This window comes from Pseudomonas sp. Z4-20, from assembly GCF_051131955.1.
GTDB classification, from domain to species: domain Bacteria; phylum Pseudomonadota; class Gammaproteobacteria; order Pseudomonadales; family Pseudomonadaceae; genus Aquipseudomonas; species Aquipseudomonas marvdashtae.
On sequence record NZ_CP071641.1, the window covers coordinates 731929 to 847271 of the forward strand.

Here is a 115343-nt window from a genome sequence, read left to right on the forward strand (position 1 = left end):
CATCAAACGCCACGCGAAACGCCAGATATTTCTCCTGCATGCCGAGAACGAACACGCCGAAGCTCATCAACAATAACCACGGATCGATGCTGCCCACCAGCCATTGGCCCAGGCCGATCAGTGCCGCCAGCAGCGTCAGGCCAGTGGAAAGCTGGTCCAGCGACTGACCGCGCCGCAACAGACTCGCCACGGTGTGCAGTTCCATGTCGCTGCTCATGACCATGCCCCGAATCCCTTGGACAGTTGCTCCAACGCCTGGCGATGGGCCGGGTGCAACACGATACCCGGCCGGGCTTGGCGAATCTGGGCGATGGCCGCGTCGACACTCTCGGCGCGACCGCTGTCCAGCAACCACGCCGCCACGGCGGTGGCGCTGCGCGAATAACCGAGGGCGCAGCAGACCAGCACCGGCCCGTGCTGGCGCAGCTGCTCAATCATCTGCGCCGCGTCCAGGCACTGCTCGGCCGTCGGTGCCGTCAGGTCGAGCACCGGCAAGCTGCGATAGGCGATTGCCGTGCTGTCCATCGACAACTCGGCGCAGAGGTCGAGCACGCCAGTAAACGGGCTGCTTTTAAGCGACGCCGAGGTAGGAATTCGTCCGAGCCAGACGTCATCCGCGATCTGATCCGGCTGAGGATGCTTGCGCGTCCACACGCGGGAATTGATCCAGGCCGCCGCCAGATACGGCGCCAACAACCAACGCACCGCCGGGCTCAACCGGCCATCCTCACGCTTCTGGAACCCGCTGGCGCCGAACACCAGGTAGTTCAGCGCGACCATGAGTACCGCGACCGCCGGCCAGATTAGCCAGAGCCAGGTGCCACCGAAGGCGAACGCCAAGGTGAAGAACCCCGCGGCGCCCAGGCCATAACGCAAGGCCAGTTTCCGGCGGGCGGAGTCGCTCGTCAGCCGGGCACTTCGCAGCGGACTCGGCCGGTCCAGCGGCCACAACCACACGCACAACCAACCGGCCAACGCGCCGGTGGGCACGTCGACAAAGTGGTGTTGATAGGTGGTCAGCACCGACACGCCAATCAAGGCGAACCAGCCGTGCATCAACCAACGCCAAATACCTTGCAGGTGGCGTTGATAGCAAACCCAAAGCACCACCAGCAGCGCGATGTGCAGCGACGGTGCTTGGTTGAACGGCTTGTCGAAGCCCGCCAGCACGTCGAACATCCAGCCGAACACGCCATCCATTTCTGGCCGTGGGAAGGTAAACGTCAGCGGCCAGAGCAGGAAACAACTGACCGCAATCACCTGGGCCGTGAGCAGGCGCAAGGCGTGGCGCTTGAGTTCGTCGCGGCTGTTGGGCAGCAGGAGGGACAGGCCGTAGAGCAGGTCAATCGACCAGTACGGCACGATGGTCCAGGCCATGAATGGCATGTGGGTTTCCCAGGCGAACACCAGCGTGCCGACATCGTCGCGCTGGGCGGTGACCCAGGTGGCGAAGCCGTAGGTAGTGAAGAACAGCGGCGCGAGCAACAGCAGCCAGAGCACCGCCGGTTTCAGCAGTGCCGGTTCGCGGGCCGGAGCAATGACGGCGCTCATTACTGCACTCGCTGAGCCAGGGAAACGCTGAAAATGCCCCATTCATCGACCCGCAGGGTGATCTTGCGGAAACCCGCCGCCTCAACCAGTTGATCCATTTCCGCTTGCGTACGTCGGCGCATCACCCAGGCCTGGCCGGCGCGGTGGCTGGTCAGGGCGCGGGCGATCAATTCCAGCTGCGGGTGCCATGGCTGGCCGGTGTAGACCAGGAATCCGCCAGGCTCAACGGCTTCGGCCAGACCGGCGAGGGACGCGCCGACCATCTGGTTGTCGGCAAACAACTCGTACAAGCCGGACACCACGGCCAGGGTCGGCTTGGGCTCCAGCGCCGCCAAGTCCTGACGATCGAAGGCATCGCCTTTGACGAACTGCGCAATGTCACCCAGGCCTTTTTCAACGATCAGCGCATTGCCGTCGCGCACGTTGATGTCGCTGTAGTCGCGCAGCAGGATAGACTCCGGCAGCGGACTGACGCCTTGCAGCGCTTCGAGAATGTAACGGCCATGGCCGGCGGCGATGTCGACGATACGCACCTCGCGGTCCTGCTCGTGCAGCTTGCCCATGGCCAGGCGCAGCAACTCCTCGACGTGCAATTTGCGTTGGCGAATGCCGCGCCAGCCGATGGAGTTCAGGTAGTTCTGGTCGATCACTTTGCCCAGCGCCGAAGTGCCGGTAGGGCGATTGCGGTAGACGTAATCCAGGGTGCTGCCGGAGTCGAACCCGGTGTCGAAGCCCAACTTCACGCCAGCCGACAACTTGCTGCCAAAGCGCATGCTGGCGCGGGTCATGCGCCAGTAAAGATCACGCAGCGAATTGTGCGGCAGCGGCGTGGCGAGGGTTTCCGCTTCGGCGCAGGTCACGCCCAGGCGATCGGCATCCAGCAGGGAAGGGCGGTCCAGCGGGCGGGCAAAGTTTTGCAGGATGAAACGGCGGGCGCTGGCAATGGCCGGAGCACGGTTCTTCTCACCGAGGGTGTCGTGGAAGAACCCCGGCAGGACGTGCTTTTCCTTGTGCAGGCTGCCCAGCCGCTCGAAGAACTGTTCCTGGGGTTTGCGGTGCACGACGAAGTCGGAACCGGAGATCAACAGCTGCGTCGGCACCTGGATCGCCTGGGCATCGGCGACAACCCGGTCGGCCGCTTCGTACAGGCCCAGTAGCACGTTCACCGAAATCGCCTTGGTGATCAGCGGGTCGTTGTCGTAGGACGCCACGCGCTCCGGGTCATGGCTGAGGAACTTGGCCTTGACGTAACTGTTGACGAAAAAGTTGCCACGAAACTTGCGCATCAACGCCAGGCCCGGACGGGCAAACGGCACGTAGAGCTTGACCTTGAAGGCCGGCGACGCCAGCACCAGCGAGCGAATGCGCGGCGCGTAGTCATGGACCCAAGTGGACGCAATCACCGCGCCGACGCTTTGCGCCACCACGGCAATGTTCTGTTCGTCGATCTGATGCGTGGCGCCGATGTGATCGCAGAACGTCTGCACATCTCGCGCACTGGTGGCGAAACTCGGGCTGTCGCCGCGAGCGCCCGGCGACTGGCCATGGCCGCGCGCGTCCCAGGCGAAAAACTCGAACCCGGGCAAATCCAGTTCATCCACCAAGTGCGCAATGCGCCCGGAGTGTTCATGACCACGATGAAACAACAACACCGCCTGACGGGGTTCACCCGCAACAGTGTCGACAGCCGGCCAGTGCCGGTAGAACAACTCCACGCCATCGTGGGTGGTGAACGTCAATTCCTGGGCTTCGCGCATTGCAACTTCCTTATGCTGAGGGGGCGTTTTCCGACACTTGGCTCAGGCCATGACGGACCCGATTGACCAAGGTATAAACCAGCAGGGCGGCAACCACCGCCATCACACCATTCACCCAGAGCGCCCCGAGCCAACCCAGGGCAATACCGGTCGCCAGCACGCCGAACACAAAGGCGCGATCACTCTTGCCCATCGGCCCGTCATAGCGCCGCGAAGCCCCGACCATCGCCCCTAGCACGCCGGCGTATTCGCTGAACAACGCCAACAGCGCGACCAACAACACGAGCAACAGACTGGTATCGGCAAACAGGGCAAAAGGCAGGATCAGGGCGGCGTCGGCGATGATATCGCATAGCTCATTCAGGTACGCGCCCAGATGCGATTGCTGGCCAAACTCCCGCGCCAACATGCCGTCCACCGCATTCAATGCCATGCGCAGGAACATCCAGATCGGCACCAGGACGAAAATCCACGGATGGCTGGCGAACCAGGCAACCACCGCCCCCACCAACACGGACACGATGCCGGCCAGGAGCGTGACCTGATTGGCGGTGACGCCGTTGTTGTAAAGGCGCTGGACGGTGGGGCGGAGCAGATTCTGGAAGGCGGGCTTGAGTTGATAGATGGAGGGCATTGGGTCTGTGATCTCGGCCGGATTCGGGGCTGGGCTTGTGCAGGTGCGAGATTACGATAGGTTGAGGGGGGACGGCGGGTATTTCTTGAGAATGTGCGCGGGTAGGCATCTATTCGCGCATTTATCTGCATGAAACACCCTGGGAGATATGAAAAACGCTGAACCTGTGGCGAGGGAGCTTGCTCCCGCTGGGCTGCGCAGCAGCCCCAAAGCTAACCCCCAGCCCGCAACGGGCCGCCGACCGGGACGTACTCGACCGGTGCTTCCCCGGGCAGGTTTTTTATGGGGTCTTCGGTATTACCGTAGCCTTCTTCCTTGAGATTAATCGAATGCACGCTGTGCTCGCGGGCGGTGCTGTCGGTGAGCTTGGTGAATAGGCGGTGATCGGCGGGGAGTGTGAAGCGATCGCCGGGGTGGAGTTGGGCGAAGGTGAGGGTTGGAGGGGTCATGGTGGCGGGCTCCGAGGTTTGGTTGCTCTCTTTAGAATTGAGAGCGCTCGCCGGATTGGGTTCCGTTTTCTTACAGCCGTCGTCCTGAAATCCGCAGCATCGATAACTGGCCGACATCGCCTTGCGCCTTTGCCTACAACTACGCCAGAATCCGCCGGCTTGTGCGCCTGGGGCGTTTCCAGTTTCTCGTATAACGCCGACTCCAACTGGGGAGGTAAAGGGTTGCTGTAGGGTAAGCGATGTTCTCGATCTGTTAATTAAGAAGTCATCTACCTCCCCCTTTCTTGTCCTTAGCACGCTGGAAACAGCTGACTCTGCCGTAGCCCTGTCCGGAAATGTAGAAGCAGTAGGTACGCGAGGCTCCGAATCGAGGCGTCTCCTCAGTTGATCTTCAGAGCGCCCGACATGTTTTTCTATCAAATGCCCACCTCGAGCCTCATGCGCAGCCAAACCTCCCCCCGGCACAATTTCGCTGAACGGCCCATCCGCCTCAATATCACCAGGACACTGACAGGCTAACCCCAACGGATCCACCCACCCCGTCGGGTTCAGGGTATACCGATACCCATTGAGCCCACCCTTGAGCTTGCTCGGATCCAGCGTCAGGTACCGTCCCGTCTCCGGATTGTAGTACCGGTGCCGGTTGTAGTGCAGGCCGCTTTCCCGGTCGTGGTATTGGCCTTGAAAACGCAGTGGTTGGTGCAGTCTCGGACCGCCACCGTGGCGCAGTTCGGTGAGTTTGCCGTAGCCGTTGTACCGCGCCGCCCAGACCACTTCGCCTTGGTGGCTAGTGAGTTCCTGGGGCGTGCCGAGGTGGTCGAGGTGGTAGTAGAACGGCGTGGCTTTTTCTGGGCCTTCGCCTTCGAGCAGGGCGAGGGGGCGGAAGGTGCCGGGTTCGTAGATGTAGCTTTGGTAGTGCTGGTCGCTGCTTTCGGCGACGACTTGGTCGCCTTGCCAGATAAACTCAGTGGTCTGGTCGTCCACGGTCTTGCTGATGCGTCGGCCGAAGGCGTCGTAGCGGTAGGACGTTTCGTTGCCGTCCGGGCCGGTGACGCCGATGAGGCGGTGTTGGCTGTCGTAGCGGTATTCGGTGACGAGGCATTGGGCTGTGCCGCGGCGTTCGCGGATCAGGTTGCCGTAGGCGTCGTAGTCGTAGTGGCGGTCGCCCTCCATCAAGAGTCGGTTGCCCTTGAGGGTGGTCGGGCCGGGGCGGTCTTGCATCAGCAGGTTGCCGGCCGGGTCGTGGGCGAAGCGTTCCGGGGCTTGGCTGTGGGCGTAGTCGATGCGCAGCAGGCGATCTTGCTGGTCGTATTGGTAGCTGCGGCGGTTTCGTGTGTCGGACAGCGCGGCGAGGTTGCCATTGGAGTCGTAGGAATAATCGCGCCAGAACAATTGCTGTTGCTGGGTCTGCCACACGGTCTGGGCCTTGAGGCGGCCTTGTTCGTCGTAGCTGTAGTCGCTGAGCAATAGACCCTGCTGGCGTTGCTGTTCGCGTCCGCCTTTGAAGCGGTGCTCGGTCAGGCACGTGCCGTTGAGGTCGATGGCGATGAGCGCGCCGCCCGGGAGGTGGCGATAGTCGAGGGTGCTGCGATCCGGCAGGCGGCAATGAATTAAACGACCAGTTTTGTCATATCGATAACGCAGGGTGGCCCAGCCTTGGTGTTCGGCGACGAGGCGGTCTTGCGCGTCGTATTCGTAGGCCAGCGGCCAATGGCCGTCGTCGACACTGACCAGACGCCCAAGGCCGTCGTAGCGGTACTCAACCGTTTCGCCGTCGGGCAAGGTCTTGCGCAGCAGGCGTCCTGCAGAATCCCTTTGGTAAGCGGTGACCCGTTGATTACCGTCGGAACCAAACTCGGTCTTTTCCAGCAGGTGACCGTTGAGGTCGTAGGCGTAGCCGGTGCGCTGGCCGTCGAAGCCGGTTTCCTGTCGGATCAGTCCGTTGGGCGTGTAGTCCAGCTGATATTTTTCACCGGATTCGTTCTCGATTTCGGTCAGCAACAGCCGCGCCGAGTCATAGCGGTATTTCAGCTCGCTGCCGTCGGGGTTGAGGCGGCGGCTGATCAGGTGCAGGTCGTCGGCGTATTCGTAGCGGGTGATGCGCCCCAGTTCGTCGCGTTCGGCGCTGACCTTGCCGTAGGCGTTGTAGCTCCAGGCGCGGGTTGCGCCGGTGGGCAAGGTGGTTTGCAGCAAACGGCCCACGGCGTCCCATTGGTAATGGGTGATGGCGCCATGTTCGTCCTGGCGGGTCAGCAAACGCCCGAGGGCGTCGTAGGAAAAGATCCGCTGGCTGTCGTCGGGCAGGATTTCTTCGGTCAACTGGCCTAGGCGATTACGGACAAAAGTGTGCTGGCTGCCGTCCGGGTAGCGGATGGAGATCAGCTGGCCTTGGGTGTCGTAGGAGTACCAGGTGCTGTGGCGATCCGGGTCGATGGCCTCGATCACATCGCCCTGTTCATTGCGCCGGTAGGTCCACACCGCGTTGCCGCGATGCCGGGCGTGCAGGAAACCGTTGCGGTACTCGTAGGACGTGGGCTCGCCTTCGGGCGGAATCAGCGCCACCAGCCGTCCGACTTCGTCGTAGCGGTATTCGGTCACCGCGCCGAGTGGATCCTGCTCAGCGACCAGCCGACCCTGTTCGTCATAGGCCTTGAGGTGTTCGCCGCCATCAGGATCGACTTGGCGCACCAGCCGCGCCCGGTCGTCATGGACGTACACTTCCCGGCTGCCATCGAGGTTCTGGACCGTGACGCTACCGTCCTCGCCCCAGCTGTAGCGGCTGTCCATTTGTGCGAACGAGGCCCAGTGCCGCACGCAGCGGGCCGCCGGGCCGAGGCCTTGCCATTCCCAATAAAAACTCGCCCCGCCAGCCAGTTGCCGTTGGAGGATGACGTGCTGGTCGTCGTAGTCGTAGCGTTCACTTTCGCCGGCGGCGTTGGTCGCTTCGATGAGTCGCCAACGCGCGTCGTAGCGGTAGCTCACCAGCGTCTGTTCGGTGCGCCAGGCTTCGTCCGGCAGCAGTTCCAGGTGAAAACTCTGGTAGTCGATGGCGACCAGGTGGCGGTGTTCGTAGCGCAGGCGCAGGCAGCGCCGAGCGCCGTTGTCCAGGCGGCTGATGTCGCCGTAGATGTTGCGCTGGATCGTCAGGCGGTTGTCGTACCGATCGCTCAGGGCGATCAGATGACCGTCGCGAAAGTGTAGGAAAGGCACACCGTCGCCGGGTTGGGCGATGATCAGCTCGTCCGGTTCGCGGCTCAGGTAGATCGCCGCACGGGCCAGGCTGTTGTGGATCGCCGGGCGTTGCAGGTGTGGTCGAGGAAATGTGGTGCGGCGGTTTTCCTGGTCGATCCAGATGACCTGCTCGCCTTCGATCAACAGGCGATGGGCCAGGGCATGACTCCAGCCACGGCCGAGGCCAATGTCCAGGTCGGCAGCGCTGGTGCGATAAAGACGGGTGAAGACGAAGGGCAAACGCCCGTCGAGGGTGCCGTCTTCCAGGGTCAGCAGTTCTTCGCCGGTGACCATCGACACCGGGCAGCCGTGGGTGCGGGTCTGGTCGGCGTTGTCGGCGGGATCGCCGTTGGGGTTTTTCGATTGGGCGGGGGCGTCGTCGTGGGGTTCGTATTTGCTTAGCTGTGTAGAAGGCAGGGATTTTTCCCGCACGACCGGGAGCGGATTACTGACCGACAGCGGCGCGGAATCCCCAGCGGTGATCTGTAAAGGCGTGACCGGCGCCGGTCCCGCCGATGTTCCTCGGCCGTTGATCACCAGCGGTTTCAGTGCATCGGTATGTTTGTCGAGGCGATCGCCGCCGAGTTGCCCCAGGCGCTGGCTCGAGGCCTTCAACCACCCCCGGGCCCTTTCCGAACGGATCAATTTCAGCGCCTTGCCGCTCAGGCTTAGCCCCAAACCCAGGCCACCGGTGACAGCCGTCAAAAGGAAGTTGATCAGCACCGAGGCGCGCATTTCGCCCATGACTTCGGTCACATACTGCGGCGGCAGCATCTGCAGCCAACTGGTGAAGGCCGCGGTGTAGACGAAGAGCAAAGGCTCGTCACTCAAGATCATCAGGGCCTTGGCAATCGCCTGCGATGAAGCTTTCACCAATTGCTCAAGCTCGACCTCGGTGAGGTATTCCAGCAACTTTTCACTGTTGGCCTGCAGGTCCGCCAACAGATTAAAGATCTGTTTGACGTTGTCCCACAGTCCATACACGGCTCTTTCAAAACCGCGCTGCTCGGCTTCTTGCAAGACGTTGAAGCGCTTCACGAAGCCGCTTTCGGAGAACTCTTTCCAGAGCGGTTGAAACTCGTTCCACTCGGCTTTCAGCCAACCTTCTAGCTCGGCGATCACGAGGTGGTAGGAGGCGTACAAAGCCTTCACATGATCGGTCGTGACATCAGGGAAAAAAGTGATGCGGTAACGCTGGCCGCGATCGCACTCGGGGATCTCCAAGATCCCGCTGGGGCCGATAACGTGACGGACTGGCTCGCCAAATACTTCCTTCCCCTGCTCGCCCCCGATGACCGGTTCGAGCATCACCGGTGTGTCGCCGATTGGCACGAAACGCGAGGACTGGAACATGTGCACCAGCGTCAACGGGCCCTGGGCCGGGCAGGCCGCCACTACGGCGCTGACCTGCTTGCCGCCATTTTTCGCTGGTGCGAGCGACACCTCGTTGCCCACCTTGAACATCTGTTCGATGTCCAACGCCCGACCAGTCCAGAAACGTTCCGCCCAGCTGTCGTAGTCGTTCAGGCAGTGGCGAAAGTCCTGCAACACCGCCTCGACATCCGGCTGGTCAGAATCCATGGCTGCCATCACCAGCGAACCGATGATGTTGCCCTGGGCAAGGATTTTGTCGTAGTTGGCCATGCAGACATCTCGCAACACAGAGGTGGGCGCGAGACTGTGCCGGGGTTGGCTGAAGAAATAAGTCAGGGAAGGTGACAGTACGTGTAGGGCAAATCCCTAATTCATCCAGCCATTAAAAAAATCGCCCCTTTGGCACCGATAACATCGTTTCTCGGGGGCGCGGCTTTTCCCTATATTGGCCCACAGATCCGGCGGATGGCTCAACGTCCGCCCCCTCAGTGCGAGTAGTCACAATGAACAAAAAACCTGACAGCGCAGGGCTGATCAACGCAGGAGCGGGCACCCGGGCGGTGTGGGGAGGGGAGCAAGTCAGGCATCCCTACAACGCCACCCAGACCCCCATCGTGGTCAGCGCTGCATACGGTTACGACGACATCGACGTCTGGTACGACGTCGCGCTGGGCAAGGCCCCCGGTTTCATTTACAGCCGCATGAGCAACCCCACTGTCGAGACCGTCGAAGCGAAGATTCGCGAGCTGGAAATGGCTGAGTCCGCCGTGGCGTTCAGCAGCGGCATGGCGGCGATCAGCAGCGTGCTCTACACCTTCCTCGCCAATGGCGATCGCGTGGTCTCGACCAAGGACAGCTATGGCGGCACCAACAAGATCTTCGAAGAATTCCTGCCGCGCACCGGCGTCGCGGTGACCTTGTGCGAGACCTTCGACCATGAGGAAATCGAGCGCGAAATCGCCAAGGGCTGCCAGGTGCTGTATCTGGAAACGCCGACCAACCCGACCTTGAAAATACTCGACATCCGCCGTCTGGTCGCCGCCGCAAAACGCGTCGGCGCCGTGGTGGTGGCGGACAATACCTTCGCCACGCCGCTGAACCAGAACCCGCTGGCGTTGGGCGTGGACGTGGTGATCCACAGCGCGACCAAATTCCTCAGCGGCCACGGCGATGTGCTCGGCGGCCTGGTGTGCGGCAGCGAAGCCTTGATGGCGAAGGTGCGTCACTACCGGGAAATCAACGGCGCGACACTCGATCCGTTCTCGGCCTACATGATCATCCGTGGCATGAAGACCCTGGCCCTGCGCATGCGCCAACAGCAGTCCAGCGCCCGCGCCCTGGCCGACTATCTCTGCACCGAACCCTTGGTGGAATCGGTCAACTATCCCGGCCTGCCGAGCCATCCGAATCACGCCGTGGCCTGTGCGCAAATGTCCGGTTTCGGCGCCATCGTCAGTTTTGTCCTGAAGGGCGGCATGGACACGGTCAAGGTGCTGTTGCCGCGCCTACGGTTTGCTCATTGCGCGGGCAATCTTGGCGCGGTGGAAACCATCTATGGCCCGGCCCGCACCACCAGTCATGTCGAAAATACTTTAGAGGAACGCCTCGCCCTGGGCATATCCGAAGGGCTGGTGCGGGTCTCGGTCGGCATCGAAGACACGGACGATCTGGTGGACGATCTGAAACAGGCATTCGCCTTCGTCAGAAAGACCCTTGATCCGCAACTCAATGAAGTCCACAGCGAGACCGCAAACTGAAGTCAGCAAGTTGATAACCCCGCGACAAGGCTGTCAGCGGGGCGTTCATGAATAGGAATAATAATAAAAGCTCAGCGGCGCTTGTCTGACTCGCGCAGACGCAGATGCGCGCCCTGGCATTTCATGAGAACAACCCATGTCCCTAACAGAACAACAAAGCAGTACGCGGGCCGGCTTCAAACAGGAAATGCAGACGCGCCATATCGTCATGCTCGCCTTGGGCGGCGTGATCGGCACCGGGCTGTTCCTGACTTCCGGCTACACCGTCAACCAGGCCGGCCCGATGGGCGCGGTGATCGCCTACATCATCGGCGCGCTGATGGTTTACATGGTGATGATGTGCCTCGGTGAACTGGCGGTGCAGATGCCGGAAACCGGCTCTTTCAGCACCTACGCCACGCGCTTCCTCGGCCCCGGCACTGGCTATACCGTGGCTTGGCTGTATTGGCTGACGTGGACGGTGGCGATCGGTTCCGAGTTCACCGCCGCCGGCATCCTCATGACCCGCTGGTTTCCCGACACACCGGTGTGGATCTGGAGCGCACTGTTCGCGGGCTTGGTGTTTTTGACCAACGTGATTTCGGTGCGGCTGTTCGCCGAAACCGAGTTTTGGCTTTCGCTGATCAAAGTGCTGACCGTGGTGGTGTTCCTGCTGATCGGCGGTGGCGCAATTCTGGGCCTGTTGAACATCGATCAGGTCCACAGCATCGGCTTGAGTAACTTCACTCGCGAAGGGCTTTTCCCTACGGGTTTCATGCCGATTGCGATGACGCTGCTGGCGGTGTCCTTCGCGTTTTCCGGCACTGAACTGATCGGCATCGCCGCCGGCGAAACCAAGGACCCACAACGCAATGTGCCCCGCGCCATCCGCACCACCGTGCTGCGCCTGGCGGTGTTTTTCGTCGGGACCATTTTTGTCCTGGCGACGCTGCTGCCGCGCGAACAGGCCGGTCTGGTGGAGAGCCCGTTCGTCACCGTTTTCACCTACATCGGCATTCCGTATTCGGCCGACATCATGAACTTCGTGATCATCACCGCCTTGCTGTCGGCGGCCAACTCTGGTCTATACGCCGCCTCGCGGATGCTCTGGACCCTCAGCGACCAAGGCCACCTGCCCAAGCAGTTCTCGTCCCTGACCCGCATGGGCACGCCGCTTAACGCGATCATCGTCAGCATGGCCGGCGGCGCCGCCTCGCTGCTCAGCAGCGTGTTTGCCGCCGACACCATCTACCTGGCGCTGGTGTCGATTTCCGGCCTCGCCGTGGTGGTGGTATGGATGAGCATCGCCGCAAGCCAGATAGCGTTCCGTCGGCACTTCGTCGCCAATGGCGGCGATGTGCGCGACCTGACGTTCCGCGTCCGTGGTTATCCGTGGGTACCGCTGGGAGCGTTGGTTTGCTGCAGCCTGGCGTGCGTAGGCATTGCCTTCGACCCAGAGCAACGGGTGGCGCTGTACTTCGGCTTGCCCTTCATCGCCTGGTGTTACTTCGTGTATTACATTACTCGCAAAGGCCGCCAGAGACGCTTGTCGGTCGCCCTTGCGGCACAACCGTCCGACGCGTTCTAAACCGCGTCGACGGGCGGGCAAACGGGCCCGGTGCGTGGGGGTCAACGAGGTAAGACCATGAAGCAGAAAACGTTGCCCCCGTTGAACTGGCTACGGGCGTTCGAAGTGTCCGCCCGCTGCCTGAACTTCACCCACGCCGCCGACGAATTGTTTTTGACCCAAGGCGCGGTCAGCCAGCAGATCCGCCAACTGGAAAGTCACTTGGGCGTGGCGCTGTTCAAGCGGTTGCCCCGCGGCCTGGGCCTGACCGAAGAAGGCCAGGCCTTCCTGCCCGTAGTCCAGGATGCGATCACGCGATTGGCGGTGGGCACCAACGAGATATTCGGCCAGCACAAGCGCCGGCCGATCAAGGTGCGCGGCAGCCTGGCGTTTTTCGTGCATTGGCTGGCGCCGAAACTGGTGGATTTTCGCCAGGCTCATCCGCAGGTCGACATCCGCTACATCAGCAACATCTGGGTCAAGGAACTCGACGGTGAGGACGACATGGAAATCCGCTGGGGCCACGGTCAATGGCCTGGCCTGGTGTCGCAGCGCCTGACCTGGGACACTTTGTTCCCGGTGTGTTCGCCAGCCCTGATGGCCACGCTGAACGTGCCAGCGGACGTGGCAAAACATCCGCTGTTGCACGTGCTGGGCTACGAAGAAGGTTGGGGTTATTGGTTGAACAGGGTCGGCGCGGACTCGGTTGATTCCTCGACCGGCATGCAGTTCGACACGCTGGTCTGCACCTTGCGCATGGCCGAGCTGGGGCAGGGGATTGCCTTGGCGCGGTCGTCGATGGTCAGTGACTTGCTGGCGGACGGACGTCTGGTCGAACCCTTCGCCCAGCGCATCGAAGCCAGCGAATCGTTTTACCTGGTGCGCAGTTCCGGGGCCGAGCAACACCCGGACGCGGCGAAGTTTTCCACCTGGTTGGTGGAGCAGGCGCATCGTTTCAAATGAAGTGTTTACGGAGTTGACCATGCGCTATGTGAGTACCCGAAATTCCGCCGTGCAGGTCGATTTCGAAAAAGTCGTGCTGTCGGCCATCGCCGAGGACGGCGGCCTGTTCGTCCCCATCGAATTGCCGCAATTCGAACCCCAGGACATCGCCAATTGGTCCACTTTGTCCTATGACGAACTGGCCTATCGAGTGATGCGTCCGTTCGTGGGCGAGGCGATCCCGGAAGATGATTTCAAGCGTCTGCTCAAGGAGGCCGGCAGCCAGTTCAGCCATCGCTCCCTGGCGCCTTTGCATCAAGTCGATCGCAACGAATGGGTGCTGGAATTGTTCCACGGCCCGACCCGTTCCTCGAAGGATTTCGCCGCGCAGTTGCAGGCGCGGCTGGTGCAATATTTTCTGCGCAAACGCGGACGCCGCGCCGTGGTGATTGGCGTCACCAATGGCGACACCGGCCTGGCCGCCATCGAAGCGTTCAAGCACTGCGACGAGACCGACGTGGTGGTGATTTATCCCGAGGCCGGCGTACCACAAGACCAGCTTCAAGACCTGCAAGCGACGGCCCATCCGCGGGTGCATCAAGTGGCCGTGGAGGGCAGTTTCGATGAGTGCCAGACCCTCGTCACGCAACTGTTCCGAGAGCATGAGGCGATCAGTTTCAACTCCAGCAACTGGGTCAGCGTCATGGCGCAGCTGGTGTTTTATTTCCACGCCGTGCTGCAACTGGGCGGCGGTCAACGGCCCATCGGTTTCAGCGTGCCGGCGGCGAGTTTTGCCGAAGTCTATGCCGGCTACATCGCGCAGAAGATGGGTTTGCCGATCACGCAGATGATCGTCGCCACCAACCAGAATGACGCGCTGCATCAGTTCTTTTTGAAGAACCACTACTCGCGACTGCGCGCCAGCAAGACCCTGTCGCCGGCCATGGATTTGTCGATCTTTTCCAACCTGGAACGGTTTCTCTGGGAGCTCTACGGGCACGATGACCAAGCGGTGAGCGCGCTGATGCACACCTTTGAAACCCGTGGCGAAATGAGCATCGCCAACGAGTTCTGGTTGCAGGCGCGGATGATCATCGACTCGTACGCGGTCAGTGATGAGCAGACGCTGGAAGAGATCACCTCGTTGTACCGCGACACCGGTTATGTCATCGATCCACACACTGCCACCGGCGTGCTCGCGGCCCGTTTGTACCGCCGCAGTCTGGTGGCGCCGATGGTGACCTTGGGCGAGATCTCGCCTATTAAATCGGCGGTGTTGCTCGGTGAGCTGGGGATCCTCGTAGCGGCTCAACAACGTTCGATGTCCGCGCATGGCCCGGCGCAGAACCATCGCATCCAGCCAGACGACCTCGGCGCTCTCCATCAACTGCTCGGCACCCTGTAGCCGGAGGCCCCATGAAGCGAATCCTCGACCCCCTCGACGAACGCATCATCGCCGAACTGCGCCTCAACGCCCGCGCCGCTCACGCCGAGCTGGCGGCCAAGGTCAACCTCTCGCGCAACGCCGTCCGCCAACGCATCGAACGCCTCGAACGCGACGGCGTGATCCAGGGCTACACCGTACGCACCGGCGAGGGCGCGCAAGCGTCGTCGAACATCAACGCGGTGATCTTCGTCTACCGCTACGACCGCATGCGCGGCGCCGAAGTACTTCAGGCCCTGCAAGCCATGCCCGAAGTGCTCCAGTGCGATGTGATGAGCGGCGAGTTTGATTTGATGCTGCGGGTGGCCGCGGCGAACCCGGAGCGAGTGCACAAGGTCTGGAAAGACATCTCGGCGTTGCCGGGGGTGGAGAACACCGTGACGTCGTTTGTGTTGTCGTCGGTGGTCTGAACCTACATCCAACCCGTGGCGAGGGAGCTTGCTCCCGCTGGGCTGCAAAGCAGCCCCAACCAAGTTGACCTCAATCGACCTGACCCACCGCGCTAAATGATTTGGGGCCGCTTCGCAGCCCAGCGGGAGCAAGCTCCCTCGCCACAAATGGACCTCACCAATCTGAGATATAAGTGGGTCTTTTCCCTACCCACCGCTTTGCCCACGCCCTGGTCAAAACGCCCAAAAAATAGAGCAAATTGGCATATTTCACTGCCCACCCCACACCCCTAATCTTGATCCAACAAACCTCATCACCGGGATCAAGGACATAACAAAAATGACTGAATACAAACTCGCGCTAGTCGGCTTCGGCGGTGTGAACCGGGCATTGGCCCAACTGATTGCCGAGCGCAATCAGCAGTGGAAAACCGAACTCGGCTTCACCCTGAAAATCGTCGGCGTGACCGACCTGTTCCTCGGTTCGGTGATGAACCGCCACGGCCTCGACGCCGCGTCGCTCGCCCGCCTGCCCGCCACCCAAGGCGCCATGGCGCAACTCCCCGGCGGCACCGTCGATGCGCTCAACGAAACCGTGATCAAGGACTGCGGCGCCGACATCATCGCCGAAGCCACCTTCACTAACCCAGTGGACGGCGAGCCCGCCACCTCGTTCTGCCGCTGGGCCTTGGAGCGCGGCAAACACGTGGTCACCACCAACAAAGGCCCCATCGCCCTGCACGGCGCCGAACTCAAGGCCCTGGCCCAACGCAACAACGTCGCCTTCGAATACGAAGGCTCGGTGATGAGCGGCACCCCCGTCATCCGCCTCGCCAAGCAACCCCTGGCCGGCAGCTCCATCACCGGCTTCGAAGGCATCCTCAACGGCACCTCCAACTTCGTCCTCACCTCCATGGAAGGCGGCCTCGGCTTCGCCGAAGCCGTCAGCCAGGCCCAAGCCCTCGGCTACGCCGAAGCCGACCCGACGGCAGACGTCGAAGGCCATGACGTGCGCCTGAAAGTGGTGATCCTCGCCAACGAACTGCTGGACGCCAAACTCACCGTCAACGACGTCAGCTGCAGCGGCATCTCGTCCCTCAGCCTCGACGACATCGAAAAAGCCCGCCGCGACGGCGCCCGCTGGAAACTCATCGGCGCCGCCACCCGCCAGGCCGACGGCTCCATCAGCGCCAGCGTCGAACCGCGCCTGCTGAGCAACGACCATCCATTGGCGAGCATCAGCGGCGCCACCAACGCCGTGTCCTTCACCAGCGAACTGCTCGGCGCCGTCACCGTCTCCGGTCCGGGCGCAGGCCGCATCGAAACCGCCTTCGCACTGCTGTCGGACATCATCCACATCCACCAATCGGCAACCCGCAAACAGGAGCACACCCTGTGAACGTATCGCGCCTGGCCCTGGCGGTCGTCGAACCGCACATCGAAGTCCTCAACCCGTTTGACGGCAGCATCGTCGGCAGCGTCGCCGACGTGTGCGCCTCAGAAGTTCCGCACCTGCTCGAGACCGGCCGCAGCGGCGCCAAAGCCTGCGCCGCACTCCCACGTCATCGCCGCGCCAGCATCCTCGAACACGCCGCCCTGAACATCGAACGCGACGCCAAAGCCTTCGCCCGGCTGATCGTCGACGAAGCCGGCAAGACCCTCAAACAGGCGGAAAAAGAAGTCAAACGCTGCGTCAACACCCTCAAGCTCTCCGCCGAAGAAGCCAAGCGCAACGCCGGCGAAATCATCCCGTTCGACGCCTACGAAGGCGCCGAATCGCGCCAAGGCTGGTTCACCCGCGAACCCCTCGGCCTGATCGTCGCCATCACCCCCTACAACGACCCGCTCAACCTCGTCGCCCACAAACTCGGCCCGGCCATCGCTGGCGGTAACGCAGTGATCCTCAAACCGTCCGAACTGGCGCCGTTGTCCGCCCTCAAACTCGTCTCCTACCTCGTCGCCGCCGGCCTCCCCGAAACCGTAGTCACCGTCGCCACCGGCGGCGCCGAACTGGGCAAAGCCCTGGTCGCCGCCCGCGACGTGCGCATGATCTCCTTCACCGGCGGCTTCGTCACCGGCGAACAAATCGCCCGCACCGCCGGCCTGAAAAAACTCGCCATGGACCTCGGCGGCAACGCCCCCGTCATCGTCATGGGCGACTGCAACCTCGACGCCGCCGTCGACAGCTGCGTCTCCGGCGCTTTCTGGGCTGCTGGGCAAAATTGCATTGGCACCCAACGGCTGCTCATTCATGCACCGGTCTACGAAGCTTTCCGGGAGCGCTTCGTCAACCAGGCCCAAGCCCTCGTGGTTGGCAACCCGCTGCTTGCCAACACCGACATCGGCCCGATGATCACCCAGCAAGCCGCGCAGAACGCTGAACAGGTGGTGAACGAAGCCCTGGAGCAAGGCGCCACGCTGCTTTGCGGGCATCGGCGTCAGGGCAATTGCTATGCGGCTACTGTCTTGGAAAATGTCGATCATTCCAGCCGGATTTGGTGCAACGAAGCGTTTGCGCCGGTGGTGGTGTTGCAGGTGTTTGAGACGTTTGATGAGGCGATTGCGTTGGCTAACGAGCCTGAATACGCGCTTCATGCTGGGATTTTCACCAATGATCTGTCCACGGCGATGAGCGCTGCGCGGCGGATCGAAGCGGGGGGCGTGATGATCAATGATTCGTCGGATTTTCGGTTTGATGCGATGCCGTTTGGTGGCTCGAAGTATGGGAGTTTGGGCAGGGAAGGGGTGCGCTTTGCGTATGAGGAAATGACCCAGCCGAAGGTGGTTTGTTTGAATACGTTGGGGTGAGGGGCGAGTCAGTCCGAAGAAGTCGCTTTACCTGTCATGTCGCTAAAACGCCATTTTGACGACACGTTTTGTTCTCATGTCGCCGGCAGCGACATGAGGGCGGAACGTGTCGCAGAAATCGCAAAACGGCGACACGTTATTCTCTCTTGGTGGGGTGGTGCGGCGCGGTGTTTATTGGGCGCTTGGAATCCAGGGCGCGACTGACGTTTTCTTGCGCCATTGCCTACAACTACGCCAGAATCGGCCGGCTTGTGCGTTTTGGGGCCCGTCGGTAGTTTGAGTCTTGTCACTGAGCATCAGTGATCGGGTTTCGCAGCCCGGACTCTATAGGCGCACAACGTCACCTTCGAAAGCAGATTACCCATGTCTGTGATTTCGTCAGAGGTGGCTGTGCGTGGGAGACCCCTTGGGTCTGCCGGTCCCTAGAGTCCCGGTCTGCGAACCCGCGTACAGCTGCCACCCCAACTTCGTTTCGCAGCGAATGGTGGTAGCTCCAACAGACTCTAGGAGCTTTACCATGGCTAAAATTACACCAAACCCGCCAACTCCAGATGAGCATGTGTCTCGCGCTCAGTCTGCTCGTAACAAGAAGCTTGATGATGCTGCCAATCGGGCTTTGGATTTTTATCTGAAGCCTACGCCGAAGACGGAAACGTCTGACAATCCCAACAGCATTTTCCGTATTGCGCCGGATGTTGATTCGGAATGTTTGCTTGCCAGCCTCAGTGAAAACCTGGCTTCGGCAAATGCCATGATCAGTGATTTGGCGTTTGATCTGGATGGGTCGCGACGGCGTGTTGCGATGGGTATTTTGCAGGTGATCGAGGTGAGTGAACTATTGGCGAATCGGGCTTTGGATATTGTTGAGGTGAGATAACAAAGGGGCCGCGCTTACCCCGGGTATGAAAAAAGGTCTTGCATGGCAAGGCCTTTTTTGTTGGCGAGAGATTGGATAAAGGCTGTTAGGTTTAGTGGTATCCAGAAATTCGTCGCTCTATTTGTGCAACAAGGTGCTGCACTAATTACGAATCAAAAAACACGTAACGTTGTGTCCCCAGGGCTACAGCAATCATAAAAATATAGATGTTTGATGCTCGAGGGCTACAAATGACCACCCTGTTTGATGTGGCCGAAATGCTGAAACAGGCTCGAGGTGAGGCCCATTTGAGCCAGGAAGCCTTGGCCAGTCGAGCTGGCGTCTCACGTTCAACGGTGGCGCGTATGGAAACAATGGCTAAAGGGGATATGAGCGTCTCGGCCCTTGTCCGGTTATTGGAAGCGGCCGGATACGACTTGAAACTGGTGAAGGCAGGTCATGAACGCACGGTTGAGGACATCCTGGCCGAGCAGCGTTCCGGGGCGAGCGAGTCGTGGTCGTTTCTCGGAAGACTCTCATATAAATCCGGTGCACTCCTACAGAGCAGTATGGACCAATACGGCCAAATATCGGCGACCGCCTCGGCTCCCTCATTTCTTGCTCGCTACTTGGCGAACCGGTACCATCTCCCGCTCATTAAGCGCGTCTCTTGGGGGCTGCGTCCTCTTGAGCGCAATATTGCGCTTTTTTACTTTCGCCTTAGGCGTATCGACTAATAATGAATTTCAAGGAATCAATCCCGGTCATCGACCTCTTCGCGGGGCCGGGCGGACTCGGGGAAGGATTCTCTTCCATCAGCGGTCATGGACAGGGAACACGCAAATTCAATCTCCGTGTTTCTATTGAAAAGGATCCGGTTGCCCACGCAACCCTTTCACTCCGGGCGTTGTTCCGCGCGTTTCCAAAGGGCGAAGTACCTGAGGCTTACTATCAATATATTAGAGGTGAGATCACTCGCGAGGAGCTGTTCAAGCACCCGGACGTTCCTGCGGAAGCTGTGAAAGCTTCACAAGAAGCAAAGCTCGCCGAGCTTGGTAAGGATTCTCCTGAGGACGTCGACCATTGGATCAGGGAAGCTCTGGCTGGCGCAAATGAGTGGGTTCTCATTGGCGGTCCACCGTGCCAAGCATACTCTGTCGCAGGTCGCGCCCGGCGGACCCGCGAGAGCCAAGAGGAGTTTGAGAGTGACGAGAAGCACTTCCTCTACAAGGAGTACCTCCGGATTATTCGCGAGTTTCGCCCAACGATCTTCGTTATGGAAAACGTAAAAGGGATCTTGTCCTCGAAGCATGGTGGTTCTCACATCTTTCAACAGATTCTCGAAGACCTTTCGACCCCTGCTGGAGATCTGTCGTACAGCATCCGTTCCTTTGTTGTTCCCTATGACGTGGAGAAACTAGCTCCACACGACTTTGTCATCCAGGCCGAGCGTTTTGGCCTACCGCAGACGAGACACAGAGTCATCCTATTCGGTGTCCGTTCGGACGTCGCTTCAACGTGTCCAGCTCTGTTGGAGCGTTCAAAAAACCTGGTGCTGGAGCCCAGCCAAACGGCTTTTACCGTAGAGCAGGCGCTGTCCGGGCTTCCTCCACTACGTAGTAAAATTTCGAGGGGAGGGGATTCCCTTGAGGACTGGCTTGCGGCCTTGGAGGAGGCCAGTTCTATCCTTTTGCGCCCTTATGTAGCAGGCCGAGGCGATCTAATAGATACCATGCACGATGCAGCAAAAGACGCGCGGCGTTTGAGCTCTAACGGTAGTCGGTTCATTCCTTGTAGCTTCTTATCTCCAAAGATGAGTACCAAGCAGCGTGAATGGTTCTTGGACCCTAGAATAAAGGGAGTCCTGCAGCATGAGGCCAGGAGCCATATGCGTTCTGACCTGCATAGGTATATTTTTGCAGCGAGCTTTGCAAAGCTGTATCGAGTCTCTCCGAAAATACATCAATTCCCTGAGCAACTCCTACCGGCTCACGAGAATGTTTCTTCCGCTTCTGTACCCTTTAGTGACCGTTTCAGGGTTCAAATGGCAGATGGACCATCGACGACTGTTGTTGCTCACATAGCCAAAGATGGTCATTACTACATACACCCCGATCCAAGTCAGTGCCGGAGTTTGACTGTTCGAGAAGCTGCACGACTGCAGACCTTCCCTGATAATTACTTCTTCGAGGGCAATAGAACACAGCAGTACACGCAAATCGGAAATGCTGTGCCTCCGCTTCTTGCTCGGAAAATCGCAGCTATCGTTTCATCTGTCATCGATTCTTATCGGGCAGGGAAAATTCGCCAAGCATCGCAGGGCATCTAATCCAGGCGGAAAGTCTATCGGGCAAGGCTTCGAGTGCTTGAGTATCTCGGGTCAGACACTCCCAAATAATGACAACTCGCCAGCCATCCTCAGCTAGGGCTATCTGCGTCCTACGATCCCTCTCTACATTAGCTTCAAGCTTTTTCTGCCAGAATTCAGGGCGAGTGGAAGGAAGTTTTGCATTAGAGCAACCTTGATGCATGTGCCAAAAACAGCCATGCACAAAAAGGGCGACTCTCCACTTGGGAAGGACAATGTCGGGAACTCCGGGTAGATCTTTCCTATGCAATCTGAAGCGAAAGCCAGCCTTGAAAAGCACTCGACGAACGAGTATCTCTGGTTTGGTGTTTTTTCCTCGTATTCCCGACATCATTCGGCTGCGGACCAGCGCGTCGACTACATCAGTCAAAGTGCCTCCGGAATATCGAGTGAAGGCGCCGAAAACGGCCGGGAGAACATCGCCTCTCTACACTCCGGGCGCTTCGCCCATTCGGAGATCATTCTGCCATTTGCAGTCTCGTGAAGGCGATCATTTATCTCCCGGGCCCAAGTTTCGATCTGCTCAACAAGTTGTGGAGATACCCCTTGTTTATTCCAGATGCGTTCAAGGTTAAAGGAGTTACCGTAAGATTGAGAAACCAATGCAACAGTGTATGCAGCAACGTTCGCGAGAAAGGCCGGTACCAATGGGCGCGCAGCCTTGTGGACTGCTTTGAAGAGGAGTGCTTTTGAGACAATCGCTTTGAAGTAGGTAACATCAGGAGCGAAACCCTTCCCTTGCGCCTCTATTTCAGTCATGCCAGACATGAATCGATCAAAGCATTTCTGTGCACCAAGACTGACAACGTCGGCCTTGCCGTCCCAAGCCATCGAGTACTTCGCCAATTCGGTTTTGGTTATCTTTCTAGATGTTGGTACGGACTCCTTCAGTGCGCGGAGCTTGGCGGGGGTCACACCGTCACGGGCAAGAAGAGTGTTGTAACTACCTGCGGCTCTCTCATAGAACCATCGACCAATACCGTCGGGGCAATAGACAGAAAGCGACAGCCGCTCGATGTCAACATGAAACGGTTTATTGGCCGATAAGTCTGATTGGCGCACAGCATTCTGACTATTGGCATAACGCGAGATATCGGAAACAAGAGCCTCCTCTTTTGCCGGGTCATCTTCTTTCATAATGATTATTTTGGCCGGAACTCGAACTTTGCTTAAATCCGTATCTGCGTATTTTTTTTTGGCGAAAAAGATGGATGCGGTAGTTTGGCCACCATTAACGATTTGCATGCCTCGCAACCAAACGATGCCTGGCGACCCATCTGCGGTGCGATCAAGTCGCATCTCATCAGCAACTAATACAATTCCGTTATTGTAAGCCATGAATCTTTCCGGGGCATTCCGGAGAGTGTTCTGGAGTCCCGCGTTTACCCCCTTAGCCTTTACACTTAAGAATGAACGTACATTGGCTTCAAGTAGGCGAGGACCAAATTTTTCATAAATAAATCGAAGGGCCTCACCCGGAATAGCGGTGAGAGCATAGTCATAGTCCCCTGTTTCACCAGGAACAAAAACGCATGGGAGTGGGGAGCCAGATACCTCATTGAAATCGACGACAAGCTCATCACGAGGTTTACCCTCGGAGCGGTGACGAAATAGCCGCTCAATGTCCATGACTTCGAGTTTCACGTACTTTCCGCCAACGTCTCGGGCTTTGAAACTCTTCGACTTGGCTATGCCGTCTGTGAGTACATAGACTCGAACCTGTTCAAGCCCGTCGTAAATCTCCCGAATCGTTAGCGCAAGGGAATGGACGTCACTTGACGGATCGAGCTTATCGGCGATGCGTCCTGCTGCACAGAGCTCCAAGAAGCGAACGCACTGGGCAGCCGCAGTCTTGACGTCTTGATCAGGGATCGGATTCAGGCTTTCAAAGCCTTCGTAGAGACTGACAAACAAATCAAGCTGGTCAGCGTCTTCAGACATGGCGTAGCCACTCAAGCGCAGATTCGCATTTCCGACCTTCCCCTGAAAGTGGCAAACAACTGGCTCGAAAGTCATTCCTGCGTCAGTTAGGTGCTGCATCACTACTTCGGAGAAAACGAGTTCAGCAAAGGGGGGGCCGTCACTCATCTGGGCCGCTATCTCTCCCCTGGTCTCGGCGAAAAAGTCATCAAGCGTCATCCGGTTACTCCTAGTTGTTTCAGCGCCGCGTCGAGGTCCCAGAGGAAGTTTCCCGCGTGGTCCAGATTGATTTCATAGAGAGCTCGCATAACTCCGGCGGGAACGCTTCCCGGAGTCAGTCGTGGGAAACCTTCGGTTACAGAGAAAATCCGTCTCTCCTTTGATTCGAATCTTCGGGTGTAATGGTTCGAGTGGCCTTCGAAGTATCCGGATGCCATTAGTCTTTCTCTGAGAGAGTTGACTGCTCCTGGCTCTCCGTCTAATCGTTGCTCGACCCCCGCGACTATCTCGGGAAGGGTGAACCCGCCACCTCCATGCGAAAACCGCATGGCCGCAAGATAGAGCGGGGAGGCTACGGAGTCGTCCAGTTGCTCCAATGAGCCAATTTTAACCGGGAAGCCAGACGAGGACATCGTCGCCTTGACCTCAATTGCCCCGTCTCCTAGCAGGAAGTCCTGAGGAGCGTCGTAGGGGCCAACCCAGCCCCTGAGCACTTCCTCAGCCGAGATCCCTGAGTCCAAGAGGGTGGTCATGAAGGTGAGTTCGCCCGCAAGGCCGAGCTCCGCCTCGGGACTGAGAGCGTTGGCACCACGCGACATGAAGTGCTGCCAAGCGACTACTCGTCCAATCAAAACCCGCAACAGCTTGGTTTCGGCGGCGCCGGTGATGGCGACATCGTCTATGGCGCCGACTACATCGCAGACCATTGTGGTGAAAAGCTCAGCGCTTCCAGCTGCTTGGCGAGTAATCGCTAACCTGAGTAACCCATCATTTGTTGGATCTGCTTTCTCTACCAAGAAGCCTTGCCCCTCGGGCAATTTCTCGGTGCGAGCCAGCTTGGCAGTCGGAAAGCAGAACAATATTGCCTCAGCGTTCATCGGCGAGCGTCGTCCCACCTGCACTTCGACTGAGCCAGCAGGAGGGAGGGAAATAAGCTGCCACCCCGTCATGGAGTCATTACCTGACAATGACGACCAAGCCAGCAGGAATTCTTCACTCGGACGGGCCATATTCTTGTTTCCAATAGAGGAGGTTGACTTCGTATTCCACGCTGATCGGGTTGTTGCTGCTGGGGAATGCTATGGCGAAGGCCATGATGGGCTTGCCCCATCCGGGGACAATGAGTCGTTCAGGCGTCGTCCTGTCTCTATAGAAGTAGGGAGTTAGCGGGTAGAGCAACAGTAATCCGCAGTCGGCGTCCCCTCCGAGATTTTTACGGGTTTCGCGGATGCCTTTGCCACTAGGAAAATTCGGCGGAGAGTTCCGATCTCGCGCTGGATCAGGTTTCCATGCTGCGCGAGTAAGGGTCAATGCCTCGCGCCAAACGTCGTCGCTGAGGTCGATACCTTCGTCTTTCGGGTCCGTGAGCACTCCGATAGCAAATTTCTTGGAGTCCGTCTTCTCGAGATCGACAGAGTCCTCGGTCTTGCGAATCGCATATTTATTTGATGGAGCGCCTCCAGGGAAGACATGCGCTTCACCCTCGCCGGTACCGCCGGCGAGCAATGCGACGCTCCACTTTGTCAATTGCCCGGTATCGACCATCTTGGCGATAAATTCCGACAGCACGGGGGCCTTGGCGCTGGTGGCGTTCGGATGGGTCGCATACGCGTCGAGGAATGCGAGCACCTCGGACACGTCCACGTTCTTCCAGAGGCGCGCATTTGGCCAAGAGTCTGGATCTCCGTCGCGAGTATGTTTTGGCGACTCTTCCCATGTACTGCCGAGCGACCTGATTAACGCGTCGGTTGCATCAAGATTTTGCTGCTGGATCTTGGCGTCACGATGGAAAAGAATGGTCTGCGGTCGGGTGCCGCTGTAAGTTAGTGATAGTGTCTGCGCGTTACGCATTTTCAAGGGCGATGTGACGGTGAGCACCTCATGCGACATCACCTTAAGCCCGTATTGCTCCGGCGTCAGCTTAGCTTCGGCCATGAAGTCAAATTCCTCCCGCAACTCCTCCGAGGCGTCGGCAATGTGGCCGAACCACTTCACCAGATCGGGAGACGTGTAGAGGCGACACAAGTCAAGGTAGCCAGGGCGGTAGCCGAACCAACGGCCCATTTGCATGAGCGTGTCATACATCTTCGTCGTGCGCACGAAGTAGCTCGCACAGAGCCCCTCTAGCGTCAGGCCTCGGGCAAGTTTATCCCCGCCGACAGCGATCACCTTGAGTGCCGCACCAGGTGTTGCATAGTCGAGCGCATCCTTGGCCGTTCCGTTGATCGAACGAATCTCGATGTCATCCAGTATGTCGGGCAAAACGGCAAGAATATCGTCCCAGCTCGGCATGATTGGCGGACATTCCTCGGCCGGCGAGAGCTCCGCGACTTGGTCGCGAATGGGAAGGAAATCTTCTTCCCAAAGCTTGCGCAATTGATCTAGGAGCTCCTTGTCGCCGATGCCCCGAGAGATCTTCTGGCGCATGCGGCGAACGGTCTCCTCGATCTGCTTGCGAACATGGTTTTGTACGTCTACATAGCGGGTGACGTGGACTAGCATGGAGCTATGCTGATCCTCCTGACCGCGCAGCTCTCGGACCGCGCAGGCCAAGACGAAAGCGCATATTGCCTCGTGCAGTGAGGGCGGAATGATCTCTTGTCCATTGTAGGTCGGAACGTGTGTCTTCTTATGTTTGGGGGGCATCCACCCAGAGTCCTTCTCGGGATCGTAATGGTCCGTGATGTTCCGCGAGAGGGGGAGTGCGCCCTTGCGTCCCTCCTTAGTCATCTTGCCAAACATGCGGGCGGGGCCCACATAGTTGGAAGGAGCGGCCAAGTTAATGATGAAGGACTTGGGGAAAAGGTCTGGTCCTTCTTTGGCCGTCGCGCCCTTGTGATGAATGAAGATGTTGGCGAAGGGCGTAGCGGTGTAACCGACATAGGCCTTACGTGTGAAAGCATGTAGCACTTGGCGGATAAGGCTGTTAATGGTCTTGGGCTGATGTTCCTCGTCTGGCGTGTCGTCGTCGTTGAACATCTGTTCACCCGTGTCGACGGAAGCGTTGTCCGCCTCGTCGTCGATCATAAGCAAGGGCAGTTTCGTCACGAGCTTGCGTCCGTCGCCTGCGTCGGTGCTGTCGGCCACGCGCTTTTGAATCCAATCTAGCAGGGCGGTTAGGACAGTCTTCTGCTTCTTAACCACGAAGAGCCAAGGCCGTTCTTCGGGTGAGATGCCGTGGAAGTGTTTGGCGATGGCTTTGCTGAAATCGCCGTTCTCCGCGCGCGTGGTCGCAGAGTTGGTCTTCAGGTCTTCGCCGAACTCGGCCACGCCTATGGGCATGCCTGGGTCGCGGTCGATGGTCGTCTCGTAACCCAAGAAGCTTTCTTCTAACCGCATCTGGGTCTGCGAGCGTAGGTTATTGTGCATTCCAGCGAGCACGATGATGATTTTATAGCCCGCGTCCGCTGCCTTGCAGATCAGCCCTGAGTAGTTGCTGGTTTTGCCAGACTGCACATGTCCGACAACAAGTCCACGGCGGTCCCAGTCATCGCCCCGTTGTGGGTCCTCCAACAGGCCGAGGATATCGTCGGTGGCCTCATCAAGTCCTTCAACGACCGTATCGGAAAGCTTGGATTCCAAGAAGTCCCGGTAGCGCCTCCAGTAGTGCCAATCGCGCTTGCGAGCAGCGGTAAGCCAGTCGAAATGGCCTGCGTTGTCTTTGAGAGTGGTCGATTTACCGATCCAGTGGCTGAAACGCTGGATCAGTATGACGACTGCCTTACCCTGATCTACGGTATGCGGAGAGTCGCCAGCGAACATTGCTGTCGCAAGTTGGACCCTCTCGGCAATATAGGTAGGGGTGATCTTGGACTTATCTTTCTCGGCCTTTATCAGCCGCTGTGCGGTTGCTATAACATTTTCCAGCAGCTCGGTTTGTGCTGCGGTCTCTTCCGCTGAGATCATTGGTTCTCCCCTAATTTTGCAACCAGCGTTGGGTAGTTTTGAAATGGCTCAGTCCGGAGCATCGCCTTGCGAGCTTCCTCGATGCTCAGCCCCTTGCGCTCGATCAAATCATTAAATAGTACGCTTGCAACTTCGATCACAGCTGCATTGGGCTCACCCTCAAAGCCGGTTCGTGGCGTTTCCCTATTTTCGGCTGTGTCGAGCCAGATTCGCTGGACAGGTACCGTTTCTTCGACGACCCGCAGCATCGCCCGAACAAGGTTGGCTCTGTCGCTAACTGCTTCGATTACCGCAGCCACTGCCGGATGTCCCTCGTCGATGCGGTAGCGCACACCGCCCTTGAGCCTCTCGACACGCCATGCTTGTTGCTCAATTTTGAGGCCTCCCGGGCCTGGCATCGGTGTGCCACGAAAAGCAAAGACTCTCCTGGCCCTCTCTCTCGTATCCTCAGCCAGTTTCGTGAGCCAAGGGCGCACGGTTACCGGAGGCCGGGCGGTCGACTTCTTAACATCAATTTTCCAACTGGAGTCGGCGGTATTTGGAATGTCTAGCCTGATTCTCGCGAGCCGTTGAGGCTCCTCTCGATTCCACGCACGTCCATGTCCGAGTCCGAGCCATCCACCTGCGAGAAGTAAGCGATGGTTCCTATATACATAAAAGCCCTGCTGAGATGTCCACCCCTCTGGTCCTCCTGTTTTACGGTACTCTTCTTCGGAAAGCCGATCTTTGTGTGGCAGGACATGACATTGGGCTTCAATAAGCCCAGACGGTGTGAGAATTTGTGCCACTGGGGAATGCCAAGGCTTCGCAGGGTGGCCTGTCATAAAAGGGTCCCACGGGCTTACTAACTTGTCGTTGATGAATAACCGAAAAACCGGGTTAAGACCTTCTAGCAGTCGATGAAAAACCATTGCCAGACGCAACTCAATGTCATCGACCAAGTCAGAAAAGTGATTAAGGTTATACCCTGATGTAACTATTCGATCCAACCGCTCCCAAAGGACAAGTGTTCCAGAACGGAGCGTATCGGCCGGCTTAATGAAATCTTCGGAGCCACGAGTTGGGCCCTCGAACATTCTCCAGCCGTCATCTGGAGATTCAGCAATGGCATCGAGATCCCAGCGCAGGCAAGAAACTGGGCCGCTAATTCGTCTGGACGCGACAGTGAGGCAGCGGCATTGGGAGAAGGATGCTGTTTTTAAACCCATACCAAAACGACCGAGGTCACTAGGCGAACGCTCATCGAGAGGGCTCTTGGCGCCAAGAGTCATTGCCGTCTCTAATTCTGCGTCGTCCATGCCTCTACCATCGTCCAAGATAGAAATCCGGCTCTTCTCACCATCCCAGTCGAATTTCACATGAATCACCGATGCTCCGGCGGAAATCCCGTTATCAATCACGTCCGCCAAAGCAGCTGCAGTCGAGTATCCAAGGCCACGTAGGGCTTCCAGCATTGCGCCAGCTCGAGGCGGTGCATATCGGGTACGTTCGCTCATTTGAATTAGGCAGCCTTGGAAAAGATGGTGGGGCGAACACTTAACATTCCGCTTCCTCAAGCTGTATCACTTGAGAGTTGAGCTGTTTAATTTTGAAGTGATCGCCCATGTAGAGAACAAGTTTTTCCTTTCTGAACGGGTTGGAAAGCTTGGTAAGCGCTTTCGCTTCTATTTGTCGAATCCGTTCACGGGTGACGTTAAATCGGAGCCCCACCTCCTCTAGAGTCATAGCCTCTTCTTGGCCTAAGCCAAAACGGAGGACAATGACCTCCGCCGAGCGCTTATCGAGTTGGTCAATCATGTCGAGCAAGATTGTGCGTAGGGAAGCGACTTCTGCTGCAATCGCCGGATCCGACGGCTCATCCTCTGGCAGGGTGTCGAGCAGAGATGCATCAGAGTCGGCAAAGGGTTCATCCAAACTGCTTATTTTCTCGCAGGAGCTAAAAAGGAGTTTGAGTTTTTCGAGAGCTATCCCCGTTCGTTGTGCTGTTTCGCGTATGGTTTCAGGACGTCCTATCTCATCCTCAAACTCGTCCCGCTCACGGAGGGTTTTCCACGCCAATTGGTGCATGTGTGTCGGAACACGGATTGCTCTGCCCTTGTCTGCAATTCCACGCGAAATCTGCTGACGAATCCACCACGTTGCATAAGTGGAAAATCTAAAGCCTCTACGCCAGTCGAAACGTTCGACTGCCTTAATAAGTCCGATATTTCCTTCCTGTACGAGATCTTCAAAAGAAATTTCCGACCATTGAAATTTCTTCGCGATAGATAGTACTAAGCGGAGGTTGGACAGGATCATCCGTTCACGTGCAGCTTCCTGACTTCGAATCGCGGAGGAGAAGGCAGCTCCTGCCACATCGCCATCAGCCTTTCTCGAAAGATCGAGCAGGAAACCTCTAAAGAGACTGGCCGTTGAAAGAGCGGCACAGACCCTGGTTGAGTCATTGCCCGCAGATCGCGCCTCAGATATTGCCGACACAAAAGCCGCCGCGTCTGGATCGAGCTCGTCCTCTTTCTCGGCCCTGTCATCGTACGAAATATCACTGGTATTCGTTTCACCCTCTCCTGCTAGCTCGGGTCCGGAACTAAATTTCTCATATTCCTCTTCTCCCCTAGCTACCTTGTCTGCGCCCTCGAAGACGACCGCAAGGCCGGCAGGCCAGCGAGAGAGAGCGTCCAAGGCTTGCGCTCTTGCCTCCTCAATCTCTCGCCCCAAGGAAATTTCCTCTTCAGCTTGGAGTAGGTTCGCCTTGATTCCTTTAACGTAGTGTCTCAGCGGGTCGTTACGAAATGAGGCGAGGTCTTTTGTAAACTCCAAAGCCTCATTCAGTATTAGCACTTCTTCAACAGTAGGCTCACTGTAGTGCGGCTGATAGGCTTCTAAATCTTCCCGTTCGTGGATTACCACGCCTAGATCGCCTAAAACGAAGGTCAGCAGACGCTCAAACTCTTTGTTGCGGGTGGTGTCATCCTTTCGACAAACTTCGACAAGAGCGGCTTCAAATACCTTCCCCTCGCGCAGGGCGCTGAACAAAAAATCACGAATTCCGTCGCCATCGTCGTCGCGTGGCAGCGGAAGTGCCCTTTCTGGAAGGAACAGCTCTATATCGTCCCAGCCCGTATCTGTATCGATCGCTTTATGCCGACCGATCACGTCTTGAAGCTCACCGACTCCTTGAGCAACGGTCTCGTCCCCACGCGGGGCAATTGCCTCCGACTCCACTACCCAGTCACTTTCAAATCCTGAATCAAGAGGCTCGCTGTCGATATCAACGAAGTCTGAGTGCTCCTCGACCTCGATGGTTGACACAGGCTCAACGGAGAAATGTCCCTCCGCGTTGAAAAGGGGCGGTTCCGTTGTGCTGGACAGCGGCAACTCATCCGGTAGAGGTGATGCTTCCTCAGGTCTCTCTTGATTGAACGTGTCTAGAGCTTGGAGTAGCAGCGCGAGGCATTCAGAACACCCGCCTTTTTCCGCGTAGGCTAGGGCTCCCTTGCCTTCGGAGTCGAGTAGTTGTGGGTTTGCTCCAGCGGCGAGAAGCAGACGTACGACACCTTTTTTTCGTCGGGCAGAGGCGAGCATCAGAGGGGTGGAACCTCCGCTGTCCCGGGCGTTTAAGTCGTCGCCCCGTGTAATGTGGAGTTTGACAGCAACTTCAACGCCCGCAATCGTCGCCATTCGCAGCAAAGGATTCAGGGTTACCACGGTGTTACACACTCACGTAAATCCATCACGAAAAAGCGTCCCCGAGCAATGATCACTGAAATGAACTTGCTACATATACCTCGGATAGGGAAAGACTTCTTGTCCATATTCCAGTCCTATGTGACACGAGAGTGATGCCTACCCTCATGATAGGCGTGAAAATATCCCAGCACAGTGGGAATGGGTCACAGCGTTCCTCTGCTGAGGTCAACGCTTCATGTGTCTATGCTTTTCGCTTTTTTCTGCATGTTGCGACGACTGTCTGCACAATATCCATTCGTAATAATTCCGTAAAGGTCAAATGGCCATTAGTCGATTTGATACGTTGCCCAACAGGGGGAAAGGTCAGTACTGCTGATAGAACTATTCAATTCGCAGTAGAGGGAAAGGCTTTCCACCAGACATTAAAAAGCCGGCTTATGGCCGGCTTCTCGTTGACTGATTCAGCTCGTTTTTGACAAACCTTACCAGCCTTCAAAACGTACATCCGGCTCTTGCGGCCGGCTGTGGGACTTGGTCAGAAAGTGATCTGCCTTGTCGGTGCGAGGCGTGGGCTCGCAAATGTGGGGCGGAGGATACGCGGGTTTGCTTTGGAATCCCAGTGGTAAGTGGTGTGGAATCATTGGGTTATCGATGATTCAGGGGGAAAAGCAGGGGGCTGCTGCGCAGCCCAGCGGGAGCAAGCTCCCTCGCCACGGGGAGCTGCGGTGATGCCGGAATCAATCGGAGACCGGCGGTCTCTGTTTGTTGAGGGTGGACCACCAGAACACCCAGCCGATCACGTGGATGTGTTGCGCGTCGATTTGTTCGGCGCTGAAGACTTCGTCGGGATATGCAGCGCTGTTGTGGCTGCGCAGGCGCAGTCGGTTGCCGGGGATTCTGTGGAGGTATTTGATCCGCAGCATCCCATCATGCTCAAGCGCGTAGATCTGGCCGTCGACAATTTGGGTCAGGCCGCGGTCGATGGCGAGGGTGGAACCGTCTTCGATGCGTTCGGCCATGCTGTCGCCGACCATGGTGGTGCAGATGGCGTCGCTGGGGTCGATTTCCAGGGACTCTAGGTGGCTGCGTGGGAGGCGGATGGATTGGTCGGGGATTTCGGTGACGTGGGTTTTGCTTTCGCCGGGGGCGATGGGGACTTCCTTATAGAAAGGCAGTTCGATGTCCGTGGATTCTTGCACGCTGTAGACGCCGTCGTTTTCGGCGGCTTCATAGGTGATGCCGGGGCCGAGGCCGAGCGGGGTTTGTGGGCCTTCGCCGGTGGCGAGCCACTGCGGGCTGACGGTCAGCAGGCCGGCGATGCTGTAGATGCGTCCCGGGGGAATGCCACGGTTGAACCAGTTGTTCACGTGCTGCGATTTCACGCCGTACAACTTCGCGAAGTCGGCGGATCGGATGTTGGCTTCTTTGAGAAGGGCTCTGAAGCGATCGCCACTGGAAAGTATTTTCATAAACGGAAAGTTTAGGGGCGACTGGGTTTTGAGCAATAAACATGTCGTGCAAATTTATAAGATGATCTTTCCGTTTGCAGGAATCGAAACTGGCGCGTTAAACGCATTTAAACGCTGCTAATACGAAGTTGTATTAACTTCCCTGAAAGCATAAAAAAACCCCGGTGCGAGCCGGGGTTCTTTTTTAGTTCGGTCTTAGCCTTTGTAGGCGGCAACCGACTGGGTGATCGCTTCGCGGGCGGCGTCTGCGCCGGCCCAGCCTTCGATCTTGACCCACTTGCCTTTTTCGAGATCTTTGTAGTTCGCGAAGAAGTGTTCGATCTGCTGGATCAGCAGTGGCGGCAGGTCGGTGTATTCCTTCACGTCGACGTACAGTTGCGACAGTTTGTCGTGCGGTACGGCGATGACTTTGGAATCGCCGCCGCCGTCGTCGGTCATGTTCAGGATGCCGACCGGACGGGCGCGGATGACCGAGCCTGGGGCAACCGGGTAAGGGGTCACGACCAGCACGTCGAGGGGGTCGCCGTCGTCGGCCAGGGTGTTGGGGATGTAACCGTAGTTGGCCGGGTAGAACATGGGGGTGGCCATGAAACGGTCAACGAACAGGCAATCGCTGTCTTTGTCGATTTCGTATTTGATCGGGGCGTGGTTGGCCGGGATTTCGATCGCGACGTAGATGTCGTTCGGCAGGTCTTTGCCAGCCGGAATCTTGCTGTAGCTCATTGGGCGGTGCCCCCGTTAGTTGACCAAATGACTGGTCGGATTGACCAAAAAGTGGCGGCGATTATAGGCATATTCCGCCGCTGTTGCCACGCTACCAGGGTCTTAGGCTTTGCCCTAGAGACCTTAGTATGACGCCTGATAGACCGGATCTTCGGCCTGAAGTTGCCGCAGCCGGGCCAATGGGTCCTGGCGGTAGAACGCTTTGAGCTGTTCATACACTGCCGGATAGGCCTGGTGCAGCAGGTCCGGGGCGCTGAAGAAGTATTCGCTGGTGACGGCGAAGAACTCCGCCGGGTTTTCCGCGGCGTAGGGGTCGATGAGGGTTTCTGCGTCGGGGTTCTGGTCGAGTTGGCGGTCGAGGTCGTCGAAGGCGTGCTGCATGGCCTCGGCCCAGTCGCCGACGCGCATGTCGGCGTGCAGCGGTGGCAGGCCGTTGGCGTCGCCGTTGAGCATGTCGAGTTTGTGCGCCAGCTCGTGGATCACCAGGTTGTAGCCTTCCCAGCCGCCGCTGGCGAGCACGCCGTCCCAGGCCAGGATGATCGGGCCTTGCGGCCAGGCTTCGCCGCTGTGTTCTCCGTCCCACTCGTGTTCGATGCCGCTGGCGTCGCGGTAGCGCTGGGGGCTGAGGAAGTCGTCGGGGTAGAGGACGATTTCGTGGAAGCCCTGGTACCAGTTCAGTTCGCCGAGGTGCATCAGCGGCAATTGGGCCTGGGCGGCGAGCAGCAGGCGTTGCTCCTGGTGCAGTTCGACGCCGGGCAGGGCGGTGAGGTGCTTGTCATGCAGGAACAGCACGCAGGCTTCCCGCAGCCATTGGTCTTCTTCAACGCTGATGCCGTCGAGAAAGCTCAACTGATGACGCACCCGCTGCCAGGTTTCTTCGGCAACGGGGTGTTTGGCGAGAATGCGTCGGCGACGCCAGTTGCTCAGCGACCACATGGGCGATCAGCGCGTTTCGGCTTTCGAGCCGCGCTGGCCCATTTTGCTGCGCACCAGGCCGATGATCATCGGCAGCAGCGACAGCAGGATGATGCCGACCACCAGCAGCGACAGGTTTTGCTTGATGAAGGGCACGTTGCCAAAGAAGTAGCCGAGGGTCACCAAGCCGCCGACCCACAGGATGGTGCCGAGGACGCTGAAGCCGAAGAAGCGCAGGTAGTTCATTTTGCCGACGCCGGCGACGAAGGGCGCGAAGGTGCGGATGATCGGCAGGAAGCGCGCCAGGGTCACGGTTTTGCCGCCGTGCTTGGCGTAGAAGTCGTGGGTTTGCTGCAGGTAGTCGCGGCGGAAGATTTTCGAGTTGGGGTTGCTGAACAGTTTTTCGCCGGCGGTGCGGCCGATGATGTAGTTGGTGCTGTCGCCGAGGATCGCAGCGAGCATTAATAGGCCGCCCAGCAGCACCGGGTCCATGGCGCCACCGGCGGCTACGGCGCCGGCGATGAAGAGCAGGGAATCACCCGGCAGGAACGGCATCACCACCAGGCCGGTTTCACAAAAGATCACCAAGAACAGGATGGCGTAGACCCAGGTCCCGTAGTTGGTCACCAGCAGGTCGAGATAGACGTCGAGATGCAGAATGAGGTCGAGGGGGTTGAAGTCCATGCATAACACCTTGGTGGCGGCCCGGCTCGGCGGGCTGGTGGGTCTGGCTTTGAGTATGACTACAGCGTGTGTAGCTTTTTCTTACAAGCCGGGAAGAGCGGCATTATACGGCGGGGCGAGGGACGTGCGGGGTGAGTTTGTAGCTGGGGATTTCTGAGGGAATGGCCGGATGAGGCGCCGGCTCGGACTGCTTTTGTGGCGAGGGAGCTTGCTCCCGCTGGACAGCGAAGCGGTCCCAAGGCAGCCAACTTGGGCAGCCTGGTGTACCGGGTGCTCAGGTTTTGGGGCTGCTGCGCAGCCCAGCGGGAGCAAGGGTTTCACTCAGCCACAGAGGTTCACTAAGCCACAGGGCTCAAAGCCCTTCGCTGATCGGCAGCACGTAGTTCTTGAACTCGGTGTCTTCCTTGAAGCCGATCGATTCGTAGGTTTTCTGCGCGACTTCGTTGTTGCTGCTGGTGGAGACGCGCATGCGCACGGCGTTGGTTTCCTTGGCCATTTTTTTCGCGGTGCGGATCAGGTTGTCGGCGACGAGTTGGCGGCGGGCGTCTTCGGCGACGTAGATGTCGTTGAGGATCCACACGCGCTTGAGCGATAGCGACGAGTAGCTTGGGTAGAGCTGGCAGAATCCCAGCAATCGGCTGTCGTCGTCATCCGGCAGGGCCAGGTAGATGACCGATTCCTTGCGGCGCAGGCGTTTTTCCAGGAACGCCCGGGACGAGTCCGGGTAGGGCAGCGAGCCGTAGAATTCCCGGTATTTGACGAACAATGGGGTCAGCAGGTCCAGGTGTTCCAGCGTCGCTTGGATAATCCGCATGGTAGGTCTCGTCTGCAAAGGTCGACATCAAGTCTGACAACAACGTCGGACCGCCGTGCCAAGATGCTGCCTGAAAGCGGATCGAAAGCGCAATTGCAAATCAGGATCAGCTTGGGGGCGGCGCCAGTAGGAAATTACCTTTCATATCGGCACCATTTTCCGCCTCTAGAGTGTGAAGCTGGGCTTCGTCCTTCAGATTGACTCCCGAAAGCTGTCGGCGACAGGCCTCGCGCATCAGGTAGATCAGGCGATGGGCCGCCATGCCGTAGCTCAAACCTTCGAGGCGGACATTGGAGATGCAGTTGCGATACGCATCGTTCAGGCCGACCTTGGGTGCGTAGGTGAAATACAGCCCAAGGCTGTCCGGAGAGCTCAAGCCGGGACGTTCGCCGATCAGGATCACCGACATCTTGGCACCGAGCCGTTCGGCCACTTCATCGGCCACGGCGACGCGGCCTTGCTCCACCAAAACGATGGGCGACACCGACCAGCCTTCAGCAGCGATCTGTTCTTCCAGCCGCGCCAGGAATGGCAAGGTATGCCGATGCACCGCCAGCGCCGACAAGCCATCAGCCACGACGATGGCCAAATCCACGCCGCCCGGATGAGCCATCGCGTAGTCCTGTAGGGTTTGCACCGAAGCCTCGTCGAGCCGTCGGCCCAGGTCCGGGCGTTGTAGATAGCTGTGGCGGTCGGCCGCGGCGCTGTGCAGCAGCAGGCTTTCACGGCCGCGTTCGGTTAACTGTGCACGGATGCCCTGATGATCGAACGCCAGGTGCACCGCATCGCGGGCCTGGGCGTGGGCAAACTGGAAGTCCAGTTGTGCCGAGGTCGGCAGGCTGGTGCCGGTGCGGCCCAGGGCGATGCGCGCCGGGGTCAGGTTGCGCAGGTTCAGCCAAGGGTTTTGTGGATCGACAGGTGTTTTATCCATGGACAGGTCTCTTATCCCAAATGCGCGAGGGCGTGACGGAACGCCGGAGGCAGGTTGTCGCCGAACCGCACCCGGCCATCGGCCTGGGTGAAGATGCCCATGTTCGCCAGCCAGGTTTCGAACTCCGGCGCCGGTTTCAGGCCCAGGGTCTGGCGGGCGTAGAGGGCGTCGTGAAACGAGGTGGTCTGGTAGTTGAGCATGATGTCGTCAGAGCCGGGGATGCCCATGATGAAGTTGATCCCGGCCACGCCCAGCAGGGTCAGCAGGGTGTCCATGTCGTCCTGGTCGGCCTCGGCGTGGTTGGTGTAGCAGATGTCGCAACCCATCGGCACGCCGAGCAACTTGCCGCAGAAGTGGTCCTCGAGGCCGGCGCGGATGATCTGTTTGCCGTTGTAGAGGTATTCCGGGCCGATGAAGCCTACGACTGTGTTCACCAGGAAGGGGTTGAAATGTCGCGCGACGGCGTAGGCCCGGGTTTCGCAGGTTTGTTGATCGACGCTGTGGTGGGCGTTGGCCGACAACGCGCTGCCCTGGCCGGTTTCGAAGTACATCAGGTTGTTGCCGAGGGTGCCGCGGTTCAGGCTGAGCCCGGCGTCGTAGCCTTCTTTCAAGACGCTCAGGCTGATGCCGAAACTGGCGTTGGCCGCTTCGGTACCGGCGATGGATTGGAACACCAAATCCAGGGGCACGCCGCGGTTCGCCGCTTCGATGGAGGTGGTGACGTGGGTGAGCACGCAGCCCTGGGTGGGGATGTCGTAGCGCTGGATGATGGCGTCGAGCATTTCCAGCATCGCGCAGATCGACGCGGTGCTGTCGGTGGCCGGGTTGATGCCGATCATGGCGTCGCCGTTGCCGAAGAGCAGGCCGTCGAGGATGCTCGCGGCGATCCCGGCCGGTTCGTCGGTGGGGTGATTCGGTTGCAGGCGTGTGGACAAGCGTCCGCGCAGGCCGAGGGTGCCGCGGAACCGGGTGACCACACGGATTTTCTGCGCCACCAGCACCAGATCCTGCACGCGCATGATTTTCGACACGGCGGCGACCATTTCCGGCGTCAGGCCGGGGGCCAGTGCTCGCAGGCTCTGTTCATCGGCGGCGTCGCTGAGCAGCCAGTCGCGAAAACCGCCGACGGTGAGGTGGCTGACCGTGGCGAAGGCCTGTTTATCGTGGGTGTCGACGATCAGCCGGGTGACTTCGTCATCCTCGTAAGGAATCAGCATTTCTTGCAGGAAATGGCTGAGGGGCAGGTCGGCCAAGGCCATTTGTGCGGCCACTCGCTCGCCATCGTTGAGCGCTGCGATCTCGGCGAGGAAATCTCCGGAGCGCGCCGGGCTGGCCTTGGCCATCAGGTCTTTGAGGCTGTCGAAGCGGTAGGTCTGGGCGCCGACCGTGTGTGCAAAACTGGCCATACAGGTTCTCCGTGACGGCGCCGCTGGGCGGCGCCGTGGTTTTCGGCACGTTACGGCTTAGTGCAAGGCTTCTTCGGCTTTTTGAATGGCCGCGAATTCCTCTTCGGGCGTGCCTGCGACCAAGTGATGCCGACTGTAGAAGGCAAAGTAAGCAATTAACACTCCATAGATGATCGCGGCACCGATGACCACCCTAGGGTCGACCAGGAAGCCCGCCACCACGGCGATGCACGCCAACACCAGCGCCACGCCCGAGGTGAAGATGCCGCCCGGCGTGCGGTATGGCCGGTCCATTTTGGGGCGACGGATGCGCAGGGTGATGTGCGCGGCCATCATCAGCACGTAGGAAATGGTCGCGCCGAACACCGCCACCAGAATCAGCAAGTCGCCCTGGCCGGTCAAGGACAGGCCGAAACCGATGATGCCGGGAATGACCAGCGCCAGTACCGGCGCTTTGCTTTTATTGGTTTCCGAGAGTTTGCGTGGCAGGTAGCCGGCGCGGGACAAGGCAAAGATCTGCCGCGAATAGGCGTAGATGATCGAGAAGAAACTGGCGATCAAACCGGCCAGGCCGACGAGGTTGACGAAGTGGCCCATCCAGGTCGAGCCGCCGTAGGCCTTGGCCAGGGCTTCCACCAACGGGTTGCCCGATGCCATCAGCGCATTGGAGCCGGCGCCGCCCGGACCGATGACCAGGATCAGCAAGGCGAAGGCCACCAGCACCAGCATCGCGCCGATCAGGCCACGCGGCAGGTCGCGCTTGGGGTTCTTGGTTTCTTCAGCCGCCAGTGGCACGCCTTCCACGGCGAGGAAAAACCAGATCGCGTACGGAATGGCCGCCCACACGCCAACGTAGCCGAAGGGCAGGAACGAGCTGGCCCCCACGGCCTCGGTGACGGGAATGTCGAGCAGGTTGGCGACGTCGAAGTGCGGCACCATCGCCACCAGGAAAACCCCCAGCGCCAGGGCGGCGACGGCGGTGATGATGAACATCAGCTTGAGGGCTTCGCCGACGCCGAATATGTGGATGGCAATAAAGACGATGTAGAACGCCAGGTAGATCATCCAGCCGCCAATCCCGAACAGCGATTGGCAATAAGCACCGATGAACACGGCAATCGCCGCCGGGGCGATGGCGTACTCGATCAGGATCGCCGTGCCCGTGAGAAATCCGCCCCAAGGCCCGAATGCGCTGCGGGCAAAGCCGTAGCCGCCGCCCGCGGTGGGAATCATAGAAGACAGCTCGGCGAGGGAAAAGCACATGCACAGGTACATCGCGGCCATCAGCAGCGTGGCCAGGAACATCCCGCCCCAGCCGCCCTGGGCCAGGCCGAAGTTCCAGCCGGCGTAGTCACCGGAAATGACATAGGCCACGCCGAGGCCCACCAGCAGGACCCAGCCCGCCGCGCCTTTTTTCAGTTCGCGTTGTTGGAAATATTCGGAGCCGACTTTTTCGAAGTCGACCGAGGACGTTGCCGGTTGCGGATTTACCTGATCGCTTGGCATAAGGGTTTACCTGTTTTTATTGTTTTTTGCCCTGTGGGAGGGGTAGCTCGCGATAGCTATGAAGGGCGAAGCAGCATGAACTGCCTCGCCCTTTTTTACTTAGAAAAACCCCAACGGATTGATGTCGTAGCTCACCAGCAGGTTTTTGGTCTGTTGGTAATGGTCGAGCATCATCTTGTGCGTCTCACGCCCGACGCCGGACTTCTTGTAGCCACCGAACGCGGCGTGCGCCGGGTACAGGTGGTAGCAGTTGGTCCAGACGCGACCGGCCTTGATCGCCCGGCCCATGCGGTAGGCGCGGTTGATGTCGCGGGTCCAGAGGCCGGCGCCGAGGCCGAACTCGGTGTCGTTGGCGATCGCCAGGGCTTCGGCTTCGTCCTTGAAGGTGGTGATGCTCACCACCGGGCCGAAGATTTCCTCCTGGAACACGCGCATCTTGTTGGTGCCCTTGAGCAACGTCGGCTGGATGTAATACCCGGTCGCCAGGCTGCCCTCGAGTTTTTCCACCTTGCCGCCGGTCAGCAGCTCGGCGCCTTCGCCCTTGGCGATTTCCAGGTAGGACAGGATCTTGTCGAATTGCTGCTCGGACGCCTGGGCGCCGACCATGGTGTCGGTGTCCAGCGGGTCGCCGCGCTTGATCTGCTGGATCTTTTTCATCACCACTTGCATGAATTCGTCGTAGATCGATTCCTGCACCAGCGCGCGGGATGGGCAGGTGCAGACTTCGCCCTGGTTGAAGAACGCCAGCACCAGGCCTTCGGCGGCTTTTTCGATGAAGCTCGGCTCGGCCTGCATGATGTCTTCGAAGAAGATGTTCGGCGACTTGCCGCCCAATTCCACGGTGGACGGGATGATGTTTTCGGCGGCGCATTTCATGATGTGCGAGCCGACGGGGGTGGAACCGGTGAAGGCGATCTTGGCGATGCGCTTGCTGGTGGCGAGGGCTTCACCGGCTTCTTTGCCGAAACCTTGCACCACGTTCAGCACGCCCGGCGGCAGCAGGTCGCCGATCAGTTCCATGAGCACGCAGATGCCCAGCGGAGTTTGCTCGGCGGGCTTGAGCACCACGCAGTTACCGGCGGCCAGGGCCGGGGCGAGTTTCCAGGCGGCCATCAGCAGCGGGAAGTTCCACGGGATGATCTGCCCGACCACGCCCAGCGGTTCGTGGATGTGATAGGCCACGGTGTTGCCGTCGATCTCGGCGGCGCTGCCTTCCTGGGCCCGCAGGCAACCGGCGAAGTAGCGGAAGTGGTCGGCAGCCAGGGGGATGTCGGCGTTGAGGGTTTCGCGCACGGCCTTGCCGTTGTCCCAGGATTCGGTGATCGCCAGCACTTCAAGGTTGGCTTCGATGCGGTCGGCGATTTTCAGCAGGACCAGCGAACGCGCCTGGGCCGACGTGGCGCCCCAGGCATCGGCTGCGGCGTGGGCGGCGTCCAGGGCTTTTTCGATGTCTTCGGCGGTGGAACGCGGGAATTCGGCAATGGGCTGGCCATTGACCGGGGAAGTGTTGGTGAAGTACCGACCTTTGACCGGCGCGACGAACTCGCCGCCGATGTAGTTACCGTATTTGGCCTTGAACGAAACGATGGCGCCTTCAGTACCGGGGTGAGCGTAACGCATGATGAGTTCTCCTTGGCTTTTGTGCTTATAAGGGAGGCCGCGCAAAATTTAGCGCCGGTAATAAAGCCTAGAGCAAAGGTCGGGCCATTGCCTTGCGGGGCCCGGAAATCAAGGCTTTAGAAGGGGGTGGTCGGACAAACGGATGGGCTGTGTCACGGTTGCGATACGCAGGGTGTGACAGTTTGTACCATTAGCGAGACGGTCTGTGACCGGCAGGTCGCGCCAGCATTGCAAAGGTTACTGGGCTGGAGGATGCTGGCTCCGACGGCGATGCCATGGAAGGACCGCTTTTGTGGCGAGGGAGCTTGCTCCCGCTGGACCGCGAAGCGGTCCCAAGGCAGCCAACTCGACTCAGCCTGATACACCGCAAACTCAGGGTTTGGGGCTGCTGCGCAGCCCAGCGGGAGCAAGCTCCCTCGCCACGGGGTAATGTGTCGGCAGGTCCAAAAGGTCCTTCGGGGAGAACAATAAGAAATGCACAGCAACCGTTTGAGTCGCCATGCCCGGCAAGTCCTGACGGTCACCCAAGGCAAGGCCCAATTGCAAGGCCCTGGCAGCGATCCGTCGATTGCCCGTTCCTGGCTGCGCTGCCTTGAGGACTATCACCTCGACCCGGTCCAGAACCTGGCGCCGACGGTGCTGGAGCATGGCCGGGTGCTGGAAAGCCGCGAGCGCCTGCAGCAAGTGCTGCACATCGCCGGCAATGAAATGACCAGCCTGCACCAGCAACTGTCCGGCGCCGGCCATGCGGTACTGCTGACCGACGCCCGGGGCGTGATCCTCAACTGTGTCACCGCCCCCAGCGAACGCAAGATTTTCGAACGGGCCGGCCTTTGGCTCGGCGCCGACTGGAGCGAAGCCTGCGAAGGCACCAACGGCATCGGCACCTGCCTGGTGGAGCGCCAAGCCCTGACCATCCACCAGGAAGAACACTTTCGCGGTCGTCACACCGGGCTGACCTGCTCGGCCAGCCCGGTGTTCGACCCGCACGGCGAGTTGCTGGCGGTGCTCGACGTGTCCTCGGCCCGGCCAGATGTCTCGCGCCAGAGCCAGTTCCACACCATGGCCCTGGTCAATCTCTCGGCGAAGATGATCGAGAGCTGCTATTTCCTCCGTTGCTTCGACAATCAGTGGCTGCTGCGCTTTCATTTGCAGGCTGAGTCCGTGGGACTGTTCAGCGAAGGGCTGATGGCGTTTGACGGCGAAGGGCGGATCCGCGCAGTCAACCAGAGCGCGCTGAACCTGCTTGGGCACATTCGCGGCGGCTTGCTCGGTCAGCGGGTCGAGGATTTTTTCGACTGCTCACTGGACGAGTTACTGGGCCGGGCCAGCGCCCAGGCGAGTGCAAGTTGGCCGCTGCGCACCCGTGATGGCCGGCATTTGTTCGCCGTGTTGCGCGGGCAGCCGCGCAGCGTGCCGGTGCCGGTCGCGCCGCAGCTCAAGGCCATCGAGCCCGCGCGCCTGCCGGGCATCTGCCTGGGGGATGCGGCGTTGCAGGAGCATTTTCGCAAGGCGCTGCGGGTCTTCGAGCGCGACGTGCCGCTGCTAATCCACGGCGAAACCGGCTCCGGCAAGGAGGCGTTCGCCAAGGCCGTGCACCACGCCAGCCAGCGCGCCGGGAAAAATTTCGTCGCGCTCAACTGCGCGGCCATTCCGGAAAGCCTGATCGAGAGCGAGTTGTTCGGTTATCGCGGCGGCAGCTTCACTGGCGCGCGCAAGGAAGGGATGCGCGGCAAGCTGCAACAGGCCGATGGCGGCACGCTGTTCCTCGATGAAATCGGCGACATGCCCCTGGCCTTGCAGACCCGTTTGCTGCGGGTGCTGGAAGATCGCCAAGTGGTGCCCATCGGCGGCGAACCCGAGGCGGTGAACGTGCGCATCATCAGCGCCACCCACCGGCAGTTGCTCGACCGGGTGCGGGACGGCAGTTTTCGCGAGGATTTGTATTACCGCCTCAATGGCTTGGAAATCCCATTGCCGGCGTTGCGCGAGCGCAGCGATAAAGCCCAGCTGCTGGATTTCCTGCTGGCCGAGGAGAGCGGCGCTGACACCGTGTTCATCGACGAACCTGCGCGCCAGGCATTGCTGGGCTTCGATTGGCCGGGCAACGTGCGGCAACTGCGTAATGTACTGCGCACCCTCGCCGCGCTGTGCGATGGCGGGCGGATTGGGCTCGAGGACTTGCCGGCGATGATTCGCCAGCGCCCGGTTGCAGTGGTTGAAACGGTGGCGGAGCGGCCGCTGGAAGATGCCGAGCGCCTGGCGCTGCTCGACGCACTGGAGCGCCAGCGCTGGCACATGACCCATACGGCGGAGCAACTGGGGATCAGCCGCAATACCCTTTACCGCAAGCTGCGCAAACACGTCATCGCCCGCTGAGCTACGGACTGCTCCCTCGCCACAAAAACCTGTGCTCGAGCAGGAATCCGCGGTGTTCTGGCGCGGATAAGTTCGAAACACAAGGTGCGATTTCCCCCTCCCTACGCTAACCTGCGGCCATGTTTTACGAGGTCGACTATGCACATCCATATTCTCGGTATTTGCGGCACTTTCATGGGTTCGATGGCGGTTTTGGCCAAGGAACTGGGCCATCACGTGACCGGCTCCGACGCCAACGTCTACCCGCCGATGAGCACGCAGCTGGAAGCCCAGGGCATCGAGCTGACCCAAGGTTATGACCCGGCGCAGCTGGACCCGGCGCCGGACCTGGTGGTGATCGGCAACGCCATGTCCCGTGGCAACCCGGCGGTGGAATACGTGCTCAACAAAGGCCTGCCGTACGTGTCCGGACCGCAGTGGCTGGCTGATCATGTGTTGCAGGGTCGTTGGGTCCTGGCCGTGGCCGGTACCCACGGCAAGACCACCACCAGCAGCATGCTCGCCTGGGTGTTGGAGCACGCGGGCATGAGCCCGGGCTTCTTGATCGGTGGCGTGCCGCAGAATTTCTCGGTGTCGGCCCGCCTGGGCGGCACGCCGTTCTTCGTGATCGAGGCTGATGAATACGACAGCGCCTTCTTCGACAAACGCTCGAAATTCGTCCACTACCGTCCGCGTACAGCGATCCTCAACAATCTTGAGTTCGATCATGCCGACATTTTCCCCGATCTGCCGGCCATCGAGCGGCAGTTCCATCACTTGGTGCGCACGATCCCAAGCGAAGGCCTGGTCATCCATCCCACTACCGAGCCAGCCCTGCAACGGGTCATCGAAATGGGCTGCTGGACCCCGGTGCAGACCACCGGCGCGGGCGGTCAGTGGCAGGTGAAGTTGCTCAAGGACGATGGTTCGCAGTTCGAAGTCATGTTCGAGGGCCAGTCCCAAGGTGTGGTCGAGTGGGACATGACCGGCCAGCACAACGTCGCCAACGCCTTGGCAACCCTGGCGGCGGCTCGGCATGTTGGCGTGGTGCCGTCCATGGGCATCGCCGCGTTGAGCGCGTTCAAGAGCGTGAAACGGCGGATGGAAAAAGTCGCCGAGGTGAACGGCATCATCATTTATGACGATTTCGCCCACCACCCGACGGCCATCGCGACCACCCTCGACGGGCTGCGCAAGCGCATCGGCGATGCACCGCTGATCGCCATCATCGAGCCGCGTTCCAACTCCATGAAGCTCGGCGCCCACCGCGACGGCCTGCCGGAAAGCGTGGTCGATGCCGACCAAGTCATCTGGTACGCACCGGCCAACCTGGGCTGGGACCTCGCAGCGACCGCTGCGCTGTGCACGGTGCCGTCGATTGTCAGCGATTCTCTGGAAGGCATTATCGAGCGTGTGAAAAGCCAGGCCCAGCCCGGCACTCGCGTGGTGATCATGAGCAACGGCGGCTTCGGCGGCCTGCACGGCAAACTGGCCGAGGCACTGAAATGAGCAATGGCCCCGAACGCATCACGCTGGCGATGACCGGTGCGTCCGGCGCCCAGTATGGCTTGCGCTTGCTCGATTGCCTGGTGCGCGAAGACCGCGAGGTGCACTTCCTGATCTCCAAGGCCGCGCAACTGGTGATGGCCACCGAGACCGACGTCACCCTGCCACCCAAGACTCAGATGATGCAGGCCTTCCTCACCGAATACACCGGTGCGGCGGCGGGGCAGATTCGCGTGTACGGCAAGGAAGACTGGATGTCGCCGGTGGCTTCGGGTTCCGGTGCGCCGGCGGCCATGGTGGTGGTGCCGTGTTCCACCGGGACGCTGTCGGCGATTGCCACCGGGGCTTGCAACAACCTGATCGAGCGCGCCGCGGACGTCACGCTGAAGGAGCGCCGCCAGTTGATCCTCGTACCGCGGGAAGCGCCGTATTCGAGCATTCACCTTGAGCACATGCTCAAGCTGTCGAACATGGGCGTGACCATCCTGCCGGCCTCGCCGGGTTTCTATCACCAGCCGCAGACCATCGACGACTTGATCGATTTCGTCGTCGCGCGGATTCTCAATCTGCTGAACATCCCCCAAGACATGTTGCCGCGCTGGGGCGAGCATCATTTGAGCAGTGATGAATAAGCTGCTGATCGTGCTGCTGGCGCTGCAACTGACCGGCTGCGCCACCGCCCGCACCCTCGACGCCGCCAAGCCGGGTGCGCCGGTGGTATACGCGGGCACGCGCCTGGATCTATACGCCCTGAACGGTGGTTGCTGCGCCAAGGACCGCTTTGGTGCCGAGGCGCCGAGTTATCCGGGTGTGGATCTGCCGGGTAGTGCGTTGCTCGACACGCTGTTGTTGCCGCTGTCGTTGTTGACGGTGATTGGCGTGGGGTTTCAGGCGACGGGCGGCATGTAACAGACGCCTGGAACCCCGTGGCGAGGGAGCTTGCTCCCGCTGGGGCGCGAAGCGGCCCTAAGCTTCTTGGGCTGATCCAAATCCGAGGGCGACTGCTGCGCAGTCGAGCGGGAGCAAGCTCCCTCGCCACAATGATCGCATTGGCCTGGGCAGCAGGTTATTTACCCAGCTTGCGCAACTCATCCGACTCCACCACCCGCACCCCATCCTCTTCTTCCAGCGCCAGGCGCCACATGGCCCTGGCCAGTTGGCAGGCTTCGATGCCGTGGTACTTGCCCGGGATCAGCTTGGACAAGGGGCCGGCCAGCTGTTCGGCCAGGCGCGGTTCGACGCGGTCGCCCAACAACAGGGAAGGGCGGCAAATGGTCAATTGCGGCCAGTCCTGGGCAGTCAGGGCTTCTTCCATTTCGCCTTTGACCCGGTTGTAGAAAATCGATGATTTCGCATCGGCATTCAGGGCGCTGACCACGATCAGGTGCCGCGCGCCCAGTTCGCGGGCGCGTTTGGCGAAGGCCACCACCAGGTCCAGGTCCACCGCCCGGAAGGCCTGTTCGGAGCCGGCTTTCTTGATCGTCGTGCCAAGGCAGCAGAAGGCGATATCGACTGGGCCGTCCAATCTTGGCAGCACCTCGGCCGGTTCCCCGACCGGATTCTCCAAGTGCGGATGCTCGGCCAATGGCCGGCGGGAAGGCGCCAGTACCCGAGTAATGGTCGGCTCGTTGAGCAGCCGGTCCAGTAGATGTTCCCCGGTCAATCCGGTCGCGCCGGCGAGCAAAACATGCTGAGGCGTCAAGTACATAGTGTTTCCCCCTTGATACGGTTCAGCTTAGTTGCTCTTTTTACGCTCGTCGTTCAGTGCAGCACTTTGCAACGCTTTTCGCGCCTGTTGCTTGCGCAGCAATTGCCAGTGGGACAGCACGGTCCGGGGCGCCCAGATCTGCGGCTCCGAGGCTTCGAAGTTGTCCGCCTGCTCCCGTTCGGCAACGATGCCCTTGGCGAGCTTGAAGGCTTGTTCCAGGTCGTCGGTCTGGTTCAGCGCCTGGGCAAACAGGGCGTCGCCGAAATAGGTGAAGTTGGCTTCTTCGGAGCAGCCAAAAGACACCCGGTCAGCCCGGGACGCGGTCATGACCAGCGTGCGCTCATTCTTCAGGGCCGGAATGAAACCGCCGGAATAACAGGCTGAAATCACCACGATCTTGTCGCGATTCTTCAGCGGCGCCAGGACCACGGCCAGCTCGTCGGCGGGCAGGTCGGCCAGTTCCATGCGTGGTTGATCGAGCACCAATTCATGCTCGCTGGTGCCGTGGCTGGTCAGGTAGATGAAGATCAGGTCTTCCGGGCCGCTGCGCTCGGCCAGGGTAGCGGCGGCACGGCGCAGGCTTTCACGGCTGGCCATGGGTCGATCGCCGAGGTGATCGCGGTGGTTCACCAGTCGGATCTGGCCAAACGCGTTGAAACGGCTGGCGAGCATGTTGGCGACATAGTCGGATTCGCGCAGGAACACGCTTTGCTTGCCGTCGCCGCCCAGGGTCAAGCTGTACAGCTCCACGGCCGGGGTCGAGGCCGGGATGTTGGCGAGGGCATCGTCCAGCAGCCGGCCTTGGGCCAGGACGCCGAGTTCAAGGACGTCCGGCAGCAGCTTGCCGTCGGCGTCGCGTATCCGCTGGCCGTTGGCCCAGGTGCCGCTTTGCACAGTGCCGTCGGTCAGCACCAGGGTGCCGCGCCCGTGGTAGCTGTCGGCTTCGAACTGGCCGACGTAGAAGCTGCCATCGGGCAGGTTGAGGCGCCCCTCACCGGTGAAGCGCCATTCATTGAAGCGGCCGCGGTAATGGCTGCCGTCGGCGCCAATCAACTCGCCCTTGCCGGTCAGCGCGCCGTCATTGAACTGGCCGATCCAGACGTCGCCATCGGCATTTTCGTAGCGACCGCGACCGTTGAGTTGGTTGTTCCTGAAGCCGCCGACATAAACGTCGCCATCGGCGCTGTTGAAGGTGCCCTTGCCCTGGAGCTGGCCGTCGACGAAGTGCCCGGTGAACTGGTTACCGCTGGCATCGAAACGCTGGCCTTCACCGTTGGGCTTGCCGTTGGCGAAGGGGCCCTGGTACTGGCTGCCGTCGTCCAGCTCCAGGCGTCCAAGACCGGAGTAGCGGTCGGCCTTGAACTCGCCCCGGTAGGTCATGCCGTTTTCCTTGAGCGTCCCTTCGCCGTCCCGCCGGCCCAGCTTGAAACCGCCGCTGTAGCTGCTGGTCGGTGTGGTCAGGCTGCCCTGGCCGTGGAACAGACCTTGCTGGAATTGGCCGCGATAGACTTCGCCATTGCTGCCATGCCATTCCCCGGTGCCATGCCACTGGCCTTTGTCGAATTGGCCGGCGTACCAGCTGCCGTTGGGGTAATCGATGCGGCCCTGGCCTTGCAAGAGCCCATCCACCAGATCGCCGCGATAGCGCCCGCCGTCGGGCAGGCGCGCGTCGGGGGGCAACAGCGATTCGCCGTCGCCACAAGCGGTGAGCAAGAGGGCCAGAGTCAGGGGGACTAGTGCGCGCATAACGGGATCCAAGTAATCAGGCGACGAGTATGCCGCAGCTATGCGCGTTGAAGCGATGCGAAACTGCATGAGCGGTTTCGCGACCGCGGGGGTTTACACGAAGCAGAGCGACAGCGGCTCGGCAATATAGGCCGGTTTTTCCGACCCTTCGATTTCCAGGGTGGCGATGGCCTTGAGCAGCCATTGGCCGGGTTTTTTCTCGGTGACGTCCAACAGGTCGACCTTGAGGCGGACCTTGGAGTCGACTTTCACCGGTTGGATGAAACGCACGCTGTCCAGCCCGTAGTTGACGACCATTTTCACGCCCTCGGGCAGGATCAGGATGTCTTCCATCAATTTGGGCATCAGCGACAGCGACAGGAACCCGTGGGCGATGGTGCTGCCGAACGGGGTCTGCGCGGCCTTGACCGGGTCGACATGGATGAACTGGAAGTCGCCGGTGGCTTCGGCGAACAGGTTGATGCGGTCCTGGTCGATGGTCAGCCAGTCGGAACGTCCAAGTTCCTTGCCGACATAATCTTTAAGCTCTGCAACTGGAACGTAGGGCATTGAGGCTCTCCTTGGTTCATCTGTCCTGTTTTTTTGGAACGGGGGGCTGCGCCCCCGGGAATCACTGTAGATCAACATGGCGCGCCGGGAAGGTCATCGACCATGCTTTTTACGAATGCCGAACCATAGCGCCGGCGTGCTTATAATGCCGGCGCATTCTTTGAGTAAGTGTTGCAGGGGGAAGAGCGGATGTTGTTACGGGGCCTGACCTGGCTGGTGCTGTTCCAATTGCTGGGCACCGCCTTGAATCATTTATTCCTGCCAATCCTGCCGGGGCCGATCATTGGCCTGCTGCTGTTGCTGGGCTACCTGATCACGCGCGGCGAAGTCAGCGAGCCGTTGAACCTGGCCGCCAGCAGCCTGCTGCGTTATCTGCCGTTGCTGCTGGTGCCGCCGGCGGTGGGGGTGATGGTGTATGCCCGGGCAATTGCCGCCGATTTCTGGGCGATTGTCGGTGCACTGGTGTTGTCCTTGATCCTGTCCGTGGCGTTGACGGGCGTGCTGATGCAGCGCCTGTCCCGGCGTCACAGTGTCGAGCCGGAGGACGCCCAATGATGTTCGATTGGCAGGGCGCCTGGACTTCGGTGATCCATCATCCGCTGTTCGGCATCGGCATTACCCTGGGCGCTTATCAACTGGTCTTGGCGGCGTTCGAAAAAACCCGCTGGGTGTTCCTGCAACCGGTATTGATGTCGATGCTGCTGTTGATCGCTGTGCTGGTCGGCTGCGGCATCAGCTACGCCGAATACCGCAAGAGCACCGAGATACTCAGCATTCTGCTGGGTCCCGCCACGGTGGCGCTGGCGGTGCCGTTGTATTTGAACCTGCGACGAATCCGTCAATTGTTCTGGCCGATTTTTACTACGCTGGTGATAGGCGGAGTGTTCGCCACCGGTTCTGCGGTGGTACTGGGCTGGGCATTAGGTGCCGAACACATGATTCTGATGACCATGGCGCCCAAGTCCGTGACGTCGCCGATCGCCATGCTGGTGGCCGAGCAGATCGGCGGCGTGGCAGCGATGGCGGCGGTGTTCGTGTTGATCACGGGCGTGCTCGGGGCGATTCTGGGCCCGAGCATTTTGTCCCGATTGGGGGTCCACAGTCCTGAGGCCCGTGGCATGGCCCTGGGCCTGACCGCCCATGCGGTAGGTACGTCGGTGGCGTTGCAGGAAAGCGAGGAGTCGGGCGCCTTCGCGGCACTGGCGATGAGTCTGATGGGCGTGGCCACGGCGGTGGTGCTGCCGCTGGTGGTGTCGATGACTGTTTAAGGAATGGGTTATGAGCTTGCCGCTGTTCCCGTTGAACACCGTACTGTTCCCCGGTTGCACCCTCGATCTGCAGATCTTCGAGGCGCGTTACCTGGACATGATCGGGCGTTGCATGAAAAAGGGCGAAGGCTTCGGCGTGGTCTGCATCCTCGACGGCGAGGAAGTCGGCATCGCGCCTGACGGCTATGCGCGGGTGGGTTGTGAAGCGCTGATCACCGACTTTTCCCAGCAAGAGAATGGCCTGTTGGGTATTCGCGTGCAGGGCGCACGACGTTTCCTGGTGCACAACAGCAGCGTCCAGGCCGATCAACTCACCGTGGCTCAGGTCGAGTGGCTCGAAGACGAGCCGGAGCAACCGCTACAGGATGAGGACGCCGATCTGGTCGCCTTGCTCAAGGCCCTGGCCGAACACCCCATGGTCGAAGCGCTGAACATGGGCACCGAAGCGACCGGCCAGCAATCGCTGGCCAATCAACTGGCCTATCTGCTGCCGTTCAACGAACTGGACAAGATCGACCTGCTGCAACTCGACGATCCCCAGCAGCGCCTGGATGCGATCCAGGCCTTGCTCGATGAATTACAGGGTGAGTTGTTCGCCTGACACGACTGCGCCGATGCATCAATAGGCATACCGCAACATCGCGTGGGGCAAATGCCGCAGGGCGAAGAAGCTGAACGCCGCCATCAGTGCCGGGAGGACTAGCCACCAGACTTTTGGCGACATGGCGCGAAGCGGCTCCTGGCGCTGGCTCAGCCACAGGACAGCGGCGCAGACGGTGGCGGCGAGCACGGCGCCGGCGACGACATCGCTCGGCCAGTGGGCACCGAGGTACACCCGCGACAAGGCAATGGCCAGCGCCGGCAACGAGCCGAGCAACAGCCAGGTCAAGCGCAGGCGTGGCGGTTGGCCGCGCCCGGCCAGTATCGCCAGGGCCAGGAACAGCGCAAAGGCGCCGGAAGCGTGGCCGCTGGGCATGCTGTAGCTGGTCAAGGGTTCGCTCAGGATTTCAGGGCGCACGCGGGCGAAGAACAGCTTGAAGCCGGTGTTGGCCAGGGCGGTAAGCAGCATTGTGCCGCCGGCAAAGATTGCCTGCCGCCATTGTCGTGCCAACAGCAGCAACCCGGTCACCAGGCTGCAGACAATCAGCATGTAGCGAAATTCGCCGATCAGCGTAAAGGTCACGGCGATCTCGTCCATCGTCGCGCTGCGATGCTCCTGGACCAGGGCCATCAGGCCTTGGTCGAACGCCGTCAGGTAGCGAAAACCGATAAACAGGCCGATCAGGATCGCCAGGCCAACCACCGCGATGATCGCCGAGGCGTGGCGATGGCGACGCAGGCTGCTGTTGACGCTGAGTCCAAGCATCACGGCGATGCTGCCGATGACGACACCGGCCTGTGGCCAGAAACCTTCGGGCAGCGGCAGGCGGAACGCCGCTCCGGTGGCCCAGCCCGGCAGCAGGTACGCCACGGTCCAGCCTGCCGCCGCGACCAGGCTGACAGCGGCGAAGCGCAGGAACGGCATATCGCACATCCCGGCCACCATCGGCAGCATTGGCCGCAGCGGTCCGATAAAGCGCCCCACCAGCAGGCTGGCGATGCCGTAGCGTTGGAAGTAGCTCTCCGCCGCGCTCATCCATTCCGGATGGTGCCGCAGCCCCGGCAGGCGCCGGATGTTCTGGTGGAAATGCCGGCCCAGCAAGTACGACACCAGATCCCCGAGCAGTCCCCCTAGAAGCCCCAGCAGCAACGTTTCGCCCAAGGACAACGCACCGCTGCCGGCCAGCACCGCAATCGCGAACAACAGCACCGTGCCCGGTACGATCAGCCCGGCGATGGCCAGGCATTCCACGCAAGCGACGACGAACACCGCCACCGCCAGCCATTGGGGATTTACAGTCAGCCAGCCGGTAATGCTATCGAGCCATGGGCCCATAAAGACAACTCCATTGTTTATTCAAGCGGCATGCAATTTTTGTCAGGGAGCGGTACTGCGTTCAGGCAAGCAAAAAATAATCACGGCCCTCGACCTGGCCGCGCCGCAGCGGATTGCGGGTGCACCACGGCGCGTAGGCGGCATCGACGAAGCGATAGAGCAGGTCTTCGTCCCGTCCCAGTGGGATGCCCAAACGAGTGGTCTGGATCACATTGACCGTCGGCACGCCCACATCTTCCACCAGCAACCGTTCGGGGTCGAAGCGCTTCGCGTCCCAGTCCGGCACTTTCAGCCCCAGCGCCTTGCACAGCAAGGTCTGCCCGGCACAAAGCTTTTGCGGTGTGCGTGGTCGGCCCTGGGCGTCGGGGTTGTTGAGCAGCATCTGCGCCAGGCTCGCCGGGCCGCTGGTGGCGTCGACCCAGGGATACGCCGATTTGATCAACACCGCGTTGCCCGGGCCTTGGGCGCTGAAGTTCAGCGAATCGCCGCCGCGGGCGTAGTACATATAGATGTGGCCGCCATCCAGAAACAAAGCCCTGCGTTTTTCCGTATAGCCCAGGGAGGCATGGCTGCCTTTCTCAGCGAAGTAATACGCTTCGGTCTCGATGATTCGCGCGCTGAGCCACACGTCACCGACTTTGTGGCGAATGACCTTGCCCAGCAGATCCTGGGCAAGTACTTGGGCGTCGCGATCAAAAAAAGCGTGGGGCAAGGCAATGGGCGTGGTTGGCGAATCGGTCATGGCGAGGAACGGAGTAGGGCCAAAGATAGCGCGATGATAACAACGGAAAGCTTAATTACCGCTGAACATTCACGGGAATACCTGCGATTAATGCCGGTTTTGCTCCTCCGCCGGTCACCGCTGCGAGTCCATGCTGTTAGTCGAGGGTTACGACAGCTATAATCTGCCGCTTTCCTCTTTGCCAAGACCACACAGACCATGACTGAGTCCGTTCTTGACTACATGACCCGCTTGGGTCGCGCCGCTCGCGAAGCGTCGCGCATCATCGGCCGTGCCAGCACCGCGCAGAAAAACCGCGCCCTGCAGGCCGCCGCCAATGCGCTGGATGCTGCGCGCGCCGAGTTGTCCGCCGCCAACGAACTGGACCTGGCCGCTGGCCGGGCCAATGGTCTGGAGCCGGCGATGCTCGAGCGCCTGGCGCTGACTCCGGCGCGTATCGACGGCATGATCGTCGGTCTGCGTCAGGTCGCGGCCCTGCCGGACCCGGTCGGGGCGATCCGCGACATGAGCTATCGGCCGTCGGGTATCCAGGTCGGCAAGATGCGCGTGCCCCTGGGCGTGGTCGGGATCATCTACGAGTCGCGGCCGAACGTGACCATCGACGCCGCGAGCCTGTGCTTGAAGTCCGGTAACGCGACCATCCTGCGCGGTGGCTCCGAGGCGATTCATTCCAACCGTGCTATCGCCGCCTGCATCCAGCGCGGCCTGGCTGAAGCCGATCTGCCGGCGGCGGTGGTGCAAGTGGTGGAAACCACCGATCGCGCGGCAGTCGGCGCGCTGATCACCATGCCCGAGTTCGTCGACGTCATCGTGCCGCGCGGCGGCAAGGGGCTGATCGAGCGGGTCAGCCGCGACGCCCGCGTGCCGGTGATCAAGCATCTGGACGGCATCTGCCACGTCTACGTCAGTGCCCACGCCGAGCTGCCGAAAGCCCAGCGCATCGCCTTCAACGCCAAGACCTACCGCTACGGTATCTGCGGCGCGATGGAAACCCTGCTGGTGGACCAGGCTGTTGCCAGCGATTTCCTGCCATCGATGGCCGCCCAGTTTCGCGAAAAAGGCGTCGAGCTGCGCGGCTGCGAGCGGACCCGGACGATCATCGACGCGGCGGTCGCCACCGAGGAAGACTGGGACACCGAGTACCTGGCGCCGATCCTGTCGATCCGCGTGGTCGACGGGCTCGACCAGGCGATCGAGCACATCAATCGCCATGGCTCCCACCACACCGACTCCATCGTCAGCGAACACCAGGGTGAAACCCGGCGTTTCGTGGCCGAAGTGGACTCGGCGTCGGTGATGATCAACACCCCGACTTGCTTCGCCGATGGCTTCGAATATGGATTGGGTGCCGAGATCGGCATTTCTACTGATAAGCTGCACGCCCGCGGCCCGGTGGGCCTCGAAGGCCTGACGTGCGAAAAGTACATTGTGGTCGGTGACGGCCAGCTGCGCGGCCAGGAGCCGGTCTGACTTGGGCGACCTCGACCCACTGGCCTCTATGACTACGACCGCTGTGACGGCGACCGCGTCAAAGCGCATCGGTATCCTGGGCGGCACGTTCGACCCGGTGCACATCGGCCATCTGCGCGGTGCACTGGAAGTCGCCGATGCCCTGGGCCTCGATGAGCTGCGCCTGACGCCGAGCGCCCGGCCACCTCATCGGGATACGCCGCAGGTGTCGGCGCAAGACCGCCTGGCGATGGTCGAGTGCGCGGTGGCCGGTGTGGCGCCGTTGGTGGTGGACGCCCGAGAATTGCAGCGGGACAAGCCGTCCTACACCATTGACACCCTGGAGCTGATGCGCGCCGAACTGGCCGCCGATGCCCAGGTTTTCCTGCTTCTGGGCTGGGACGCATTTTGCGGCCTGCCCACTTGGCATCGCTGGGAAGAGTTGCTCCAGCATTGCCACATCCTGGTGCTGCAACGCCCGGATGCCGACAGCGAACCGCCGGATGCCTTGCGCAACCTGCTGGCGGCGCGCTCGGTGAGCGACCCGCTGGCCCTCAAGGGGCCGAGCGGACAGATTGCATTCGTCTGGCAGACACCGCTCGCGGTATCCGCCACCCAGATCCGTCAACTGCTGGCCAGCGGTAAGTCGGTACGTTTCCTGGTGCCCGACGCGGTCCTGGCCTACATCGATGCGCACGGTCTGTACCGTGCGTCGAACTGAACAAGGTGTGCTTCGCCGACACGAATCAACGTGTACCGAAGCGCCCGAACATGAGCAAAACGAGTTTTATATGACTGACAAAGACCTGAACAAAGTAAAGCGCAAGGGCACCTTCAAGAGCGCCCCGCTGCCGGTAGAGGCGCATACCGGCGTGGTGCTGGCCGGCGAAGAGCTGGTCAAGGTGGCCGTGGCCGCCCTCGAAGACGTCAAGGCCCAGGACATCCAGGTGATCGACGTTCGTGAAAAGCAGAGCATCACCGACTACATGATCATCGCCACCGGTACGTCCAATCGCCAGATCGGCGCGATGCTCGACAAGGTCCGCGAAGCGGTGAAGGCCCAGGGCGTCAAGCCGCTGGGCGAAGAAGGCAAGGGCGACAGCGACTGGGTCCTGTTGGACATGGACGACGTCATCGTGCACATGATGACCGCCTCGGCGCGCCAGTTCTATGACCTGGAACGCCTGTGGGCAGGCGCCGAGCAGAGCCGTTCGGCCAGCGCCGCGCACCACAGCCCGGAAAACCCCCATGAGCACTTCACCAAGCTCAACAAAGACCAGCAATAAGGGATCGCTGTGCGACTGCGCCTGATCGCCGTCGGTTCTCGCATGCCCAAGTGGGTGGAAGAAGGCTGGCATGAATATGCCAAGCGTCTTCCGTCCGAGCTGGCCTTGGAACTGGTGGAAATTCCGCTCAATACCCGTGGCAAGAACGCTGACGTGGCGCGCTTCATCCGCCAGGAAGGCGAAGCCATGCTGGCCAAGGTCGGGCCGAACGAGCGGATCGTCACCCTCGAAGTCCACGGCAAGCCCTGGAGCACCGAGCAACTGGCGGTCGAGCTCGATCGCTGGCGGCTGGATGCGCGCACGGTCAATTTCATGGTGGGTGGCCCGGAAGGGCTGGCGCCGGAAGTCTGCGCGCGAGCCGATCAACGCTGGTCCTTATCGCCCCTGACGTTGCCGCACCCGCTGGTGCGGATCCTGATCGGTGAACAGTTGTATCGTGCCTGGACAGTCCTGTCCGGGCACCCTTATCACAAGTAATCCTGCCCTCATGCCTCAGCCGATTCGCATCAAGGACCACGAAAAAGACGCCCGCCTGGTGCGGGGCCGCGTCGTGTTCGGTGCTATTGCGGTGGTGGCGCTGATCGGCGTGCTGATCGCGCGGCTGTATTTCCTCCAGGTGATCCAGTACGAATACCACTCGACCCTGTCGGAAAGTAACCGCGTACATGTTCAGCCGATCCCGCCGACCCGCGGGTTGATTTTCGACCGCAATGGCGTGGTGGTGGCCGACAACCGGCCCAGCTTCAGCCTGAGCATGACCCGCGAGCGCTCCGGTGACTGGCAGCAGGTGCTCGACGTGATCGTCGAGGTGCTGCAACTGACGCCCGAGGACCGGGCGATCTTCGAAAAGCGCATGCGCCAGGGCCGGCGTCCCTTCGAGCCGGTGCCGATCATGTTCGAGCTGACCGAAGAACAGATCGCCCTGATTGCCGTGAACCAGTTCCGCCTGCCGGGCGTCGAGGTGGTGGCGCAACTGGTGCGGCATTATCCCCAAGGGCCGCACTTCGCCCATTCGGTCGGCTACATGGGCCGGATCAACGAAAAAGAGCTCAAGACGCTCGATCCGGTCAACTACAGCGGCACTCACCATATCGGCAAGACCGGCATCGAGCGTTTCTACGAAGCCGAGCTGCACGGCCAGGTGGGTTATGAGGAAGTCGAGACCAACGCCCGCGGCCGCGTACTGCGAGTGCTCAAGCGCACCGACCCGATTCCCGGCAAGGACATTGTCCTGAGCCTGGACATCAAATTGCAGGAAGCCGCCGAAGCAGCACTGGGCGGACGGCGTGGCGCGGTGGTTGCCTTGGACCCCAACACTGGCGAAGTGCTGGCGATGGTCAGCCAACCGAGTTTCGACCCGAACCTGTTCGTCACCGGCATCAGCTTCAAGGCCTACGCCGAGCTGCGCGATTCCATCGACCGGCCGCTGTTCAACCGTGTACTGCGTGGGCTCTATCCGCCGGGCTCAACCATCAAGCCGGCCGTGGCGATTGCCGGGCTGGACGCTGGCGTTGTGACTGCGTCGAGCCGCGTCTACGACCCGGGTTACTACCAATTGCCGAACTACGACCACAAGTACCGTAACTGGAACCGCACCGGTGACGGCTACGTGGACCTGGAAGCGGCGATCATGCGTTCCAACGACACCTACTTCTACGACCTGGCCCACAAGCTGGGGATCGACCGGTTGTCGTCCTACATGAACAAGTTCGGCCTCGGTCAGAAGGTGTCCCTGGACATGTTCGAAGAGTCCCCTGGCCTGATGCCGTCGCGGGAGTGGAAACGGGCGACTCGCCGCCAGGCCTGGTTCCCCGGCGAAACCCTGATCCTGGGGATCGGCCAGGGCTACATGCAGGCAACGCCCTTGCAACTGGCCCAGGCCACGGCCCTGGTGGCGAGCAAGGGCAAGTGGTATCGCCCGCACCTGGCCAAGACCATCGAAGGCCAGAAGCCCTTGGACCCGGACCCGATGCCGGACATTATCCTGCGCAACCCGTCGGACTGGCAGAAGGTCAACATCGGCATGCAGCAGGTGATGCACGGCGCCCGGGGCACCGCACGCAAGGCTGCCCTTGGCGCGCAATATCGCATCGCTGGCAAGAGCGGCACGGCCCAGGTCGTGGCGATCAAGCAGGGCGAGAAATACGACCGCTCCAAGGTTCAGGAGCGCCATCGTGACCACGCCTTGTTCGTCGGCTTCGCGCCGGCCGAAAATCCCAAGATCGTTGTGTCGGTGATGGTCGAGAACGGTGAGTCCGGTTCCGGTGTCGCCGCGCCGGTGGTGCGCCAGATCATGGACGCCTGGCTGCTGGATGAGCACGGTCAGCTCAAGCCCGAATACGCAAGCCCCACCACTGCGGAGGCTACGGCCCGTGAAGAATAATTTCGACCGCATCCTGTCCAGCGAAGACGTGATGCGCCGCCGCGCCACCTTGCTGCAACGCATGCACATCGACGGGCCGTTGCTGATCCTGCTGCTGACGCTGGCCGCCGGCAGCCTGTTCGTGCTGTATTCGGCCAGTGGCAAGAGCTGGGACCTGCTGGCCAAGCAGGCCACCTCGTTCGGCATCGGCCTGGTATCGATGATCGTCATCGCGCAGCTCGAACCACGGTTCATGGCGCGCTGGGTGCCGCTGGCCTATGTCGTCGGCGTGGGTTTGCTGGTGGTGGTGGACATCATGGGTCACAACGCCATGGGCGCCACCCGCTGGATCAACATTCCCGGAGTGATCCGTTTCCAGCCCTCGGAATTCCTCAAGATCATCATGCCGGCGACCATCGCCTGGTACCTGGCCAAACGTTCCTTGCCGCCGCAGCTCAAGCATGTTTGCATCAGCCTGTTGCTGATCGGCATCCCGTTCATCCTGATCGTCCGCCAACCAGACCTCGGCACCTCGCTGCTGATCCTGGCCGGTGGCGCCTTCGTGCTGTTCATGGGCGGGCTGCGCTGGCGCTGGATCCTCAGCGTGATCGCCGCCGCCGTGCCGGTGTCGGTGGCCATGTGGTATTTCGTGATGCACGACTACCAGAAGCAGCGCGTGCTGACCTTCCTCGATCCGGAAAGCGATCCGCTGGGCACCGGCTGGAACATCATCCAGTCCAAGGCCGCCATCGGTTCCGGCGGGGTGTTCGGCAAGGGTTGGCTGATGGGCACCCAGTCGCACCTGGACTTTTTGCCAGAGAGCCACACCGACTTCATCATCGCGGTGATGGGCGAAGAGTTCGGCCTGGTGGGCATTTGCGTGCTGCTGCTGATCTATTTGCTGTTGATCGGCCGGGGGCTGGTGATTACCGCCCAGGCGCAGACGTTGTTCGGCAAATTGCTGGCGGGCAGCCTCACCATGACGTTTTTTGTTTATGTTTTCGTCAATATCGGTATGGTCAGTGGCCTGCTGCCAGTCGTGGGGGTGCCGTTGCCATTCATTAGCTACGGAGGAACTTCGCTGGTGACGCTACTGTCAGCGTTTGGGGTTTTGATGTCGATTCATACGCACCGCAAGTGGATCGCACAGGTTTGAATAAGGTGAAGAGTTCAATGCAAGCAATGCGTGGCTGGTCGACGCGATATGCGCCGTGGGTCGGCCTGGTCGGCTTCCTGGGCTGCGCGCCGCAGGCCCTGGCCGGCGAATACGAAGGCTCGCCGCAGGTGGCCGAGTTCGTCGGTGAAATGACCCGTGACTACGGTTTCGCCGGTGAACAGCTGATGGGCGTGTTCCGCGAGGCCGAGCGCAAGCAATCGATCCTCGACGCGATTTCCCGGCCCGCCGAGCGCGTCAAGCAGTGGAGAGAGTACCGGCCAATGTTCATCACCGAGGCGCGGATCGCCCGGGGCGTGGATTTCTGGCGCCAGCATGAGGCGGCCCTGGCCCGCGCCGAGCAGGAATATGGCGTGCCGGCCCAAGTCATCGTGTCCATCATCGGCGTCGAAACCTTCTTTGGCCGCAACACCGGCAATTTCCGCGTGATCGACGCACTGTCGACCCTGGGCTTCGATTACCCGCCGCGCGCCGAGTTCTTCCGCAAGGAGCTGCGCGAGTTCCTGCTGCTGGCCCGCGAAGAGCAGGTCGATCCGCTGACCCTCAAGGGCTCCTACGCAGGCGCCATGGGCCTGCCGCAATTCATGCCCAGCAGTTTCCGCGCCTACGCGGTGGACTTCGACTTCGACGGCCACATCAATATCTGGACCAACCCGATCGATGCCATCGGCAGCGTCGCCAGCTATTTCAAGCGTCACGGCTGGGAGGCTGGCCAGCCTGTGGTCAGCCGCGCCGAGGTGCGTGGCGAGCAGGTGGACGAGGGCTTGACCGAAGGTATCGAGCCGACGAAAACCGTCGGGGAGTTGCGAGCGCTGGGCTGGTCGAGTCATGATGCGCTGCGTGACGACATGCCGGTCACCGCGATGCGCCTTGAAGGCGAGCAGGGCCCTGAATATTGGATGGGCCTGAAGAATTTCTACGCGATTACGCGTTATAACCGCAGCGTGATGTACGCCATGGCCGTACATCAACTGTCTGAAGAGCTGGTCAAAGCACGGGGCGTCAAATAATGCGGGCATTGCCTACCTATCAACCCCTGAAAGCCAGGCCCCTCAAGCTGGTGGCATTGGCGGCGCTGTCGTTGCTGGTCGTCAGTTGTTCGACCAGTCGCGCACCGACCCAGAAAACGCCCACCACCGCCGTGCGCGCCACGCCGGGCCTGGACATCAACCGGGCCCACAAGGACGGCGCGCCGTGGTGGGACGTCGATGTCTCGCGCATTCCTGACGCGACGCCGACGCTGCACACCGGTCCCTACAAGGCCAATCCGTATACGGTGCTGGGCAAGACCTATTTTCCGATCGCCGAATCCAAGCGCTACGTCGCTTCGGGCACGGCGTCCTGGTATGGCACCAAGTTCCACGGGCAGAACACCGCCAATGGCGAGGTGTACGACCTGTACGGCATGAGCGCGGCCCACAAGACCTTGCCGCTGCCCAGTTATGTACGGGTGACCAACCTGGACAACAACAAGACGGTGATCCTGCGGGTGAACGACCGTGGGCCGTTTTATTCCGATCGCATCATCGATTTGTCGTACGCGGCGGCGAAAAAGCTCGGTTACGCTGAAACCGGCACTGCCCGGGTCAAGGTCGAAGGTATCGATCCCCAGGAATGGTGGGCCCAGCGTGGCCGTCCGGCGCCTCTGATGCTCAGCGAACCGAAAGTGGCGCAAAATGCCGCGCCGACCCTGACGGCTTCCACCGGCACGGTCGAGCAATGGACCCCACCGCCGCAGCAACATGCCGCGGCCGTGGTGCCTGTGCAGATCGACGCAAAAAAAAACGCTTCTGCAACAGCGTCTGGCCAGTATCTGCAAGTGGGCGCGTTCGCCAACCCGGACGCTGCAGAGCTGCTCCGATCGAAGCTGAGTTCGATGGTCAGCGCGCCGGTGTTCATCAGCTCGATCGTGCGCAACCAGCAGACACTGCATCGGGTGCGCCTGGGGCCGATCGGTTCTCCGGGTGAAGTGCAGCAGGTACAGAACAGCGTGCGCCTGGCCAATCTCGGTTCGCCGAGCCTGGTCACCGCCGAGTAACTGATTGAAAGCCCGCTGCGGTTGGAGCGGGTCAGGTTGTTGGCTCCATGAATAACAAAAGCCCGGCAAGGGTTGTGAGTGAGCAACTTAAATACGCGGCAGCTCCTTGATGAGTTGCCTGTTTAGTTTTGCCTTTGGGCAGTTCCATTAGCGATTTCGAGAGACGGATGAACATCACCACCTTTGCCAAACGCCTTTGCCTGCTAGTCCCGCTGCTTCTTTCACCGGCCGCGTTCGCGGTCGAGATGATGCCGGCGCCCCCTCAATTGGCCGCCAAATCCTTTGTGCTCATGGATGCCAGCAGCGGCGAGGTCCTGGTAGAGAACAACGGTGACCAGCGCCTGCCGCCGGCCAGCCTGACCAAGCTGATGACCGCGTACATCGCGACCCTGGAGATCCGTCGTGGCCAGATCGGCGAAAACGACCCGGTGACTGTCAGCGAAAACGCCTGGCGCACCGGCGGTTCGCGGATGTTCATCAAGGTCGGTTCGCAAGTGACCGTCAGCGACCTGCTGCACGGCATCATCATCCAGTCCGGCAACGACGCCAGCGTCGCCCTGGCCGAGCACATCGCCGGCAGCGAAGATGCGTTCGCCGACATGATGAACAAAACCGTCGCCGACCTGGGCATGACCAACAGCCACTTCATGAACCCGACCGGCCTGCCGAACCCCGAGCATTATTCCTCGGCTCACGACATGGCACTGCTGGCGCGGGCGATCATTCACGAAGACCCGGCGCACTACGCTATTTATTCCCAGAAGGAATTTTTCTGGAATGGCATCAAGCAGCCTAACCGCAACCTGCTGCTGTGGCGCGACAAGACCGTCGATGGCCTGAAGACCGGCCACACCGAAGAGGCCGGCTATTGCATGGTGTCCTCGGCTGTCCGTGACGGTATGCGCTTGATCGCCGTAGTGTTCGGCACCAACAGCGAAGTGGCCCGTGCCGCCGAGACCCAAAAGCTGTTGACCTACGGTTTCCGCTTCTTCGAAACCCAGACGTTCTACCAGAAGGGCACCGAACTGGCCCAGGCCCAGGTCTGGAAAGGCACCACCAACCAGGTGAAGGCCGGCCTGGCCCAAGACTTGACCATGACCTTGCCTAAAGGCCAGCTCAAGAAACTCGCCGCCAGCATGACCATGAACCCGCAACTGACCGCGCCGATCGCCAAGGGCGACGTCATCGGCAAGGTCGAAGTCAAGCTGGACGACAAAGTGGTGCACAGCGCCGACCTGATCGCGCTGGACGCGGTCGAGGAAGGTGGTATCTTCCGCCGCATGTGGGATAGCATCCGTCTATTCTTCTACGGCTTGTTCAACTGATTCGAGTGTTGACCTGCATGGCCCCGTTCCTTTCCGGCGCGGGGCCATGTTCGTTACCACGGCTTGCGAGGCCGTTACGCCATGACAGACTCCGAAGTAAAGGCGCCAAAGATCGAATTTCCCTGCGCGGATTATCCGATCAAGGTAATCGGCGACACCGGTGTGGGTTTCAAGGACAGGATCATCGCGATCCTTGAGAAGCACGCCACCGTTGACCACAAGACCCTGGCCGAGCGCCAGAGTACCAACGGCAAGTACACGACTATCCAGTTGCATATCATTGCCACTGGCCAGGAACAGCTCTACGACATCAATAGCGAGCTGCGAGCGACCGGTTTCGTGCACATGGTGTTGTGATGCCGGGCACGCTGGGCTTTCGCGAGCTGGGCACGATGGCTTACGAGCCGGTCTGGCATGCCATGCAGCGCTTTACCAATGAACGCGGCACCACCGCCGGCGATGAAGTCTGGCTGGTCGAGCACCCATCGGTGTTCACCCAGGGGCAGGCGGGCAAGGCCGAGCACCTGTTGTTGCCGGGGGACATCCCGGTGGTGAAGGTCGACCGGGGCGGGCAGGTGACTTACCATGGCCCCGGCCAACTGGTTGCCTACCTGCTGCTGGATGTACGCAAGCTGGGGTTCGGCGTTCGCGAGTTGGTCACCCGCATGGAGACATGCCTGGTCGACCTGCTCGAAAGCTATGGCGTGACCGCGGCGGCCAAGCCGGATGCGCCGGGTGTCTACGTCGACGGGGCGAAGATCGCCTCGTTGGGCCTGAGAATCCGCCATGGCTGTTCGTTTCACGGCCTGGCGTTGAATGTGGACATGAACCTTGAGCCGTTCCAACGGATTAATCCCTGTGGCTACGCAGGGCTGGCGATGACCCAGCTGCGCGATCACACAGGATCGATTGAATTTGCCGAGGTAAGTGCCCGGCTGCGTGCGCAGCTCGTCAAACACCTCGACTATGCTGAGCAGACGACCCTCACGGGCGGAATCGACTGATATGACTACTGATGCAGTGCAAACCATGATCCCGACGCTGGACGTCACCGAACGTCCGGCCCCGCGTGCCAAGGTAGAGGCCGGCGTCAAGCTGCGCGGCGCCGAGAAGGTTGCACGCATCCCGGTCAAGATCATCCCGACCACCGAACTGCCGAAGAAACCCGACTGGATCCGCGTGCGCATCCCGGTTTCGCCGGAAGTCGACCGGATCAAGGCCCTGCTGCGCAAGCACAAGCTGCACAGCGTTTGCGAGGAAGCCTCCTGCCCGAACCTGGGCGAGTGCTTCTCCGGCGGCACCGCGACTTTCATGATCATGGGCGACATCTGCACCCGTCGTTGCCCGTTCTGCGACGTCGGCCACGGTCGTCCGAAGCCACTGGACACCAATGAGCCGCAAAGCCTGGCCATCGCCATCGCCGACCTGAAGCTCAAGTACGTGGTCATCACCTCGGTGGATCGCGACGACCTGCGTGACGGCGGCGCCCAGCACTTCGCCGATTGCATCCGCGAAATCCGCAAGCTGTCGCCAAACGTCCAGCTGGAAACCCTGGTGCCCGATTACCGTGGCCGCATGGACATCGCCCTGGAAATCACCGCGGCCGAGCCGCCGGATGTGTTCAACCACAACCTGGAAACCGTGCCGCGCCTGTACAAGGCCGCGCGCCCGGGTTCGGACTACCAGTGGTCGCTGACCCTGTTGCAACGCTTCAAGCAGATGATGCCGCACATTCCGACCAAGTCCGGCTTGATGCTGGGCCTGGGTGAAACCGACGAGGAAGTCATCGAGGTCATGAAGCGCATGCGCGAGCATGACATCGACATGCTGACCCTGGGCCAATACCTGCAACCGTCCCGTAGCCACTTGCCAGTGCAGCGTTTCGTGCACCCGGACACCTTCGCCTGGTTCGCCGAGGAAGGCTACAAGATGGGCTTCAAGAACGTCGCGTCCGGTCCGTTGGTACGGTCTTCGTATCATGCCGATGAGCAGGCGAAACTGGTCAAGGCTGAGCTGTTGGGTTCCTGATCGATACCCAAATGCAACAATGACTGCAGGGCTCATCGGCGGCCCGTAGCGGTTCACTTATGGAAAAGGCGCTTCTCCTGAAAAGGAAAAGCGCCTTTTTTGCTTTGTTCCGAGGCCTCTGCCTGCCTGCTGGCGAGGGAGAAGGGGAGCCATCGTCGGGCTGCCGTGTGTACAGCCTGTTTGCTCCAGCCCCCCTTTCCCCCTAACCGCTGCTTTCCGTATTTCATGTAGTCCTTTTCCTAATTTGCAGTTGAGCCCTCTACTCGACCCCGGCTCTCAGCGAGAATGCCCGGTCGCCCCTCCTGTAGAGAAACGCCGATGTCCGATCCAGCCTGCGAGTTATCATTTCGTCTGGATGTAGCCGGTTTGTCCGAAGCGCTTATCGTCGTGGCCTTCACCGGCCGTGAAGCCATCAGCGAACCGTTTGTTTTCGAAGTGGAACTGGTGCTCGGCGACCTGACCCTGGACTTGGCGGGTTTGCTGTACCGCGACGTATGGTTGAGTTTCGGGGCGCCGGATCGGGGCATCCATGGACAGCTTCACGAGATTGTCCACCGGCATGGCGAGGCCTGTCGTGTGCGCATCGGGCCGAAGCTGGCGTGCCTCGCCCAGCGCTTCAGCCAACGAGTGTTCAATGCTTGTTCGGTGCCGCAGATCATTCGCCAGGTGCTCAAGGGGCATGGCATCGGTGGTCGCAATCTATGCCTGGACCTGAGCGGCGAATATCCGCCGCAGGATCTGTGCACCCAATACCGAGAATCGGACCTGCACTTCCTGCAACGGGTGTGCGCCCAGGCAGGGATTCACTTCCATTTCGAACATACTCGGGATCGGCATTGCCTGGTTTTCGCTGACACGGTGGTCGGCGTTCCCATAGCAGGCAAAGCGGTTTGCAGCGATGAAGGGCGAACCTGCGCAGTGCAGGCCTTCAGGGTACAGGTTGACGCTTCGGGAGTGCCGGTGGCACAAGGGCGCAGCGATCTGATGCACTTGCGTGCCGAGCAGATTCTGTCGCTGACGGCCCATTCATTCGAAAGACGCAACCAGCTCTGGCGATTGACCAAGGTGGAGCACCGAGGTCAGTCCGGCATCTATGGCAATCATTTCCGGGCCATTCCCTGGGAGTGGCCTTTCGTGGCGGACAGGGTGCCAGCCAAGCCCGTCATGGTGAGCAGGCAACGCGGATGGGTCGTGGTGGTCGATGAACCACCGCTGGCCGGACGAGTGGCGGTTCAGTTCGACTGGGCCTATCAGGGGGAGGGGGCCAGCCCCAGCCATTGTTGGCTGCCATTGGCGCCCGAGTTGGCGTCGCGCCGTGCGGGGGCCATTTGCGAAGGCACCGAAGTATTGGTGAGTTTTATCGAGGGCGATCCTGATCGCCCCTTGGTCTGCGCATTTCTCGGCGCTCCTGCCGACGCCCGGACGCCACAAACGGTCTCGTCGAACGCGTCCTCGCTAACGTCCTCGGAGCCGTCTGGAGTCGATACATCCTTATTGTCCGCGATCCAGGGAGGCGAGCCGCTGGTCTTGCTTTGCCTGTTGCCCGGCGGGGGGCGCTTCAGCCCTTGTGCCGAGCCAGTGTGTACGTGCCGCATGTTGACGCGGCACGGCGCGGGCGCTGCTCCATGAACGTCGCAATGCTGCCTGGCCCGGCCCCGCAATGGTTGCTGCTCGATGTGCCGGGCGCGCCGGAGGCTGCGCAGCGCCTGCGGGAGCAGTTCAGAGAGGCGCGACGGTTCCCCCTGCTCGAAGACACCGAGTTCGATGAATTGAAGACGCACGGCCCGTTGTTGGTGGATTTGCGCAAGTCGCCTGCGCTGGCCAGCCTGTGCCGATTGGACGCCCAGTCCTGGCCAGGGCTGCTGTTGGTGAGCGCGACGCCAGTCGAGTCGCTGCTGGCGCATTTGCGTCGCATGTTGATCGTGACGCTTGGCCTTCACCACAAGGCTCTGTTGAACTATTACAACCCGCACACCGCCAGCTATTTCTTCGATGGTTGCGATCCTCGGGAGCTCAGCTGCTGGCTCGGGCCGATCAGCCTGTTGCGGTGGTTCGGTGGTACCTGGGCTGACCGGGCGACGGGCTGCCACGGTTGGCAACAACTCTCTAATCCCAGGCTGCCGGTGCCGGCGCTGGAGACCGAGCATGGCCTCAGCGACGGACAGCAGATCAGATTGCAGGAGTGCCTGCTGGAGCGTCACGTCTGGCAATGGTCCCGCTCCACCGGGCATGACTATTGGGTGCTCTGGGAGTATCTGCAACAAGGCCGGGCGCTGGGGTTCAGCGAGCAGGCCGTTATCGACGGCTGGTTGTGGTTACGTCTGCAATATCCCGATGCCCGGCCAGTGCCAGGGCTGGTGGGCGGCTCGCAGCGAGAACGTCTCGACCATCTGCGTCGGCTGTGGCAGGACGATCAAGGCTGAGCCTTCATCGAGCGGTTGCGTCGAGCCAGCCATCGCGCCGGTGCAAGTGCCAGGCGACGGCACCGAGCGTCAGGCTGCGCAATACCATGAACGACAGGAAGCTGATCCACAGTCCGTGGTTGCCCAGTCCTTGCAGCGCCCAGGCGAATGGCAACGCCAGCAATAGCGTCAGCAACATGCCGTTGCGCATTTCCCGGGCGCGGGTGGCGCCGATGAACAAGCCATCAAGCAAATAGCTCCACACCGCAATCAACGGCAGCGCTGCGAGGTAAGGCAGGTAGTGGTAAGCGGTGTCGCGCACATCGGGGATGTTGGTTTGCATATCGATGAACAAATGCCCAGCGAGCAGAAACAGCAAGGCAAATCCGACGCTTGCAATCAGCGACCAGCCGCAGGCGACCACCAGCGAGCGGCGCAGCGCCAGGCGATCCCGGGCGCCGATGGCGTGGCCACACAGCGCCTCGACGGCATGGGCCAGGCCGTCCAGGGCATGGGCGGTCAGCAGCAAGCCATTGAGCAGCAGGGCGTTTGCCGCCACCGTCGCATCCCCCAGGCGGGCGCCCTGCACGGTGATCAGGAAAAATACCGATTGCAGGACCAGGCTACGGATGAAAATGTCCCGGTTCACCGCCAGCAACGGTCGCCAGCTCTGCCACAACCCCAGGGCCGCCCAGGCGATTCGTCCTGGCCAGGCGCGCAACGTGTGGCGGGCCAGGGCCAAGCCCACCAGCGCGCCCGTCCACTCGGCGATGACTGACGCCCGCGCCGAACCGGTTACGCCCCAATCCAGGCCAATGACGAACCAGAGGTTCAAGGCGATGTTCACCAGATTGGTGACCAGCAGGATCACCAATGGTGCGCGAGCATTCTGGGCGCCGAGAAACCAGCCCACCAGCGCGTAGCTGGCCAACGCCGCGGGCAAGCCGAAGAGTCGCGTGTGAAAGAAATCCCGAGTCAGTTGATCAAGCTCGGCCGATGGCTGCATGAAATGCAACGCGACGTTGCTCAGCGGCACGCCCACCGCGCCGAGCATAATCGCCAGCCCCATCGCCAGCAGCAGTCCTTGCAGCAACACCTGTCGCAACGCCGCCCCGTCGCCCCGCCCGGCAGCCTGGGCGGCGAACCCGGTGGTGCCCATGCGCAGGAAACCCATGGCCCAGGCCAATACGGTATACAGACTCGCCCCGACCGCCACCGCGCCCAATTGATGGGCATGCGGCAGGTGGCCGATGACAGTGCTGTCGACCAGCGCTACCAGCGGCACGGATATGTTCGAGAGAATCATCGGCGCGGCCAGCGCCCATACCCGGCGATGGGTGAGGCGGTCGCGCCAGTCGGCGATCAGGTTGGACATGGTGGCTCCTGGATGGACCGCGATTGTAGCGGCTTCCAGTTAGTCGTTCCTCAGCGTTCGGATTGATTGTGGCGAGGGGATTTATTTTCTCGCCACGAGGGTGTTCGGCTCGGGATCGATCAGCGCTTTAGTGAATGATCCAACTCAACAACCACAGCCCCAGTACCAGCCAGATGATGCCCATCACAATCGACGCCCGCATGAACGCGCGGATGGCTGAGTACAGGAGCATCAGGCCGAGGATCAGCGCGATGATACTGATGATCGACGTGTCCATGCCGAGGGTGCGGGACAAACCATCGACGAAGTTGCCGCCGGCATTGGCCAGGGTATTGAACAGGCCGCTGAGCAGATCGACGATAAAACGGATCACCGAACCGAGCGCCTGGCCAAGCCATTCGAAAAAGCTTTCTACCTGCATGTGTGCATCCTGATGAAGGGGGATCGAAATCGAGCCTGGGCTCCTGATAGTAGGAGCGATGGCGGCTGCGATGGTTCGATTATGGGGTATTTCGCCGCTTCGTACCGAGACGCTTGCCTTCCCCCCATCATCCCCCGAAGCTATGCGCATCCAGGAGAGCCCGATGAACCTTGTTGAACTGACCAAACGCCTGCACGCCATACGTGACCGTAACGATTGGCGGCAATTTCACAGCCCGAAAAACCTCGCCATGGCCGCCAGTGTGGAGATGGCTGAGCTGGTGGAGATATTCCAATGGTTGACCGAGGACCAGTCGCGCCAATTGCCGGCGGATAAACTGGCCCATGCCGGGCAGGAGATTGGCGATATCGTTTTGTACCTGCTGTTGCTTTGCAGCGAACTGGGGCTGGACATGGACGCCGTGGTACGCAGCAAGTTGACCGACAGCGAGCGGCGGTTCGCCAATGAGTGACCGTCATTTCGATCAGCTCGCCACGCGCTTCGCTGAAAAAATCTACGGCGGCGCCAAGGGCGCGATTCGTCTGGCCGTGCTCCAGGCCGATCTGCTTGAAACCTTGCCAGACCGCCCGCTGCGGGTATTGGACATTGGCGCGGGGCTTGGACACATGTCGTTGTGGCTGGCCGAGCGGGGCCATCAGGTCACCCTGGCCGAGCCGGCCGAGCCCATGCTCGAAGGCGCCCGCCAGCGGTTTGCCGAGGCCGGCCAGAGCGCAACATTCATCCAGGCGCCGTGGCAGGATCTGCTCGGCCAGCTCACCGAACCTTACGACCTGGTGCTGTGCCATGCGGTGCTCGAATGGCTGGCCGAGCCTCACGCGATCCTGCCCGTGCTGCATCAACTGACGGTGCCCGGCGGCTGGTTGTCCCTGGCCTTCTACAACCGTGACGCGCTGGTTTATCGCAACCTGCTCAAGGGGCATTTTCGAAAATTGCGCAAAAACGACATGGCTGGCGAAAAACAGAGCCTGACGCCGCAACAACCCCTTGATCCGCGGGAACTGGCGGCGCAACTTGAAGGCTTGTGGCAGGTCGAAATCCACAGTGGCGTGCGGGTTTTTCATGACTACATGCCGGTGGAGTTCCAGGGGCGCGTAGAGCTTGCGCAGTTATTGGAAATGGAACTGGCTCACCGTCGCCATCCGGCGTTTGCCGGATTGGGACGTTATCTGCACTGGGTCTGCCGTCCGGTGTGACTGGAGAGCGAAATGAAAGGTCGTTCAGGGTTATTGGTGTTGTGCCTGGGACTGGCAGCCTGCCAGGGCAGCAACCCCTATGTGGCGACATCCAATCCGTTGCCGCCGGCTCCGCCGGAGGCCGCCAAGGTGTTCGATCGCAGCGCTTATCCGGCGCCGCCCCGTGATTATGGGCGCTATCGCAGTTGGGCCTGGCTCAATGGTCGGCTGCCACCGGGCACGGCCTGGGCGGATTCGACTCAAGTGGCCGAGGCGGTGAGCGAAGCCCTGGACCAGCGTGGCTTGCGCCCATTGCATGACAATCGGCCGGCGGACCTTTTCGTCAGTGCCGACCTGCGCCTGGAGACTCGCATCCGCCAGGTTCGGGAAGATTATGATTCCGGTTATTACGGCGGCTACAACCGCTACGGCCCAGGCTATGGCATGTACAACACCGTTCCGATGGTGCGCACCTACCAGGAACAGGTCGTCGTGGTCCGGGTGGATCTGTTCGATGCCCGCAATGGCCAGCCGGTATGGAGCGCCAGTGCCGAGACGAGCCAGCGAGGCCATCAGAGCGAGCGCACCGATGCTATTCGTGAAGCGGTGGAAAAGGCCATGTCGGCTTATCCCCCCAGTTGATTACGCAACGGAGAAAAACCATGTTTCGCCGTCTTGCCTTGTTTGCCCTTGTCCTGTTGCTTGGCGCCTGTGCTTCCAATCAGGTCAACCATGATTTTGACACCAGCCGCGATTTCGCCGCCTACCGCAGCTGGAGCTGGAAAGAGCCGGCGTTGCAGTATCGCCCCGACGACCCGCGCATCCAGAGCGACCTGACCGAGCAGCGGATCCGCCAGGCCGTTGCCGATCAACTCGACCAACGCGGCCTGCGACCGGCGCCTGCCAGTGCCCGGGGCGATGTGCAAGTCCAGGCCTACCTGATTGTCGAGGATCGCCAGCAGCAGGTGACGACCCATTACGGTGGCGGTTGGGGCGGTCCCTGGAATGGTTACTGGGGCGGGCCGATGTACAACGAAACCCGCAACGTCAGCTACAGGGTCGCGACGGTGCAGATCGATTTGCTCGATGGCAAGGACGGCAAGCTGGTGTGGCGCGGCAGCGACGAGCAACTGCTGGGCAATTCGCCCAACCCGACCGATCGCAGCACCAAGGTGCGCGAGACGGTGGGGCGGATCCTGTCCAATTATCCACCACGCTGATCGTGAAAATTCTCGTTGGGGGCGAGCAGCTCCCGACAGAGGATTTATCGCGAAAGCCGTCTGTGGCTCAGGCCACCGCCGGCCGCCACGCCCCGATCATATGTTCCAGCTCCCCAGCGCCTACCAATCGCAGCTTCCCGCTGGACCCCGCGGCGCTCGCCAGCAGCGTCACTTCGCTGGGAAGGCGTACCGGTTTCTTGAAGGTCACGTCGATCTCGACGTTGGCCTCAGGCAAATGGGCATCCAGCGCCGCCAAGGTCCGCGCCTTGTTCCATAGACCATGGGCAATGGCGGTAGGGAAACCGAACAGACGGGCGCTGGCGCCGCTCAGGTGGATCGGATTGTAGTCACCGGACACCTTCGCGTATTGCCGGCCAATGTCAGCCGGTGCGGTCCAGCGCGCCACTTCGGCCAACTCGTGCTCGACCTGCGGTGGCTCTTCGACCAAGGCACCATCAAGCTGGACGCCCTTGCACAACATCTGGCTTTCGGCCTCCCACAGCGGTCCCAGTTGATCCTCGATACGGGTCACGAGGTCGAACACCGCACCCTTGGCATGGGGTTGCAGGTTTTCGACGTTGACGCTGGCCCGTACCTGACCGACCCCGCCCATGGGCCGTAGCACGCGGATGCGGTTGCTCAAGTGGATCAGCCCCAGCAGCGGGAACGGGAAGTCCCGGTCGGTCAATAGTTGCATTTGCAGGGCGAACGCCAGGACGTGCGGATAAGTCGGCGGCAGCAGCCCGCTTTCAGCGAAACCGCAGACCTTGCGATACGCCGCCAGGCGTTGCCGATCGACCTGGATCATCTGGCGCAGCCCAACGTCCGGCAACGTGGTACCGGTTATCTTGCGGCGTGTCGCGGCCTTTGCGTACAGCCCGGACATCGACGGCGCGGCGTTTATTTCATGCCATTGGATCGTCATGGTCATGCCCCCAACAGGCTTTGTCCGCAGACTCGCAGCGCTTGTCCGGTGACGGCGCCGGTTCCCGGTTGGGCGAGCCAGGCCACGGCTTCGGCGACATCCTGAGGCAAGCCGCCCTGGCCCAGCGAACTCATGCGCCGCCCGGCTTCGCGCAGGCCAAAGGGAATGTCGGCGGTCATGCGCGTTTCAATGAAGCCTGGCGCCACCGCATTGATGCTGATCCCTCGCGCCTGCAAGGCTGGCGCCCAGGCCTGTGCCAGGCCGATCAGCCCGGCCTTGCTTGCGGCGTAATTGGTCTGGCCGCGATTGCCGGCGATGCCACTGATGGACGCCAGCAAAATCACCCGGCCGTTATCGCGCAGGGTGCCGTTGTCGAGCAGGGCCTTGGTGAGCACTTGCGGCGCGTTGAGGTTGACCGCCAGTACTGCATCCCAGAATTCCGGGGTCATATTGGCCAGGGTCTTGTCGCGAGTGATGCCGGCGTTGTGCACCACGATATCGACGCCGTCGGGCAAATGTCCGATCAACTGCGTGGCTGCGTCTTCGGCACAGATGTCCAGCGTCACGCTGCGCCCGCTCAGGCGCGCAGCCAACGCTTCGAGATCGCTCTTGGCCTGCGGAACGTCCAGCAGGATCACGTCGGCGCCATCACGGGCGAGGGTTTCGGCAATGGACGCACCAATGCCGCGCGCCGCGCCGGTAACCAGCGCCTTGAGCCCCGTCAGCGGTCGAGTCCAATCCTGGACCTGGGTCTCACAGGCCTTGAGGCGGATGACTTGACCGGAAACGTAGGCGCTTTTCGGCGACAGGAAGAACCGCAGGGCGCCTTCGAGCTGCGCTTCGGCACCGTCGCCGACATACAGCAATTGCAGCGTCCCGCCGTTGCGCAGCTCCTTGGCCAGGGAGCGGCTGAAACCTTCCAAGGCCCGCTGGGCACTGGCAGCAAACGGATCGCCGAGGCTTTCCGGGGTGCGGCCGAGGATGACGACGTGGGCGCTGTGGTCGAGGTTTTTCATCAGTGGCTGGAAAAATTCGCGCAGCTGCTTGAGCTGGTCAACCTGCACCAGATGGCTGGCGTCGTACACCACCGCCTTGATCTTCGGGCCGTGGCCGGGAATCCATTCGGTCGCCAGCGTCGGTTCGCCCCCGTAGATGAAAATGGCGTCGGTCAGGCGCTTGGCGAACGCGCCGACCTGTTCGGCCAACGGGCCGCCGCCCAGCAGCAGGGCGCCCTCGATTGGCCGCAGGCGCCCGGCTTGCCAACGCTCCAGGCGTACCGGCGATGGCAGGCCGAGAGCGCCAACCAGACGCAGGCCAATGGGCGAATTGGCGAAGTCTATGTAACGGTCTGACATGGAACACACTCCGGCTGATGAGGTTCCAAGTGTGGACCATGTTTGGCAATCAGTCGTTCGATCGCCTGGATAAAGCCTAAGCTGAGGCCGGGGCAGGCTATTGTTGACAGTTTCGGGCATACACAGGGAGTTTTCCATGGCACAGCTACGCCGCGTCGCGATCATCGGCGGTAACCGCATTCCTTTCGCCCGTTCCAACGGGCCCTATGCCACCGCCAGCAACCAGGCAATGCTGACGGCCGCGCTCGAGGGCTTGATCGAGCGTTATAACCTGCACGGCGAGCATATCGGCGAAATGGCAGCGGGGGCGGTGCTGAAGTTTTCACGGGACATGAACCTGACCCGCGAATGCGTGCTTGGCTCGCGGCTGTCGCCGAGCACTCCAGCCTACGATGTACAGCAGGCTTGCGGTACTGGCCTGGAAACCGTGCTGCTGGTGGCCAATAAAATCGCCCTGGGCCAGATCGACAGCGCTATCGCCGGGGGCGTGGACACCACCTCCGACGCACCGATCGGCGTCAATGAAGGGCTGCGCAGGATTCTGCTGCAAGCCAACCGCTCCAAGACCACCGCCGACAAGATCAAGGCGTTCTTGCAATTGCGCCCCCAGCATCTGGTCCCCGACCTGCCGCGCATCAACGAACCGCGCACGGGCCTGAACATGGGGCAACACTGCGAATTGATGGCACAGACGTGGCAGATTCTGCGCGAAGAACAAGATCAGCTGGCTTTGGAAAGTCATCAGAAAATGGCCGCTTCTTATGCCGAAGGCTGGCACAACGATTTGATGACACCTTTTCTCGGCCTGACCCGCGACAACAACCTGCGTCCGGACCTGACCCTGGAAAAGCTCGCCTCGCTGAAACCGGCTTTCGAAAAAAGCGCCAAGGGCACATTGACGGCGGGTAACGCCACGCCGCTGACCGATGGCGCCTCGCTGGTATTGTTGGGCAGTGAGGAATGGGCCAAGGCCCGCGGGCTGCCGATCCTGGCGTATCTGCGCGATGGCGAAACGGCCGCGGTGGATTTCGTCAATGGCGCCGAAGGCTTGCTGATGGCGCCGGTCTATGCCGTGCCACGGCTGTTGGCACGCAACGGCCTGACGTTGCAGGACTTCGATTACTACGAGATTCACGAGGCATTCGCCGCCCAGGTGTTGTGCACGTTGAAAGCCTGGGAGGACGCGCACTATTGCCAGACCCGCCTGGGCCTCGACGCGCCGCTGGGTGCCATCGACCGCAGCCGGTTGAACGTGAAAGGCAGCTCACTGGCGGCCGGTCACCCGTTTGCCGCCACCGGCGGACGGATCGTCGCCAACCTGGCCAAATTGCTGGACGCGGCGGGGAAGGGCCGGGGGCTGATATCCATCTGTGCGGCCGCCGGCCAAGGTGTGACGGCGATTATCGAGCGCTGACGATGGCTTCGCGCGGCCGAGTCGCTTGCGCTCGCTGGCGGCTGGCGTAGCGTTCGGCGAGGATCGAGCAAACGATCAATTGCAGCGGGTGATAGATCATGATCGGCAACAGGATCAGCCCAAGCCCGGGGTTGTTGCCGAAGATCAGCGCCGCCATTGGCACCCCGGCCGCCAGGGATTTCTTGCTGGCACAAAACACCGCAGCGATTTCATCGGCGTTGCTGAACCGCAGGGCGCGGGCGGTTCGGGTGGTCATCCACAAAATGACGGCCAACAACACGGCGCTGCCCAGTGCCGCGCTGAGCAGCACGCTATTGCCTTGCTGCTGCCAGATCCCCGACACCATCGAATTACAGAACGCCGCGTAGACCAGCAGCAGGATGACCAGCTTGTCGATGACGTTGGTGTAGCGTTTGTAGCGGGCGAAAAAACCGCCCAGCCAGCGCCGCAGGAACTGCCCGAGCACCAGCGGCAGCAGCAACATCAGGCAGAGATCGAGCAGTGTCGGATCCAGGTCGATGCCACCGGCACCGCTGCCGACCACTAGGCTGACCAACAATGGTGTCAGGAAAATCCCCAGCACACTGGACAGGCTGGCATTGAGAATCGCCGCCGGCACGTTACCGCCCGCGCTGCCGGTCAGGGCCACTGACGAAGAAATGGTCGACGGCAGCGCGCACAAATAGAAGAAGCCCAGCATCAACAGCGCCGGCACATGGCTGCGCAACAACCAGTTGCTGAGCAACCAGATCAGCGGAAACACGACAAACGTAAAGCCCTGCACCATCAGGTGCAGGCGGATGTTCTTCAAGCCATGGCGGATCTGTTCGCCGGACAGATTGACCCCATGCAGGAAAAACACCACGAAGATGCCGATATTGACCACCCACTCGGCATGCATGGCACCGCCAGTGGCGCCAAAGCGGGGGAAAAAGTAAGCCAGCAGCGTGGCGAGCAACATGCCGCAGAGGAACCAGTCGGTCACCATGCGTTTGAGATGTTGGAGGATGTGCATAAGCCACCGCGCGTTGAAAGAGAAGTCGACTTAGCCTAACGTCGCCTTACACAGTCGTCTTGCGACATAAGGCCAATCAATGCCGACTAACGGACACCAACAGCTCGAACGACGCATTCCCGACCTGACGGAACTGCCCAGGCCGCTTTATGCCCGGGTCGAAAGTTTGAACGCCGGATCATGGACGCCGGTTCACCGCCACGATTGGGTGCAATTTTCCTATGCGATCAGCGGCGTGCTCGGCGTCCATACCGCCGAGGGGAGTTTCTTTGCGCCGCCGCAGTGGGGGATCTGGATTCCGGCGGACCTGGAGCATCATGTCGTGTCCTCCATGCGCGCGGAAATGCGCAGTCTTTACGTCCATCGCCAAGCGTGCCCGTGGGCCGAGGACCGCTGTCGGGTGCTGGAAGTCACGCCATTGGCGCGGGAGCTGATCAAGGCGTTCTGTCAGTTTCCCGCCACGTACCCCGAGGGCGATACCGAGCAAGCACGCCTGGCCCAGGTTCTGCTGGATCAACTGGCAGCACTGCCGGAAGTGGGCTTTTCCCTGCCATTGCCCCGTCACGCTCGTTTGCTGGAACTGTGCAATGAATTGATCGAACAGCCTGAAGGCAGCGTGACGCTGCAAGCCTGGGCCGAACGCCTGGGCACGTCGGAAAAGACTGTGATGCGGTTGTTTCAGCGTGAAACCGGTCTGAGTTTCCGCGCCTGGCGCCAGCGCATGCGATTGTTGTCTTCCTTGCAATCGCTGGAAAAAGGCGACAGCGTGACCGGCGCGGCGTTGTCCTGTGGGTATGATTCAACGTCCGCTTTCATTGCGGCATTCAAGGGGCTGTTCGGTTTTACACCGGGCGAACTGTTCAAGCATTGATCCATTTGTCAGCTCTTGTCGCAAATGCCTGCATATTCATTTAGCAGCGCCGCACCCGGTCTCGGCTATGATTTGGCTCGGTTGATCTGAGCCGGCACAGTGTGTGCATCCGAGGTTCATAGGTCGGCCCCCCTCCCCGAGAGGGGAGGATTGCCGTATAACGACCTGTCATTCGCGTGTTTGGTAATAAAGGACCCAGAATAAAAGCTGATGAAGACTCCAAAACGCATTGAACCCCTGATCGAAGACGGTCTGGTCGACGAGGTGCTGCGCCCACTCATGAGTGGTAAAGAAGCAGCTGTTTATGTGGTGCGCTGTGGCAACGAGCTACGTTGCGCCAAGGTCTACAAGGAGGCGAACAAGCGAAGTTTTCGCCAGGCGGCCGAATATCAGGAAGGCCGCAAGGTCCGCAACAGCCGTCAGGCCCGCGCCATGGCGAAAGGGTCGAAGTTCGGGCGCAAGGAAACCGAGGACGCCTGGCAGAATGCCGAAGTGGCCGCGCTGTTCCGGTTGGCCAGCGCTGGCGTGCGAGTCCCCAAGCCGTACGACTTCCTGGAGGGCGTGCTGCTGATGGAACTGGTGGCCGACGAGTACGGCGATGCCGCGCCGCGCCTGAACGATGTGGTGCTGGAGCCGGACCAGGCCCGTGAATACCATGCATTCCTGATCTCCCAGATCGTGCTGATGCTGTGTACCGGTCTGGTGCACGGCGACCTGTCGGAGTTCAACGTGCTGCTCACGCCGACCGGCCCGGTCATCATCGATTTGCCGCAAGCGGTGGATGCCGCGGGCAACAACCACGCCTTCAGCATGCTGGAGCGGGATGTTGGCAACATGGCATCCTACTTTGGCCGGTTCGCTCCGGAGCTGAAACGCACCAAGTACGCCAAGGAAATGTGGGCCCTGTTCGAGGCCGGCACCCTGCACCCGGCCAGCGTGTTGACCGGTGAGTTCGACGAGCCGGAAGAGCTGGCAGATGTCGGCGGGATCATGCGCGAGATCGAAGCCGCGCGCCTCGACGAGGAACGTCGCCAGGCCGTACGCGCGGCCGACGATGCGCCGCCCGGCAAGACCGAAGAACCGCCTCCGCCGTGGATGCAGTGAACGGTTGATCACGAAACCCGGCCCCGGCCGGGTTTTTTGTTAGGGCAACGCCTCCACTCAGCGCCTGCTGTCCAGTGCTCAGGCTTGCGCTGTTTCCTTGCAGCATCCCGATGCCAGTTCCTTGAGGATCGGGCAGTCCGGGCGATGGTCGCCGTGGCAATGATCCACCAGGTCCTGAAGGGTGTCGCGCAGTTCGGCCAGTTCGCGGATTTTCTGGTTCAAGTCGTCGATGTGTTGCCGCGCCAGCGTCTTGACGTCGGCGCTGGCGCGTTGGCGGTCTTGCCACAGGGTCAGCAATTTGCCGACTTCCTCCAGAGAAAACCCCAAGTCCCGGGAACGCTTGATGAAGGCCAGCGTGTGCAGGTCCTCCTTGCCATAGATCCGATAACCGCTGTCCGTGCGATGGGCTGGCTTGAGCAGGCCGGTGGATTCGTAATACCGGATCATCTTCGCGCTCAGCCCGCTCTGGCGGGCCGCTTGGCCGATGTTCATCGCTTGTCCTCCAAGTGCTTGGGCGTCCAGAACTTCAACAGTAATGCATTGCTCACCACGCTGACGCTCGACAGCGCCATGGCTGCGCCGGCCAGCACCGGGTTGAGCAGGCCGAACGCCGCCAACGGGATGCCGATCAGGTTATAGACGAAGGCCCAGAACAGGTTCTGGCGGATCTTGGCGTAGGTCTTGCGGCTGATGTCCAGCGCCGCCGGTACCAGGCGCGGATCGCCGCGCATCAGGGTGATGCCAGCGGCGTGTATCGCTACGTCGGTGCCGCCGCCCATGGCGATGCCGATGTCTGCGGCAGCCAGTGCTGGAGCGTCGTTGATACCGTCGCCGACCATCGCGACCACCGAATGGCTTTTCAATTGCTCGACGATGGTGGATTTATCGGCCGGCAATACTTCGGCGTGGACGCTGGTGATGCCCAGCGCCTGGGCGACAACCCGGGCGCTGCCGTGGTTATCCCCCGTGAGCAAGTGGCTGGCGATATGCCGCTGGTCCAAGGCTTCAACCGCAGCGAGAGCCCCCGGCTTGAGCGTGTCGCCGAAGGCAAACAGGCCCAGGACCCGAGGTGTCGTGCCTTGTTCGATCAGCCAGGACAGCGTCCGGCCTTCGCTTTCCCAAGCCTGCGCCGACTCGCCCAGCGAACCGGGGCTCAGCGCGAGTTCTTCCAGCAAACGTCGATTGCCCAGGGCCAGGCGGCGCCCATCGAGGCTGCCGGCGATGCCGCGTCCGGTCAGGGATTGGCTATCGCTGACATCCGGTACGTTCAAGCCTCGCTCGGCACAGGCGTCCAACACCGCTTTGGCCAGTGGATGTTCGCTGCCCCGCTGCAGGGCACCCGCCAACCTCAGCAGCGTGTCCCGGTCGCCGTCGAGCGCGGTCAAGTGAGCGATGCGCGGCGTGCCGGACGTCAAGGTCCCGGTCTTGTCAAACACGACGGTGTTGACGGCGTGGGCGCGCTCCAGCGCCTCGGCGTCCTTGATTAGAATCCCGTGACGCGCGGCGACGCCAGTGCCGGCCATGATCGCCGTCGGCGTCGCCAGGCCCAGGGCGCACGGGCAGGCGATCACCAGCACGGCAACGGCATTGATCAACGCCGTCTCCAGCGGCGCACCGTACAGCCACCAGCCGAGCAGCGTGGCGAGCGCCAGCACCAATACGACCGGGACGAATACCTGGCTGACTTTGTCCACCAGCTTTTGAATGGGCGCCTTGGCCGCCTGGGCGTCTTCCACCAAGCGGATGATGCGCGCCAGCACGGTCTCGGCGCCCAGTGCCTGGGTGCGCACCAGCAAGCGGCCTTCGCCATTGATGGCGCCGCCGGTGACCTTGTCGCCGGGTTGCTTGGGCACCGGCAGGCTTTCGCCGCTGATCAGCGCTTCGTCGGCGTGGCTCTGGCCTTCCAGCACTTCGCCGTCCACCGGAAAGCGTTCGCCGGGCTTGACCAGCACCTGATCATTCAAACGCAGGGCGCTGATCGCGACGTCGCGTTCCTCTCCGTCAATGACTTGGATCGCCCGTTCCGGTCGCAAGGCTTCAAGGGCGCGGATGGCGCTGGCGGTTTGTCGCTTGGCGCGGCTTTCCAGGTATTTGCCCAGCAACACCAAGGCAATCACCACGGCTGACGCCTCGAAGTACAAGTGCGGCATGCTGGCCGGCCGGGCCGTTGCCCATTCATAGAGGCTCAGGCCATAGCCGGCGCTGGTGCCCAACGCTACCAGCAGGTCCATGTTCCCCGCGCCGGCGCGGACAGCTTTGAACGCTGCAAGGTAAAAACGCGCACCGAAGATGAATTGCACCGGCGTCGCCAAGGCGAACTGCGCCCAGGCCGGCAGCATCCAGTGCACGCCAAGCGGCTCCAGCAACATCGGCAATACCAGCGGGATGGACAGCAGAATCGCCAGGACCAGGGCCAAGCGCTCACGCTTCAGATGATCGGTTTGTGCTGTGGGAGGAGGCTGCTCGGCTTGCCAGACGCTGGCGTCGTAACCGGCGCGCTTGACCGCCTCGACCAAGCTTTGCGGATCGACCTGCCCAAGTAATTCGAGGTGCGCGCGCTCATTGGCCAGATTCACGCTGGCACGGTTGACACCGGCGACTTTAGCCAGCGCCCGTTCGACCCGGCCGACGCAAGAGGCGCAGGTCATGCCTTCGATGCTCAACTCCAGGGTTTGGACGGGAACGCTATAGCCTGCCTGCTCAACCGCCTGCATCAAGGCCGGCAGGCTTTCTTTGGGTGCCTGGATCCGCGCCTGTTCCGTTGCCAGGTTGACGCTGACGGCGCTAGCGCCAGCGACTTTGCTCAAGGCGCGCTCGACCCGTCCGGCACAGCTGGCGCAGGTCATGCCGGAGATCGGCAGATCGAAGGTAGTGGATTCGGGCATGGGTCAGGCTCCCTGTAGTGGATGACCACAGGATCAACCTTGCCATGCTGGCAAGGTCAAGCGCCAGTCTTCAGGAGTGACTCAAACCCTGGGGGGCGGGGCAAACCCGCGCCCTTCGCTTATGACGGGTCAGTAACCGAGATCAGCCTGCTTGAGGTACATACCTTGCTCAGTCATGGCGATGCGGTATTTCAAAATATCGCCGGCCTTGAGCGTGATGTTCTGCGATCCAGGCGCGAGCATGCCCGGATTACAGCCCGGGGCCTGGCCTGGCAACAGCTTCAGGCGCAGGGAAAACTGGCCCGGTGGCAGGTTGAACGAGGTGCTTTGCTCCTGGAATAGCCTAGCCGAGAGCTGATCCTGGATGTAGATGCCGATTTCGCAATTGGTGGACACCTCCAGGCGCTCGCGAGAAATGATCAACACGCCGTAATCCTCGCCGGCGCCCAACGCCTGGGGGGCCACCGCTGAAAAACCGAGCATGCAAAACAGACTGAACGCTGACCAGCGCATGGCTGAACCTCCGGTGTGAAATCCTTGATAAGTGCAGCTTGGCCGAGCGCGACGCCGATTGCCAGCCCGGCAGTTTTCGCCAGAACTTGACCTTGCCATGATGGCAAGCTTGAAACTTCAGGCAACCTCAATTCCAAGGAGTCATTTCATGCAGATATTCAGTGTTCAGGGAATGTCCTGCGGTCATTGTGTCAAGGCCATTACCCAGGCTCTTCAGACCAAAGACGCGGGAGCCGAAGTAAAGATCGATCTGGGCGCCAAGACCGTTGAAGTCCAAAGCACGTTGTCGCCCGATGCCGTGATTCAGGCAATCCAAGAAGAAGGATATGAAGTCAGTCCTGCTTGAAACATTTTAATCGTTAGCGACCTATCGGAATGTTCAAGAGCGTCGAGCCCGGCTAGACTGTCGGGCTGCCGACTGACCTGAGCTGGACGCCCGATGAACCTCCGTACCATTCTGATTCTTGGCGCCTTGAGCGCTTTCGGTCCCTTGGCGATCGATTTCTATCTGCCGGCCTTTCCGGCGATGGCAACTGCCTTCGGAACCGACGAAAACCATATCCAACTGACCCTGGCGGCCTATTTTCTCGGGCTGTCCCTCGGGCAATTGGCCTATGGGCCGGTGGCGGATCGCTTTGGGCGGCGTGTGCCTTTGCTCACCGGCGTCGGCTTGTTCACCGTGGCTTCCCTGGCCTGCGCGTATGCGCCGAGCCTCGAATGGCTGATTGGCGCGCGCTTCGTCCAGGCCTTGGGCGGATGCGCGGGGATGGTGATTTCGCGTGCGGTGGTCAGCGACAAATGCGACGCGGTGGGCTCGGCCAAGGTGTTTTCGCAACTGATGCTGGTGATGGGCCTGGCGCCGATCCTCGCGCCGATGCTCGGCGGCCTGCTGGTGAACTTGCACGGTTGGCAATCGATTTTCATCTGCTTGACAGTGTTCAGTGCATTCGCGGCAACGGCGGTTGCCTTGTGGTTGCCTGAAAGCTTGCCGGACCATGTACCTCGCCAACCATTGTCCGGTGCGTTGCGTCAATATGGCCGGCTGCTCAAAGACTCGGTTTACCTGGGGCATGCCCTGACGGGTGGTATTGCGATTGCCGGGATGTTTGCCTACATCGCCGGTTCGCCGTTCGTTTTCATCAAACTCTATGGCGTGCCGGCCGAACATTTCGGCTGGCTGTTCGGCACCAACGCGGCGGGCTTCATTTTGGTTGCGCAGGTCAATGCGCGTCTGTTGTCCAAGCGCGGCCCAGCATTCCTGCTGACCCGCGCGGTATGGGTCTACCTGCTCGCCGGGCTCAGCCTGTTGGCTGTCAGCGCCATGCAGCCGGAGCAATTGTGGCCGCTATTGATTCCATTGTTCATCTGCATCGCCAGCCTGGGTTGCATCATTCCAAATGCTTCTGCGTGCGCCATGAACGGGCAGGGCGCCCGGGCCGGGAGTGCTTCGGCAATGCTCGGGTGCTTGCAGTTTTCGGTGGCTGCCGGGGCTGCTGCCCTGGTGGCGGCGCTGCATGATGGCACCGCGGTGCCGATGGCGATCGTCATCAGCCTCTGCGGACTATTGGTGGTGGGTGCGGCAATGCTGACCCGCCGTCTGCAGGATGCCCAGGCACTCGCTCAGGCGGGCCAGCCGGATTGATTCAACCGGCCGCGCGCTGCTGATGCTCGGGAAAATGATGTGGCGCATGAATGCGCGCTTGCAGGGTATTGGCGAAAGCCTGGGCTTCGGCCTCGGTGCGAAAGGTCACGACATGCTGGTCAAGGCGCACTTGCCATTGGGATTTTGCCACTGCTTTTATCAGGATCTTCATTGCTGACCTCCTCGTGTAAAAGACTGCGTTGCAAAGGCCTCGAGTGTAGACCGGAATGCGGGCGCAGTTGTGACGACGGTCAATTGTCGGACTGACGGTGCAGGTTTCCATACGGGGATGGGCAAGCCAGGTATCTGGCTTGCCCATCCCCGCAATCAGAACCCCTCAAGCACAATCTTGCCCTTGGCCTTCCCGCTCTCAAGCAATGTATGAGCCCGGCGCAGGTTTTCGGCATTGATGGTGCCGAAATGCTCGCCGACGGTGGTCTTCAGCGTGCCGGCGTCGATCAGCCCGGCGACGCGATTGAGCAGTTTGTGTTGTTCAAGCATATCGGCGGTCTCGAACAGTGAGCGGGTGTACATGAATTCCCAATGCAACGACAGGCTCTTGCGCTTGAGCTTGGTCACGTCAAGGGACTTGGGATCGTCGATCAGCGCCAGTTTGCCTTGGGGTGCGAGGACTTCGACCAACTGGTCCAGATGCTGGTCGGTCTGCGTCAGGCTGGCGACGTGGGTCACATGGCCCAGGCCCGCTTTCTTGAGGACCTCGGCCAACGGCTGGCTGTGGTCAACCACCAGGTCGGCGCCCAGGCCTCGTACCCATTCCTCTGTCTGTGGGCGGGAAGCGGTACCGATGACCTTCAGGCCGGTGAGCTGGCTGGCCAATTGTGTCAGGATCGATCCCACGCCGCCCGCGGCACCGACAATCAGCAGGCTCTGGCCCTGATCGTCCTGGCCTTCGTTGATTTGCAATCGGTCGAACAGCAGTTCCCAGGCGGTAATGGACGTCAGCGGCAGCGCGGCGGCTTCAGCAAAACCGAGGATCTTCGGCATATGACCGACGATGCGCTCATCCACCACGTGCAATTCGCTGTTGCCACCGGCGCGGGCAATGGAGCCCGCGTAGAACACCTTGTCACCCGCCTTGAACAGCGTGACGTCGTTGCCAACCGCCTTGACCACGCCCGCCACATCCCAGCCCAGCACCTTGGCCACGCCGTCCTCAGGCTGTACGTTTTGGCGGACCTTGGTATCGACGGGGTTGACTGAAATCGCTTTGACTTCCACCAGCAAGTCCCTGGGGCCGGCGACGGGGGTGGGCAGCTCGATGTCCTGCAGCGATTGCGAATCGCTGATGGGCAGGGATCGGTAGTACGCAATGGCTTTCATGAAGTGGCTCCGTGAGTGGGTATGTTGGCGGCCATGTTTGGTCATTTGAATTCGAGATAAAAGTGGCTAAACCAACAGGGTCTTTCAGCGATTTTTTGATAATGACCATTAGTCGCTGGTAAATAGAGACTTTTCCCTCACCAACAATCGCCTCCAAAGGTTTCCGGAGGACAGGCAACCTTGGCCCACACGCTTATACTAGCGGCCGCCTGTATCGGCGCGGCAACGAGGATGGCGACTAACAATTTGGACCCCGCTGTCTCCGCCGGCACAAGGCGACGCCCGGACGGGCATGCCGGCCATCCAGGCGGTCAGCCGCTTTGGGCGGCACCTTCTTACGGGTCAACATGCCCCAAAGCAGTAGACGAATGATTCAACAGGGAGTGAATACATGGAACATGCACCTTGCATCAGCCAGATTGCCACGCTGCTGGCCGACCCGAAGCGCAGCGCAATGATGTGGGCGTTAATGGATGGCACCGCCCGACAAGCCGACGAATTGGCTTTGCTGGCTGGGCTTTCGCCATCCTCGGCCAACGCCCACCTGGGACGCCTTTTCACCGGGGGCCTGTTGAAAGTTGAAGTTCGCGGACGCAAGCGCTTCTTTCGCCTGGCGGCGCCCGAGATTGGCGCAGCCGTCGAGGCGCTGGCGAGCGCAACCCTCGCCAGTACGCCGCGACAGGTTCCGGACGTCTTCAAGCGCGGCCTGCTGGCCACCAAGGCGCCGACGGCTCCCGCTTCGTTGATGCGCGCCAGGCTTTGCGATGACCATCTGGGGGGCACGCTGGCGGCGGACCTGTATCAGCAGCTATTGGATGCCGGGTGGCTTGAGCAATGTGAGCAGCGGGTGATAGTGACCCACAAAGGCGCCAATCAGTTGGCCGGACGCGGCCTGTTTATCCAGGCACTGGCCCATCGCAACGCCCGGGTTGCTTGCGCCTGCCCCGATTGGAGCGAGCGGCGTCCGCACCTGGGGGGCGCGCTGGGGGCGGCGCTGCTGCAATTGTTCATGCAGTCCGGCTGGCTGAGCCTGCCCAATGACTCAAGGGCCTTGCAAGTAACGGCGCTTGGTCAACAGGAAATCCATCGGTTCGCCAGGCAGGAGACTATGGAAATGGCGCTCTAGGGCGGTAGACAGGTCGCAATCAGCAATAGCCGCCTGCGAGGTTCGCGCACACTCGGTCCGGGGTTCTATCGGATTGGGGAGCGCAACATGGACACTCACGCCTACAGTGCAGCGGAAAGACTGGAACGGTTGCCCATCAGCGGCTACCACCGGGTCATTTTCATCATTATCGCCTTGGCTTTTTTCTTCGACTCCATGGACCTGGCAATGATGACGTTCCTGCTGGGCTCGATCAAAGCCGAGTTCGGCCTGAGCTCCGCCCAGGCTGGGTTGCTTGCCAGCTCCAGCTTCTTTGGCATGGTGGTGGGGGCTTCGTTGTCGGGCATGTTGGCCGATCGTTTTGGCCGCAAACCGGTGTTCCAATGGAGCATCGTGCTGTGGGGGATTGCCAGTTACCTGTGCTCCACCGCTCAGGACGTCGAGACCTTGACGCTGTTTCGGGTCCTGCTGGGTGTCGGCATGGGCATGGAATTCCCGATTGCCCAATCGATGCTCTCGGAGCTGATTCCTGCGAAGCGCCGAGGGCGTTACATCGCCCTGATGGACGGCTTTTGGCCGCTGGGCTTCGTGGCGGCCGGGGTGCTGTCTTATTTTCTGCTCCCCGTGATTGGCTGGCGGGACATCTTCCTGGTACTGGCGGTGCCGGCGGTGTTCGTCTTGGCGATTCGTTTTTTCATTCCAGAATCGCCGCGTTGGCTTGAACAGGCTGGTCGAGGTGACGAGGCGGATGCCGTGCTTAAGCGGATCGAAGAGAAGGTCCGGGTTTCGCTGGGAGGGCGCGACTTGCCTGAGCCGATTCGCCTGCCAAGGCTGGCCAGCGTTCCCGGCAATTTCTTCTCGGCCCTGACGCAGATCTGGTCACCGCTGTACCGCCAGCGCACGATGATGATCTGGAGTGTCTGGTTCTTTGCCTTGCTCGGTTTCTATGGCCTGACGTCCTGGCTCAGCGCGTTGTTGCAGCAGTCGGGATTCGCCGTGACCCAATCGGTGTATTACACCGTGCTGATTTCCCTCGGCGGGATCCCCGGTTTCCTGATGGCGGCGTGGCTGGTGGAACGTTGGGGACGCAAGCCGGTGTGCGTCACCACGTTGCTGGGCGGCGGGGCGATGGCGTTTCTTTACGGCCAGAGCGCGGTGTTCGGCGGCAACATCGGCTTGCTGATCGGTACCGGTCTGCTGATGCAGTTCTTCCTGTTCGGCATGTGGGCGGTGCTCTACACCTATACGCCGGAGCTCTATCCCACCTCAGCCCGAGCCACCGGTTCGGGCTTCGCCTCGGCGGTCGGGCGCATCGGTTCCCTGCTCGGGCCCATGGTGACCGGACTGGTATTTCCTATCACCGGCCAGGGCGGCGTGTTCGCCCTCGGCGCACTGTGCTTTGCCGTGGCGGCGGGCGTGGTCTGGTTGTTTGGCATGGAGACGCGGGGCAAGACGCTGGAAGAGTTGAGCGAGGGGGGACGATAACACCCTGTGGCGAGGGAGCTTGCTCCCGCTGGGCTGCGTTGCAGCCCCTCGTCAAACCCTATTCACCGATTGCGAGCGCTTCGCGCTCGAGCGGGAGCAAGCTCCCTCGCCACAGATGTTCCAGTAACCAACGGCACATGACTTAAGGTTTCACCAGTCGCGCATCCAAGCTGTTCTGCGCGAGCCGCTTGGCCTGGTCCTGGGTCATTCCCAAATGGGTATGCAGCGCGTGGAAGTTTTCGGTGACGTAGCCGCCGAAGTACGCCGGGTCATCGGAGTTGACCGTTACCTTCACGCCGCGCTCGAGCATGTCGAGAATATTGTGCTGCGACATGTCGTCGAACACGCACAGCTTGGTGTTGGACAACGGGCACACCGTCAAGGGGATCTGTTCGTCGATGATCCGCTGCATCAGCCGCTCGTCTTCAATCGCCCGGACACCATGGTCGATGCGCTGGATCTTCAGCAGGTCAAGCGCCTCCCAGATGTACTCGGGTGGGCCTTCCTCGCCTGCGTGGGCGACGGTCAGGAAACCCTCATGGCGAGCACGATCGAACACCCGCTGGAACTTGCTCGGTGGATGACCCATCTCCGAACTGTCCAGGCCCACGGCGACGAACGCATCGCGAAACGGCAGGGCTTGGTCGAGGGTTTTTTCGGCCTGTTCTTCGCTCAGGTGGCGCAGGAAACTCAGGATCAAGCCGCTGGAGATCCCCAGCTGTTGCTCGCCGTCCTTGAGCGCGGCGGCGATGCCGTTGAGCACCACTTCGAATGGAATGCCTCGGTCGGTGTGGGTCTGCGGATCGAAGAACGGTTCCGTGTGGATGACGTTCTGTGCCTTGCAGCGCAGCAGATAGGCCCAGGTCAGGTCGTAGAAATCCTGGGACGTGCGCAGTACATCGGCGCCCTGGTAATACAGGTCGAGAAACTCCTGCAGGTTGTTGAAGGCATAGGCCTGGCGCAGGGTGTCCACGTCATTCCAGGGCAAGGCGATCTTGTTGCGCTCGGCCAGGGCGAACAACAGCTCGGGCTCCAGCGAGCCTTCCAGATGCAAATGCAGTTCAGCCTTGGGCAGGGCGTTAAGCCAGTCGTACATGTGTTTTTCTCATCAGCGAATCGATGGCGGGCATTCTACAGGGACGGGCGCCGATGTCGGGTAAAACCTGACCGGCTGATCCACTAAGTGTTCATGCCTGGAGGACAGCTACGTCACATCTGGAGGAAACGTTCCCGGCACGTCACAGTCTAGTAGCTCATGACCCATCCATGGCGACAGGCCCACGATGTTCACGTTGATCAAGCAAGAAAAACTGTTGTTACTGGCGCTGCTTGCTGCATTCGTCGCTTATCCGTTGGAGCATTGGCTGCTGGGTAGCGGGCGGGTCGTGGCGCTGGTCGGTGGATTGGTGCTGATCGGTTTTATCGTTTCCGCCTCCATGCGTGTCGCTCACCACGCTGAGCTGTTGGCGGAAAAGGTTGGCGATCCCTACGGCACCATGATTTTGACCTTGTCCGCGGTGCTGGTGGAAGTCGTGATCCTGGCGATCATGATGAGCAACGAGGCGTCGCCGACCCTGGTGCGGGACACGATTTATTCAGCGGTCATGCTCGACATCAACGGTATTCTCGGGCTGGCGGCGTTGATGGGCGGTCTCAAGCATGGCGAGCAGGTCTATAACGACGATTCGGCACGCACCTACAGTGTGATGATCCTCACCGCCATGGGGGTATCGATGGTGGTGCCGGAGTTCATACCGCAAGAAAATTGGAAGCATTATTCGGCATTCACCATCGGTGCGATGATCGTGTTGTATACGTTGTTCGTGCGCATGCAGGTGGGGCCCCACAGTTATTTCTTCAGCTACAGCTATCCGGAAAAACGTCGCAGGAAAGAGCCGGTAGAAAACGAGCCGAAGCCCATCAGCCTGGCGTTTTCCATCAGTGCCCTGGTGTTTGGCGTGGTGGTCATCGGTGCGCTGGCCGAAGTCATGTCCAAGGCCATCGACCTGGGGCTGGAAGGCTCGGGCGCGCCGCCGGTGGTGACGGCGATCCTGGTGGCGGCCATCTCCGCTGCACCGGAGATTCTCACTGCCTTGCGCGCAGCCCTCGCCAATCGCATGCAGTCGGTGGTCAACATCGCGCTGGGGGCGTCGCTGTCCACCGTGATCCTGACCGTGCCGGTGATGGAAGCCATGGCGCTTTACACCGGCCAGCCTTTCCAGATGGCGATGACCCCGGTGCAGACGGTGATGATCTTCATCACCCTGATCGTCAGCGCCATCAACCTCAACGATGGCGAAACCAACGCCATCGAAGGGATGACTCACTTTGTGCTCTTTGCGACTTTTATCATGTTGTCGTTGCTGGGACTTTAACGCCCGGGCAACCCCCTTATGGGCGGGATCAGGAGGCTGCGATCAGCTCCCGCGCCGCTTGGCTGTGGTCGGCAATCAGTCCCTTCAGGTCCAGCCCCTCGACCTGCCCGTCAATCACTCGCCATTGCCCGGCGATCATCACTCGATCCGCCCGGTCGGCGCCGCATAGCAGCAGCGCTGAAATCGGGTCATGACTGCCGGAGAAGCGCAGTTCATCCAGTTTGAACAGCGCCAGGTCGGCCTGTTTGCCCACCGCCAATTCACCGATGTCGCTGCGCCCCAGCAGTTGCGCCGAACCCCGGGTCGCCCAGCCGAGCACGCGCTCCGGTGTGATCGCTTGCGCGCCATAGCGCAGGCGCTGGATGTATAGCGCCTGGCGGGTTTCGAGGATCATGTTCGAGGCATCGTTGGATGCCGAGCCGTCCACGCCCAGGCCCAGCGGTGCGCCGGCGTCGGTCAGCTCAAGCGTCGGACAGATGCCCGAGGCCAGGCGCATGTTGGAGCTGGGGCAATGGCAGATGCCGGTCCCGGCGGCGCCAAGGCGGGTGATTTCGTCAGGGTTGAAATGGATGCCATGGGCCAGCCAGGTGCGGGGGCCGAGCCAGCCGACACTGTCCAGATAGTCCACCGTGCGCAGGCCGAAACGTTGCAGGCAGAAGTCTTCTTCGTCGAGGGTTTCGGCCAAATGCGTGTGCAGGCGCACGTCGAGTTTTTCCGCCAGTTCGGCGCTGGCATGCATGATCTCGGGCGTGACGGAAAACGGCGAGCAGGGCGCCAGGGCGATCTGGATTCGCGCGCCGTCACCGCGCTCGTGGTATTGAGCAATCAGCCGCTGGCTGTCGTCGAGAATCACCTCGCCCTGCTGCACGGTCTGCTGCGGCGGCAAACCTCCGTCCGCTTCGCCCAGGCTCATGGAACCGCGGGTCAGCATTGCGCGCATGCCCAGTTCACGGACTGTTTCTACCTGCACGTCGATGGCGTTTTCCAGGCCTTCGGGAAACAGATAGTGGTGGTCGGCCGCCGTGGTGCAGCCCGACAACAACAGCTCAGCCAACGCCACTTTGCTTGCCAGCGCGAGTTTTGCCGGGGTCAGCCGCGCCCACACGGGGTAGAGGGTTTTCAGCCAGGGGAACAACGGTTCGCTTACCACGGGCGCCCAGGCGCGAGTCAGGGTCTGGTAGAAATGATGGTGGGTGTTGATCAGTCCCGGCAGGATCACATGTTCGCGAGCGTCGAACACGCTGTCGCAAGGTTGCGCGGGACGTTGCCCGGCGCGCAGCAGTTCGATGATCACACCGTCCTGCAGGACGAGACCGCCACGGGCATCGAGGCCGTTGCCGGTGAAAATGGCGAGGGGATTTTTTAACCAGGTACGGGTCGCAGGCATGGTGGCCGGCTCCTCTGAAAGTGGGTTCAGGTTAGCCAGCTCAGTGATGCCCTGTCTGCTGATCCAGGGTCGCCGGGGAACAGCGAGGTTCGGAGTTTACTCAGGTTGGCGGGCACTTATCCAGTGCCCGACCGAGAACGCGTTCGGGTTACCAGGGAATCGTTTCGCCTTTGTAATTGACGAAGTGATGCCCACCCTTGGCGGCATAGGCATTGACCTGGTCGATCAGCCCGCGGGTACTGGTCTCCACGTCCAGGTCGGCACCTTCACCGCCCATGTCAGTCTTCACCCAGCCCGGATGCAGCGACAGCACAGTCAATGCCTTGTCGCCCAATTGGCCGACAAAACTGTTGGTCATGGAGTTGAGCGCGGCCTTGCTTGCCTTGTACAGCGCCAGTTCTGGCGCATCGGGCATGGTCACGCTACCCAGCACCGAACTCATGAACGCCAGCACGCCGCTGCCGTCGCGGATCTGACCGACGAAGCGCTGGGCGAGATTAATGGGTGCCACCGCGTTGGTGTAGAACAACTGCCCCACTTCGGCCAGTGTTGCGCCTCCAGGGGCTTGGTTTTCCGGCCCCTTGACGCCGGCATTGACGAACAACAGGTCAAAGATTTGATCCTTGAGCTGCTGACTCAAGGCGATGACAGCTTGTTGGTCGTCCATGTCGAGCCTTTCAATCCGCACCGGGCCCAACGCCTTCAAGGCTTGCGCGTTCTGCGGGTTGCGCACGGTGGCGATCACGTTCCAGCCATCGCTCAGAAGCGTCTTTACCAGACCCAGGCCCAGGCCTCGGGAGGCGCCGATGACCAATGCGTTTTTTGCCGAATTCATGAATGCTTCCTTGAAAGAAAAAGTCACGGATTTAATGGACAACGTTGCCCGAGCCGTTGTTTCAGCTCGTGACGCAACGCGTCGAGTTCGGTCATGCGGGTTTCGATCAGGTTCAGCTTGTCGTGTAGCAATTGCGTCACGGCGACGTCCGGATCCGGGGCATGCCACAGGGCGGCCACGCTGTTGCCGATTTCGCCAAGGGTAAAGCCCAGGCGTTGGGCCGTCTTGATATAGAGCACCAGTTGCACCATGTCGGCGGGATAGTCGCGATAGCCGTTGGCGGTGCGTTGCGCTGCGATCAGGCCTCGCTGCTCATAGAAACGCAGCGTGTCGCGGCTGACGGCACAGGCCTGGGCCAGTTCACCGATACGCATCGTGGGTCTCCGAGAAGGCGCTTGACCCTCGAGCATACTCCAGGCTTTAGCCTCTTTGCTTCCCGATTATCTGGAGCAAAGTGAATGTGGACTTCTGCGCAATATCGTCGATTGGTTCGGGCCAGTGCTTGCTACGACCTGATTGTCACGGCTGCGTTTATCACGCCGTGGAGTTTTGTCGCGCTGCACGGTCTGCTGGAAAGCGTCAGCCGACTGTTCAACCTGCCAGGCCAGCTGCCGCCGTTCGAGCCGATGCATTTATTGATGGCGAATCTCTTGGGCTCGATTGTCTGCGTATGGGCGGTCTTGCGGATTCGTCATCCTCTGTCGATCTATGGTCGTTACGACGCGGCGGCGCGGTTCCTGTTTTCGGTTTGGCAGCTTTATGCGCTGTTACACGGTGCCAGTGCCGTGCTGTGGTTTTTCCTGTTTTTTGAGCTGGTATGGGGCGTAGCGCAACTATTGCCCGTTCGGGATGAAGCGCTCACCGCCCAACATGAACCGGTTGTCTCGTCATGTCTGGTTAAAAAATGAGCAAGCGGCTGCAACCCATGCTGTTCTTGGGGCCGTTGAGGCCATGAACGGGTTATCCACAGGTTGCTCCACAGTTATTGTGCGCAAGGTTGAAACTCAGGCATAAGCCCGGTCCAGCTTTCTTCTAAAGGTGCTAAAGCACTGCAAGCAGTTGTTTTTTGATGGGATTCGACTTGGTCGGCATTTTTTGTATGAAAAATGAACAATGCTCGGAAAGCCGCATGACAAAAGGGTTACAGCGTAGTGCGCCCAGGTTATCCACAGGCGGGTGCACAGCGGGTGTGGGCAAGTCTGGTGGCTGCATTGGGCATCATGTGGCGTGTTGGCGCTCCAGCAATATCTGTCCGCGGCTCAAGTCGGCCAGTCGCGCTTGCAGGCTTTCAATGTGCTCTTCACCCACCGCTAATTGGAGTTTCACGCCGTTGGCGGTGAACTCCTCGGTGTGGACCAGGCCACCGCATTCGGCTATCCGCAGCTTCACCAGGGCCAGCTCCGCGAACCCGCAGATACAGCGCAGCGCCACGCGGCTGATCAACTGGATCTTATCGGCGTTTTGCAGGCATTTATTGGCGCCACCGCCGTAGGCGCGAGCCAGGCCTCCGGTGCCCAACTGGACTCCGCCGTACCAGCGTATGACCAGCACCACGACCTGGTCGCAATCCTGGGCCTGGATGGCGGCGAGGATAGGGCGCCCGGCGGTGCCGCCCGGCTCGCCGTCGTCGTTGCTGCGGTACTGGTCACCCAGTTTCCACGCCCAGCAGTTATGCGTGGCATCAGGGTCGCTGTGCTGTTCGATAAAGGCCTGGGCCTCGGCGGGGCTGGTGATGGGGGCCGCGAAGGTAATGAATCGGCTCTTGCGGATTTCTTCTCGGTATTCGCAAAAGCCGGCGAGGGTATAAGGCATGGAATCCTAGAGGTCTGGTGTCAGGCCGCAGCCTTTGAGGATGATGCGGATCAAGTTGTCGCCGGCATCGATCATGTCTTGCTTGGTCAACTTGCTGCGTCCGGTCACGCGGCAGATCTGCGTGGCGAAATCGGCGTAATGTTGGGTGCTGCCCCACAGCAGGAAGATAAGGTGCACCGGATCGACCGGATCCATTTTGCCCGCATCGATCCACGCTTGGAACACCGCTGCCCGGCCCTTGAACCAAGCGCGATAGTCTTGGTTGAAATATTCGCTCAGGCATTCGCCGCCGCTGATTACCTCCATGGCAAAGATCCGCGACGCCTGGGGATGCTGCCGGGAAAACTCCATCTTGGCGCGTATATAGCGGGTCAAAGCCTGTGCCGGATCATCCTCGGCCGTCAGAGAGTTGAACGTGCTGTCCCACAACTGAATGATGTTGCTCAGCACCGCCACGTAGAGCCCGAGCTTGTTGGTGAAATAGTAATGCAGGTTCGCCTTGGGTAATCCGGCTTTCACGGCGATGGTGTTCATGCTGGTGCCCTTGAAACCGTGCCGGGCGAACTCATCCTCGGCGGCCCTGAGGATAGTCTCTTCATTCTTTTGACGAATGCGGCCGGTAGGCTTGCCACCATGGGCGGGAACTTCAAAGGTCATGGACGTTTCCGGGCTGGGTCTGTGGGAGCGAGCAAATGCGTTCATAGCGCACCGGTGCCGATCCGACAAGTGCCACCGCTATAAAAGCCATGCGTTGGAGAAATCTCAGCGGGTCGCCGCCAGGCTTTCGAGGAAGCTTTCCAGTACCAGGTGCGGGCGACGACCCTTGCGCGTGACCGATGCCAGGCTCAAATCGTAGAAGCGCGCCAAGGGTTTGAGTGCTCGCAGCCGGCCTTGCTGGACCCACAGATTGGCGTAGTGATCCGGCAGGTAACCGATAAAACGCCCGGTGAGAATCAGGAACGCCATGCCTTCGCGGTCCGAGGCGCTGGCGGTGCAATTGAGCGCCTGGTAATGAGCCTGGATTTCGGTGGGCAGGCGAAAGGTCGGGGCGATGGCGTCCTGGCTGTCGAGACGCGCATCTTCAAGCTGCTGGTCGTCGACATAAAACAGCGGATGTCCCACCGCGCAGTACAGCAGTGAGCGTTCGCTGTAGAGCGGTTGATATTCGAGGCCGGAAAGAGCGCTGGCCTGGGGAACTACACCGACATGCAGGCGACCGTCGAGCACGCCTTGCTCGACTTCGTTGGGAGCGATCATGCGGATCTGGATCTGCACATCTGGCCCGCACTCCTTCAACTGGGCCAAGGCATGAGTGATGCGCATATGGGGCAGAGTGACGAGGTTGTCCGTCAGGCCGATGGTCAATTCACCGCGCAGGTGCTGGTGAAGACCGTTGACCTCGGTACGAAAGCTTTCCAGCGCGCTCAATAACTGCAGGGCTGATTGATAGACTTCGCGGCCTTCTTCCGTCAGGGAAAACCCCGCGCGCCCGCGCTGGCATAGGCGCAGGCCGAGGCGCTGTTCCAGATCATTCATCTGCTGGCTGATGGCTGAGCGGCCGATCCCGAGTACCGTCTCGGCGGCAGAGAATCCCCCGCATTCCACCACGCTTCGGAAAATGCGCAGCAAGCGGATGTCGAAGTCGCTGACTTGGGCCAGGGGATCGGAACGACGGACGCTCATAGTTTAGTGATCTGCCGACTGAAGGTTAGAAAAGTTGGATTTCACCGACTTTATCCCCGTGGCAATTTAGCTGCAAGAACGCTTCTGACTTCATGCCGCTTACGCCCTGCGAGGTTTTGTCGATGAACATGCCCGAACACGCTCCCGGATCCCTGGCCAGCCAGCTCAAGCTGGATGCCCACTGGATGCCCTACACGGCCAATCGCAACTTCCAACGCGACCCTCGGCTGATCGTTGCCGCCGAAGGCAGTTGGTTGACCGATGACAAGGGCCGCAAGGTCTATGATTCGCTGTCAGGCCTGTGGACGTGCGGCGCCGGGCACACCCGCAAGGAAATCCAGGAAGCGGTCGCCGAGCAGCTGGGTACGCTCGATTACTCGCCGGGCTTCCAATACGGGCATCCGCTGTCGTTCCAGTTGGCGGAAAAAATCACCAGCCTGACCCCAGGCAATCTTGACCATGTGTTCTTCACCGACTCCGGTTCCGAGTGCGCCGATACCGCGGTGAAGATGGTCCGCGCCTATTGGCGCCTCAAGGGACAGGCGACCAAGACCAAAATGATCGGTCGCGCCCGTGGTTATCACGGCGTGAACATTGCCGGCACCAGCCTTGGCGGCGTCAGTGGCAACCGCAAGTTGTTCGGCCAGGCCATGATGGATGTCGATCATTTGCCCCACACTTTGCTCGCCAGCAATGCCTATTCGCGTGGCATGCCCAAGGAAGGCGGTATTGCTTTGGCCGATGAGTTGTTGAAGTTGATCGAGCTGCACGACGCTTCCAATATCGCGGCGGTATTTGTCGAGCCGATGGCCGGGTCTGCCGGAGTATTGGTGCCGCCGGAGGGATATCTGAAACGCCTGCGGGACATCTGCGATCAGCACAACATCCTGCTGGTATTCGACGAGGTCATTACCGGTTTTGGTCGTACCGGTTCAATGTTCGGCGCTGATAGCTTTGGCGTGGTTCCGGACCTGATGTGCATCGCCAAGCAAGTCACCAATGGCGCGATCCCCATGGGTGCGGTGATTGCCAGCTCCGAGATCTACCAGACCTTCATGAGCCAGGCGACACCTGAGTACGCCGTCGAGTTTCCCCATGGCTATACGTACTCGGCGCACCCAGTGGCGTGCGCGGCAGGCTTGGCGGCACTGGACTTGTTGCAGAAAGAAAACCTGGTGCAAAGCGTGGCCGAGGTCGCGCCACATTTCGAGAACGCTTTGCATGGTTTGAAGGGCTCGAAGAACGTCATCGATATTCGCAACTACGGCTTGGCCGGGGCGATCCAGATTGCGCCGCGCGATGGTGATGCCATCGTGCGTCCTTTCGAGGCGGGCATGGCGCTGTGGAAGGCCGGTTTCTATGTGCGCTTTGGCGGTGACACCCTGCAGTTCGGACCGACGTTCAACAGCAAGCCGCAGGACCTGGATCGTCTGTTCGATGCAGTCGGCGAAGTGTTGAATAAAATCGATTGATGTCTTCTTTATAGACAGGCGCCCTGTAGCGGGCGTCTGGTGACCGAACTGTCTGGAGTCCTCATGAGCCTCATCCCGCATTTGATCAATGGCGAACTGTCGAGCGATAGCGCGCGCACCGCCGACGTCTTCAACCCATCCACTGGCCAGGCTATCCATAAGGTGCCGCTGGCGGATCGCGCCACGGTCCAGCAGGCCATCGATGCCGCCAAGGCGGCTTTTCCGGCCTGGCGCAACACGCCGGCGGCCAAGCGTGCCCAAGTAATGTTTCGCTTCAAGCAGTTGTTGGAGCAGAACGAGTCGCGCATTGCCCAACTGATCAGCGAAGAACATGGCAAGACCTTGGAGGACGCCGCTGGTGAACTCAAGCGCGGTATTGAAAACGTCGAGTTTGCCTGTGCAGCGCCGGAAATCCTGAAGGGTGAATACAGCCGCAACGTAGGACCGAACATCGACGCCTGGTCAGACTTCCAGCCTCTGGGAGTTGTGGCGGGTATCACTCCGTTCAACTTTCCAGCGATGGTGCCACTGTGGATGTATCCGCTGGCGATCGTCTGCGGCAATTGCTTCATTCTCAAGCCGTCCGAGCGCGACCCGAGTTCCACCCTGTTGATCGCCCAGCTATTGCTGGAAGCGGGATTGCCCAAGGGTGTGCTGAGCGTGATCCATGGCGACAAGGTGGCAGTGGATGCGTTGATCGAGGCGCCAGAGGTGAAGGCGCTGAGTTTTGTCGGCTCGACGCCGATTGCCGAGTACATCTATGCCGAGGGTACCCGGCGCGGTAAGCGCGTCCAGGCGCTGGGCGGTGCCAAGAACCATGCGGTACTGATGCCGGATGCAGATTTGGATAATGCCGTCAGCGCACTGATGGGCGCGGCATACGGTTCGTGCGGTGAACGTTGCATGGCGATTTCGGTGGCGGTGTGTGTCGGTGACCAGGTAGCGGATGCACTGGTGGCCAAGTTGGTGCCGCAAATCAAGGGGTTGAAGATCGGCGCCGGGACGTCTTGCGGGCTGGACATGGGGCCGCTTGTGACCGGTCAACACCGCGACAAAGTCAGTAGCTATATAGAAGACGGTGTGGCGGCGGGGGCTTCGCTGGTTGTCGATGGCCGTGGCTTGAGTGTGAGCGGCTACGAAGAGGGCTTTTTCCTGGGGGGCTGTCTGTTTGATCGCGTAATGCCTGAGATGCGCATCTATAAGGAAGAGATCTTCGGGCCGGTATTGTGCGTCGTCCGAGTCAACAGCCTGGAAGAGGCGATGCAACTTATCAACGATCACGAGTATGGCAACGGCACGTGCATCTTTACCCGGGATGGTGAAGCAGCGCGGTTGTTTTGCGATGAGATTGAAGTAGGGATGGTCGGCGTCAACGTTCCCCTGCCGGTTCCTGTCGCTTATCACAGCTTTGGTGGTTGGAAGCGCTCGCTGTTCGGCGACTTGCATGCCTACGGTCCGGACGGGGTGCGTTTCTATACCCGCCGCAAGGCCATCACCCAGCGCTGGCCACAGCGCGCCAGTCACGAGGCTTCGCAGTTCGCTTTCCCTAGCTTGTAAGGGGATGGCTGGGAGGCCTGCGCCCTAGGACGCAGGCCTCTGTGTTCGCGGAGCTTTTCGACCGATATGACAGAATTATGAAATAAAGGGTTGACGGCAAATCCTGGGTGTCTATAATTCGCCCCACTTCCGGCGCAGTCGAAACGGAAAACTCCTTGAGTTTCAACGAGTTAAGTAGGTTTCGATGTAAGCGTGCTTCAGTTCGTCGAGGCACGGAAGGAGCGGGTAGAGTGGCGTTGTTTGGCTCTATCGGCGGTTCGATCTTTTCGGTCGAAAGCGGAGAAAAAGAGGTGTTGACAGCAGCGACTAACGCTGTAGAATTCGCCTCCCGCTAACGAGAGATCGAAAGCGCAAGTGGTTGAAGTTGATAAGGAAACTTTGAAAACTTCTAAAAATAACCGCTTGACAGATGCACGGGGCGCTGTAGAATGCGCGCCTCGGTTGAGACGAAAGACTCAGCCAACCGCTCTTTAACAACTGAATCAAGCAATTCGTGTGGGTGCTTGTGGAGTCAGACTGCTAGTCAACAGATTATCAGCATCACAAGTTACTCCGCGAGAAATCAAAGATGTAACCAACGATTGCTGAGCCAAGTTTAGGGTTTTCTCAAAACCCAAAGATGTTTGAACTGAAGAGTTTGATCATGGCTCAGATTGAACGCTGGCGGCAGGCCTAACACATGCAAGTCGAGCGGTAGAGAGGTGCTTGCACCTCTTGAGAGCGGCGGACGGGTGAGTAATGCCTAGGAATCTGCCTGGTAGTGGGGGATAACGCTCGGAAACGGACGCTAATACCGCATACGTCCTACGGGAGAAAGCAGGGGACCTTCGGGCCTTGCGCTATCAGATGAGCCTAGGTCGGATTAGCTAGTTGGTGGGGTAATGGCTCACCAAGGCGACGATCCGTAACTGGTCTGAGAGGATGATCAGTCACACTGGAACTGAGACACGGTCCAGACTCCTACGGGAGGCAGCAGTGGGGAATATTGGACAATGGGCGAAAGCCTGATCCAGCCATGCCGCGTGTGTGAAGAAGGTCTTCGGATTGTAAAGCACTTTAAGTTGGGAGGAAGGGCATTAACCTAATACGTTGGTGTCTTGACGTTACCGACAGAATAAGCACCGGCTAACTCTGTGCCAGCAGCCGCGGTAATACAGAGGGTGCAAGCGTTAATCGGAATTACTGGGCGTAAAGCGCGCGTAGGTGGTTCGTTAAGTTGGATGTGAAATCCCCGGGCTCAACCTGGGAACTGCATTCAAAACTGTCGAGCTAGAGTATGGTAGAGGGTGGTGGAATTTCCTGTGTAGCGGTGAAATGCGTAGATATAGGAAGGAACACCAGTGGCGAAGGCGACCACCTGGACTGATACTGACACTGAGGTGCGAAAGCGTGGGGAGCAAACAGGATTAGATACCCTGGTAGTCCACGCCGTAAACGATGTCAACTAGCCGTTGGGAGCCTTGAGCTCTTAGTGGCGCAGCTAACGCATTAAGTTGACCGCCTGGGGAGTACGGCCGCAAGGTTAAAACTCAAATGAATTGACGGGGGCCCGCACAAGCGGTGGAGCATGTGGTTTAATTCGAAGCAACGCGAAGAACCTTACCAGGCCTTGACATCCAATGAACTTTCCAGAGATGGATTGGTGCCTTCGGGAACATTGAGACAGGTGCTGCATGGCTGTCGTCAGCTCGTGTCGTGAGATGTTGGGTTAAGTCCCGTAACGAGCGCAACCCTTGTCCTTAGTTACCAGCACGTTATGGTGGGCACTCTAAGGAGACTGCCGGTGACAAACCGGAGGAAGGTGGGGATGACGTCAAGTCATCATGGCCCTTACGGCCTGGGCTACACACGTGCTACAATGGTCGGTACAGAGGGTTGCCAAGCCGCGAGGTGGAGCTAATCCCACAAAACCGATCGTAGTCCGGATCGCAGTCTGCAACTCGACTGCGTGAAGTCGGAATCGCTAGTAATCGCGAATCAGAATGTCGCGGTGAATACGTTCCCGGGCCTTGTACACACCGCCCGTCACACCATGGGAGTGGGTTGCACCAGAAGTAGCTAGTCTAACCTTCGGGAGGACGGTTACCACGGTGTGATTCATGACTGGGGTGAAGTCGTAACAAGGTAGCCGTAGGGGAACCTGCGGCTGGATCACCTCCTTAATCGACGACCGCAGCTGCTCCATGAGCTCCCACACGAATTGCTTGATTCATTGAAGAAGACGATAGAAGCAGCTTTAAGCTCCAAGCTGATAGCTCACAGCTAACAGTTACAAGCTCGAAATTGGGTCTGTAGCTCAGTTGGTTAGAGCGCACCCCTGATAAGGGTGAGGTCGGCAGTTCGAATCTGCCCAGACCCACCAATTTTGTAATGGGGCCATAGCTCAGCTGGGAGAGCGCCTGCCTTGCACGCAGGAGGTCAGCGGTTCGATCCCGCTTGGCTCCACCATAAACTGCTTCTGAAAGCTTAGAAATGAGCATTCCATCGACGTGATGGTGAATGTTGATTTCTAGTCTTTTGATTAGATCGTTCTTTAAAAATTTGGGTATGTGATAGAAAGATAGACTGGACGTTACTTTCACTGGTAACGGATCAGGCTAAGGTAAAATTTGTGAGTTCTCTTAGTTGAGGAATTCGAATTTTCGGCGAATGTCGTCTTCACAGTATAACCAGATTGCTTGGGGTTATATGGTCAAGTGAAGAAGCGCATACGGTGGATGCCTTGGCAGTCAGAGGCGATGAAAGACGTGGTAGCCTGCGAAAAGCTTCGGGGAGTCGGCAAACAGACTGTGATCCGGAGATGTCTGAATGGGGGAACCCAGCCATCATAAGATGGTTATCTTGTACTGAATACATAGGTGCAAGAGGCGAACCAGGGGAACTGAAACATCTAAGTACCCTGAGGAAAAGAAATCAACCGAGATTCCCTTAGTAGTGGCGAGCGAACGGGGACTAGCCCTTAAGCTTCTTTGATTTTAGCGGAACGCTCTGGAAAGTGCGGCCATAGTGGGTGATAGCCCTGTACGCGAAAGGATCTTAGAAGTGAAATCGAGTAGGACGGAGCACGAGAAACTTTGTCTGAATATGGGGGGACCATCCTCCAAGGCTAAATACTACTGACTGACCGATAGTGAACTAGTACCGTGAGGGAAAGGCGAAAAGAACCCCGGAGAGGGGAGTGAAATAGATCCTGAAACCGTATGCGTACAAGCAGTGGGAGCCCACTTTGTTGGGTGACTGCGTACCTTTTGTATAATGGGTCAGCGACTTATTTTCAGTGGCGAGCTTAACCGAATAGGGGAGGCGTAGCGAAAGCGAGTCTTAATAGGGCGTCTAGTCGCTGGGAATAGACCCGAAACCGGGCGATCTATCCATGGGCAGGTTGAAGGTTGGGTAACACTAACTGGAGGACCGAACCGACTACCGTTGAAAAGTTAGCGGATGACCTGTGGATCGGAGTGAAAGGCTAATCAAGCTCGGAGATAGCTGGTTCTCCTCGAAAGCTATTTAGGTAGCGCCTCATGTATCACTGTAGGGGGTAGAGCACTGTTTCGGCTAGGGGGTCATCCCGACTTACCAAACCGATGCAAACTCCGAATACCTACAAGTGCCGAGCATGGGAGACACACGGCGGGTGCTAACGTCCGTCGTGAAAAGGGAAACAACCCAGACCGTCAGCTAAGGTCCCAAAGTTATGGTTAAGTGGGAAACGATGTGGGAAGGCTTAGACAGCTAGGAGGTTGGCTTAGAAGCAGCCACCCTTTAAAGAAAGCGTAATAGCTCACTAGTCGAGTCGGCCTGCGCGGAAGATGTAACGGGGCTCAAACCATACACCGAAGCTACGGGTATCACGTAAGTGATGCGGTAGAGGAGCGTTCTGTAAGCCTGTGAAGGTGAGTTGAGAAGCTTGCTGGAGGTATCAGAAGTGCGAATGCTGACATGAGTAACGACAATGGGTGTGAAAAACACCCACGCCGAAAGACCAAGGTTTCCTGCGCAACGTTAATCGACGCAGGGTTAGTCGGTCCCTAAGGCGAGGCTGAAAAGCGTAGTCGATGGAAAACAGGTTAATATTCCTGTACTTCTGGTTATTGCGATGGAGGGACGGAGAAGGCTAGGCCAGCTTGGCGTTGGTTGTCCAAGTTTAAGGTGGTAGGCTGAGATCTTAGGTAAATCCGGGATCTTAAGGCCGAGAGCTGATGACGAGTTACCCTTTGGGTGACGAAGTGGTTGATGCCATGCTTCCAAGAAAAGCTTCTAAGCTTCAGGTAACCAGGAACCGTACCCCAAACCGACACAGGTGGTTGGGTAGAGAATACCAAGGCGCTTGAGAGAACTCGGGTGAAGGAACTAGGCAAAATGGCACCGTAACTTCGGGAGAAGGTGCGCCGGTGAGGGTCAAGCACTTGCTGCGTAAGCCCACGCCGGTCGAAGATACCAGGCCGCTGCGACTGTTTATTAAAAACACAGCACTCTGCAAACACGAAAGTGGACGTATAGGGTGTGACGCCTGCCCGGTGCCGGAAGGTTAATTGATGGGGTTAGCTAACGCGAAGCTCTTGATCGAAGCCCCGGTAAACGGCGGCCGTAACTATAACGGTCCTAAGGTAGCGAAATTCCTTGTCGGGTAAGTTCCGACCTGCACGAATGGCGTAACGATGGCGGCGCTGTCTCCACCCGAGACTCAGTGAAATTGAAATCGCTGTGAAGATGCAGTGTATCCGCGGCTAGACGGAAAGACCCCGTGAACCTTTACTATAGCTTTGCACTGGACTTTGAATTTGCTTGTGTAGGATAGGTGGGAGGCTTTGAAGCGTGGACGCCAGTTCGCGTGGAGCCAACCTTGAAATACCACCCTGGCAACTTTGAGGTTCTAACTCAGGTCCGTTATCCGGATCGAGGACAGTGTATGGTGGGTAGTTTGACTGGGGCGGTCTCCTCCTAAAGAGTAACGGAGGAGTACGAAGGTGCGCTCAGACCGGTCGGAAATCGGTCGTAGAGTATAAAGGCAAAAGCGCGCTTGACTGCGAGACAGACACGTCGAGCAGGTACGAAAGTAGGTCTTAGTGATCCGGTGGTTCTGTATGGAAGGGCCATCGCTCAACGGATAAAAGGTACTCCGGGGATAACAGGCTGATACCGCCCAAGAGTTCATATCGACGGCGGTGTTTGGCACCTCGATGTCGGCTCATCACATCCTGGGGCTGAAGCCGGTCCCAAGGGTATGGCTGTTCGCCATTTAAAGTGGTACGCGAGCTGGGTTTAGAACGTCGTGAGACAGTTCGGTCCCTATCTGCCGTGGACGTTTGAGATTTGAGAGGGGCTGCTCCTAGTACGAGAGGACCGGAGTGGACGAACCTCTGGTGTTCCGGTTGTCACGCCAGTGGCATTGCCGGGTAGCTATGTTCGGGAAAGATAACCGCTGAAAGCATCTAAGCGGGAAACTTGCCTCAAGATGAGATCTCACTGGGACCTTGAGTCCCCTGAAGGGCCGTCGAAGACTACGACGTTGATAGGCAGGGTGTGTAAGCGCTGTGAGGCGTTGAGCTAACCTGTACTAATTGCCCGTGAGGCTTGACCATATAACACCCAAGCAATTTGCTGATCCTGCTCGCAGGGCGCCAGATTGCGGTGTGTGAAGACGAAACGAACCGAAAGTTCGAATCTCACAAAACACCGAAGCTATCACATACCCAATTTGCTGAAGCGAGGCCAGCCGGCCACGACTCAGTACCCGAATTTCTTGACGACCATAGAGCATTGGAACCACCTGATCCCATCCCGAACTCAGCAGTGAAACGATGCATCGCCGATGGTAGTGTGGGGTTTCCCCATGTGAGAGTAGGTCATCGTCAAGATTAAATTCCGAAACCCCTATCTGCTGATGCAGGTAGGGGTTTTGTTTTGCCCGCAGGAAAGTTCTTACGACAGACACGGACAGGTCCTGGCTGTCACAGCCACCCGACAGTGCTAAGGTTCTGCCCTAGCTTTTGCACTTTTCAAGGATGCCCTTATGCCAGACGCGACGTCCCTCACCCCTGCTTTCATGGTGGTCCATGGGAATCGCCTCGATGAGCTGCGCAGCCTGGTAATCAGCCTGATGCGGCGTTATCCGCTGGGGCCACTTGAGAATGAAGTCGCGCTGGTACAAAGCAACGGTATTGCCCAATGGCTGAAGTTGGCACTGGCGGAAGATCCGCAGGACGATGACACGGGCGGTTGCGGTATTGCGGCTGCCATTGATGTGCAGTTGCCCGGCAGCTTTATGTGGCAGCTCTACCGGATGGTACTTGGCCGTGACGAAATTCCTGCAAAGTCACTATTGGATAAGGCTCCGCTCACGTGGAGGCTGATGCGCCTCCTTCCGCAACTGATCGAACAGCCCCATTTCGAACCCCTGCGACGTTTTCTTACCCACGACACGGACTTGCGCAAGCGATACCAACTGTCCGAGCGCCTGGCCGATCTGTTCGATCAATATCAGGTGTACCGGGCCGACTGGCTTGAAGATTGGGCGCAGGGACGACATCAGACGAGAAGCGTCCGTGGTGAAGCCAAGCCGCTCGCTCCGGCAAATTGTTGGCAAGCGGAGTTGTGGCGGGCCTTGTTGCTGGATGTGGGTGAGAAGGGCATGGCTCAAAGCCGAGCAGGCGTCCATCAACGCTATATCGAGCGGATCAATAGTCTGGATGTCGCTCCCCAAGGTCTGCCTGCGCGGGTAATAGTCTTCGGCATTTCCTCGTTGCCTGCACAAGCTCTCGAGGCTCTCGCCGGCCTATCACGATTCAGCCAGGTTCTGTTGTGCGTCCACAACCCGTGCCGTCACCATTGGGCCGACGTCGTTGCCGACAAGGATTTGCTTCGCCATCAATACAAGCGGCAGGCGCGCAAGACCGGCATGCCAGACATCCTCGACCCGCAAGCGTTGCATCAGCACGCTCATCCGCTTTTGGCGGCCTGGGGAAAGCAAGGGCGCGACTACATCAACCTCCTTGACAGTTATGACGATCCAAACACCTATCGCTCGGTATTTCGCGAGGGACGGATCGATTTGTTCAGCGAGAGCGCTCCCACAACCCTTCTCAGCCAGCTGCAGGATGACATCCTCGAATTGCGCCCCTTGGACGAAACCCGGGAGCACTGGCCAGCGGTCGATACCGAGCGAGATGGATCGATCCGTTTTCATATTACCCACAGCGCCCAGCGCGAAGTTGAAATCCTACATGATCAGTTGCTCGCCCATTTCAGCAAGGACCCGACCCTGCGCCCCCGGGATATCATCGTCATGGTCCCGGACATTGACAGTTATGCGCCGCATATCCGGGCAGTATTTGGCCAGCTCGACAGGACCGACCCTCGTTTCATTCCATTCACGCTGACTGACCAGGGCCAGCGTGGACGCGACCCGCTGTTGATCGCCGTCGAGCATTTGCTCAAGCTGCCTGATAGTCGCTTCCCAGTCAGCGAAGTCCTCGATTTACTCGATGTGCCGGCATTGCGCGAGCGGTTCGGCATTGACGAGGCTGATTTGCCGACACTGCACCGCTGGATCGAGGGGGCTGGTATCCGCTGGGGCATGAACGCCGAGCATCGTGCAGGGTTGGGTCTGCCCGCGGAGCTTGAGCAGAACAGTTGGCGTTTTGGCCTGCGTCGCATGTTGCTGGGATATGCCGTCGGCACCTCGCAGGCTTACGAGGGCATTGAGCCCTATGACGAAATCGGCGGCCTTGACGCCGCATTGATCGGCCCGCTGGTTGCCCTGCTGGACGCGCTTGAGGTCGCTCATCAAGAGCTCAGTCAACCGGCGTCACCCCAGGACTGGGGCGCGCGCCTGCATGACTTGATGCAGTTGTTCTTCCTGGCGAGCAACGAGCATGACGACTACTTGCTGGCCCAACTGGAGGACCTGCGTGAAACCTGGCTGGAAACCTGCGATTCGGTTGGACTGGATGACGAGCTGCCTTTGACGGTCGTGAGAGAAGCCTGGCTGGCCGGGCTGGATCAGGGGCGATTGTCCCAGCGCTTCCTCGCCGGGGCGGTCAATTTCTGTACCTTGATGCCGATGCGCGCCATCCCCTTCAAGCTGGTCTGCCTGTTGGGAATGAACGATGGTGATTACCCACGAGCGCAACCGCCGTTGGACTTCGACCTCATGGGCAGCGACTACCGACCTGGCGACCGTTCCCGGCGTGAGGATGACCGCTACCTGTTATTGGAAGCGCTGCTTTCTGCACGGGAGAAGCTTTATATCAGTTGGGTCGGCCGCAGTATCCGTGACAACAGCGAGCGGCCTGCATCCGTCTTGATCGGCCAGTTGCGTGACCATCTTGCCAGCGGCTGGCAATTGCCAGATGGCGATGGCGATGGCGAGCTTCTCGAAGCACTGACCCAAGAACATCCTTTGCAACCGTTCAGCGCCCGTTACTTTTACCAGGGCGATGATCTGTTCAGCTATGCCAGCGAATGGCGCACGCTTCACCATAACCACGATCCGGTCGCCACGCCTCCAATGTTGGCACCCTACGTCCAGGAAGAACCCTTGGCCCTTGGTCAATTGCAGGACTTCCTACGCAACCCTGTCCGTCATTTCTTCAGTCAGCGGCTCAAGGTATTTTTCGAGACCTTTGAAGCTCCGCTGGCGAATGACGAACCCTTCGTCCTCGATGCCCTGCAGCGCTACAGCTTGAGTGACAGCCTGCTCGAGGCCGCTCTCGTTCGCCTCGATCAACCGGATCTGGCCCTGGAGGCTCATGCCAGGAGGTTACAGAACAGCGGCCTGCTACCCATGGCTGGTTTTGGTGAGTGCATGCAGCGTGAGTTGGTAGAGCCGCTGCCTGACCTGCTCCAGCGTTACCAGCAGCTCCTGGCGTTATGGCCAACCCCGCTGACAAGCGCGTTGCCTGTCAGCCTGCAACTGAACGATATCAGCGTAGAAGGCTGGCTCAGCGGCTTGCACCAGCGATCCGATGGTGAAGTCCTGGCCATCACCGCGATCCCGAACAGCATTGGCTCTACCAAGACCCGCAAATGGCATCGCCTGATACGCCCCTGGGTCAACCATCTCGTAGCCTGCGCCAGCGGACTTTCGATGACGACGGCATTGGTCGCCAGCGACGATAGTTTACTACTGGCGCCTTTTGAGGAGCCGGTTGCGCGAAAGCTGCTCGGCGATCTGTTGCAAGCCTGGCAGAGCGGTATGCGCCAGCCTTTACCGATAGCGGTGAAGACGGCTTTCGCCTGGCTCGGCCAGGGCGACCCGGACAAAGCCGAGGCGGCGGCTCGAAAAGCCTATGAAGGCGACGGGTTGACGTTTGAAGGTGAGCGACGCGAAAGCCCGGCGCTAGCTCGACAATATGCCGACTTCGATGCCTTGATGGCTGACGAAACATTTCCCGATTGGTGCGATGCGCTTTACCGACCGCTAATCGAAGCCGCGTGGCGTTCATTGGCCGCCGAGGAAGGACGTTCATGAGCCGGCAAATCCCTTTGGCCCTGGCCTTTCCGCTACGTGGCAGCCAGTTGATCGAAGCCAGCGCCGGGACTGGCAAGACCTTTACCATCTCGGCGCTGTACCTGCGCCTGGTGTTGGGGCATGGCGGTCCGCAGAACCGGTTTGGTCGCGAGCTCCTGCCTCCGCAAATCCTGGTGGTGACTTTTACCGACGCCGCCACCAAGGAACTGCGTGAGCGTATCCGCACGCGCCTGGCAGAGGCGGCGCGGTTTTTTCGCGACGAAATTCCTGCCCCGGACTCGTTGATCGCGGCGTTGCGCGACGAGTTCGATGCAGAGCAATGGGCAGCCTGTGCGAACCGACTCGATATTGCCGCGCAGTGGATGGACGAAGCGGCTGTTTCGACTATCCATAGCTGGTGCCAGCGGATGCTGCGCGAGCACGCTTTTGACAGCGGCAGCCTGTTTACCCAGACCTTGGAAACCGATCACAGCGAACTGCTCGGCGAGGTGCTGCGCGACTACTGGCGACTGTTCTGCTACTCGATGCAGGGCGAAGCGTTGAGCTGGGTGCGCACTCATTGGGGCGGGCCCGCCGCGCTGCTGCCGCGAGTAAGAGGGTTATTTGCCAGCGAGCGCGGCAATGGTGATGGACTTGCCCCCGCCGAACTCATCGCCACGTCCCTGCAGGAACGCAGCGCCGCCTTGCTCGATCTCAAGGCTCCTTGGCGCCAATGGGCCGTGGAACTCTTGGAAATCTGCCAGCAAGGCGTTGCCAATAAAAGCGTCGACGGGCGCAAGATGCAGGCCCGTTACTTCGAACCGTGGTTTCAGAAAATCACCGCCTGGGTGGAAGACGAAAGCCTCGAGCTCCTGGATATCGGCACCGGCTTCACGCGATTGACGCCCGAGGGCATGGCAGAGGCCTGGAAAGGCGAGGTGCCCAATCATCCCGGACTGGACGCCATGTCGGGCCTCAAGGCCAGCCTGGATGCGTTGCCTACCCCGGAGGCCGCAGTGTTGCAGCATGCCGCGCAGTGGGTCGGGGCGCGCTTCGAAGCGGAGAAACGTCGCCGGGCGGAGATGGGCTTCGACGACATGCTGTTGCGCCTGGACGCGGCTTTGCAGGCTGAGGGCGGGGAGCGCCTGGCGAGCTTGATTCGCGAGCAGTTTCCAGTCGCTTTGATCGACGAGTTCCAGGACACCGATCCGGTCCAGTACCGCATCTTCGAGAGCATCTACCGCATTGAAGACAATGATCCCGAGACGGGGCTTTTCCTGATCGGTGATCCAAAACAAGCCATCTATGCTTTTCGCGGTGCCGACATCTATACCTACCTGCGCGCCCGGCAAGCCACGGCTGGTCGGTTGCATACGCTGGGAACGAACTTTCGTTCCAGTCATGCGATGGTCAGCGCGGTGAACCATGTTTTCCAGAGTGCCGAGTCGCGTCCGCAGGGGCGCGGGGCTTTCTTGTTCCGTGAGCCATCGGGTCGCAATCCGGTGCCGTTCCTGCCTGTCGAGTCCCAAGGACGCAAGGAGTCTTTGTGGGTCGCGGGACAGGCCATGGCAGCCCTGAATATCTGGCACCTGGCTTCGGACCAGCCAATTTCCGGAGCGGTGTATCGACAGCAAATGGCCGCTGCTTGCGCCAGTGAAATCACGGCGCTGCTTAACGGCGGCCAGTTGGGGCGTGACGGATTTGTCCAGGAAGAAACGATGCGTCGCGGGATTCTGCCAGCCGATATCGCCATTCTGGTGCGCGACGGCAAGGAAGCGCAGGCCGTGCGCGGCGAGCTGTCCGCTCGCGGTGTGCGCAGTGTGTATCTGTCGGACAAGGACTCGGTCTTCGCCTCGCAGGAAGCACGGGACTTGCTGGCCTGGCTCAAGGCTTGCGCCGAGCCGGATGTCGAGCGACCGCTGCGGGCAGCGCTGGCCAGTATCACCTTGAATTTGCCACTGACAGAATTGGAGCGCCTCAACCAGGATGAGCTGGCCTGGGAAAGTCGTGTCATGCAATTTCGTGGCTATCGGATGGTCTGGCGTACACAAGGCGTGCTGCCCATGCTGAGGCGTCTGCTGCACGATTTCAAACTGCCCCAGGCGCTGATGACGCGCGATGACGGCGAGCGCGTGCTGACCAATTTGTTGCACTTGTGCGAGCTGTTGCAGCAGGCTGCGGTCGAGCTGGATGGCGAACAAGCGTTGATTCGATATCTTTCCGAACACCTGGCATTGACCGGGCAAGCGGGAGAAGAACAGATCCTGCGCCTGGAAAGCGACGAGCAGTTGGTCAAAGTGGTTACGATCCATAAATCCAAGGGGCTCGAATACCCGTTGGTTTTCTTGCCGTTCATTTGCTCGACGAAACCGGTCGACGGCAGTCGGTTGCCTTTGCATTACCACGATGAAACCGGCCAGGCGCAGATCAGTCTCTCGCCTACCCCAGAGCTGATCATCAAGTCCGATGACGAGCGTCTGGCCGAGGATCTGCGCCTCTTGTACGTGGCGCTTACGCGCGCGCAGCATGCCTGTTGGCTGGGTGTTGCCGATCTCAAGCGCGGCAGCAACAACCGTTCGATCCTGCATCTGTCTGCCTTGGGTTATCTGCTCGGCGCAGGCGCGCCGTTGACCGAGTCGGTGGGATTGAGGCGGTGGCTGGAAGATCTGCAACAAGGCAGCCAAGCGGTGAACTGCCTGGAGATGCCGCAGCCCAGCGCTGAACACTACCGGCCTGCCCGCAACGACGCGTTACTGCTCGAGCCCTTGCTACCCGTGCGTAAGGCCAGCGAAAACTGGTGGATCGCGTCCTACAGCGCATTACGCTTCGGCGACAGCCTCAATGCAGGCAGCGACACCGCACCGGAAAATCCGCAGGCGCAGAAGCTGTTCGATGACGAGCGACTCGACCCGGACGCGCCGAGGGAAGCTGTCGCTGCCGGCGGCGATATCCACCGCTTTCCCCGCGGTCCCAACCCCGGCACCTTTCTTCACGGGCTTCTGGAATGGGCGGCCGGCGAAGGCTTCCCAACGACTCCGGGGATCATCAAGGACGCCATTGCCCGGCGCTGCAATCGTCGGGGCTGGAACGGCTGGATCAATACGCTTGGCGATTGGTTGCTGCACCTGATCACAACGCCTTTGCCGAGCGGTGCGGACCAGGCTCCGGTGGTGTTGGGGCACTTGGAGCGATTCCAGGTCGAGATGGAGTTTTGGTTCGCCAGCCATAAGGTCGACGTGCTCAAGCTCGATGACCTGGTCTGCCGATCGACCCATGGTGGCGTGGCTCGCATCGCTGCGGAGCCGGTGCTGCTCAACGGCATGTTCAAGGGCTTCATCGACCTGACCTTCGAGCACGACGGTCGTTATTACGTGGCCGATTACAAATCCAACTGGTTGGGTATCGATGATGCGGCCTATACCGAGCAGGCCATGGAGCAATCGATCCTGGACAATCGTTACGATCTGCAATACGTGTTGTACCTGTTGGCCCTGCATCGCCAGCTCAAGGCGCGCTTGCCCGACTATGACTACGACCGGCACGTGGGTGGCGCGTTGTACATCTTCCTTCGCGGAACGCGCGCAGCCAGCCAGGGCGTGTACTTCACCAAACCCCCACGAACCCTTATCGAACAACTCGATCGCCTGTTCCAAGGGGCGCCCGAACCCAAGGCCGAGCCGGCGTGGGTGCAGGGAGAATTGCTATGAGTCGTTCTTTTGCCGATCTGCTGCCCAAGGCGTCCGATGACGAGAGCCTGATGAACCTGGCGCCCCTGGGCCACGCCAATGACCTGTTACTGTTGCTCACGCGGTGGGTGGAGCGTGGTTGGCTGCGGGCCCTGGACAAGGCTTTTGTCGCGTTTCTCCATGAACTGGCGCCTGATGACGACCCGTTGGTCTTGCTTGCCGCGGCACTCACCAGCCATCAACTGGGCCACGGGCATGTCTGCCTGGACCTGTTCGAGACGCTCAAGGAGCCGGATTTTGCCCTGTCATTGCCCCCGGAAGGTGACCTGCAAAGCGGGGTACTGCTGCCGTCCCAGGTGTTGCGAACCCTGGAGGGTGCCCGTTGGTGCAAGGTCCTGGCATCCAGCCGGCTGGTAGCCCTGGCTGTCGATAAGAGCGAGGAGGCGCAGCAACGCCCGTTGGTACTGTCCGGCAAGCGCCTTTACTTGCGTCGTTACTGGGGGTACGAACGACGGATCGATGAAGCGTTGGGCCAGCGACTGGCCGAACATGAAACTGCGCCGGCTGACCTGGGCGAGCGCCTGGCCGGGTTGTTCGGGCCGGCCAGCAAGACAGGACCGATCGACTGGCAGAAACTGGCCTGTGCGTTGGCGACACGGAGCGCCTTCAGTATCGTTACCGGTGGCCCGGGCACCGGCAAGACCACTACGGTCGTGCGCCTGCTCGCCTTGCTGCAGGCACCGGCCGTGGAGGCTGGAAAACCGCTGCGCATTCGCCTGGCCGCGCCCACCGGCAAGGCCGCGGCACGCCTGACCGAGTCCATCAGCCAGCAAGTCCGCACGCTGGATGTGACCGAGGCCGTGCGCGAACGCATTCCTTGCGATGTCACCACGGTCCACCGGTTATTGGGCAGCCGTCCCGGTACCCGACATTTTCGTCATCATCGGGGCAATCGATTGCCACTGGATGTATTGGTGGTCGATGAGGCGTCGATGATCGATCTGGAAATGATGGCGAATTTGCTGGATGCGCTGCCGACCCATGCGCGGTTGATATTGTTGGGGGACAAGGACCAACTGGCTTCGGTAGAGGCCGGTGCGGTACTGGGGGATTTGTGCCGGGATGCCGAGGAAGGCTGGTATAGCCCGCAGACCCTGGCTTGGCTCGAGTCCGTCAGCGGGGAAAACCTGACGGCCAGCGATCTGAAGCAGGACCTCGATGGTGCTCACCCCTTGGCCCAGCAAGTGGTGATGCTCAGGCATTCGCGGCGTTTTGGCGAGGGCAGTGGTATCGGCCAACTGGCTCGCAGGGTCAATGCGCAACAGCCTGATCAAGCCCGTCAGTTGTTATCGCAAGGCGAGTATGACGACTTGTTTACCCTGGCCTTGAAAGGCGAGCACGACGGGACGCTGGAGCGTTTGCTGCTTGACGGCCTGCCGGCGGGGCCGCAGGGATATCGGCATTATCTAAGCGTCATGCGGCAACTGCGCCCGGCCATTGCTCGCCCGTTGGAAGATCGCTGCTGGGCCGATTGGGCGCGGGATGTCCTGTCGGCGTTCGACGAGTTCCAACTGCTCAGCGCTGTACGCAAAGGTCCGTGGGGCGTCGAAGGGCTGAATCAGCGAATCACAGCCGCACTGCTCAGGGCTCGCCTGATCGAAAACGATCACCTGTGGTACGAGGGGCGTCCGGTATTGATGACCCGCAACGACTATGGGCTGGGGTTGATGAACGGCGATATCGGCATTGCCCTCAAGCTGCCCGAACGTGACGGGCCTGACGCGGGCAAACAGGTCTTGCGGGTCGCCTTCCCGCGTAACGATGGCCAGGGTGGCGTGCGTTTCGTACTTCCCAGCCGCCTGAATGATGTGGAAACCGTGTACGCCATGACCGTACACAAGTCCCAGGGTTCGGAATTCACCCACACGGCGTTGATTCTTCCAGATGCGTTGAACCCGGTGTTAACCAAGGAATTGGTGTATACCGCCATTACCCGGGGCAAGCGCTGGTTCAGCCTGATAGAGCCGCGTGCGGGAATATTCGAGGAAGCGGTCCGGCGCAAGGTCAAGCGCTTGAGCGGATTGATGTTGGAGTGGGAACAGGCTGAATGAACGATCAGCTATAGCGGTGCAATGTCTCGACCGTGAAGCGCCTGTTTTTTGTCGGAAGTCGCTATAGTTCACTGTCTCGCTGGCTTTTTGACACTGTGTTATCGTTCCGGCTCTTATCTACAACCAAGAGATTGTCCATGACAACGAGGCTATGGGAGACAGTTCGCAGGAAGCGATGCCGGCATTTGCCTGCTGCGCTCTTGTGTTTGCTGTCGCCTGTTGCTATCGCCCAGGATCCACCGTCCACGACCCGAGCCGACCTGCGAGCCGAGGCGGTTGCGCAAGTCGTGATGGGCATTCTCAGCTACGCTCGCTGGCCTGTGGAGCCAACGCAGCTGCAACTGTGCATCGTCGGGCCGACCCAATACACGGACGATCTGGTCAAAGGCACCATCCAGGCTACCGGTCGGCCGGTGGTCGTGCAGCGAGTGCTGGCGGACCATCCAAGCATTCCCACCGACTGCAACGCCGTCTACATCGGCCAGCTGACCGGCGATGAACGCGTTCGCCTGTTTGCCTCTTTGATCGGTAAACCGGTGTTGAGCATCAGCGAGGGCGGCGATCAATGTACCGTCGGAAGCCTGTTCTGCCTGCGGGTCGGTGATGAACAAGTGTCGTTCGAGGTCAATCTCGATTCGGTGGCCCGCAGTGGCGTGCGTATCCATCCGAGCGTGCTCCAGCTATCACGCCGCAGGCCTGCCGCACCATGAATTCGTCGAGACCACGGATTCGTCCTACGTTGGGCTCGGTCATTGGCCGCGGTCATTTGATCGTCGCGCTGGTGGCGATCACCATGGCCAGCGTTTCCCTGACGTTGCTGGGCGTGCTTGCCTTGCGGGTCTATGCCGATCACAACTTGCACCTCATCGCCCGTTCCATCAACTACACGGTGGAAGCCGCCGTGGTGTTCGATGACGCGGCCGCCGCCACCGAAGCGCTTGCCTTGATTGCCAGCACCGAAGAAGTGGCCGATGCCCAGGTGTTCAACGAGCAAGGTCGACTGTTGGCCCACTGGCACCGACCGGAAACCGGCCTGTTGTCGGAACTGGAAATGCACATCGCCAAGGCCTTCCTGGAGAAGCCCATCAGCCTGCCCATCGTCCATCAAGGGCAGAATGTCGGCAGGATCCTGCTGGCAGGACATGGCGGCAGCCTGTTACGTTTTCTGCTCAGCGGCCTGGCGGGGATCATTTTATGCACGGCGATCAGCGCCTGGGTCGCGCTGTTCCTGGCGCGACGTCAGTTGCGGGCGATCACCGGGCCTCTGCGCAGCCTGGCTGAAGTGGCTCACGCCGCGCGCTGCGAACGCGTCCTGGACCGTCGGGTGCCGCCGGCCGACATCGCCGAGCTGGACAATCTGGGCAATGACTTCAACGCGTTGCTCGCTGAACTTGAGTCTTGGCAGACCCATTTACAAAGCGAGAACGAAACCCTGGCCCACCAAGCCAGCCACGACAGTCTGACGGGGTTGCCGAACCGGGCGTTTTTCGAGGGCCGGCTGATCCGTGCGTTGCGTAATGCCAGCAAGCTCGACGAGCAAGTGGCCGTCCTGTACCTGGACAGTGACCGCTTCAAGGGCATCAATGACAACTTTGGTCACGCCGCCGGTGACGCCGTATTGACGGCCGTCGCGACCCGGGTCCGCGCGCAGCTGCGGGAGGATGACCTGGTGGCGCGCCTGGGAGGTGATGAGTTCGCCGTGCTGTTGTCACCCTTGCACCAGACCGAGGACGCCGAACGTATCGCCGAAAAAATCATCGCGAGCATGGAGATGCCAATTCAATTGCCCGGCAATGCCTCGGTCCTGACTTCCCTCAGTATCGGCATTGCCGTTTACCCCGAGCATGGCGCCACGCCCGGTGCCCTGCTCAGTGCCGCCGATGCGGCGATGTACCAGGCCAAACGCCTCGCCCGAGGCGGCCAACACACGGCGGGGTCGGAGCACTCGGTCGCGGATCTTCAAACCAGGAGCTGATTGCATGCTTTCAAATTCTCGTTTTCCTCTGCTGCGTTACGCGGCATTTTTATTCATCGCTATTTTTACCCTCACCGCATGCCAGACGGCACCGCAGAAAGGGCTTACTCCAGCGCAAATAGCGGTCCTCAAGGAGCAGGGGTTCAAGTTGACTGAAGAAGGCTGGGCCTTCGGTCTTTCCGGCAAGGTGTTGTTTGGCAGCGACGTGGAAAGCCTCAACACGGCCAGTACCGAGATCGTCGAGCGGATCGGCAAGGCGCTGCTGGGTGCACGTATCGAGCGCGTACGCGTCGATGGCCATACCGACGCATCAGGCTCCCAGGCCTACAACGAACAATTGTCGATACGACGG

Annotated in this window: 94 protein-coding genes, 2 tRNA genes and 3 rRNA genes (2 of these 99 only partly in view); 57 read left to right on the forward strand and 42 right to left on the reverse strand. The window is 60.2% G+C overall.

The window, feature by feature from the left end; all coding sequences use genetic code 11:
• The 5 genes from J3P82_RS03535 to J3P82_RS03555 all read right to left on the reverse strand — a co-directional run.
• Positions 1-217, reverse strand: partial view of a hypothetical protein gene (locus tag J3P82_RS03535; protein WP_434563676.1) — the start only. Its footprint begins 242 nt before the window's first position; only the first 217 of its 459 coding nucleotides appear in the window; it begins with the start codon at positions 215-217; the stop codon falls past the left edge of the window.
• Positions 214-1551, reverse strand: coding sequence for a phosphatase PAP2/dual specificity phosphatase family protein (locus tag J3P82_RS03540; RefSeq protein ID WP_434560740.1), 1338 nt, complete (start codon positions 1549-1551; stop codon positions 214-216). The genes J3P82_RS03535 and J3P82_RS03540 overlap by 4 nt, the downstream gene beginning before the upstream one ends.
• Positions 1551-3308, reverse strand: coding sequence for a bifunctional alpha/beta hydrolase/class I SAM-dependent methyltransferase (locus tag J3P82_RS03545; protein WP_434560742.1), 1758 nt, complete (start codon positions 3306-3308; stop codon positions 1551-1553). The genes J3P82_RS03540 and J3P82_RS03545 overlap by 1 nt, the downstream gene beginning before the upstream one ends.
• Positions 3309-3318: 10 nt before the next feature.
• Positions 3319-3942 carry a CDP-alcohol phosphatidyltransferase family protein gene (locus tag J3P82_RS03550; protein ID WP_434560744.1) on the reverse strand — a complete coding sequence of 208 codons (624 nt, stop codon included), beginning with the start codon at positions 3940-3942 and terminating at the stop codon, positions 3319-3321.
• Positions 3943-4154: 212 nt separating this feature from the next.
• Positions 4155-9266, reverse strand: coding sequence for an RHS repeat-associated core domain-containing protein (locus J3P82_RS03555; protein ID WP_434560746.1), 5112 nt, complete (start codon positions 9264-9266; stop codon positions 4155-4157).
• A 233-nt stretch (positions 9267-9499) separates the two neighbouring features.
• Here J3P82_RS03555 and J3P82_RS03560 point away from each other — a divergent pair, with 233 nt between their 5' ends.
• From J3P82_RS03560 to J3P82_RS03605, 10 genes are all read left to right on the forward strand, one after another.
• On the forward strand, positions 9500-10753 hold the full coding sequence (locus J3P82_RS03560; protein ID WP_434560748.1) for a cystathionine gamma-synthase family protein: 1254 nt from the start codon (positions 9500-9502) through the stop codon (positions 10751-10753).
• A 136-nt stretch (positions 10754-10889) separates the two neighbouring features.
• A complete protein-coding gene (locus J3P82_RS03565) occupies positions 10890-12320 on the forward strand; it encodes an amino acid permease (protein ID WP_434560750.1) in 1431 nt (476 codons plus the stop codon).
• Positions 12321-12377: 57 nt separating this feature from the next.
• The gene (locus J3P82_RS03570; protein ID WP_186641403.1) at positions 12378-13262 is read left to right on the forward strand and encodes a LysR substrate-binding domain-containing protein; all 885 of its coding nucleotides are present in this window, start codon (positions 12378-12380) and stop codon (positions 13260-13262) included.
• A gap of 19 nt (positions 13263-13281) precedes the next feature.
• A complete protein-coding gene (gene thrC / locus J3P82_RS03575; protein ID WP_434560752.1) occupies positions 13282-14646 on the forward strand; it encodes a threonine synthase in 1365 nt (454 codons plus the stop codon).
• 11 nt (positions 14647-14657) lie between these two features.
• Positions 14658-15095 (forward strand): Lrp/AsnC family transcriptional regulator, encoded by a 438-nt coding sequence (locus J3P82_RS03580; RefSeq protein WP_186645338.1) that lies wholly within the window; start codon positions 14658-14660, stop codon positions 15093-15095.
• A 319-nt stretch (positions 15096-15414) separates the two neighbouring features.
• Complete coding sequence (locus tag J3P82_RS03585) at positions 15415-16473, forward strand: homoserine dehydrogenase (protein ID WP_434560754.1); 1059 nt, start codon at positions 15415-15417, stop codon at positions 16471-16473.
• Entirely contained in the window at positions 16470-17882 is a 1413-nt protein-coding gene (locus tag J3P82_RS03590) for an aldehyde dehydrogenase family protein (protein WP_434560756.1), read from the forward strand. The genes J3P82_RS03585 and J3P82_RS03590 overlap by 4 nt, the downstream gene beginning before the upstream one ends.
• A gap of 517 nt (positions 17883-18399) precedes the next feature.
• Positions 18400-18759: a DUF6124 family protein gene (locus J3P82_RS03595; protein ID WP_249873190.1), complete on the forward strand. Its 360-nt coding sequence runs from the start codon at positions 18400-18402 to the stop codon at positions 18757-18759.
• 230 nt (positions 18760-18989) lie between these two features.
• The gene (locus J3P82_RS03600) at positions 18990-19475 is read left to right on the forward strand and encodes a helix-turn-helix domain-containing protein (protein ID WP_434560758.1); all 486 of its coding nucleotides are present in this window, start codon (positions 18990-18992) and stop codon (positions 19473-19475) included.
• Positions 19476-19477: 2 nt separating this feature from the next.
• Positions 19478-21067: a DNA cytosine methyltransferase gene (locus J3P82_RS03605; RefSeq protein ID WP_434560760.1), complete on the forward strand. Its 1590-nt coding sequence runs from the start codon at positions 19478-19480 to the stop codon at positions 21065-21067.
• On the opposite strand, the gene J3P82_RS03610 is transcribed toward J3P82_RS03605, so the two are convergent.
• The 15 genes from J3P82_RS03610 to exaC all read right to left on the reverse strand — a co-directional run bounded on the left by J3P82_RS03610 (position 21015) and on the right by exaC (position 40906).
• On the reverse strand, positions 21015-21440 hold the full coding sequence (locus J3P82_RS03610; protein ID WP_434563678.1) for a very short patch repair endonuclease: 426 nt from the start codon (positions 21438-21440) through the stop codon (positions 21015-21017). The genes J3P82_RS03605 and J3P82_RS03610 overlap by 53 nt on opposite strands.
• Positions 21441-21472: 32 nt before the next feature.
• Complete coding sequence (locus tag J3P82_RS03615; RefSeq protein ID WP_434560762.1) at positions 21473-23245, reverse strand: AIPR family protein; 1773 nt, start codon at positions 23243-23245, stop codon at positions 21473-21475.
• Positions 23242-24255: a PD-(D/E)XK motif protein gene (locus J3P82_RS03620; RefSeq protein WP_434560764.1), complete on the reverse strand. Its 1014-nt coding sequence runs from the start codon at positions 24253-24255 to the stop codon at positions 23242-23244. The genes J3P82_RS03615 and J3P82_RS03620 overlap by 4 nt, the downstream gene beginning before the upstream one ends.
• Positions 24239-27151 (reverse strand): Z1 domain-containing protein, encoded by a 2913-nt coding sequence (locus tag J3P82_RS03625; protein ID WP_434560766.1) that lies wholly within the window; start codon positions 27149-27151, stop codon positions 24239-24241. The genes J3P82_RS03620 and J3P82_RS03625 overlap by 17 nt, the downstream gene beginning before the upstream one ends.
• On the reverse strand, positions 27148-28647 hold the full coding sequence (locus J3P82_RS03630; RefSeq protein ID WP_434560768.1) for an ATP-binding protein: 1500 nt from the start codon (positions 28645-28647) through the stop codon (positions 27148-27150). Before J3P82_RS03630 ends, J3P82_RS03625 begins: the two co-directional genes overlap by 4 nt.
• Positions 28648-28687: 40 nt before the next feature.
• Complete coding sequence (locus J3P82_RS03635) at positions 28688-30829, reverse strand: sigma-70 family RNA polymerase sigma factor (RefSeq protein ID WP_434563680.1); 2142 nt, start codon at positions 30827-30829, stop codon at positions 28688-28690.
• A gap of 746 nt (positions 30830-31575) precedes the next feature.
• Entirely contained in the window at positions 31576-32307 is a 732-nt protein-coding gene (locus tag J3P82_RS03640; RefSeq protein ID WP_434563682.1) for a LexA family transcriptional regulator, read from the reverse strand.
• Between the two features lie 195 nt (positions 32308-32502).
• On the reverse strand, positions 32503-33030 hold the full coding sequence (ppa, locus tag J3P82_RS03645; RefSeq protein WP_186641429.1) for an inorganic diphosphatase: 528 nt from the start codon (positions 33028-33030) through the stop codon (positions 32503-32505).
• Positions 33031-33153: 123 nt separating this feature from the next.
• Positions 33154-33966: a zinc-dependent peptidase gene (locus tag J3P82_RS03650; protein ID WP_434560770.1), complete on the reverse strand. Its 813-nt coding sequence runs from the start codon at positions 33964-33966 to the stop codon at positions 33154-33156.
• Between the two features lie 6 nt (positions 33967-33972).
• Positions 33973-34629, reverse strand: a complete 657-nt coding sequence (locus tag J3P82_RS03655; protein WP_434560772.1) for a DedA family protein — start codon at positions 34627-34629, stop codon at positions 33973-33975.
• Between the two features lie 352 nt (positions 34630-34981).
• Positions 34982-35443, reverse strand: coding sequence for a GNAT family N-acetyltransferase (locus J3P82_RS03660; RefSeq protein WP_053214645.1), 462 nt, complete (start codon positions 35441-35443; stop codon positions 34982-34984).
• Between the two features lie 106 nt (positions 35444-35549).
• Positions 35550-36374, reverse strand: coding sequence for an ethanolamine ammonia-lyase subunit EutC (gene eutC, locus J3P82_RS03665; RefSeq protein ID WP_434560774.1), 825 nt, complete (start codon positions 36372-36374; stop codon positions 35550-35552).
• Between the two features lie 11 nt (positions 36375-36385).
• Positions 36386-37780, reverse strand: coding sequence for an ethanolamine ammonia-lyase subunit EutB (locus J3P82_RS03670; RefSeq protein WP_434560776.1), 1395 nt, complete (start codon positions 37778-37780; stop codon positions 36386-36388).
• 57 nt (positions 37781-37837) lie between these two features.
• Complete coding sequence (gene eat / locus J3P82_RS03675; RefSeq protein ID WP_434560778.1) at positions 37838-39286, reverse strand: ethanolamine permease; 1449 nt, start codon at positions 39284-39286, stop codon at positions 37838-37840.
• Positions 39287-39385: 99 nt separating this feature from the next.
• Positions 39386-40906, reverse strand: coding sequence for an acetaldehyde dehydrogenase ExaC (gene exaC, locus J3P82_RS03680; RefSeq protein WP_434560782.1), 1521 nt, complete (start codon positions 40904-40906; stop codon positions 39386-39388).
• Between the two features lie 474 nt (positions 40907-41380).
• Between exaC and J3P82_RS03685 the strand changes: the two genes are divergently transcribed.
• The 4 genes from J3P82_RS03685 to J3P82_RS03700 all read left to right on the forward strand — a co-directional run bounded on the left by J3P82_RS03685 (position 41381) and on the right by J3P82_RS03700 (position 45679).
• Entirely contained in the window at positions 41381-43285 is a 1905-nt protein-coding gene (locus J3P82_RS03685) for a sigma-54-dependent Fis family transcriptional regulator (protein ID WP_434560784.1), read from the forward strand.
• Between the two features lie 138 nt (positions 43286-43423).
• Positions 43424-44773, forward strand: coding sequence for a UDP-N-acetylmuramate:L-alanyl-gamma-D-glutamyl-meso-diaminopimelate ligase (gene mpl, locus J3P82_RS03690; protein WP_434560786.1), 1350 nt, complete (start codon positions 43424-43426; stop codon positions 44771-44773).
• The gene (gene ubiX, locus J3P82_RS03695; protein WP_217860410.1) at positions 44770-45402 is read left to right on the forward strand and encodes a flavin prenyltransferase UbiX; all 633 of its coding nucleotides are present in this window, start codon (positions 44770-44772) and stop codon (positions 45400-45402) included. The genes mpl and ubiX overlap by 4 nt, the downstream gene beginning before the upstream one ends.
• Positions 45395-45679, forward strand: a complete 285-nt coding sequence (locus J3P82_RS03700) for a YceK/YidQ family lipoprotein (protein ID WP_434560788.1) — start codon at positions 45395-45397, stop codon at positions 45677-45679. The genes ubiX and J3P82_RS03700 overlap by 8 nt, the downstream gene beginning before the upstream one ends.
• 157 nt (positions 45680-45836) lie before the next feature.
• Here J3P82_RS03700 and J3P82_RS03705 read toward each other — a convergent pair whose 3' ends face one another.
• The 3 genes from J3P82_RS03705 to J3P82_RS03715 all read right to left on the reverse strand — a co-directional run bounded on the left by J3P82_RS03705 (position 45837) and on the right by J3P82_RS03715 (position 48773).
• Positions 45837-46478, reverse strand: coding sequence for an oxidoreductase (locus J3P82_RS03705; protein WP_434560790.1), 642 nt, complete (start codon positions 46476-46478; stop codon positions 45837-45839).
• A gap of 27 nt (positions 46479-46505) precedes the next feature.
• On the reverse strand, positions 46506-48224 hold the full coding sequence (locus J3P82_RS03710; RefSeq protein WP_434560792.1) for a C13 family peptidase: 1719 nt from the start codon (positions 48222-48224) through the stop codon (positions 46506-46508).
• A gap of 93 nt (positions 48225-48317) precedes the next feature.
• Positions 48318-48773: a MaoC family dehydratase gene (locus J3P82_RS03715; protein WP_434560794.1), complete on the reverse strand. Its 456-nt coding sequence runs from the start codon at positions 48771-48773 to the stop codon at positions 48318-48320.
• A 189-nt stretch (positions 48774-48962) separates the two neighbouring features.
• On the opposite strand from J3P82_RS03715, the gene J3P82_RS03720 reads away from it, so the two are divergent.
• From J3P82_RS03720 to J3P82_RS03730, 3 genes are read left to right on the forward strand one after another with little or no spacing between them, the layout of a single operon-like run.
• Positions 48963-49328: a CidA/LrgA family protein gene (locus tag J3P82_RS03720; RefSeq protein ID WP_434560796.1), complete on the forward strand. Its 366-nt coding sequence runs from the start codon at positions 48963-48965 to the stop codon at positions 49326-49328.
• Entirely contained in the window at positions 49325-50041 is a 717-nt protein-coding gene (locus tag J3P82_RS03725) for an LrgB family protein (protein WP_434560798.1), read from the forward strand. Before J3P82_RS03720 ends, J3P82_RS03725 begins: the two co-directional genes overlap by 4 nt.
• Before the next feature lie 10 nt (positions 50042-50051).
• Positions 50052-50642, forward strand: a complete 591-nt coding sequence (locus tag J3P82_RS03730; protein ID WP_434560800.1) for an LON peptidase substrate-binding domain-containing protein — start codon at positions 50052-50054, stop codon at positions 50640-50642.
• 18 nt (positions 50643-50660) lie between these two features.
• On the opposite strand, the gene J3P82_RS03735 is transcribed toward J3P82_RS03730, so the two are convergent.
• Together J3P82_RS03735 and J3P82_RS03740 are read right to left on the reverse strand one after the other, a co-directional pair.
• Positions 50661-51977 carry a bifunctional DedA family/phosphatase PAP2 family protein gene (locus J3P82_RS03735; protein ID WP_434560802.1) on the reverse strand — a complete coding sequence of 439 codons (1317 nt, stop codon included), beginning with the start codon at positions 51975-51977 and terminating at the stop codon, positions 50661-50663.
• Between the two features lie 61 nt (positions 51978-52038).
• On the reverse strand, positions 52039-52719 hold the full coding sequence (locus tag J3P82_RS03740; protein ID WP_434560804.1) for a DNA-3-methyladenine glycosylase: 681 nt from the start codon (positions 52717-52719) through the stop codon (positions 52039-52041).
• A gap of 198 nt (positions 52720-52917) precedes the next feature.
• Between J3P82_RS03740 and J3P82_RS03745 the strand changes: the two genes are divergently transcribed.
• The 14 genes from J3P82_RS03745 (at position 52918) to J3P82_RS03810 (ending at position 66804) form a co-directional block, all read left to right on the forward strand.
• Positions 52918-54189 carry a glutamate-5-semialdehyde dehydrogenase gene (locus J3P82_RS03745; protein WP_434560806.1) on the forward strand — a complete coding sequence of 424 codons (1272 nt, stop codon included), beginning with the start codon at positions 52918-52920 and terminating at the stop codon, positions 54187-54189.
• Between the two features lie 28 nt (positions 54190-54217).
• Complete coding sequence (gene nadD, locus J3P82_RS03750) at positions 54218-54889, forward strand: nicotinate-nucleotide adenylyltransferase (protein ID WP_434560808.1); 672 nt, start codon at positions 54218-54220, stop codon at positions 54887-54889.
• A 70-nt stretch (positions 54890-54959) separates the two neighbouring features.
• The gene (gene rsfS, locus J3P82_RS03755) at positions 54960-55454 is read left to right on the forward strand and encodes a ribosome silencing factor (RefSeq protein WP_186613710.1); all 495 of its coding nucleotides are present in this window, start codon (positions 54960-54962) and stop codon (positions 55452-55454) included.
• A gap of 9 nt (positions 55455-55463) precedes the next feature.
• Entirely contained in the window at positions 55464-55931 is a 468-nt protein-coding gene (gene rlmH / locus J3P82_RS03760) for a 23S rRNA (pseudouridine(1915)-N(3))-methyltransferase RlmH (protein ID WP_047229490.1), read from the forward strand.
• Positions 55932-55941: 10 nt separating this feature from the next.
• Positions 55942-57837 (forward strand): penicillin-binding protein 2, encoded by a 1896-nt coding sequence (mrdA, locus tag J3P82_RS03765; protein WP_434560810.1) that lies wholly within the window; start codon positions 55942-55944, stop codon positions 57835-57837.
• Positions 57838-57868: 31 nt separating this feature from the next.
• Positions 57869-58972, forward strand: coding sequence for a rod shape-determining protein RodA (rodA, locus tag J3P82_RS03770; protein ID WP_186613787.1), 1104 nt, complete (start codon positions 57869-57871; stop codon positions 58970-58972).
• A 17-nt stretch (positions 58973-58989) separates the two neighbouring features.
• Positions 58990-60000: a lytic murein transglycosylase B gene (gene mltB / locus J3P82_RS03775; protein ID WP_434560812.1), complete on the forward strand. Its 1011-nt coding sequence runs from the start codon at positions 58990-58992 to the stop codon at positions 59998-60000.
• Complete coding sequence (locus tag J3P82_RS03780) at positions 60000-61028, forward strand: septal ring lytic transglycosylase RlpA family protein (protein ID WP_434560814.1); 1029 nt, start codon at positions 60000-60002, stop codon at positions 61026-61028. The genes mltB and J3P82_RS03780 overlap by 1 nt, the downstream gene beginning before the upstream one ends.
• A gap of 167 nt (positions 61029-61195) precedes the next feature.
• On the forward strand, positions 61196-62353 hold the full coding sequence (locus J3P82_RS03785; RefSeq protein WP_434560816.1) for a D-alanyl-D-alanine carboxypeptidase family protein: 1158 nt from the start codon (positions 61196-61198) through the stop codon (positions 62351-62353).
• 81 nt (positions 62354-62434) lie between these two features.
• Positions 62435-62710 carry a DUF493 domain-containing protein gene (locus J3P82_RS03790; RefSeq protein WP_003185772.1) on the forward strand — a complete coding sequence of 92 codons (276 nt, stop codon included), beginning with the start codon at positions 62435-62437 and terminating at the stop codon, positions 62708-62710.
• On the forward strand, positions 62710-63357 hold the full coding sequence (gene lipB / locus J3P82_RS03795; RefSeq protein ID WP_434560818.1) for a lipoyl(octanoyl) transferase LipB: 648 nt from the start codon (positions 62710-62712) through the stop codon (positions 63355-63357). The genes J3P82_RS03790 and lipB overlap by 1 nt, the downstream gene beginning before the upstream one ends.
• A 1-nt stretch (position 63358) precedes the next feature.
• Positions 63359-64381: a lipoyl synthase gene (gene lipA / locus J3P82_RS03800; RefSeq protein ID WP_434560820.1), complete on the forward strand. Its 1023-nt coding sequence runs from the start codon at positions 63359-63361 to the stop codon at positions 64379-64381.
• A 318-nt stretch (positions 64382-64699) separates the two neighbouring features.
• Positions 64700-66010 (forward strand): contractile injection system protein, VgrG/Pvc8 family, encoded by a 1311-nt coding sequence (locus J3P82_RS03805; protein ID WP_434560822.1) that lies wholly within the window; start codon positions 64700-64702, stop codon positions 66008-66010.
• A complete protein-coding gene (locus tag J3P82_RS03810; RefSeq protein WP_434560824.1) occupies positions 66007-66804 on the forward strand; it encodes a DUF4123 domain-containing protein in 798 nt (265 codons plus the stop codon). The genes J3P82_RS03805 and J3P82_RS03810 overlap by 4 nt, the downstream gene beginning before the upstream one ends.
• A gap of 4 nt (positions 66805-66808) precedes the next feature.
• On the opposite strand, the gene J3P82_RS03815 is transcribed toward J3P82_RS03810, so the two are convergent.
• Positions 66809-68158: an MATE family efflux transporter gene (locus J3P82_RS03815; protein ID WP_434560826.1), complete on the reverse strand. Its 1350-nt coding sequence runs from the start codon at positions 68156-68158 to the stop codon at positions 66809-66811.
• Positions 68159-68285: 127 nt separating this feature from the next.
• Positions 68286-68579 carry a hypothetical protein gene (locus J3P82_RS03820; RefSeq protein ID WP_003197447.1) on the reverse strand — a complete coding sequence of 98 codons (294 nt, stop codon included), beginning with the start codon at positions 68577-68579 and terminating at the stop codon, positions 68286-68288.
• A gap of 163 nt (positions 68580-68742) precedes the next feature.
• Between J3P82_RS03820 and J3P82_RS03825 the strand changes: the two genes are divergently transcribed.
• From J3P82_RS03825 to J3P82_RS03840, 4 genes are read left to right on the forward strand one after another with little or no spacing between them, the layout of a single operon-like run.
• The gene (locus J3P82_RS03825) at positions 68743-69051 is read left to right on the forward strand and encodes a MazG-like family protein (protein ID WP_434560828.1); all 309 of its coding nucleotides are present in this window, start codon (positions 68743-68745) and stop codon (positions 69049-69051) included.
• Positions 69044-69793: a methyltransferase gene (locus J3P82_RS03830; protein WP_434560830.1), complete on the forward strand. Its 750-nt coding sequence runs from the start codon at positions 69044-69046 to the stop codon at positions 69791-69793. The genes J3P82_RS03825 and J3P82_RS03830 overlap by 8 nt, the downstream gene beginning before the upstream one ends.
• A gap of 12 nt (positions 69794-69805) precedes the next feature.
• Positions 69806-70414 (forward strand): DUF4136 domain-containing protein, encoded by a 609-nt coding sequence (locus J3P82_RS03835; protein ID WP_434560832.1) that lies wholly within the window; start codon positions 69806-69808, stop codon positions 70412-70414.
• 20 nt (positions 70415-70434) lie between these two features.
• Positions 70435-70992 (forward strand): DUF4136 domain-containing protein, encoded by a 558-nt coding sequence (locus J3P82_RS03840; RefSeq protein WP_434560834.1) that lies wholly within the window; start codon positions 70435-70437, stop codon positions 70990-70992.
• 67 nt (positions 70993-71059) lie between these two features.
• On the opposite strand, the gene J3P82_RS03845 is transcribed toward J3P82_RS03840, so the two are convergent.
• Complete coding sequence (locus tag J3P82_RS03845) at positions 71060-71917, reverse strand: MaoC family dehydratase (RefSeq protein WP_434560836.1); 858 nt, start codon at positions 71915-71917, stop codon at positions 71060-71062.
• Between the two features lie 2 nt (positions 71918-71919).
• Positions 71920-73272, reverse strand: a complete 1353-nt coding sequence (locus J3P82_RS03850; RefSeq protein ID WP_434560838.1) for a 3-oxoacyl-ACP reductase — start codon at positions 73270-73272, stop codon at positions 71920-71922.
• Between the two features lie 136 nt (positions 73273-73408).
• Here J3P82_RS03850 and J3P82_RS03855 point away from each other — a divergent pair, with 136 nt between their 5' ends.
• Positions 73409-74686, forward strand: coding sequence for an acetyl-CoA C-acetyltransferase (locus J3P82_RS03855; RefSeq protein WP_434560840.1), 1278 nt, complete (start codon positions 73409-73411; stop codon positions 74684-74686).
• Here the strand turns inward: J3P82_RS03855 and J3P82_RS03860 are convergent.
• Complete coding sequence (locus tag J3P82_RS03860; RefSeq protein ID WP_434560841.1) at positions 74673-75701, reverse strand: bile acid:sodium symporter family protein; 1029 nt, start codon at positions 75699-75701, stop codon at positions 74673-74675. The two genes, J3P82_RS03855 and J3P82_RS03860, sit on opposite strands and share 14 nt — an antisense overlap.
• A gap of 79 nt (positions 75702-75780) precedes the next feature.
• Between J3P82_RS03860 and J3P82_RS03865 the strand changes: the two genes are divergently transcribed.
• Both J3P82_RS03865 and J3P82_RS03870 read left to right on the forward strand, forming a co-directional pair.
• Entirely contained in the window at positions 75781-76572 is a 792-nt protein-coding gene (locus tag J3P82_RS03865; RefSeq protein ID WP_434560842.1) for an AraC family transcriptional regulator, read from the forward strand.
• Between the two features lie 210 nt (positions 76573-76782).
• Positions 76783-77676, forward strand: coding sequence for a PA4780 family RIO1-like protein kinase (locus tag J3P82_RS03870; RefSeq protein WP_186641802.1), 894 nt, complete (start codon positions 76783-76785; stop codon positions 77674-77676).
• A 78-nt stretch (positions 77677-77754) separates the two neighbouring features.
• Here J3P82_RS03870 and cueR read toward each other — a convergent pair whose 3' ends face one another.
• The 3 genes from cueR to J3P82_RS03885 all read right to left on the reverse strand — a co-directional run bounded on the left by cueR (position 77755) and on the right by J3P82_RS03885 (position 81074).
• On the reverse strand, positions 77755-78168 hold the full coding sequence (gene cueR, locus J3P82_RS03875) for a Cu(I)-responsive transcriptional regulator (protein ID WP_434560844.1): 414 nt from the start codon (positions 78166-78168) through the stop codon (positions 77755-77757).
• The gene (locus tag J3P82_RS03880) at positions 78165-80561 is read right to left on the reverse strand and encodes a heavy metal translocating P-type ATPase (protein WP_434560846.1); all 2397 of its coding nucleotides are present in this window, start codon (positions 80559-80561) and stop codon (positions 78165-78167) included. Before J3P82_RS03880 ends, cueR begins: the two co-directional genes overlap by 4 nt.
• Positions 80562-80690: 129 nt before the next feature.
• On the reverse strand, positions 80691-81074 hold the full coding sequence (locus J3P82_RS03885) for a hypothetical protein (RefSeq protein WP_434560848.1): 384 nt from the start codon (positions 81072-81074) through the stop codon (positions 80691-80693).
• Between the two features lie 148 nt (positions 81075-81222).
• Here J3P82_RS03885 and J3P82_RS03890 point away from each other — a divergent pair, with 148 nt between their 5' ends.
• Both J3P82_RS03890 and J3P82_RS03895 read left to right on the forward strand, forming a co-directional pair.
• Positions 81223-81420 carry a heavy-metal-associated domain-containing protein gene (locus J3P82_RS03890; protein WP_434560850.1) on the forward strand — a complete coding sequence of 66 codons (198 nt, stop codon included), beginning with the start codon at positions 81223-81225 and terminating at the stop codon, positions 81418-81420.
• Between the two features lie 93 nt (positions 81421-81513).
• A complete protein-coding gene (locus tag J3P82_RS03895; RefSeq protein ID WP_434560852.1) occupies positions 81514-82716 on the forward strand; it encodes a multidrug effflux MFS transporter in 1203 nt (400 codons plus the stop codon).
• Between the two features lies 1 nt (position 82717).
• Here the strand turns inward: J3P82_RS03895 and J3P82_RS03900 are convergent, their stop codons facing one another.
• The gene (locus tag J3P82_RS03900) at positions 82718-82888 is read right to left on the reverse strand and encodes a hypothetical protein (protein WP_434560854.1); all 171 of its coding nucleotides are present in this window, start codon (positions 82886-82888) and stop codon (positions 82718-82720) included.
• A gap of 155 nt (positions 82889-83043) precedes the next feature.
• Complete coding sequence (locus J3P82_RS03905; protein WP_434560856.1) at positions 83044-84057, reverse strand: zinc-binding alcohol dehydrogenase family protein; 1014 nt, start codon at positions 84055-84057, stop codon at positions 83044-83046.
• Positions 84058-84448: 391 nt separating this feature from the next.
• Between J3P82_RS03905 and J3P82_RS03910 the strand changes: the two genes are divergently transcribed.
• The gene (locus J3P82_RS03910; RefSeq protein WP_434560858.1) at positions 84449-85183 is read left to right on the forward strand and encodes an ArsR/SmtB family transcription factor; all 735 of its coding nucleotides are present in this window, start codon (positions 84449-84451) and stop codon (positions 85181-85183) included.
• Between the two features lie 87 nt (positions 85184-85270).
• The gene (locus J3P82_RS03915; protein ID WP_434560860.1) at positions 85271-86647 is read left to right on the forward strand and encodes an MFS transporter; all 1377 of its coding nucleotides are present in this window, start codon (positions 85271-85273) and stop codon (positions 86645-86647) included.
• Positions 86648-86789: 142 nt separating this feature from the next.
• Here J3P82_RS03915 and J3P82_RS03920 read toward each other — a convergent pair whose 3' ends face one another.
• Entirely contained in the window at positions 86790-87743 is a 954-nt protein-coding gene (locus tag J3P82_RS03920; protein WP_434560862.1) for an adenosine deaminase, read from the reverse strand.
• A 187-nt stretch (positions 87744-87930) separates the two neighbouring features.
• Here J3P82_RS03920 and J3P82_RS03925 point away from each other — a divergent pair, with 187 nt between their 5' ends.
• Complete coding sequence (locus J3P82_RS03925; RefSeq protein WP_434560864.1) at positions 87931-89022, forward strand: calcium:proton antiporter; 1092 nt, start codon at positions 87931-87933, stop codon at positions 89020-89022.
• A gap of 28 nt (positions 89023-89050) precedes the next feature.
• Here J3P82_RS03925 and J3P82_RS03930 read toward each other — a convergent pair whose 3' ends face one another.
• From J3P82_RS03930 to J3P82_RS03940, 3 genes are all read right to left on the reverse strand, one after another.
• A complete protein-coding gene (locus J3P82_RS03930) occupies positions 89051-90409 on the reverse strand; it encodes an 8-oxoguanine deaminase (RefSeq protein WP_434560866.1) in 1359 nt (452 codons plus the stop codon).
• Between the two features lie 148 nt (positions 90410-90557).
• Positions 90558-91244 carry an SDR family oxidoreductase gene (locus J3P82_RS03935; protein WP_434560868.1) on the reverse strand — a complete coding sequence of 229 codons (687 nt, stop codon included), beginning with the start codon at positions 91242-91244 and terminating at the stop codon, positions 90558-90560.
• Between the two features lie 23 nt (positions 91245-91267).
• On the reverse strand, positions 91268-91618 hold the full coding sequence (locus tag J3P82_RS03940; RefSeq protein ID WP_434560870.1) for a MerR family transcriptional regulator: 351 nt from the start codon (positions 91616-91618) through the stop codon (positions 91268-91270).
• An 84-nt stretch (positions 91619-91702) separates the two neighbouring features.
• Here J3P82_RS03940 and J3P82_RS03945 point away from each other — a divergent pair, with 84 nt between their 5' ends.
• On the forward strand, positions 91703-92152 hold the full coding sequence (locus tag J3P82_RS03945; protein WP_434560872.1) for a hypothetical protein: 450 nt from the start codon (positions 91703-91705) through the stop codon (positions 92150-92152).
• A 310-nt stretch (positions 92153-92462) separates the two neighbouring features.
• Here J3P82_RS03945 and J3P82_RS03950 read toward each other — a convergent pair whose 3' ends face one another.
• From J3P82_RS03950 to J3P82_RS03960, 3 genes are all read right to left on the reverse strand, one after another.
• Positions 92463-93056, reverse strand: a complete 594-nt coding sequence (locus J3P82_RS03950; RefSeq protein WP_434560874.1) for an IMPACT family protein — start codon at positions 93054-93056, stop codon at positions 92463-92465.
• Between the two features lie 6 nt (positions 93057-93062).
• On the reverse strand, positions 93063-93713 hold the full coding sequence (locus tag J3P82_RS03955; RefSeq protein WP_186613642.1) for a TetR/AcrR family transcriptional regulator: 651 nt from the start codon (positions 93711-93713) through the stop codon (positions 93063-93065).
• Positions 93714-93818: 105 nt separating this feature from the next.
• On the reverse strand, positions 93819-94739 hold the full coding sequence (locus tag J3P82_RS03960; RefSeq protein WP_434560876.1) for a LysR family transcriptional regulator: 921 nt from the start codon (positions 94737-94739) through the stop codon (positions 93819-93821).
• A gap of 122 nt (positions 94740-94861) precedes the next feature.
• On the opposite strand from J3P82_RS03960, the gene J3P82_RS03965 reads away from it, so the two are divergent.
• The 13 genes from J3P82_RS03965 to J3P82_RS04025 all read left to right on the forward strand — a co-directional run.
• Positions 94862-96211: an aspartate aminotransferase family protein gene (locus J3P82_RS03965; RefSeq protein ID WP_434560878.1), complete on the forward strand. Its 1350-nt coding sequence runs from the start codon at positions 94862-94864 to the stop codon at positions 96209-96211.
• A 63-nt stretch (positions 96212-96274) separates the two neighbouring features.
• Positions 96275-97768: a CoA-acylating methylmalonate-semialdehyde dehydrogenase gene (locus tag J3P82_RS03970; protein ID WP_434560880.1), complete on the forward strand. Its 1494-nt coding sequence runs from the start codon at positions 96275-96277 to the stop codon at positions 97766-97768.
• Between the two features lie 625 nt (positions 97769-98393).
• Positions 98394-99930 (forward strand): 16S ribosomal RNA (locus tag J3P82_RS03975).
• 123 nt (positions 99931-100053) lie between these two features.
• Positions 100054-100130 (forward strand) — tRNA-Ile (locus tag J3P82_RS03980).
• Positions 100131-100140: 10 nt separating this feature from the next.
• Positions 100141-100216 (forward strand) — tRNA-Ala (locus tag J3P82_RS03985).
• Positions 100217-100458: 242 nt separating this feature from the next.
• Positions 100459-103350 (forward strand): 23S ribosomal RNA (locus J3P82_RS03990).
• A 160-nt stretch (positions 103351-103510) separates the two neighbouring features.
• Positions 103511-103626, forward strand: a 5S ribosomal RNA gene (gene rrf / locus J3P82_RS03995).
• The 16S, 23S and 5S rRNA genes sit together here with 2 tRNA genes alongside, the layout of an rRNA operon.
• 155 nt (positions 103627-103781) lie before the next feature.
• Complete coding sequence (recC, locus tag J3P82_RS04000; protein WP_434560882.1) at positions 103782-107240, forward strand: exodeoxyribonuclease V subunit gamma; 3459 nt, start codon at positions 103782-103784, stop codon at positions 107238-107240.
• The gene (gene recB / locus J3P82_RS04005) at positions 107237-110926 is read left to right on the forward strand and encodes an exodeoxyribonuclease V subunit beta (protein ID WP_434560884.1); all 3690 of its coding nucleotides are present in this window, start codon (positions 107237-107239) and stop codon (positions 110924-110926) included. The genes recC and recB overlap by 4 nt, the downstream gene beginning before the upstream one ends.
• Positions 110923-113016: an exodeoxyribonuclease V subunit alpha gene (gene recD, locus J3P82_RS04010; protein WP_434560886.1), complete on the forward strand. Its 2094-nt coding sequence runs from the start codon at positions 110923-110925 to the stop codon at positions 113014-113016. The genes recB and recD overlap by 4 nt, the downstream gene beginning before the upstream one ends.
• Before the next feature lie 137 nt (positions 113017-113153).
• Positions 113154-113726: a YfiR family protein gene (locus tag J3P82_RS04015; protein ID WP_434560888.1), complete on the forward strand. Its 573-nt coding sequence runs from the start codon at positions 113154-113156 to the stop codon at positions 113724-113726.
• On the forward strand, positions 113723-114991 hold the full coding sequence (locus J3P82_RS04020; RefSeq protein ID WP_434560890.1) for a diguanylate cyclase domain-containing protein: 1269 nt from the start codon (positions 113723-113725) through the stop codon (positions 114989-114991). Before J3P82_RS04015 ends, J3P82_RS04020 begins: the two co-directional genes overlap by 4 nt.
• Before the next feature lie 4 nt (positions 114992-114995).
• Positions 114996-115343, forward strand: partial view of an OmpA family protein gene (locus J3P82_RS04025; protein WP_434560892.1) — the 5' portion only. It continues 156 nt past the right edge of the window; the window shows 348 of its 504 coding nt (coding positions 1-348); its start codon is at positions 114996-114998; its stop codon lies beyond the right edge, outside the window.

Bases quoted from the DNA above. Each gene is read 5' to 3' on its own strand.
- J3P82_RS03560 (WP_434560748.1), top strand. From the start codon at position 9,500: ATGAACAAAAAACCTGACAGCGCAGGGCTGATCAACGCAGGAGCGGGC.
- J3P82_RS03650 (WP_434560770.1), bottom strand. From the start codon at position 33,966: ATGTGGTCGCTGAGCAACTGGCGTCGCCGACGCATTCTCGCCAAACAC.
- J3P82_RS03610 (WP_434563678.1), bottom strand. From the start codon at position 21,440: ATGATGTCGGGAATACGAGGAAAAAACACCAAACCAGAGATACTCGTT.
- J3P82_RS03570 (WP_186641403.1), top strand. From the start codon at position 12,378: ATGAAGCAGAAAACGTTGCCCCCGTTGAACTGGCTACGGGCGTTCGAA.
- J3P82_RS03940 (WP_434560870.1), bottom strand. From the start codon at position 91,618: ATGCGTATCGGTGAACTGGCCCAGGCCTGTGCCGTCAGCCGCGACACG.
- J3P82_RS03850 (WP_434560838.1), bottom strand. From the start codon at position 73,272: ATGTCAGACCGTTACATAGACTTCGCCAATTCGCCCATTGGCCTGCGT.
- thrC (WP_434560752.1), top strand. From the start codon at position 13,282: ATGCGCTATGTGAGTACCCGAAATTCCGCCGTGCAGGTCGATTTCGAA.
- J3P82_RS03960 (WP_434560876.1), bottom strand. From the start codon at position 94,739: ATGAGCGTCCGTCGTTCCGATCCCCTGGCCCAAGTCAGCGACTTCGAC.
- J3P82_RS03860 (WP_434560841.1), bottom strand. From the start codon at position 75,701: ATGCACATCCTCCAACATCTCAAACGCATGGTGACCGACTGGTTCCTC.
- J3P82_RS03655 (WP_434560772.1), bottom strand. From the start codon at position 34,629: ATGGACTTCAACCCCCTCGACCTCATTCTGCATCTCGACGTCTATCTC.
- J3P82_RS03735 (WP_434560802.1), bottom strand. From the start codon at position 51,977: ATGGGCCCATGGCTCGATAGCATTACCGGCTGGCTGACTGTAAATCCC.
- J3P82_RS03585 (WP_434560754.1), top strand. From the start codon at position 15,415: ATGACTGAATACAAACTCGCGCTAGTCGGCTTCGGCGGTGTGAACCGG.
- J3P82_RS03805 (WP_434560822.1), top strand. From the start codon at position 64,700: ATGTCCGATCCAGCCTGCGAGTTATCATTTCGTCTGGATGTAGCCGGT.
- J3P82_RS03595 (WP_249873190.1), top strand. From the start codon at position 18,400: ATGGCTAAAATTACACCAAACCCGCCAACTCCAGATGAGCATGTGTCT.
- J3P82_RS03855 (WP_434560840.1), top strand. From the start codon at position 73,409: ATGGCACAGCTACGCCGCGTCGCGATCATCGGCGGTAACCGCATTCCT.
- J3P82_RS03630 (WP_434560768.1), bottom strand. From the start codon at position 28,647: ATGAGCGAACGTACCCGATATGCACCGCCTCGAGCTGGCGCAATGCTG.
- J3P82_RS03885 (WP_434560848.1), bottom strand. From the start codon at position 81,074: ATGCGCTGGTCAGCGTTCAGTCTGTTTTGCATGCTCGGTTTTTCAGCG.
- cueR (WP_434560844.1), bottom strand. From the start codon at position 78,168: ATGAACATCGGCCAAGCGGCCCGCCAGAGCGGGCTGAGCGCGAAGATG.
- J3P82_RS03825 (WP_434560828.1), top strand. From the start codon at position 68,743: ATGAACCTTGTTGAACTGACCAAACGCCTGCACGCCATACGTGACCGT.
- J3P82_RS03820 (WP_003197447.1), bottom strand. From the start codon at position 68,579: ATGCAGGTAGAAAGCTTTTTCGAATGGCTTGGCCAGGCGCTCGGTTCG.
- J3P82_RS03970 (WP_434560880.1), top strand. From the start codon at position 96,275: ATGAGCCTCATCCCGCATTTGATCAATGGCGAACTGTCGAGCGATAGC.
- eat (WP_434560778.1), bottom strand. From the start codon at position 39,286: ATGCCAAGCGATCAGGTAAATCCGCAACCGGCAACGTCCTCGGTCGAC.
- J3P82_RS03880 (WP_434560846.1), bottom strand. From the start codon at position 80,561: ATGCCCGAATCCACTACCTTCGATCTGCCGATCTCCGGCATGACCTGC.
- J3P82_RS03670 (WP_434560776.1), bottom strand. From the start codon at position 37,780: ATGGCCAGTTTTGCACACACGGTCGGCGCCCAGACCTACCGCTTCGAC.
- J3P82_RS03895 (WP_434560852.1), top strand. From the start codon at position 81,514: ATGAACCTCCGTACCATTCTGATTCTTGGCGCCTTGAGCGCTTTCGGT.
- lipA (WP_434560820.1), top strand. From the start codon at position 63,359: ATGACTACTGATGCAGTGCAAACCATGATCCCGACGCTGGACGTCACC.
- J3P82_RS03550 (WP_434560744.1), bottom strand. From the start codon at position 3,942: ATGCCCTCCATCTATCAACTCAAGCCCGCCTTCCAGAATCTGCTCCGC.
- mrdA (WP_434560810.1), top strand. From the start codon at position 55,942: ATGCCTCAGCCGATTCGCATCAAGGACCACGAAAAAGACGCCCGCCTG.
- J3P82_RS03565 (WP_434560750.1), top strand. From the start codon at position 10,890: ATGTCCCTAACAGAACAACAAAGCAGTACGCGGGCCGGCTTCAAACAG.
- J3P82_RS03925 (WP_434560864.1), top strand. From the start codon at position 87,931: ATGTTCACGTTGATCAAGCAAGAAAAACTGTTGTTACTGGCGCTGCTT.
- recC (WP_434560882.1), top strand. From the start codon at position 103,782: ATGCCAGACGCGACGTCCCTCACCCCTGCTTTCATGGTGGTCCATGGG.
- J3P82_RS03700 (WP_434560788.1), top strand. From the start codon at position 45,395: ATGAATAAGCTGCTGATCGTGCTGCTGGCGCTGCAACTGACCGGCTGC.
- lipB (WP_434560818.1), top strand. From the start codon at position 62,710: ATGCCGGGCACGCTGGGCTTTCGCGAGCTGGGCACGATGGCTTACGAG.
- J3P82_RS03710 (WP_434560792.1), bottom strand. From the start codon at position 48,224: ATGCGCGCACTAGTCCCCCTGACTCTGGCCCTCTTGCTCACCGCTTGT.
- J3P82_RS03720 (WP_434560796.1), top strand. From the start codon at position 48,963: ATGTTGTTACGGGGCCTGACCTGGCTGGTGCTGTTCCAATTGCTGGGC.
- recB (WP_434560884.1), top strand. From the start codon at position 107,237: ATGAGCCGGCAAATCCCTTTGGCCCTGGCCTTTCCGCTACGTGGCAGC.
- eutC (WP_434560774.1), bottom strand. From the start codon at position 36,374: ATGGATAAAACACCTGTCGATCCACAAAACCCTTGGCTGAACCTGCGC.
- J3P82_RS03740 (WP_434560804.1), bottom strand. From the start codon at position 52,719: ATGACCGATTCGCCAACCACGCCCATTGCCTTGCCCCACGCTTTTTTT.
- J3P82_RS03835 (WP_434560832.1), top strand. From the start codon at position 69,806: ATGAAAGGTCGTTCAGGGTTATTGGTGTTGTGCCTGGGACTGGCAGCC.
- exaC (WP_434560782.1), bottom strand. From the start codon at position 40,906: ATGCGTTACGCTCACCCCGGTACTGAAGGCGCCATCGTTTCGTTCAAG.
- J3P82_RS03620 (WP_434560764.1), bottom strand. From the start codon at position 24,255: ATGGCCCGTCCGAGTGAAGAATTCCTGCTGGCTTGGTCGTCATTGTCA.
- J3P82_RS03730 (WP_434560800.1), top strand. From the start codon at position 50,052: ATGAGCTTGCCGCTGTTCCCGTTGAACACCGTACTGTTCCCCGGTTGC.
- J3P82_RS03915 (WP_434560860.1), top strand. From the start codon at position 85,271: ATGGACACTCACGCCTACAGTGCAGCGGAAAGACTGGAACGGTTGCCC.
- J3P82_RS03815 (WP_434560826.1), bottom strand. From the start codon at position 68,158: ATGTCCAACCTGATCGCCGACTGGCGCGACCGCCTCACCCATCGCCGG.
- J3P82_RS03965 (WP_434560878.1), top strand. From the start codon at position 94,862: ATGAACATGCCCGAACACGCTCCCGGATCCCTGGCCAGCCAGCTCAAG.
- J3P82_RS03840 (WP_434560834.1), top strand. From the start codon at position 70,435: ATGTTTCGCCGTCTTGCCTTGTTTGCCCTTGTCCTGTTGCTTGGCGCC.
- mpl (WP_434560786.1), top strand. From the start codon at position 43,424: ATGCACATCCATATTCTCGGTATTTGCGGCACTTTCATGGGTTCGATG.
- J3P82_RS03900 (WP_434560854.1), bottom strand. From the start codon at position 82,888: ATGAAGATCCTGATAAAAGCAGTGGCAAAATCCCAATGGCAAGTGCGC.
- J3P82_RS03830 (WP_434560830.1), top strand. From the start codon at position 69,044: ATGAGTGACCGTCATTTCGATCAGCTCGCCACGCGCTTCGCTGAAAAA.
- J3P82_RS03890 (WP_434560850.1), top strand. From the start codon at position 81,223: ATGCAGATATTCAGTGTTCAGGGAATGTCCTGCGGTCATTGTGTCAAG.
- J3P82_RS03715 (WP_434560794.1), bottom strand. From the start codon at position 48,773: ATGCCCTACGTTCCAGTTGCAGAGCTTAAAGATTATGTCGGCAAGGAA.
- J3P82_RS03580 (WP_186645338.1), top strand. From the start codon at position 14,658: ATGAAGCGAATCCTCGACCCCCTCGACGAACGCATCATCGCCGAACTG.
- J3P82_RS03660 (WP_053214645.1), bottom strand. From the start codon at position 35,443: ATGCGGATTATCCAAGCGACGCTGGAACACCTGGACCTGCTGACCCCA.
- J3P82_RS03685 (WP_434560784.1), top strand. From the start codon at position 41,381: ATGCACAGCAACCGTTTGAGTCGCCATGCCCGGCAAGTCCTGACGGTC.
- J3P82_RS03635 (WP_434563680.1), bottom strand. From the start codon at position 30,829: ATGGCGACGATTGCGGGCGTTGAAGTTGCTGTCAAACTCCACATTACA.
- rsfS (WP_186613710.1), top strand. From the start codon at position 54,960: ATGACTGACAAAGACCTGAACAAAGTAAAGCGCAAGGGCACCTTCAAG.
- J3P82_RS03920 (WP_434560862.1), bottom strand. From the start codon at position 87,743: ATGTACGACTGGCTTAACGCCCTGCCCAAGGCTGAACTGCATTTGCAT.
- J3P82_RS03865 (WP_434560842.1), top strand. From the start codon at position 75,781: ATGCCGACTAACGGACACCAACAGCTCGAACGACGCATTCCCGACCTG.
- J3P82_RS03950 (WP_434560874.1), bottom strand. From the start codon at position 93,056: ATGCCTTATACCCTCGCCGGCTTTTGCGAATACCGAGAAGAAATCCGC.
- nadD (WP_434560808.1), top strand. From the start codon at position 54,218: ATGACTACGACCGCTGTGACGGCGACCGCGTCAAAGCGCATCGGTATC.
- J3P82_RS03555 (WP_434560746.1), bottom strand. From the start codon at position 9,266: ATGGCCAACTACGACAAAATCCTTGCCCAGGGCAACATCATCGGTTCG.
- mltB (WP_434560812.1), top strand. From the start codon at position 58,990: ATGCAAGCAATGCGTGGCTGGTCGACGCGATATGCGCCGTGGGTCGGC.
- J3P82_RS03605 (WP_434560760.1), top strand. From the start codon at position 19,478: ATGAATTTCAAGGAATCAATCCCGGTCATCGACCTCTTCGCGGGGCCG.
- J3P82_RS03935 (WP_434560868.1), bottom strand. From the start codon at position 91,244: ATGAATTCGGCAAAAAACGCATTGGTCATCGGCGCCTCCCGAGGCCTG.
- J3P82_RS03785 (WP_434560816.1), top strand. From the start codon at position 61,196: ATGAACATCACCACCTTTGCCAAACGCCTTTGCCTGCTAGTCCCGCTG.
- J3P82_RS03910 (WP_434560858.1), top strand. From the start codon at position 84,449: ATGGAACATGCACCTTGCATCAGCCAGATTGCCACGCTGCTGGCCGAC.
- J3P82_RS04015 (WP_434560888.1), top strand. From the start codon at position 113,154: ATGACAACGAGGCTATGGGAGACAGTTCGCAGGAAGCGATGCCGGCAT.
- J3P82_RS03810 (WP_434560824.1), top strand. From the start codon at position 66,007: ATGAACGTCGCAATGCTGCCTGGCCCGGCCCCGCAATGGTTGCTGCTC.
- J3P82_RS03600 (WP_434560758.1), top strand. From the start codon at position 18,990: ATGACCACCCTGTTTGATGTGGCCGAAATGCTGAAACAGGCTCGAGGT.
- J3P82_RS03905 (WP_434560856.1), bottom strand. From the start codon at position 84,057: ATGAAAGCCATTGCGTACTACCGATCCCTGCCCATCAGCGATTCGCAA.
- J3P82_RS03745 (WP_434560806.1), top strand. From the start codon at position 52,918: ATGACTGAGTCCGTTCTTGACTACATGACCCGCTTGGGTCGCGCCGCT.
- J3P82_RS03790 (WP_003185772.1), top strand. From the start codon at position 62,435: ATGACAGACTCCGAAGTAAAGGCGCCAAAGATCGAATTTCCCTGCGCG.
- J3P82_RS03945 (WP_434560872.1), top strand. From the start codon at position 91,703: ATGTGGACTTCTGCGCAATATCGTCGATTGGTTCGGGCCAGTGCTTGC.
- J3P82_RS03845 (WP_434560836.1), bottom strand. From the start codon at position 71,917: ATGACGATCCAATGGCATGAAATAAACGCCGCGCCGTCGATGTCCGGG.
- ubiX (WP_217860410.1), top strand. From the start codon at position 44,770: ATGAGCAATGGCCCCGAACGCATCACGCTGGCGATGACCGGTGCGTCC.
- ppa (WP_186641429.1), bottom strand. From the start codon at position 33,030: ATGAGCTACAGCAAGATTCCGGCTGGCAAAGACCTGCCGAACGACATC.
- J3P82_RS03955 (WP_186613642.1), bottom strand. From the start codon at position 93,713: ATGACCTTTGAAGTTCCCGCCCATGGTGGCAAGCCTACCGGCCGCATT.
- J3P82_RS03625 (WP_434560766.1), bottom strand. From the start codon at position 27,151: ATGATCTCAGCGGAAGAGACCGCAGCACAAACCGAGCTGCTGGAAAAT.
- J3P82_RS04020 (WP_434560890.1), top strand. From the start codon at position 113,723: ATGAATTCGTCGAGACCACGGATTCGTCCTACGTTGGGCTCGGTCATT.
- J3P82_RS03540 (WP_434560740.1), bottom strand. From the start codon at position 1,551: ATGAGCGCCGTCATTGCTCCGGCCCGCGAACCGGCACTGCTGAAACCG.
- J3P82_RS03870 (WP_186641802.1), top strand. From the start codon at position 76,783: ATGAAGACTCCAAAACGCATTGAACCCCTGATCGAAGACGGTCTGGTC.
- J3P82_RS03780 (WP_434560814.1), top strand. From the start codon at position 60,000: ATGCGGGCATTGCCTACCTATCAACCCCTGAAAGCCAGGCCCCTCAAG.
- J3P82_RS03930 (WP_434560866.1), bottom strand. From the start codon at position 90,409: ATGCCTGCGACCCGTACCTGGTTAAAAAATCCCCTCGCCATTTTCACC.
- J3P82_RS03725 (WP_434560798.1), top strand. From the start codon at position 49,325: ATGATGTTCGATTGGCAGGGCGCCTGGACTTCGGTGATCCATCATCCG.
- J3P82_RS03615 (WP_434560762.1), bottom strand. From the start codon at position 23,245: ATGACGCTTGATGACTTTTTCGCCGAGACCAGGGGAGAGATAGCGGCC.
- J3P82_RS03545 (WP_434560742.1), bottom strand. From the start codon at position 3,308: ATGCGCGAAGCCCAGGAATTGACGTTCACCACCCACGATGGCGTGGAG.
- J3P82_RS03705 (WP_434560790.1), bottom strand. From the start codon at position 46,478: ATGTACTTGACGCCTCAGCATGTTTTGCTCGCCGGCGCGACCGGATTG.
- rodA (WP_186613787.1), top strand. From the start codon at position 57,869: ATGCGCCGCCGCGCCACCTTGCTGCAACGCATGCACATCGACGGGCCG.
- recD (WP_434560886.1), top strand. From the start codon at position 110,923: ATGAGTCGTTCTTTTGCCGATCTGCTGCCCAAGGCGTCCGATGACGAG.
- J3P82_RS03640 (WP_434563682.1), bottom strand. From the start codon at position 32,307: ATGAAAATACTTTCCAGTGGCGATCGCTTCAGAGCCCTTCTCAAAGAA.